Source organism: Escherichia sp. WS3063, assembly GCF_046486595.1.
Lineage (GTDB): Bacteria > Pseudomonadota > Gammaproteobacteria > Enterobacterales > Enterobacteriaceae > Escherichia > Escherichia coli.
Genome location: NZ_JBJQKY010000002.1, coordinates 114,539 through 229,881 on the forward strand (window position 1 = coordinate 114,539; position 115,343 = coordinate 229,881).

Sequence of the window (115,343 nt, forward strand, 5' to 3'; positions counted from 1 at the left end):
GCGGTTATACACCGGAAATCATCGAAAGTGCGGCAATCGCCCGTCAGTATGGCGCGCGTGTTATTGCCATTACGCCAGCACAAACACCGCTGGCGGAACAGGTGGATCTGGTATTGCCGTTACTGGTTCAGGAAAGTGATTACATCTTTAAGCCCACCCCTTCCCGCTACGCGATGTTAGCCATGGTCGATGTACTGGCAACAGAACTGGCAATGGCAAATAAAGCGCAGGCGAAAGATCGCCTGCGGCGGATAAAACTCGTGTTAGACAGCCACCGTGGGGGCGCTAACCGCCAGCCACTTGGCGATTAGCATTGTCGGTTATGCTTCTTCAGGTTTGGTGATCACGACACTCTGGTTTTCACGCTCATTGGTGATAATAGCCAAAGCTTCTTCCCGGCTGACCTGACTTGCTGGCGTTACCAACGTCACCAGTACGCCAGCGACCAGGCTGCCCAGCACTGACGGAATACACGGGTTACCCCAGTAAGCCAGCCAGTCGGCATTCATCAGCACCACAATTGACATCACCATACCGCTCACTAACGCCGCCAGCGCGCCCTGCCAGTTAAAGCGTAGCCAGAAGCGACCGAGAATCGAGCAGATAAACAGCCCGGACATCAGCATCGAAATCATTTTGGTAATGTAGCTGATGATGTCATTAGAGGTCAGAGCAAAGACCAGCGCCAGGCCAATAACAAAGGTCAACATCCAGCGTGAGTAAGTAATGGCCTTGTCCTCCGGCGGCATTCTGCCGGTAATCATGGTGTAGACGTCGCGCATCATAATCGCCACCGCCGCGATGGCATCGGAGCTGGCAGAAGACATGGTGGCTGAAAGCCCGGCAATCAGCACCACCAGCCCAAGAATGGCAGGTAAGAAACTGGTCGCGAACAAGAAGGCGTAGTTGCTGTTTTCCAGATTTGGGTTCATGGTGAACGCCGCCATGCCGATAATGGCAGGCAAAATCGAGAAGAACAGATATAACACCCCAGTAATAACAAACGAACGGCGTACAGAGGGAACATCTTTACCCGAGTAAATACGCTGGCGATAAGACGGTGTGGCCAGTACGCCGACACCAATAACCAGCGCCAGCGAAAGCGCAGGTAGAACGCCCATTTTATCAATCGCAAACAGGCTCATCGCTTTTGGGTCCATCGCCTGTTCAATCGCACTCCAGCCGCCAACGTGAACAACGGCGAGAATAGCCATCAATATAAAGCCAAAGAACAGAATTAAGGCCTGAATGGTGTCTGTCCACACTACCGCCGAATAACCGCCGATAATAACGTAAATCGCAAAAGCTAAGGCGATAATTAATTTTGCTACAGTAAGATCAATACCTGTTGCCCAGGCAAGATACATACTGCCACCTAATATATGCGCCCCCAGCCAGCCAATAGAGGCAATAAATATCATCAGGCCGACAATATTTTTAATTAAATGACTCCCGCCAGTATAATAAGATATTTCTTCACTCATGGTCATAAAACGTAATTTACGTACCGGTGCAAACAGCCACGCCACCAGTAATATACCTACGGCCCCACCGACGCCATAAAGCATTCCGGCCCAGCCATTGCTGTAGCCAAAGCCCACGGCGCCCATACTGGAACCCGTGCCAACCATCGTGGCAACGGTTGAGCCCAGCGTCAGAAACAGCGGCAACGAACGCCCGCCCAGCAGAAAATCTTCTCCGCTTTTCTGATTACGAGACACAAACCAACCAAGCCAAATCATGGCGATGGCATAAATAATAAAGCCGACTAAAAAGATATGACTGTTCATAATTCACATCCTGCCAGTAGAGAGAGAATAAAGTAAGAGTTCCCGGAGTGCTGAATGTATTCAGCACTCAATTGCGGTCTATTTTTTTAATTCTTAAATTTATTAGCGGGTCGCGTTATAACAGGTCACATCGACTTCAACTTTACAATCGACAACCAGATCAGCTACACAACAAATACGTGCAGGCGGATTCTCGCCAAAAAATTCTCTGAATACTTTATTAAATGACTGGAAATAGCGGGCGTCGGTCAGGATCACTTTCACGTGAACCACATCCGCCAGGCTATAACCGGCTTCAGTCATGATGTCGACACAGTTTTGGATCGCCAGTCGTGACTGTTCAACGATACCGCCTTCTACCACTTCACCGTTTTTCATGGGGGTTTGCCCGGAGACGTACAGCCAGCCGCCCGCCTCAACCGCCCTGGCAAACGGCAAATGCTGCCCGCCAGTGCCTGTTCCACCTTCCGTACCGTAACGTTTAATACTCATATTCACTCCTTAATGTGAGGTCTGGCGGCGCAGGAAGCGTCCCGCACGGCCTGTAATATGTTTATCGGGACCATAGCTCATAACGCCGTTCACCATCACCGCCTCAATGCCATCTGCCGGGCGTTTGGGATCAGAAAAGCTGGCAACATCACGAATGGTTTGTGGATCGAACAACACCAGGTCCGCAAAATAGCCGACTTTCACCAGCCCACGCTGAGGCAGACGAAAACGGCTGGCAGAAAGCCCGGTCATTTTGTGGATAGCCGTGGTCAGTGGGAATAAGCCTTCATCACGGCAATAGTGACCCAGCACGCGAGGGAAAGCGCCCCATAAACGCGGATGCGGCATGGGATCATTGGGCAGTCCGTCAGAGCCAATCATACTGACCGGATAACTCAACACTCGGCGGACGTCGCGCTCGTCCATGTTGTAATAGATAGCCCCGGCAGGCATCAGCAACTTCGCGGCCTCCAGCATACTCATCTGCCAGTCGATGGCGATTTGCGCCAGTGTTTTCCCGGCCTGCTGCGGATGTGTTTGTGACCAGGTGATCACAATATCGAATTCGTCGGTGACTTGTTTGAGATCCAGCGTTGAAGAGCTGGCTGAGTAAGGGTAGACATCGCAGCCAATTTCCTGGTGTTGACGCATTTGGTCAAAAAAGGCCAACGTTTCTTTTGTCCGCCCCCAGTTTTTCGCCCCGGCGCATTTATGGTGGGAAACCACGACAGGCACTTTGCCATGACGCCCAATACGAAACGCCTCATCCAGGGCATCGAGAATCGGTTCAAATTCAGAACGCAGATGGGTGGTATAAACGCCCTTCTCACCGGCTAATTCTTCCGCCAGCGCCATGACTTCTTCGGTAGTCGCCTGAAATGCCGTTGCATAGGCCAGCCCGGAACTTAACCCCAGCGCCCCCTGACTCAACGCCAGACGTAAGTCGGCACGCATAGCGGCAATTTCATCCACCGTCGCCGGGCGAAACAGGTCGTCCATATGGTTATTACGCAGCGCCGTATGACCAATCAGCGTGCCAACGTTCAGTGACGGCCTGGCTGCTTCCACTGCCTGGGCATAGCTTTCAACGGTAGGATAAATAAAGTGCTCTGCTTCCCCCAACAGATTCATCGGGTCAGGAACTTCACCTTTCATTTTCGCCGACGCCGCACTAATCCCGCAGTTACCGACAATCACCGTAGTGATCCCCTGGCTGATCTTTGGCAGATATTCCGGGATGCGAATAACGTTGATATCGTCATGGGTATGAACGTCGATAAACCCTGGTGCCAGCACCCGCCCTTCCCCGTCAATGACCTGCTGCGCCGTAACGTTAAGCGCAGGGGCAATATCGACAATCCGATCACCTGTTATTGCCACGTCACCGCGAAATTCAGGGCCGCCGCTACCGTCGATAACGGTCACATTTTTGATTAACCAGTCAACCTGCATGTTCGTCACTCCATTTCTGCAATGGTGACAAGTTAACCATTTACAAGGACGAAAAACAGTGGAAAACTACGCAAAACCCAGATGATTTTATGATACTTTTATTCATAAATAATAAGATAAATAAACTAAATATTTATATTTCATTTAGTTACAAATGATACTCACATCCGATACGGTGAAAAACTTAAAAGGTAAATGTTATGAAATACCACTCAGAACCTCTGGTTCCCCATAAATCTGCCCTGATGCAAATGCCCGCAAATCTCCTTGCCGAAGATGTCTGTTTACCTGCCGCGATCATTAAAAAGCAGGCCCTGGAGAACAACATTACGTGGATGCAACGCTACGCTGACGCGCGCGGCGTTTCACTGGCACCGCACGGTAAAACCACCATGACGCCGTGGATTTTTCAGGCGCAGCAGGCGGCTGGTGCCTGGGCAATAGGTGTCGGTAGCGCATGGCAGGCTGGTGCGGCAATGGCGAGCGGTATTCAGCGAGTGCTGATGGTTAACCAGCTGGTCGGCAAGGCGAATATGCAGTTGATTGCCCAGTTGCAACGACATTACCCGACGGTCGATTTTATCTGCTGTATCGACAGCATTGAGAACGCCCGCGCTTTGTCTGCCTTTTTTGCCAGTCAGCAACAGACACTGAACGTGATGATTGAGTTGGGTGTCCCCGGCGGGCGCTGTGGTTGCCGCTCAAGGGATGCCGCACTGACACTGGCTAAACAGGCAGCCCAATTACCGGGGTTACGCCTGCGGGGGCTTGAGTTATATGAAGGCGTTTTACACGGTGACGCTCCACAACCGCAGGTAGAAGCTCTGCTGCGGGATGCCGCACAACTGGCCTGTGATATGGCAAGTCTGGTTGATGGCGAGTTTATTCTCACCGGAGCAGGCACGGTCTGGTATGACGTGGTGTGCAATATCTGGCTGGCGGCAGAAAAGCCTGATAACTGCCGCATTGTTATTCGCCCTGGCTGCTACATCACTCACGACACCGGGATCTACGACGCGGCACAACAACAGTTGCTTGCCCGTGATCCTGTGGCCTGCGATCTGGCAGGCGATCTCACATCTGCGCTGGAACTGGTCGCCATGGTGCAATCGGTGCCGGAAGCTGATCGTGCGGTGGTAAATTTTGGTAAGCGTGATTGCGCCTTCGACGCCGGACTGCCGCAACCAGTCGCCCACTACCGCAACGGCAAATCACTGGCATTTGATCCACAGGCGATTCGCAGTACAGGTATTATGGATCAGCACTGCATGTTGCAACTGTCAGCTAATAGCGACGTGCAAGTGGGGGATATTCTGGTGTTTGGCACATCGCATCCGTGCCTGACCTTCGACAAATGGAAAACGTTGTTATTGACTGATGACGACTACAACGTACTGGCAGAATTAGACACTCTCTTCTAAGAACGCCCCTTCGGTTAATTATCGAAGGGGCATTTTTATTGTGATCTCAATCACATATCCACCCGACGAATAATTCTTGCCCAACCGCTCACCGCCATTCCTGACCGCTTACATCCCTAAAATAACCACTCAGTTATTTACCTTACTTTACGCGCGCGTAACTCTGGCAACATCACTGCAGGATAGCGGTCAATTTACCTCCTCAAACGCAACGCAAACCTAGAACGGCTTCGGCCAACTATTAATCAATACATGCCAGGTTTTACTATGGATACTAAAAAGATATTCAAGCACATACCCTGGGTGATTCTCGGAATCATCGGTGCATTCTGCCTCGCGGTAGTTGCATTACGTCGGGGGGAGCACGTCAGTGCCCTGTGGATCGTGGTCGCCTCTGTGTCGGTGTATCTGGTGGCTTATCGCTACTACAGTCTGTACATCGCCCAGAAGGTGATGAAACTCGACCCCACGCGCGCGACGCCTGCGGTTATTAACAACGACGGTCTGAACTATGTTCCGACCAACCGTTACGTGTTGTTTGGTCACCACTTCGCCGCTATCGCCGGTGCTGGTCCGCTGGTTGGTCCGGTTCTCGCCGCGCAGATGGGCTACCTGCCTGGCACGCTGTGGCTGCTGGCGGGGGTAGTGCTGGCCGGTGCGGTACAGGACTTTATGGTGCTGTTTATCTCCTCTCGCCGTAACGGCGCATCTCTCGGTGAGATGATCAAAGAAGAGATGGGACCAGTACCGGGGACTATCGCGCTGTTTGGCTGTTTCTTAATCATGATCATCATCCTTGCCGTCCTGGCGCTGATTGTGGTTAAAGCCCTGGCCGAAAGTCCGTGGGGTGTCTTCACCGTTTGCTCAACCGTACCGATTGCGCTGTTTATGGGTATCTACATGCGCTTTATTCGTCCGGGGCGTGTGGGTGAAGTCTCTGTCATTGGTATCGTGCTGCTGGTTGCCTCTATCTACTTCGGTGGCGTGATTGCTCACGATCCGTACTGGGGTCCGGCACTGACCTTTAAAGACACCACCATTACCTTCGCGCTGATTGGCTATGCGTTTGTTTCCGCACTGCTGCCAGTGTGGCTGATCCTCGCACCGCGCGACTATCTGGCAACCTTCCTGAAAATCGGCGTTATCGTCGGCCTGGCGCTGGGTATCGTGGTGTTGAACCCGGAACTGAAAATGCCTGCGATGACCCAGTACATTGACGGTACTGGCCCGCTGTGGAAAGGCGCTCTGTTCCCGTTCCTGTTCATCACCATCGCCTGTGGTGCGGTATCTGGCTTCCACGCGCTGATCTCTTCCGGTACGACGCCGAAACTGCTGGCTAACGAAACCGACGCGCGTTTCATCGGCTACGGCGCAATGCTGATGGAATCCTTCGTGGCGATTATGGCGCTGGTTGCTGCGTCCATCATCGAACCGGGTCTTTACTTCGCGATGAACACCCCGCCTGCTGGCCTTGGCATCACCATGCCTAACCTGCATGAAATGGGTGGCGAGAACGCGCCGATCATCATGGCGCAGCTGAAAGACGTTACCGCACACGCGGCAGCGACCGTCAGCTCCTGGGGCTTCGTGATTTCGCCAGAGCAGATCCTGCAAACCGCGAAAGACATTGGTGAGCCTTCTGTCCTGAACCGTGCAGGTGGTGCGCCGACGCTGGCGGTAGGTATCGCTCACGTGTTCCACAAAGTGCTGCCGATGGCTGACATGGGCTTCTGGTATCACTTCGGTATTCTGTTCGAAGCCCTGTTCATCCTGACCGCGCTGGATGCGGGTACCCGTTCTGGTCGCTTTATGCTTCAAGACCTGCTGGGTAACTTCATCCCGTTCCTGAAAAAAACCGACTCTCTGGTTGCCGGTATCATCGGTACTGCGGGCTGTGTGGGTCTGTGGGGCTACCTGCTGTATCAGGGCGTGGTCGATCCGCTGGGCGGCGTTAAGAGCCTGTGGCCGCTGTTCGGTATCTCCAACCAGATGCTGGCAGCCGTAGCGCTGGTACTGGGCACCGTTGTGCTGATTAAGATGAAGCGCACCCAATACATCTGGGTAACTGTTGTTCCGGCTGTATGGCTGCTTATCTGCACCACCTGGGCGCTGGGCCTGAAACTGTTCAGCACCAACCCGCAGATGGAAGGCTTCTTCTACATGGCAAGCCAGTACAAAGAGAAGATTGCTAACGGTACTGACCTGACGGCACAGCAGATTGCCAACATGAACCACATCGTTGTGAACAACTACACCAACGCAGGTCTGAGTATTCTGTTCCTGATTGTGGTGTACAGCATCATCTTCTACGGTTTCAAAACCTGGCTGAAGGTGCGTAACAGCGACAAACGTACTGACAAAGAAACTCCGTACGTTCCAATCCCGGAAGGCGGCGTGAAGATCTCTTCGCACCACTAACCGTGTTTAGCCCCGCTTCGGCGGGGCTTTGTTCTTATCAGAGTGAACTATGTTTGGTAACTTAGGACAGGCAAAAAAATATCTCGGCCAGGCGGCGAAGATGTTGATTGGCATTCCAGACTACGACAACTACGTCGAGCATATGAAGACCAACCATCCCGACAAGCCGTACATGAGCTATGAAGAATTCTTCCGCGAACGCCAGAACGCACGCTACGGCGGCGATGGTAAAGGCGGTATGCGCTGTTGTTAACGGAGAGAGCATGAACCCGATTGCAGTTACCCTACTCACCGGTTTTTTAGGCGCGGGCAAAACTACCCTGCTGCGCCATATTCTTAACGAACAGCACGGCTACAAGATTGCCGTGATTGAAAACGAATTCGGCGAAGTCTCCGTTGATGATCAACTGATTGGCGACCGCGCCACGCAGATCAAAACGCTGACCAACGGCTGCATCTGCTGTTCGCGCTCCAACGAGCTGGAAGACGCACTACTCGACCTGCTGGATAATCTCGACAAGGGCAATATTCAGTTCGACCGTCTGGTCATTGAATGCACCGGCATGGCCGATCCCGGCCCGATTATTCAGACCTTTTTCTCCCATGAGATTTTATGCCAGCGCTACCTGCTGGACGGCGTGATTGCGCTGGTGGATGCGGTACATGCCGATGAGCAGATGAACCAGTTCACCATCGCCCAGTCACAGGTTGGCTACGCCGACCGTATTCTGCTGACTAAAACCGACGTCGCAGGCGAAGCAGAAAAACTGCGTGAACGCCTGGCGCGCATCAACGCCCGTGCACCGATCTACACCGTCACCCACGGCGACATCGACCTGGGCCTGCTGTTCAACACCAACGGTTTTATGCTGGAAGAGAACGTCGTCAGCACCAAACCGCGTTTCCACTTTATCGCGGACAAACAAAACGATATTTCGTCGATTGTGGTGGAACTGGATTACCCGGTAGATATCAGCGAAGTTTCCCGCGTGATGGAAAACCTGCTGCTGGAGTCGGCGGATAAACTACTGCGTTACAAAGGGATGCTATGGATTGACGGCGAACCTAATCGCCTGCTGTTCCAGGGCGTCCAACGCCTCTACAGCGCCGACTGGGACCGCCCGTGGGGCGATGAAACACCGCATAGCACAATGGTGTTTATCGGGATTCAGCTGCCGGAGGATGAGATTCGGGCGGCGTTTGCGGGGTTGAGGAAGTAATTTTGGATGATGGCCGCCATGTGGCGGCCTGAATTATTTTTTGTTCTGATCGCGCAGCATCGCTTCACGTAAAATTGCGTTCAGGCGAGTTTGATAGCCTTTACCTGGTCGCTTCAACCATTCCATCACATCAGAATCAATACGCACCGAGGCCTGAGTTTTCAATGGCCGATAAAACTTACCGCGTTCTGCGTTAGACCATTGCTCATCGCTGGAAGGTGGGATATCACTGTAATCAATATCTTCGTCGGATTTATTCGCCAGCGCCTTCAGTTCGGCCTCATGCTGCACATCGAGTGTAGAGGAGGTCCCTCGTTTATGTTTAACCATGCTCATAGCGATTCCTCTCTTTACGATCTGCTTTTCGTGCACTGATGATTCGAATAATTTCATTTCCGCTTTCGAAACGGATGGTATGCGCAACCAGAATAACCACGATGCCGTAAACCAGGCCGATTGTCTGCCAGCGATACTCACCGTTTTCTATGCGTTCTTGCTGTGACAAATGTTGTGGATCATCAAACACTAACACCGCATCTTCAAAGCGGATGCCATGTTTCACCCGATTACTTTTGGCCTTGTTTGCATCCCATTCAAACTCCATTGGCATAGTTGCCATCCCTAATTGTATATACAAAAATGTATCTACAATTATTCTGCAATTATAGCGTTGATGTTGGAAATAGCATCACGTTTTGGATAATCAACCATGAAATTGACAATGAGTGAGTTGGACTTGATTCATCCAATAGAATTTCTCGCCTGACATGGCACACTAAACACCTCGCTGTCGTTAAGGGATTACCGTGAAAAACTACAAAGTCATTACCCCGCTTTTTCCTACCTATGCGCAAGTTAAGGCTATGATGAAAGCCGTCTCAGGCTATTCCCTGAAAGCGGTGCGCAATATGATTACTGCCATTCACGAGCAAACCGGTACGCCGCAAAAACCCGTTGACTGGTCAGAACCCGACCTGTGGATCAGCGAGCGCTTAACGGGTGAAGATGCCGACATCGCCCGTCGTATTTGGGATACCGATAATCACATCTTGAACCCGCGCCACAGCTACGGCTGCTACTTATTCCTCAACTATCCCCAGTTTGAGCTGATGGAAAGCACACCAGATGATATCTGGCAGCCCACCTCGCGCGGGCAAAAATTCCTGCAAGATGACGAAAAAACGCTGCGTTCACTGGACGACCAGGAAGGCATTCTGCAACTGCTTGAGCTGCTGGCTGGCCGGGAAATGTCGCGCCGCGCCGATTTATTGCCGGAATGGCAGGCCTTTTTGCATCAGCATTCGAAATTCGCGTCAGCAAGTTCAGTGAAAAGCACGCTCTACTCCCGTCTCTATAACCTTATCGACCGTGACATGGTTAACCGTGAAGGCATGAGCTATCGCATCACCGATACCGGGCGCGCCTGGCTTGGAAAAGCGTTGCCAGCACGAAAAAGCGATCCGCGTAAAGAGCTGTTGGAAGCGGTAAAACGCTATAACGAACAGCAAAAAGAGCTGCTGCGCGAACAAATCAGCACGATGAACCCGTACAAATTTGAGCAACTGGTTGGTCAATTACTGGAAGCAATGGGCTACGAGCAGGTCGAAGTGACCAAAGCCTCAGGCGACAAAGGTGTGGACGTGATTGGTCAGGTGCAGGTCGGCATCACCACTATTACCGAAGTGGTGCAGGTCAAAAGAATGCAGAACACTATCACTCGCCCGTATATCGACCAGTTGCGCGGGGCGTTGCCTTACCACAAAGCCATTCGCGGTACGCTCATCACCACCGGGAAATTTGCGGCGAAATGTGCAGAAGCGGCGCTCTTTCCGGGTGCCGCGCCCATTACGCTTATCGACGGCGATCGTTTACTGGAACTGTTAATCGAAAATAACGTCGGCATTCGCCGCAGCAATGCAGTGGAATTGCTGGATGTGGATTTGCAGTTGTTTGATGAGCTGGAGATGGATTAAAGGGCGAAATCTGCCGCCTCTACCATTACAATACGGAGTTCATCGTGGTCAAAGCACCAACTAAAAAAGCCAAAGCAAAGAAAAGCTCTGAAGAAACATTATGTGATACCACAAACCAATTTCGTGGTAGCGTTGAGTCCTCCGAATACAAGCACGTGGTGTTAAGCCTCGTGCTCCAGAAACTCATCAGCGATAAGTTTGAAGCACGCCGCAAAAAATGATTGCCGAAGCGTTAAAAGCTGATGGGATGGAAGAAATTTATTTTTCTGGCGACAAAAAAGCGGAATCTATCGATATTTTTGACGAAGATTATCTGGCGCGAATTAACAAGATCAAACTTCCAGCAACGAAGATCCTGTTATTACAAAAATTACTGGAAAAAGCGATCAGCGAGTTCAGGAAAGTGAACCAGTTGCAAGGGATTAACTTCACCCGCCGCTTCCAGGCGATTATAGATCGTTATAATGAGCGGCGAGAAGATGATGTACTCAACGGTGAAGAATTCGATACATTCAGTCAGGAAATGATTGATATTATCTATGATATTAAAACCGAAATGGGCACCTGGGCCGATTTAGGCATTGATATTGAAGAAAAAGCCTTTTTCGACATTCTTGCTCATATGCGCGATAAATATCAGTTCACCTATGACGATGAAAAAATGCTGTCACTGGCAAAAGAGATGAAAAGCGTTGTTGACAACACATCGAAATATCCTGACTGGAGTAAACGCGATGATATTAAAGCGAAACTGAAAGTTGAACTTATTCTGCTTCTACACAAGCATAAGTTCCCGCCAGTAGCGAATGATGATGTTTATATGGGTGTGCTGGCACAGGCAGAGAATTTTAAAGAACATCATATGAGTGCTTTAAATTAATTATGAAGGCCGGATACACTTTGTTATCCGGCCATTCTGAATTAACGTTAATTTCTCTTCCAGATCTTTCCAGTAACGCTTTTATTATTTTCTATTTTTAGCTGGACTTTCCCTGTATTTACTGATGATATATCCAGGTATTTAGCGCGGTGCGAATGTGCGCCAACACACCCGCACCGCTCATCACAATCCCTATTTCACGAGAATAGTAATCATGACTGACACGCATTCTATTGCACAACCGTTCGAAGCAGAAGTCTCCCCGGCAAATAACCGTCAATTAACCGTGAGTTATGCGAGCCGCTACCCGGATTACAGCCGTATTCCCGCCATCACCCTGAAAGGTCAGTGGCTGGAAACCGCCGGTTTTGCTACCGGCACGGCGGTAGATGTCAAAGTGATGGAAGGCTGTATTGTCCTCACCGCCCAACCACCCGCCGCCGAAGAGAGCGAACTGATGCAGTCACTGCGCCAGGTGTGCAAGCTGTCGGCGCGTAAACAAAGGCAGGTGCAGGATTTTATTGGGGTGATTAGTAGCAAAACGCCACGCTAAGTTTCTCTCCCCTTCCCCATACGGAAAGGGGAATTGCCCCCTCACTCCACATCTTCCCTGCGTAACCCAATATCCCTCAACCGCTCATCACTCATCTGCTGTAACACCCGCCGGGCCTGCATTTGCCGCCGCCAACGCCTCACTGCCTGCCAGAGTTGCACAAGTCCAATAAACGGTGCTTTAGCTTTGTTTTCGTGAAATTCCATCTGCTGCCTCCTCATCTTTCAGAGGCTTCATCATCCGCCTTCTGGCAGCTCACAATACAGATGCAAATATTAGTTTTATTTAACATACAGACAGGTTAAAACAGCATCTGCATCCGGTTTTTTAGCCTCATCTGTACCGGTTTTTCCCTCTGTATGGTCCAAATAAGGAATACAGCATGACGCGTTATCAACATCTGGCGACTCTGCTTGCCGAGCGGATTGAGCAAGGGCTGTATCGTCACGGGGAGAAATTGCCGTCGGTGCGCAGCTTGAGTCAGGAGCACGGCGTCAGTATCAGCACCGTGCAGCAGGCGTACCAGACGCTGGAGACGATGAAGCTCATCACTCCGCAGCCGCGTTCGGGTTATTTTGTCGCACAACGGAAAGCCCAGCCGCCAGTACCGCCGATGACGCGTCCGGTGCAGCGCCCGGTGGAAATTACCCAGTGGGATCAGGTGCTGGATATGCTGGAGGCGCATAGCGACAGTTCCATTGTTCCGTTAAGTAAAAGCACGCCGGATGTCGAAACGCCCAGCCTGAAACCGCTGTGGCGGGAGCTAAGCCGGGTGGTGCAGCATAATCTGCAAACCGTTCTCGGTTATGACTTGTTAGCCGGTCAGCGAGTGTTGCGAGAGCAGATTGCCCGCCTGATGCTCGACAGCGGCTCGGTGGTCACCGCCGATGACATCATCATTACTAGCGGCTGCCATAACTCGATGTCGCTAGCGTTAATGGCGGTGTGTAAACCGGGCGATATTGTCGCGGTCGAATCCCCCTGTTATTACGGTTCGATGCAGATGCTGCGCGGCATGGGCGTGAAAGTGATTGAAATCCCCACCGATCCAGAAACAGGCATCAGCGTTGAAGCGCTGGAACTGGCGCTGGAGCAGTGGCCGATTAAAGGCATCATTCTGGTGCCAAACTGTAATAATCCGCTGGGATTTATTATGCCGGACGCGCGCAAACGGGCCGTTCTCTCTCTCGCTCAGCGTCATGATATTGTGATTTTTGAAGATGATGTCTACGGCGAACTGGCAACGGAGTATCCGCGCCCGCGGACCATTCATTCCTGGGATATCGACGGGCGAGTGCTGTTGTGCAGCTCGTTCAGTAAAAGTATTGCTCCAGGCCTGCGCGTGGGTTGGGTCGCACCGGGGCGTTATCACGATAAACTGATGCATATGAAATACGCCATCAGCAGCTTTAATGTGCCGTCCACGCAAATGGCGGCGGCAACGTTTGTGCTGGAAGGTCACTATCATCGCCATATCCGGCGGATGCGGCAGATCTATCAGCGCAATTTGGCGCTTTATACCTGCTGGATACGGGAATATTTTCCCTGCGAAATCTGTATTACGCGCCCGAAAGGCGGATTTTTACTGTGGATAGAATTGCCTGAACAGGTCGATATGGTTTGCGTTGCGCGGCAGCTATACCGCATAAAAATCCAGGTGGCGGCAGGCTCGATTTTCTCAGCTTCCGGCAAATACCGTAATTGTCTGCGCATCAACTGCGCTTTGCCGCTCAGCGAAACCTATCGCGAAGCACTGAAGCAAATTGGCGAAGCCGTGTATCGGGCAATGGAATGAATTCGAAATAGTGGCGAGCCCCCTGATTTCCTCTCACGAATAGCGTGTGACTCGTTTTATCTTTGCAGGGTCATCTCCACGTTCCAGTATGGCTTAGGCAAATTGCGCTTCGTTCATGCCGGATGCCATGTGAACGCCTTACCAGGTCTACAAAATTTTTAAAGTTCAATATATTGAATGGGTTATGTAGACCTGATAAGCGTAGCACATCAGGCAGCTTTGCGTTTGTCATCGGCCTCTGATTAGTACTCGATCCATGGATCGCGCTTGCTTTCAGGCAAGGGCTGATCTAATGCCTGCATTTGCTCTGCCGAAAGTCCGGTATATCGTTGTATCCATTCAGGATCCGCCCCATTCTGCAACAACAATCGGAGGAGGCTCTTTTCCCCTTCTTCTTTCCCTTCTTTCCTCCCCCTCTCCCTTCCCAACAGCCATCCATCATTATGAATTCGCTCTGCAATCGTCATTATTCGCTCCCTGTGTTGTGGCATTCGACGGATAAGTTCGCTGATAAACTCATTAAAACGCGCTTCATCGCCAGTCAGTAAAATGTAATTTAACAGCGCGGTTATCTGGCTGTCATTAGCGCACCCTGTAACCAGTAATACTGCCAGTTGATCAATAAGCCCCATTAGATCGCGCTGGCGAATATGCTTTTGGATCAACTCCAGCAGGGCGACTCTGCGATGCTGCACAATCTCGTCGTCTGGCACGACAGTGACATCCACCAGCGGGAACGCTGCGGTATAAAGCTTCCGTGCGGTAGCCGGGTCGGCAAATTCATCCAGCCAGCACAAAGACCAGGGGTAAGGACTACGGCTACCGTGATAAAACAGCATCGGGATGACCAGCGGTAGCGGCCGGCGTTTATCATGCTCGATATGGCGCTGCATCACCGCCATGGAATATCGCATCAGGCGAAAGGCCATATGGATATCCTCGCGGCTCTGATGTTCAATCACCACATAAATATAGCCATCTCCTTCGCGGGTCTTTACCGACCACAGAATATCGGAATGTAGCGCCCGCAATTTTTCATCGACAAAGCTGGCGTATTCCAGTTTTAAGCTGTCGAGATCGCACAGTTCACGTAAATCTTTGGGTAAGTGGATCTCCATAAAATCCCGCGCGGTGTCAGGGTGGGTGAGAAAAGATTTAAATAATGCGTCATGCGGCGTGCTGGTCGTGAAGTTTGTCATGGCGATCCGTCACCTGTAGATAAGATGGCCCGACTGTAGCGACTAACAAAACCATTCTCACCCGGCAATTTCTCGTTCCCCGAGGTGCTTTCCAGGCTATTTTTGTTCCTCTGCAAACGATACATTTTTCCGGAAACAGGCTCGCATTTTACATTTCCTGTACCCGGCAGATATTCCCCTTTCCACCGCACTCTTTTGATTAACCGCAAATTTTAATTACACTTAAGGTGTATATTTTCTATGCAACCCATCAATTCAAGAGGTGTAATGTGCTGATGACTATTTGTAATCGTTATACATTCTGACCTGGAGTCAGAAGGTATTTCTCTGTCTGTATGTTCACAGGCAGTGTGGTTGATTACATGAAATTCAGTACATTTGCCCGTCTCGCCTGCCTTTCGTCATTACCGACGGTATTGAATTTCGTTTTCCCCATTGGGATTCTCCGGACAAGGAGTTGTTTGTTATGCCACGTTTTTTTGCCCGCCATGCCGCCACGCTGTTTTTCCCGATGGCGTTGATTTTGTATGACTTTGCTGCGTATCTGTCGACGGACCTGATCCAGCCAGGGATCATTAATGTGGTCCGTGATTTTAATGCCGATGTCAGTCTGGCCCCTGCTGCCGTCAGTCTCTATCTCGCTGGAGGCATGGCATTGCAGTGGCTGCTGGGGCCGCTTTCCGACAGGATTGGCCGCAGGCCGGTGCTGATTACCGGGGCGTTAATTTTTACCCTTGCCTGCGCCGCGACAATGTTCACCACGTCAATGACACAATTTCTTATCGCGCGTGCAATTCAGGGCACCAGTATCTGTTTTATTGCCACCGTTGGTTATGTCACGGTGCAGGAGGCGTTCGGACAGACAAAAGGGATCAAGTTGATGGCGATTATCACCTCCATCGTACTGATTGCGCCGATTATTGGCCCGCTTTCCGGCGCAGCTCTGATGCACTTTGTGCACTGGAAAGTCCTTTTTGCCATCATTGCGGTTATGGGTTTTATCTCATTTGTCGGCTTGCTGCTGGCGATGCCAGAGACGGTGAAGCGCGGCGCGGTTCCGTTTAGCGCCAAAAGCGTCTTACGCGATTTTCGCAATGTCTTTTGCAACCGGCTGTTCCTCTTTGGCGCGGCAACCATCGCCCTCAGCTATATCCCAATGATGAGCTGGGTGGCTGTCTCGCCGGTGATCCTGATCGATGCGGGCGGCTTAACAACTTCGCAGTTCGCCTGGACGCAGGTTCCGGTATTCGGCGCGGTGATTGTCGCGAATGCCATCGTGGCGCGTTTCGTTAAAGATCCGACCGAACCGCGGTTTATCTGGCGTGCCGTACCCCTTCAACTGGTCGGCCTCGCGCTGTTGATTATCGGCAATCTGCTGTCGCCACACGTCTGGCTGTGGTCGGTGCTCGGCACCAGTCTGTATGCTTTCGGGATTGGTTTGATCTTCCCGACCTTATTCCGCTTTACGCTGTTTTCCAATAACTTACCGAAAGGGACCGTCTCCGCATCGCTGAATATGGTGATCCTGATGGTGATGTCTGTCTCGGTCGAAATCGGCCGCTGGCTGTGGTTTAACGGCGGTCGCTTGCCGTTTCATCTGTTAGCCGTTGTGGCAGGCGTTATCGTCGTTTTCACCCTGGCCGGATTGCTTAATCGCGTGCGCCAACATCAGGCTGCCGAGCTGGCGGAGGAGCGGTGATTTTTGCGCGATCCTGCCGTCAGGCTCTATTCTTAACGTTATGAATAAACTCATCGAACTCAGACGCGCCAAAATGTTGGCGCTCTCTTTACTGCTTATCGCCGCTGCTACCTTTGTCGTTACGCTGTTTTTGCCGCCCAATTTTTGGGTGAGCGGCGTGAAGGCGATTGCTGAAGCGGCGATGGTCGGCGCGCTGGCTGACTGGTTTGCGGTGGTGGCGCTATTTCGCCGCGTGCCGATTCCGATCATTTCTCGTCATACGGCGATTATCCCGCGTAATAAAGACCGGATTGGCGAAAATCTCGGTCAGTTCGTGCAGGAAAAATTTCTCGATACCCAATCGCTGGTGGCATTGATTCGACGTCACGAACCGGCGTTGTTGATTGGCAACTGGTTTAGTCAGCCAGAAAACGCCCGCCGCGTTGGTCAGCATCTGTTGCAGATCATGAGTGGTTTTCTTGAACTGACCGATGATGCGCGTATTCAGCGCCTGCTTAAGCGCGCGGTCCACCGGGCGATTGATAAGGTTGATCTTTCTGGCACCAGTGCGTTGATGCTGGAGAGTATGACCAAAAACGATCGTCATCAGGTGCTGCTCGATACGCTGATCGCACAGTTGATCGCCCTTCTCCAGCGCGATAAATCGCGCAAGTTTATCGCCCAGCAGATTGTTCGCTGGCTGGAGAGTGAGCATCCACTGAAAGCCAAAATTCTCCCCACTGAATGGCTGGGCGAACATAGCGCGGAGTTAGTTTCTGACGCGGTGAATTCTTTGCTTGATGATATTAGTCGCGATCGTGCGCATCAGATCCGCCATGCATTTGATCGCGCCACTTTTGCCCTGATCGACAAGTTGAAAAACGATCCTGAAATGGCAGCGCGAGCCGATGCCGTAAAAAGCTATCTGAAAGAAGATGAAGCTTTTAACCGCTATCTCAGTGAATTGTGGGGGGATTTGCGGGAATGGCTGAAAGCGGATATCAACAGTGAAGATTCTCGTGTGAAAGAACGCATCGCACGAGCGGGTCAATGGTTTGGCGAAACGTTAATTGCCGATGATGCCTTGCGGGCGTCGTTAAATGGTCACCTGGAACAAGCCGCGCACCGCGTCGCGCCTGAGTTTTCCGCATTCCTGACGCGCCACATCAGCGATACGGTAAAAAGCTGGGATGCCAGGGATATGTCGCGGCAAATCGAGTTAAATATCGGCAAAGATCTGCAGTTTATTCGTGTTAACGGTACGCTGGTTGGCGGATGTATTGGGCTGATTTTATATTTGCTGTCGCAGCTCCCGGCCTTGTTCCCCCTCGGCAATTTTTAGAAATCCATGAAAAACTAAGTGGCTAACCGCGAGAGAGATCAAATAAACCATACTAAAAGAATGGTAATAATGTGGCCTCTTTTCATTATCTCCCGTGGTACGGGGAAGGAAAATCATGTCACTTGTCACCGATCTACCCGCTATTTTCGATCAGTTCTCTGAAGCTCGCCAGAAAGGCTTTCTCACCGTCATGGATCTCAAGGAGCGCGGCATTCCGCTGGTTGGCACTTACTGCACCTTTATGCCGCAAGAGATCCCGATGGCAGCCGGTGCGGTTGTGGTTTCGCTCTGTTCCACCTCTGATGAAACCATTGAAGAAGCGGAGAAAGATCTGCCGCGCAACCTCTGCCCGCTGATTAAAAGCAGCTACGGCTTTGGCAAAACCGATAAATGCCCCTACTTCTACTTTTCGGATCTGGTGGTCGGTGAAACCACCTGCGACGGCAAAAAGAAAATGTATGAATACATGGCGGAGTTTAAGCCCGTGCATGTGATGCAATTGCCCAACAGCGTTAAGGACGATGCCTCGCGTGCATTATGGAAAGCTGAGATGCTGCGCTTACAAAAAGCGGTAGAGGAACGTTTTGGACACGAGATTAGCGAAGATGCTCTGCGCGATGCCATTGTGCTGAAAAACCGCGAACGTCGCGCACTGGCTAATTTTTATCATCTTGGGCAGTTAAATCCTCCGGCGCTTAGCGGCAGCGACATTCTGAAAGTGGTCTACGGCGCAACCTTCCGGTTCGATAAAGAGGCGTTGGTTGACGAACTGGATGCAATGACCGCCCGCGTTCGTCAGCAGTGGGAAGAAGGCCAGCGACTGGACCCGCGTCCACGCATTTTAATCACCGGCTGCCCAATTGGCGGCGCAGCAGAGAAAGTGGTGCGCGCGATTGAAGAGAATGGCGGCTGGGTTGTCGGTTATGAAAACTGCACTGGGGCGAAAGCGACCGAGCAATGCGTGGCGGAAACGGGCGATGTCTACGACGCGCTGGCGGATAAATATCTGGCGATTGGCTGCTCCTGTGTTTCGCCGAACGATCAGCGCCTGCAAATGCTCAGCCAGATGGTTGAAGAATATCAGGTCGATGGCGTAGTTGATGTGATTTTGCAGGCGTGCCATACCTACGCGGTGGAATCGCTGGCGATTAAACGTCATGTGCGTCAGCAGCACAACATTCCTTATATCGCTATTGAAACAGACTACTCCACCTCAGATGTCGGGCAGCTCAGCACCCGTGTCGCGGCCTTTATTGAGATGCTGTAAGGAGTGGCAGTGGCATATTCGATTGGCATTGATTCCGGCTCAACCGCCACCAAAGGGATCTTACTGGCAGACGGCGTGATTACGCGCCGTTTCCTCGTTCCAACACCCTTTCGCCCGGCAACAGCAATTACTGAAGCCTGGGAAACTCTGCGCGAAGGGTTAGAAACAACGCCGTTTCTGACGCTCACCGGCTACGGGCGGCAACTGGTGGATTTTGCCGATAAACAGGTGACGGAAATCTCCTGTCACGGGCTGGGCGCACGGTTTCTTGCGCCAGCAACGCGCGCAGTAATCGACATCGGTGGTCAGGACAGCAAAGTGATTCAGCTTGATGATGACGGTAACCTGTGCGATTTCCTGATGAATGACAAATGCGCGGCGGGCACCGGGCGTTTCCTGGAGGTGATCTCGCGCACGCTTGGCACCAGCGTCGAGCAACTCGACAGCATTACTGAAAATGTCAGACCGCACGCCATCACGAGTATGTGCACAGTGTTTGCCGAATCAGAAGTGATCAGCCTGCGCTCAGCGGGCGTCGCGCCAGAAGCGATTCTCGCCGGAGTGATTAACGCGATGGCGCGGAGGAGTGCCAATTTCATTGCTCGTCTCTCCTGTGAAGCGCCGATTCTGTTTACTGGTGGCGTTAGTCATTGCCAGACGTTTGCCCGGATGCTGGAATCTCACCTGGGAATGCCGGTAAATACCCCCCCTGATGCGCAATTTGCTGGCGCAATTGGCGCGGCGGTAATTGGTCAACGAGTGAGGACACGCCGATGAAAGAGTTTTTATTTTTATTTCACTCCACAGTCGGCGTCATACAAACCCGCAAAGCGTTGCAGGCAGCGGGCATGACTTTTCGCGTCAGCGATATTCCCCGTGATTTACGCGGCGGCTGCGGGTTATGCATTTGGCTGACCTGTCCCCCCGGCGAGGAAATACAATGGGTGATCCCTGGGCTGACTGAGTCAATTTATTGTCAGCAGGATGGTGTCTGGCGCTGCATTGCACATTACCGGGTTTCTCCGCGTTAAGGATTCATTAAGGTCGCTACGTATACTTCTCGATATCTTATTGATTTGCCTTAAAGGGATTACCGTGACAAAAAGTATTTCGTTAAGTAAACGCATCTCCGTTATTGTGATTCTTTTTGCCATTGTGGCAGTGTGTACTTTCTTCGTGCAATCTTGCGCCCGTAAAAGCAATCATGCAGCATCATTTCAGAATTACCACGCCACCATTGACGGCAAAGAAATTGCAGGCATAACGAATAATATCTCTTCGCTGACCTGGTCGGCACAAAGCAATACTCTTTTTAGCACTATCAACAAACCTGCCGCCATTGTTGAAATGACCACCAATGGTGATTTTATCCGCACAATTCCTCTGGATTTTGTTAAGGATCTCGAGACGATCGAATACATTGGCGATAATCAGTTTGTCATTAGCGATGAGCGCGATTACGCCATTTATGTGATTTCACTGACCCCAAACTCGGAAGTAAAAATCCTCAAAAAAATAAAAATCCCGCTGCAAGACTCCCCAACCAATTGCGGTTTTGAAGGGTTGGCTTATTCTCGCCAGGATCACACTTTCTGGTTTTTTAAAGAGAAAAATCCGATTGAGGTCTACAAAGTTAATGGGCTGTTAAGTAGCAATGAATTACACATCAGCAAAGACGAGGCACTACAACGGCAATTTACTTTAGATGATGTGTCCGGCGCAGAATTTAACCAGCAAAAAAATACGCTTCTGGTGCTGTCTCATGAATCTCGCGCACTCCAGGAAGTAACCCTGGTTGGCGAGGTTATCGGTGAAATATCACTAACCAAAGGTAGTCGAGGTTTGTCGCATAACATCAAACAGGCCGAAGGGATTGCGATGGATGCCTCTGGTAATATTTATATCGTTAGCGAACCAAATCGTTTTTATCGCTTTACCCCTAAATCATCGCATTAACAGGCTGGCATATTTCACCTTTTTGTTATTAACTTGTTAACAACAAAAATGACATACAAGGTTAAACATGCCTTCGTCCTCGCATCCCGTAGAACGCTTTTCTTTCAGCACCGCGCTTTTCGGGATGCTGGTTCTGACCCTAGGTATGGGATTAGGTCGCTTCCTTTATACGCCTATGTTGCCCGTCATGATGGCGGAAGGGGCGTTTTCATTTAGCCAGCTCTCGTGGATTGCCAGCGGCAACTATGCGGGGTATCTGGCTGGCAGTCTGCTATTTTCGTTTGGCGCATTTCACCAGCCGTCGCGCCTACGCCCATTTCTGTTGGTTTCTGCCCTGGCGAGCGGGTTGTTGATCCTCGCAATGGCATGGTTGCCGCCATTTATTCTGGTGTTATTGATTCGCTTCCTGGCGGGTGTCGCCAGCGCCGGTATGCTGATTTTTGGTTCGACGCTGATTATGCAGCACACGCGCCATCCTTTTGTGCTGGCAGCTTTGTTTTCTGGCGTTGGCATTGGCATTGCACTGGGCAACGAATATGTTCTGGCAGGCCTGCATTTTGCCTTATCCTCGCAAACGTTATGGCAAGGCGCCGGGGCGCTTTCTGGCATGATGCTGATTGCACTTACGCTTTTAATGCCCTCGAAAAAACACGCCATCGCACCAATGCCATTGGCAAAAACGGAGCAACAGATAATGAGCTGGTGGTTACTGGCTATTCTGTACGGCCTGGCGGGATTTGGTTATATCATCGTCGCGACTTACCTGCCGCTCATGGCGAAAGATGCAGGCTCACCATTGTTAACCGCCCATCTCTGGACGTTAGTCGGCTTATCAATTGTGCCAGGCTGCTTTAGCTGGCTATGGGCAGCAAAACGTTGGGGGGCTTTGCCTTGCCTGACGGCGAATTTGCTGGTGCAGGCTATCAGTGTGCTGCTTACTCTCGCCAGCGACTCTCCTCTCTTGCTTATCATTAGTAGTATCGGTTTTGGCGGTACCTTTATGGGCACGACATCTCTGGTGATGACTATCGCCCGCCAACTGAGCGTTCCGGGAAATCTCAATCTTTTAGGCTTTGTGACGCTCATTTACGGCATTGGACAAATCCTCGGCCCGGCGCTGACCAGTATGCTCGGCAATGGAACATCGGCGCTTGCCGGCGCCACTCTCTGCGGCGCGGCGGCGTTGTTTATTGCTGCGCTTATCAGCACAGTACAATTATTTAAGCTGCAAGTGGTCACTTCATGAGGAGTGTTTCCCTTACCACTCAAGAAATTCGACCGCAACCGTTGATGTCAGCCAGACTCCGTTTTCCGCTTGCCAGAAAGGGATGCCTCGTTTCGCCATTTCCTGTGCTTTGACGGTTAAGATAACCGGCGATCCGTGTCTTGCTCCCACTTTGCGTGCCGTTGCTTCATCAGCAGAGAGATGCACGTAATGACGCTCCCCTGCAATCAGCCCCTGTTTTTTTATCTCGTCAAGGAAACGGCTTGCCGTACCGTGGTAAAGAAACTGTGGCGGTGTTTTTTCGGCAAAGGAAATAGCGACCTGCGAAGTCGAATGCCCCTGAACCGCGCGGATGCACCTACCATCACTGGAATAACTAAAACGCTTTTTATCACTGGTGGCGACCACGGTATCCAGCAATGTACGGGTTAATCGCTTGCCCGCTTTTTGGGCACAAAGTATGAGCTTATCGATATCCGCCCATCCTTCACGGTCAAGTACGATACCAATCGCCTCCGGTTTGTGTCGGAGGACAAAACTTAAAAACTTGCTCGTATCCGCCAGCTCTTTTTCGTTGTACTTTGCCATCTCGTTTTCGTCCCTGGATTTTCTGTTTTTATTTACTGATGTCATTGTCACTGGGTTTATGAATTTTCTGCAACTCAATCCTGCGCAGAGCCTTTTCCACACAGCGTAATTTTTCCGCTATGCAAAAAACGCATAGCCAGAAACATACTTGCATTTTCCCCATACCCACATGGCTGATAAGGTTTTTCCGCTCCAGGAATTTTCCTGGCTCAAGCAACACACAAACACAAAAAAACAATGGGGATTGTTATGACACAACAAGGGGATGCTGTAGCCGGGGAGCTGGCGACAGAAAAAGTGGGCATTAAAGGGTATCTGGCTTTTTTTCTCACCATAATCTTTTTTTCCGGTGTTTTTTCCGGAACAGACAGCTGGTGGCGCGTTTTTGATTTTTCCGTTCTGAACGGATCGTTTGGGCAACTGCCTGGTGCGAACGGAGCCACCACCTCATTTCGCGGGGCGGGTGGCGCGGGGGCTAAAGATGGCTTTCTCTTTGCGCTGGAGCTGGCACCGTCAGTCATTCTCTCTCTGGGGATTATTTCAATTACCGATGGTCTTGGTGGATTACGCGCCGCGCAGCAGTTAATGACACCTGTGCTAAAACCGTTGTTGGGCATTCCAGGGATCTGCTCGCTGGCGCTGATCGCTAACCTGCAAAACACGGATGCCGCCGCCGGTATGACCAAAGAGCTGGCGCAGGAAGGTGAAATTACCGAACGCGATAAAGTGATTTTCGCCGCATATCAAACCAGCGGTAGCGCCATCATCACCAACTACTTCTCTTCCGGCGTCGCGGTGTTTGCCTTTCTGGGCACGTCCGTAATCGTACCTTTAGCCGTCATCCTGGTGTTTAAATTTGTCGGAGCCAACATTTTGCGCGTCTGGCTTAACTTCGAAGAACGTCGCAACCCAACGCAAGGAGCGCAAGCATGACAACTCAGGTCCGCAAAAACGTCATGGATATGTTTATCGATGGCGCGCGCCGTGGCTTTACTATCGCCACCACCAACCTGCTGCCAAACGTGGTGATGGCGTTTGTCATCATTCAGGCGCTGAAAATTACCGGCCTGCTCGACTGGGTGGGGCATATCTGTGAACCGGTAATGGCGCTGTGGGGATTACCCGGTGAAGCGGCAACCGTCCTTTTAGCCGCATTAATGAGTATGGGCGGCGCAGTCGGTGTTGCCGCCAGTCTGGCGACCGCTGGCGCATTAACCGGCCACGATGTCACCGTTTTACTGCCCGCGATGTATTTAATGGGCAACCCGGTGCAAAATGTCGGTCGCTGCCTGGGGACAGCCGAAGTGAATGCCAAATATTACCCGCATATCATTACGGTCTGCGTGATTAACGCATTGCTGTCGATCTGGGTTATGCAGCTTATTGTTTAACAAGGAGTTACCATGATTGATTATACCGCAGCCGGTTTTACCCTGCTGCAGGGAGCGCATTTGTATGCGCCGGAAGATCGGGGAATTTGCGATGTCCTCGTCGCTAACGGCAAAATTATCGCCGTTGCCAGTAATATCCCTTCTGACATTGTACCGGACTGCACGGTTGTCGATCTCAGCGGGCAAATCCTCTGCCCAGGTTTTATTGATCAACACGTCCATTTGATTGGCGGTGGCGGCGAAGCAGGTCCCACGACGCGCACGCCGGAAGTGGCGCTAAGTCGCCTGACGGAAGCGGGCGTCACGTCAGTGGTTGGTCTGCTGGGCACCGACTCTATCTCTCGCCACCCGGAATCCCTGCTCGCCAAGACCCGTGCGCTCAATGAAGAAGGCATCAGCGCCTGGATGCTGACCGGCGCTTATCATGTCCCTTCCCGCACTATTACGGGTTCCGTGGAAAAAGACGTGGCGATTATCGATCGCGTGATTGGTGTGAAATGCGCCATCTCTGATCACCGTTCTGCCGCACCGGACGTTTATCACCTGGCTAATATGGCGGCGGAATCCCGCGTTGGCGGTTTGCTCGGCGGCAAACCTGGCGTCACCGTGTTCCACATGGGCGACAGTAAAAAGGCGTTACAGCCTGTCTATGACCTGCTGGAAAACTGCGATGTGCCGATCAGCAAGCTGCTGCCGACCCACGTTAACCGCAACGTTCCGTTGTTTGAGCAGGCGCTGGAGTTCGCGCGCAAAGGCGGCACCATCGACATCACCAGCAGCATTGACGAACCGGTCGCCCCTGCCGAAGGTATTGCCCGCGCCGTTCAGGCGGGTATTCCGCTGGCACGCGTCACCCTCAGCTCCGACGGCAACGGTAGCCAGCCGTTCTTCGATGACGAAGGGAATTTAACCCATATCGGTGTTGCCGGTTTTGAAACGTTGCTGGAAACCGTGCAGGTGCTGGTCAAAGACTATGATTTCAGTATCAGCGATGCCCTGCGCCCGCTCACCAGTAGCGTAGCCGGTTTCCTTAACCTGAGCGGGAAAGGCGAAATTCTGCCAGGCAATGACGCAGACTTACTGGTCATGACGCCAGAATTGCGCATTGAGCAGGTATACGCTCGCGGCAAACTGATGGTCAAAGACGGCAAAGCCTGCGTGAAAGGAACGTTTGAAACGGCTTAAACGGTTGTCAGCCGCCCGAATGGACGTAGAATGCCCGCAAGGGCGGCTGACAGAGTAAAACGTAATGGATGGCTGTGGTGCGGTTTTGCATAATATTGAAACAAAATGGCTTTATGATTTTCTGACCCTGGAAAAATGCCGCAACTTTTCCCAGGCGGCAGTCAGTCGCAACGTCTCGCAACCGGCATTCAGCCGCCGCATCCGTGCACTGGAACAGGCGATTGGCGTTGAATTGTTTAACCGCCAGGTGACGCCGCTGCAACTCTCGGAACAAGGGAAAATCTTTCATTCGCAGATCCGCCATCTGTTGCAACAGTTAGAAAGCAATCTGGCAGAGCTGCGTGGCGGCAGCGATTACGCGCAACGTAAAATCAAGATAGCCGCTGCACACTCTCTTTCCCTCGGTCTGTTACCGTCCATTATCAGCCAGATGCCGCCGCTCTTTACCTGGGCGATTGAAGCCATTGATGTCGATGAAGCGGTCGATAAACTGCGTGAAGGGCAAAGTGACTGTATTTTTTCCTTTCACGACGAAGATTTGCTGGAAGCACCATTTGACCACATTCGCTTATTTGAATCTCAATTGTTCCCCGTCTGCGCCAGTGACGAACACGGAGAAGCACTTTTTAACCTCGCGCAGCCACACTTTCCGTTACTGAATTACAGCCGCAACTCCTACATGGGGCGATTGATTAATCGCACCCTGACGCGCCACAGTGAGTTAAGTTTCAGCACCTTTTTTGTCTCTTCGATGAGCGAGCTTTTAAAGCAGGTTGCCCTCGACGGCTGTGGAATTGCCTGGTTGCCGGAGTATGCCATCCAACAAGAAATTCGCAGCGGGAAGCTCGTTGTGCTTAATCGGGACGAACTAGTGATCCCGATTCAGGCTTACGCATACAGGATGAACACCCGTATGAATCCCGTTGCCGAACGCTTCTGGCGTGAACTGCGCGAGCTGGAGATTGTGCTTAGCTGACATTCTCCAGCGTCGCACTACGCCAACCGCCATTATCCCAGACCAGATCAAACGTTAGCGGTTCATCGTCGTGGTACAGCATTATCTCAAGGCAGATCGCCAGCGTGTGGCAGTACGCTTCTTTCAAATTGACCTGCAACGCCGCAATCCGTGGCTCATGAAATAACAGTGCAGAACGCAGCTGACGGCAATACCAGCCCTGAAGATGTTTGTCGCTCTGGTTATGCAGTTGCCACTCGGGCATGCCTGAAACAAGTAATGACGGTAATGCCGAATGAGGAGAATTAAAAAGTGTGAGGAGATCGCTGCATACCGATTTACGCAGCGATGACGTTTTATTGCCTGAAATTTCAGGTAAAACAGCCTGAAGTGATTGGCGCATCATTTTGCGCACTCCTGACGTTTAGCAACATATGCGGCTTGCCCTGAACACCGGGCACCACTGTATTGATGCTCATTTTCCATAGCCATTCCCTTTTGTTCATTACATCCATGTCAGTCTGAGACAGGCCTGAATCCTGTCAGCAAAGTATAAAACCTTACTTGCCTATGAATATCTACTGACTTTTCAGGAAAAAAGTCATGATTTGATAAAAATCATCAAACTCAAAAAAAAACTGCTAGTATATTCTGAATATTCCGAATAGTTATGTAGATGAAAATACTTGTCACCGCCGCTACTTAATTCCGGTGGGAAATTATTTATTTCCGCATAATCAGCCATGTATTATTTGAAACAATTAGTTTGTAAATAATATAAATTGATAACATATCAAATACATCAAAAATACCATTCACAGGCATTATTAATATAGACATCAATATAGCAACATCAAATTCCAATTAGTAATAAGATATGCTTTTTAATTGCATGAAAATAATTTCAAATGAGCGTTTTTTGATACTTTAGAGTGTTTCCTACCCTTTAATATCACCGTGTAGAGTTGATATCACTACAACAGAAACATGCATGTCATTTGTTTACTTCTCTTTTTACTACAGAAAAATTTATCTATTTTTCTAAACATCAGTGAAATACTCCTAAAAGGTAACTATTATGTCTATGCCATTAAGCAATGCCCTTCAGAGCCAAATTATTACAGATAATCACTTCCTTCATCATCCAAAAGTCGACAGTGAGTTAACACGTCGATATGAATATGCACGCCTGGATACGGAAAATATCTATCTTCTGCCTCTTGCTCGTGGCAATAACCATAATTACGATGGAAAAAGCGTTGTCGAAATTAGAAAACTTGATATTAGTAAAGAGCCCTGGCCATTTAATTATGTGACAGAAACATGCAGAGAATCCGATGGTATTACAACAACAGGACGTATGCTCTATCGAAACTTGAAAATCACCACAGTTTTAGACGAAATATATGGTGGTATATGTAAAAAGGCGCATGCTGCCACAGAGTTAGCAGAAGGATTAAGGCTAAATTTATTTATGAAGAGCCCTTCCTATCCTGTTGAGGACTATACAGTTCATGAAATAACATTAGGCCCTGGTTGCAATGTTCCAGGTTACGCCGGAACCACGATAGGATATATTTCAACCCTTCCAGCTTCTCAGGCAAAAAGATGGACCAATGAGCAGCCAAGGATTGATATCTATATTGATCAGATAATGACGGTAACAGGGGTAGCAAATTCTTCCGGATTCGCCCTTGCCGCATTACTTAATGCTAATATTGAGTTGGGTAATGACCCAATAATTGGTATAGAAGCCTATCCCGGTACCGCGGAGATCCATGCAAAAATGGGATATAAAGTTATCCCGGGTGATGAAAATGCACCACTCAAACGTATGACTCTGCAACCGTCATCTCTTCCAGAACTGTTTGAATTAAAAAATGGTGAATGGAATTATATTGGTAAATAACTACCAGGAACAATGAGTACTAATATTCAGGTTATACAGATATTTAAACAATACCCTGCAATTTACAAAGTAATACTCATTGCGACTTCTTAATTTAAGAAAGCGCAAGAAACGTTTACCCTTGCGCTTATCATAATAAGTCAGGCGTCGACTTTATCCAGCGGCCATGAATCAAACAGATAGCCATCAAAATAAATATCGTCAACGTTCGAGAATTCCAGCAGACGTTGCTTAACGTTTTCCAGATGCTGCCACATTGCCAGCTTCGCCGCTCGGGCATCTTTTTTGATTAACGCGGCGAGGATCTGTTTGTGATCGCCCAACCACTCTTTGCGATACAGGCTGTCATCCAGATGGCTGTGCAACTGGATCCACATTGGATTGTTTTCCCGCCACTGCCAGGACTGACGGAACAGCTCCACCAGCATGCTGTTATGCGTTGCTTCGGCAATAGCGAGATGGAACTGCATGTCACCGCTTTCGCTGCTGCCCGGCGCACTGGAAGCCAGTTCACGCTCTTCCAGTTGCAATGCCTGACGCATTTTGACGATATCTTCGCGGGTAGCCTGCAAAGCGGCAAACTCGGCGATGTTGCTCTCCAATAACTGCCGCGCCTGTAACAGCTCAAAAGGACCGGCATCGTTGCAGACGTTGGCATCCGGACTGTCTGTGTTCTGGCTGCCTGAGTTATCAAGAACATAGATACCGGCACCCCGGCGTACTTCCACCAGCCCTTTGATCTCCAGCATGATCAGCGCTTCACGTACCACCGTCCGCGTGACATCAAGCATTTCTGCAATTTCACGCTCCGGCGGCAGCCGTTCGCCAGGATTGTACGGCGTCTTTATGATCAGATCGCGGATCATCGCCCCGACTTCCTGGTAAGGTCTTTGCGCAGAGGTGGCAGATTTCATGGTGTTGTGTCCGTTAGGTGCGGTTAATCAAATTTTTGCCGGATGCGGCGTGAACGCCTTATCCGGCCTACAACGGGCAATTTTACGGCCCCCGTTAATCTCAAACTATACCATTAGCACTGGAAGTTGGCACGTACAGGTGGGCAAAAAAACGAAAACTGGTCAACCAAATATCAGTTTGATTGACCAGTAAGTCTGTAGGGTAATCAGTTAGTTACAGCGCAGCCACACACTCGCGCGCACCGCGTTCGCACAGCTGCTGATATGCCGCCGTCACTGCGCCAACAAAGTCGGCATTCTGCGGCAGATCATCGGCAAAAATACCGCTCAGGCCCAGCAGCGCTTTCACGCGGTCTGCGCCCTGATACTGCGCGTTGATCTTCTGGAACTCCGCCAGCATCGGGTCGACCACGTCAATGGCATTACCCTGCTCATCCACGCCCTGGGTGTAACGCATCCAGCCAGCCACGCCCAGCGCCAGGTGACGCCAGCTGCCGCCGTTTTGCAGGTGCAGACGCACCGGGTCCAGCAGACGCTGCGGTAACTTCTGGCTGCCGTCCATCGCAATCTGCCAGGTACGGTGACGCAGAGACGGGTTGCTGAAACGCTCGATCAGCAGCGTCGCATAGGCGTTCAGGTCTGTACCTTCCGGCATCGACAGCGTTGGCGCTTGTTCCTGCATCATCAGGGCAAAGGCCGCTTTGCGATAATCCGGGTTAGTCATGGTGTCGGCAATGGTTTCATAGCCACCGAGGTAACCGAGGTACGCCAGGAAAGAGTGGCTGCCGTTCAGCATACGCAGCTTCATCATTTCGAACGGTACAACGTCTGCAACGAACTGTGCGCCCACTTTATCCCAGTCCGGACGACCATTAACGAAGTTATCTTCAATCACCCACTGACGGAACGGTTCGCAGGCAATGGCGCACGGGTCGTAAACACCCAGCTGGTCAGCAATTTCCTGTAAGGTTTCTGGCGTCGCCGCCGGAACGATGCGGTCAACCATGGTGCACGGGAAGGTGACGTTCTCTTCAATCCATGCCGCCAGCTGTGGATCACGCGCCTGAGCCAGCCCCAGAACCGCGACCTTCGCCACATGACCGTTTTCACGTACGTTGTCGCAGGACATCACCGTAAACGCTTTCAGCCCTTTTTCACGACGCAGACGCAGGGCTTCTACGATGTAACCAATCGCGGACTTCGGCGCAGTCGGGTTTTCCAGATCGTGCTTAATCAGCGGATTATTGAGATCCAGCTGACCGCTTGCCGCATCGGCGCAATAACCTTTCTCTGTGACCGTCAGGGAGACAATCGCCGTCTGCGGACGCGCCATCGCGTTGAGAATACCTTCACAACCGTCGATTTCCGGGTGCAGGGCTTCTTTCATCGAACCGATAATTTTCAGCTCGGTGCTTTCTGCGCCTTTTTCCGCCACGGTGTACAGCAGTTGCTGTTTTTTCAGGTTTTCGATCAGCACGCGGTCGTTACCTGGCATCAGGTTAACTTCGCAGATACCCCAGTCGCTGTCGGTACTTTCCAGCAGATGATGGGTATACAGCGCCTGGTGCGCGCGGTGAAACGCTCCGCAACCGAGATGCACAATGCGTGATTCCAGACGAGAATGATCCCATGACGGGCGGGCAACCGGCAGATTGCTGTCAACAATAGTAGTCATCGTAAACTCCAGAATCCGTCTTCAGAGAGTGACGGCAAGGAAGAAGGAACCGGCACGGCGCGCAGCCATGCCGGTGGATATTAACGGCTAAAGAAAGCGCGCTGGATCGCCAGTTCGACACCGCGAACTTCGGCCAGGCCTTTCAGACGACCAATTGCGGAGTAACCTGGGTTGGTTTTCTTCTTCAGGTCGTCCAGCATCTGATGACCGTGGTCCGGACGCATCGGGATCAGGTCTTCTTTGCCTTCCGCTTTACGACGGTGTTCTTCTTCAACAATCGCTTTCACCACTTCGTACATATCAACGTCACCGTTCAGGTGCGCCGCTTCGTGGAAGGTTTTCGGGTTATCTTCACGCATGGTGGAACGCAGATGGGTGAAGTAAATACGCGGACCGAACTGCTTGATCATATCAACCAGATCGTTGTCAGCACGCACGCCGTAGGAACCGGTGCACATGGTGAAACCGTTCGCCATGCTGTTTACGGTATCAACCATCCACTGCATATCTTCAATGGTGGAAACAATGCGCGGCAGGCCGAGGATTGGGCGCGGCGGATCGTCCGGGTGAACAGCCATACGGACGCCAACTTCTTCCGCAACTGGAATGATCGCCTTCAGGAAGACCGCAAAGTTTTCGCGCAGTTTGGCTTTGTCGATATCTTTGTACAGCTCCAGGTGCTTACGGAACTGGTCGAGGGTGTACCCTTCTTCCGCGCCCGGCAGACCGGCAATGATGTTACGGGTCAGACGCGCTTTGTCTTCGTCGCTCATAGTGGCGAAGCGTTCAGCTGCCTGAGCAATTTCTTCTTCGGTGTAATCCGCTTCCGCACCTGGGCGTTTCAGGATATGCATTTCGAATGCAGCGAATTCGATCTGGTCGAAGCGCAGAGCTTTGGAGCCGTCTGGCAGCACGTATTCGAGGTCAGTACGGGTCCAGTCGAGCACCGGCATGAAGTTGTAGCACACGGTGCGAATGCCGCACTGCGCCAGGTTGCGCAGGGTCTGCTGATAGTTAGCAATCCACTGCTCATAGTTGCCAGTGTGGGTTTTGATATCTTCGTGAATTGGTACGCTTTCAACGACAGACCACACCAGGCCTGCGTCTTCAACGATCGCCTTGCGTTTGAGGATCTCTTCTACGGACCATACTTCGCCGTTCGGGATATGGTGCAGCGCGGTAACCACGCCAGTTGCGCCCGCCTGACGGACATCAGCTAAAGAAACCGGATCGTTTGGGCCGTACCAGCGCCAGGTCTGTTCCATGATTTTTCCTCTTTCACATAGTGGGTTCCACAGCAAAGAGACGTGGAGCCCCGGAGTTGTTTAGGTATCCGGATGAACAACCAGACCGCAGCCGTGGCGTTGCATCGGATGAGATGGCGTATAAGTTCTACCTTTTGGTAAGACATGTCAACCCGAATTCTAAAATTGGTTAACCACATCACAAGAATTTCACTCTCATGGTTGTTGCTGCAAATTGCATCAAAGGGTAATCGATGGTTATTGATCAGAGGATGTGACATTCATCGCAACAATGGTTGACCAATTTACATAACATGTCGCCCAAAATAACAACGGTTCAACCAGGTAAGGTAAAACGTTATGCATGTGCTTAACATTCTCTGGGTGGTATTCGGCATTGGTCTGATGCTGGTACTGAATTTGAAGTTCAAAATCAATTCAATGGTGGCTTTGTTGGTGGCGGCGCTGTCCGTCGGGATGCTGGCGGGCATGGATTTGATGTCGCTGCTGCACACCATGAAAGCGGGCTTCGGCAACACGCTGGGGGAACTGGCTATCATCGTGGTGTTCGGTGCGGTCATCGGTAAATTGATGGTCGACTCCGGCGCGGCTCACCAGATAGCACATACGCTGCTGGCGCGTCTCGGTCTGCGCTATGTACAGCTGTCGGTGATTATCATCGGCCTGATTTTCGGTCTGGCGATGTTTTATGAAGTGGCCTTTATCATGTTAGCGCCGCTGGTTATTGTTATTGCCGCCGAAGCTAAAATTCCGTTCCTGAAACTGGCGATCCCGGCAGTAGCAGCTGCCACTACCGCACATTCACTGTTCCCACCGCAGCCGGGTCCGGTGGCGCTGGTGAATGCTTATGGCGCGGATATGGGGATGGTTTATATCTATGGCGTACTGGTGACGATCCCAAGTGTAATCTGCGCAGGTCTGATCCTGCCGAAGTTCCTCGGCAATCTTGAGCGCCCAACGCCATCATTCCTGAAAGCAGATCAACCGGTAGATATGAATAATCTGCCCTCTTTCGGCGTTTCGATTCTGGTGCCGCTGATCCCGGCGATCATTATGATCTCCACCACCATCGCCAATATCTGGCTGGTAAAAGATACCCCTGCCTGGGAAGTGGTTAACTTTATCGGTTCCTCGCCGATTGCAATGTTTATTGCGATGGTGGTTGCATTCGTACTCTTTGGCACCGCGCGTGGTCATGACATGCAGTGGGTGATGAACGCTTTTGAAAGCGCGGTGAAGAGTATTGCAATGGTGATTCTGATCATCGGTGCGGGTGGCGTGCTGAAGCAGACCATCATCGACACCGGCATTGGCGACACCATCGGCATGTTGATGTCCCACGGCAATATCTCGCCCTACATCATGGCATGGCTGATCACTGTGCTAATTCGTCTGGCGACGGGTCAGGGTGTCGTTTCGGCGATGACCGCCGCCGGGATTATCAGTGCTGCAATCCTTGATCCAGCAACCGGTCAGCTGGTTGGCGTGAATCCGGCGCTGCTGGTGCTGGCGACGGCTGCGGGTTCCAACACCCTCACCCACATTAATGATGCCTCATTCTGGCTGTTCAAAGGTTACTTTGACCTGTCGGTAAAAGACACGTTGAAAACCTGGGGACTGCTGGAGCTGGTCAACTCCGTGGTTGGGCTGATTATTGTGTTGATTATTAGCATGGTAGCGTAAAAGAACACCGGAGCCTGCCAATGGCAGGCTCTGACTGATGACAAAGTCTAAAAATGTGCCCGGCCAGTCCCCTCGCCCCTCCGGGGAGAGGGTTAGGGTGAGGGGAACAGACCAGCAAAGTGCGCTTTGTTTATGCCAGATGCGACGCTGACGCGTCTTATCTGGCCTACAAAGGGCTAACGTGCAGGTTTTTAGCTTCAGGTAATATTGCGTACCAGCATTAGCAATGTCCTGTGATTTCTTTATTGATAAACAAAAGTCACGCCAATAATCGATTGCACATTCCCTGCAGTCACCTGCCCTCCGGTACGTGCGTAATTTGCCGTTAATCCCAGACTTACCGCCGAAGTCCCTACTGCTCCTAACGATACCGTGTTATTCGCTGGAATAATCGTACCGTTGCGCGTCAACTGTACGCCGACGCCCTGCGCGGGTGAAAACGAGGCGGTATTGGTGAAAATCGAGTTGCCCGCATCTGCGGTTGTGCCGGAGAGGTAATACCCCAGGTTTTGGCTTTTCGCACAATAAACGGTAAGAGGAATCGGCACTGAACCAGGGTAGTCCGGCAGAGTAACGGTGACATCACGAGCAGAAACATCGCAGCCGCCAGTGGGCACCACCACATCATTATTGGCGTAAATATTCCACACAAACTGAAAATCATCGCTGTTATAGTTGTTGGTCTGTCGCAAAATAAGCACGGCAATTAATGAACCAGCTTTAATCGCCACCCCGCCAGCACTGCTCACAGGCGTCAAATAAAGCGCCACCGGCCACGGCTTATCCGTTCTCGAATTATAAACAACGCGCGGCGTTTCACTGGTGGTAGGAAATGGATAGCTACTACCACTATATTTTACGGTCCCGGAAAAATTAGATAACACGCCGCCATAAGCCGAGCCTCGTTGCAGTGTGACATAGTCTGTAATGGTTTCCGGATAATCGTTATGGCAAAAGATTTGCGTCGAAAGATCTACGACCAGGTTTTGCCCCACATTCACGGCAGGCGCAAGGTTTACATAAACATTGGCGCTGCCACCGCCAATAGGGATAGCTGTACCATTGGCGGTTTTACAGGCGAATGACCAGGCATTTACCGACCAGCCCATCAGCAGTACAGCAAACAGGGTAATAACTCGTTTCATTACAATCATCTCTTCGGGTTCAGCTGTAGGTATAGGTGATGCTAATCACTGCCTGAATGGTTCCCTGAGTGGCTCCACCATTTACGGTCAATGCTCTGACCTGTAACGGGAAGTGCGCTGATTGTGAGGAATCATCCACCTGAACTGTTTTGGTTGCGCCAGTATTCAATGTGTTGCCACTGTCATCCTGTAGCTCTAACTGGATGTTTTGCGCGGTCCCCTGATTTTTATAATATCCGGTACTGTCGGCTGCCCCGCTGAAGCTGGCAGTGACCCTCGACGTTCCCACCGGACAATTAGTCAACTCAAGCGCAACATCATGCCAGGCCGATGCCGCCCCGGCAGACATAAGACTGAAAGAATAAAGATCGCCGAGATCAACCGTGGCATTGGTGGTGGAAACCGTGCACGGTTTGGCGACGACCTTACCGTTCACCGTGATGGTGACATCGGCTGCCTGTATCGTCGCACTTGCGAGCGCCAATATTGCCGCCAATAAATACCCACGTTTGCGCCATTTCATGAGCATCTCCAGTTACTGATATTCAAGAGTGAAGGTAGCCGTGGCATTAATATGCCCCGCAGTGACAGGCACCTGTGTCGCCATTAGCCGGGCGTAAAAATTCAACGTATTTGGTTTACCCGGCGTCAGGGTCGTCCACGAAAGCGCGGACGATGGGGCATTAAGGGGTATCTCATTTTGCTGCTCATTCAGAAGCTGTATTCCCAGTCCCGCAGCCGCTGACACCGTATTTTCAAGTGCAAGCAGGTTGGCATTGTGGCTATCTGCAACGCCGGTAAACCCAACCTTTACGGCAGAAACAGCGTTACCACAGGGTGACAGCAAAATACGAAATGGAACGACAGGAGTCGTCGCGCCAATGTTGTTAAATTGCTTCGCCGCGTTTTCCATCAGATCAACAGTAAAATTGGTTGATTCAGCGGCCACACTACAGCCGTTATCTCTGACATAGCCGCGGATAGTAATCGTGCTATCCGCAGCCAAAGCGTGACTTACCGCCAGCCACAAAAAAGCGCACAGAAGATAAAAAGGTTTGTTTCTCATCACGCCCCCTTAACGACATTCAGCTGATAGCTGGGTTAATAACTGCTGCTGACTCTCTGGTGGCAGTTGATAATTGGCGACACAGTGAGCATTTTCCTCTTCTCCCCATTTCACCTGAACTTTTCCCGCTAAAGGCATTCCGCTGAGGTAAACCTGACCATTATCCGCAACAATGCCGCTACTCTGGCTACTCTCTGATGTCACCATCGCCCCAAACGGCAGCGGCTTATTATTGTGGGTCAGCGTCATGAGCAGTTTTATCCCAACGCGCGCTTTAAACTCTGCTCGCACGATCGCCCCACGGGTGGGAACAACGTTAGCGACCGCGTTATCTAAATCGACGTTATCAGCCAGGGTATTGGTATCCAGCGCTACTCTGTTTTCCCGATATTCAGTGGCATAAGGCAGCACGGCATAACCGCGCCAGTCGGTACGCACCCCCGTCTGGTTTTCGACTTTTGCATCTTTTGCGCCAGGCGCTTTAACAAGCACCACCGTATCGTTTAACGGCTGCCCCAGCGTTACGCCATTGGCATGAGCCAGTACCCCACCGCTGACTCCGTAATAGAGCTGCTTAATATCATCGCTATGGCTGTAACCGATGTTGGCATTGCCGTAACCACCGCGATAATTCAGCGTGGCGTAGCCTGTACTTCCGCTATTACCATCGCCTCCCCCGGCATAGCCGGTTTGCACGCTATAGCTGAGGTTGTTGTCTGCCAGCAACGTACCGTATACACCGGCCAGATTGGTCATCCGACCGTTGAGATCGTGTGACATGCTGTAGCTGGCACTGGCATGTCGCCACTGAGATTTACTGTCAGAACGCAGCCAGTGGCTGAAAGGAATATTGACGTTAAGCGCTAACATCTGATCCCGTCCTTTTTGCCAGGCGTTTTTCGTCAGGCTATAGCTGAGCGTCCAGTTAATATCTTCGAACGCAGTATTTAATCCAGCCTGGAATTGCTCATCGACATTACTCGTTCCCCAATAAGTTTGATGGCTACCACTCAAATACAGTGTTGATGTGCGCCCGAGTTGCTGAGTAACGGTGAGTTGTAATTTCCCGCGTTTGTTATAAGCGAGATTGTAATAGTCGGTGAATTTCGGCTTAACCTGAATAACTCCGTCCTGTGTTTCGATGTTGTAGCCATTCATTCGACTGTATGTTGTATCAGCGAAATTAAAATATCCGCTGGTCGAATAACGGTAACCCACTAACTGAATATTCGTGCCTGACTCATTGAGCGATTTGTTATAGAGAAAACGCACCGATTGTCCATCATGCTGACTGTCATCGGGAAGTGTGGAATTAGCCTGCGTCATATCCACAGACAGAGCGCCCAGTGCCCCCATGTTTTTCCCGATACCGAAATTAAACGCACGATAACGATCCGCCAGTTGCGTTCCACCATATATTGTCCAGCCAGCCGGAAGGCCGTGGAGTAATGTACTCTGGAAAAAGCGGGGTTTTTCCTGTTGCGCATTTCCACTACGGTATTCTCCTGCCGTAATGGAATAACGAGTATGCCCTTCACGTTGCAAAAGCGGGACTGACGAATAGGGTACGGTAAAAATCTGCGTGCTGCCGTCAGCCTCTTTGATCGTTACCTGCAAGTCACCACTATTACCTGCGGCATAGATATCGTTGATGGTAAAAGGCCCCGGTGGCACCGTACTATTATAAATGTCATACCCATTTTGTTTAATAGTGACCTGTGCAGTACCACGAGCAATACCGTGGATCACCGGGGCAAATCCTCTTTGGCTATCGGGTAACATATTGTCATCTGAGGCCAATTGTGCGCCGCGAAAGTTAATACCATCGAAAATATCGCCCTGAGTATAACCATCACCCAGCGTCAGCCGGGAACGTAACGGTATTATGTCTCGCTCAAGCCAGGTATTGATATGCTGCCATTTATTTTTGCTACCTGATGAACTGTCGCTACTGTTATAACTCCAGGTGGTATTGTCGCGTAAACGCCACGCACCAATATTTAACCCACTCTGTAGGTTTAAATATGCATAATGGCTGTTACCCCCAATTCGATTCTGTACACTATTTCCGCTGAAATTATAATTGAGCAATCCGGCATTAATACCGGGATCCCATAACTCAGGAGGAATATAACCACGCGCGCGATTACTCATAAATGCCTGAGGGATCGTCAGGTTGAGTCGCTGCTGACCCACATCCAGTTGCGCAGTAGCGTCATGTATCATTGAGGTTAATGGCACGCAGGCATCATCCGCCAGCAGATTCATACCGGAGACAGAAGCCGTATTCAGCCCCATACTGGCAAGTTGCGCGCGTGTCAGGCAGGGAACAATCCCTTGTTCGCTGTCGCCCGTATTAAATGTGACATCACGCGTTGCCATATAACCATTATTCAAATAGATATCGACACGATACGTCCCTGGCGGTAATTCTTGCCCATTTTCAAAACGCGATAAATCAGCCACAGCCTGGGGATCATCCGCTAAAAAACGCGGGTTAAAATAGAGTTCGGCAGATGACAAAGGTGCCTGTGCGGTAAAAGCACAGGCAACAAAGAGCCGGACAAAAAAACCAGCCAAACGATGCTTACGAATATGCAAGCACTGTGTGTTTCGCTGGTAAAGTCTTAAATTCAGATATGACATTATTCCTCCGGTTTAAATCACCCGGCAGTCAATTCTTTTTATTCAGGCGAAAAAATCCCCCTGCGTTATTCCATTACGCCCGTCATTTTGGGGGTAAGTGCGCCATAATCATTTATTGTTCGGTAAGTAATATTGCTTCCTGCATCAGAAGGCAATTTAACCGTGCTTTCGCCCATTGGAGGCACCAATGCATTTTCAAGAACCCGAGTTCCGGCATTCAACTCTGTTACCGTCAGGTAATAGGGTGTCGGGTTAATCAGCATCAGAGAATTCGCGCTACGACGAAATCTTAATTTTTCTGCGGCCTGATCGGGTGGCAACGCTAATTTAGCCGGACGATAGTACAGTTTAATGCGGCTGATAATTGCGAGCTGTAGCGTATTCTCAGTCAATTTTGATTTATCCATTGACGGAATCGCTTTAACATTCATCCAGAATAAACTTTCCCGATCCTGTGGCAATTGGTTATTTGTTGCATCAAGAATACGCAAGGTATTCTCTTTTTTTCCCTTCATCGCAAACAGAGGTGGCGTCACGATAAAACGGCCATCCTTTACACCATCGGCATTTTCTACCCATGATTGAATTAAATAGGTGCTATTTTCATCATTATTTGTCACGGCAAGTTGCACTTGTTTTTGCCCTGCCGGATAAATTACGCGAGTCGCACCTAAGGCCACTCCCGCTTCAGCGCGTCCGGCAACCATCATTGCCATGAACATCAGGATACCTGCCAGCAAGCAGAATGTTATTTCCTGCGATTTCCTTACATTGACGTTTTTATTACTCACTGTCCTGTTCCTGTTATCACATTATCTGCTGAACAATTACTGATAGGTTAAAGAGAACCAGGCCTGGGCATTGGCGATGCCGCCAGTAACCCGACGCCCGGTAGCACGATATTTGGCGATGAAATGTAGCGAAGTAGAGCCTGAGTAAAGCCGTTTCCAGTTTGCTGGAGGACGGTTAATCGGTACGAGGTTTCCTTCATCATCAAACAACGCTACGCCAATATTGGTGGCTATCCCTGGCCCCTCTCCCACGGAAAGCACATCCGGATTTTTACCATCCGCGACACCGTGAAACGCCACACCCACACGTTCACTCACCACCGTGCTACATTCCCGTAAATGAATAACAAAAGGCACCGGTGCGCTATCTTCCCCTACCGCATGAAACCGGTTACTGCTGATTTGCCCCATATTGACCGTCATTTGTTTATCACCGGCTTCAATCCGGCAAGCTTCCGCAATAATGACGCCCTGAAATTGCATATTTCCGCCGGGCAGCGTGGTATTCCATTTATTTCCGGCCAGAGCAAACATTGGCAGCAACGACGCTAACAGAAATAATCTCTTCCTTTTCATCGTTATTTTTATCGCACAAGGGTGGGCATCCCTGCCCGTAATGACGTCCCTGAACCTGGGTAGGTTATTGATACTGAACCTTGAAGGTCGCATCCGCATTAGCAGCACCCGGGGTTGCGACACCGGTTGCATAATAACGCGCCTGGAACGGAATGGTGTTAGTACCGTTATTCAGGGTTGTTTGCTCACTGAATGTCGCACCGTCCAGCGTCAGCGCAGCACCCGTTCTGTCCAGGATCTGCACACCAACGTTTGTTGCACTACCTGCAGCAGAACTCTGCAGAGCCAGAACGTTGGTATGAGTCGCATCAATCGCCGTACCTAAAAAGGCAACAGCGGCTTTTGATGCAACATTGGTATCGCAATCATTCAGCTGAATGTTAAAACCGACAGCAGAACTGGTTGCTCCGTCCTGTGCCAGCGATGCGGTACGAACCTGTCCTAACTGAACGGTTTGATCAACAGAGCCTGCATCAACTGCGCAAGCGGCGTTAACAACTTCCCCTTTAAAGTGAACGGTCCCACCATTAACCGTCGTGGCAGCGGCCAGAGCCGCTGTAGAACTGAGGGACAGAGCCGACAGAACAACGATTGCCAGAGTTTTAATTTTCATGCTGCTTTCCTTTAAAAAAACTATTTCTAAATCGACATGGGCAGTCGTTCTGTACGCTTTGTTTTGTCAACGAGTTTGACTGCCAACACTGCACAGTTTCCCCCCAAAAGATGAAACATTTGGGGCCATTTTGACTCATAGAGGAAAGCATCGCGCACAAACTTTTTCAGTTTATTTGTTGGCTTAATGTTCTATAGTTATCTTTATTTGCAGTTTTTTATATTGCATGAGGTGGTTTTTGGAGAGAAGAATGAGGAAGTTGCGTCGAGCTACAGAAACGTTAGCTTTACATATAGCGGAGGTGATGTGAAATTAATTTACAAGAGAAATAATTTACATATCAAACAGTTAGATGATTTTTGTCGTTTTTTAATATTTTTATGCTTGAGAAAAAATACGTAACTTATTTATGATATAGACAGTTTGGCCCCAATTGTCTTGTATTTATTTGTTTTTTAACTTTATTATCAATAAGTTAAATCAAACTTCTTCTCTTTTTAATTTTTCGTTTATGAGATTATTTCTTTCCCATAATCCGGCAAAACGAGCAGCATTACTGGCGGTATAACGCACTGTATGGCGAATATTTCGATGCCCGAGATAATCCTGAATTAAACGGGTATCTGCACCACGCTCCGCCAGTTCATAACCGCAAGCATGCCTTAACATATGAGGATGAGTCTGCGTTACGGTTCCAGCTTCAATACCTGCATCACGAATAATGCGATAGGCCTGCTGGCGAGAAAGCCGACTCCCGCGGCGAGAAATAAATATAGCGTCGGTCCGGTCAGCGCCTTTCCAGTTAGCACGTTCCAGGGTCCAGCGTTCCACGGCTTCACGCTCATCAAAACGTAACGGGTGAACGGTAGAAAATCCGTTCTTCAGTCGGCGAATATTTATTCGACCTTCATTAAGGTCAAGATCCTGATAATGCAGATCAAGCAGTTCACTAATACGCATCCCATGCCGATATGCCAACAGAATAAGACAATAATCTCTGGCTCCCGTTGCCCCGTAACAAACCGCCTGCATCATGGCCTGAACTTCTTTACCGGTAAGATAACGACGTTTACTCACAATAGTAGTACTCCTAACTGAGATATATTTGAATGAATACCTATAGGAAACCTCAATCGGTCAAAATTAGCCCAATAGATAAAAAGATAACCACACACGAAGTGATGTGGCTATCAGTCAATTACATTAAATATCATACAAAAATAAAATATCACCGATGTGACAACATCTATTTTCATTGATTTGATTCAATATAACAATAGATTGCAGAGGATTAACTTCCAGTTGCTTAAAAAATAAAGAAAAAAGTGTGGAAACAGGAGAATTTAAGTGATGTGTAAATTTATGAATGATTTTGTTTATTTATTTTGAAGAACATAAACCATTGGATTTTGTATGGGTATGGTTAACTTAATGTTTATTATGATAATTAAGAATTACACTTACAATAACATCAATTAATAAATGGTTAATCATTTTTGATATATCGTAAGAATAATGTAGTTTTTAACACCATCCATGGTATCTCAACTATCTCTATAAAACAGCGTGACGCTGTCGTCCTCTGGCTCTATCCCAGATGCCGTAAAAACGCCCTGCATTGCTGGCGGTATACCAGACAGTATGACGAATATTGCGATGCCCAAGATAATCCTGGATAAGTCGCGTATCTATTCCCATATTCGCCAAAGCAAAACCACACGAATGGCGTAACATGTGCGGATGAATCTCCAGTGACAACCCGGCATTACCACCAGAAGTCGAGATAATATGGTAAAACTGTTGCCGAGAAAGCGGATTCCCCTTACGTGATAAAAATACCCACTCGCTCTCAGAATGCGGATAAGAAGTACGGATACTCAACCAGTTTTTTAAAGCCTGAACTTCTTTGTTCAATAGCGGGTGCGTTGTTGAAAAGCCTTTTTTTAATCGATGGATATATATACACTTTGCCTTAAGATCAATATCCGAAATCCTCAATCGGCAAATTTCACTCGCCCGGAAACCATGAATAAAACAAAGCAAAGTCAGACAATAATTACGTGCAGCATGAGGCCCGGTATTTGCTGCTTTAAGGAGTGATTCGATTTCACTATGGGTAAGGAAGTTCCTTTTTTTGTTATCAGCCTTATTCTTCATCGTTTTCCCTTATAATTACAGACGCGCACTAGCTGTGCTGGGTTAGCAATAATCCAACATTTTAATCCTGATTATGTTTATAAAAGCGAACGTTTGCTTAATAACTAACGTAAGTGGACCAGTTCTTCTGAGCGAACTTAAATGGAGTAGCGATAGTTACTTATAATAACTTTGCCATACAAACGCCATGCTCTTGCATGCTATGTACCTTTATATATTTATCAATCTGATACGAATCTAATAATAACCCTCATCATTAATGCAACTAATCTTATCTATATATCATGTGATATGTTCTGTAACAAGTAAAATCAACATAAAAAATTCAGCAAAATTTAATATTCGTTCAACTAGCCGTCTCACATATGACATTATTAGTCAACTGCATTTGCCACAAAATGGCTATTTCATGGAACGCAGTTATTTCTTAGTGGCTATTATCATGCTAATTCTTAGGTCCCTAGCGATTATTCCTGCCTGGTTCATCAGCTTACGCCATGAGATTGTTACATTCCTTTTTATCCTGGAGATATGGGGGAACGCAGGCGACGCTTTTTCATCTACATCCGTTGGTAAATATGGCTTTGGTCACTACGACTTAAACCTTCCTCAATCACAGCTATTCGCCGGGCGATACGGCAAACAAACTAAGTGAAACATCATCCTGAAAACACTAACATCAACAAGCCTCTCCAGATCGACATCAGGAGTGACCAGTTACAAGCCACAAACCAAGAAACATATTTCATGATGAGAATTATGCTCAGCCTGATGGCGGGTAAACACTTATTTTCACCAAGCTCACTGAGTTAGCTTGCAAAGCTTCCTTTGTTTAGATTCTAAATAAATTATTTATAAAACAAATAGTTAAAAGAAAGCCTTTAGTTTTTGAAGACCACCTCAAGTGTTCGTCTGGCTTCACATGTCATCTTCCTCTTAGAAAAAGATCGACATATTTTGTGACACGAATTGCAAATCTGGTTTTGTTGTATGGATTGCGTGATTTTTGATCTGGTATAACAGGTATAAAGGTGCACCACGATAGTCAATGAGACTGGGCATCTCGTAATCTATGGCAAACATCACTTCAGTTCTTTCTCATCGGGTGATGAAAACGCACTTCAGTCAGAAAGGAATATGAAAATGAGATCAACAGACACTCTATTTTATGACTCTGGGTAAAATGAATTGAGTAAGTGATATAGCTTACGAACATTCAAATCAATTAAACATCAGAATAGATTTTATACTCAGGTATTTAATCTGGCTCTCTGTTTATTTAAATAATGTGGAAAGAGAATTTTCACAGGAGACCTTATACAAAAAATATAAAATACAGCTACTCGTTGCCAAAGACACTATAAGCCTGGCAAAAAATATTACACAACATAAATGCTAATTGTTTATGCGGGCTTTGTATTGCTTTCTGTATCCTACAAATGAGTGAAATTTATGAAAAAGGCTAAAATACTTTCTGGCGTATTATTACTGTGCTTTTCGTCACCATTAATTTCTCAGGCTGCGACACTGGACGTACGTGGTGGATATCGTAGCGGAAGCCATGCCTATGAGACTCGACTCAAAGTCAGTGAGGGATGGCAAAATGGATGGTGGGCAAGCATGGAAAGTAATACCTGGAATACCATTCATGATAATAAAAAGGAAAATGCCGCACTCAATGATGTTCAGGTTGAAGTTAATTACGCGATTAAACTTGATGATCAATGGACGGTGCGCCCGGGAATGTTAACGCATTTTAGCAGCAACGGCACACGCTACGGACCCTACGTAAAACTGTCCTGGGACGCGACAAAAGATCTTAATTTTGGCATTCGCTATCGTTACGACTGGAAAGCTTACCGACAACAAGACTTATCCGGTGATATGTCTCGTGATAACGTTCATCGTTGGGATGGATATGTCACTTACCATATTAATAGTGATTTCACCTTCGCATGGCAAACGACGCTATACAGCAAACAGAACGATTATCGCTATGCAAACCATAAGAAATGGGCGACGGAAAATGCATTTGTTCTACAATACCATATGACGCCCGATATTACGCCATACATAGAATATGACTACCTTGACCGCCAGGGTGTTTACAACGGCAGAGATAATTTATCGGAAAACAGTTATCGCATTGGTGTGTCATTTAAACTGTAGTAGACAGGAGACAGTCACAATGAATAAAACAATAATGGCGCTTGCTATCATGATGGCTTCATTTGCCGCAAACGCGTCTGTATTACCGGAAACTCCTGTGCCATTTAAAAGTGGTACCGGAGCAATTGATAACGACACTGTCTACATTGGTTTAGGTAGCGCAGGTACAGCATGGTACAAGCTGGATACACAGGCCAAAGATAAAAAATGGACAGCGTTAGCTGCATTCCCTGGTGAACCGAGAGATCAAGCAACCTCGGCATTTATTGATGGCAATCTGTATGTGTTTGGCGGCATTGGCAAAAACAGCGAGGGCTTGACTCAGGTATTTAATGACGTACACAAATACAACCCCAAAACCAATAGCTGGGTTAAATTGATGTCGCACGCGCCGATGGGCATGGCGGGTCATGTGACTTTTGTACACAACGGCAAGGCTTATGTTACTGGCGGTGTTAACCAGAATATCTTCAATGGCTATTTTGAAGATCTCAACGAAGCTGGAAAAGATTCAACCGCTATAGATAAAATCAACGCCCACTATTTTGACAAAAAAGCAGAAGATTATTTCTTCAATAAGTTTCTGTTGTCTTTTGATCCCTCAACACAGCAATGGAGTTACGCTGGCGAATCTCCCTGGTACGGGACGGCTGGTGCGGCGGTTGTGAATAAGGGTGATAAAACCTGGCTTATTAATGGCGAAGCCAAACCAGGATTGCGAACGGATGCCGTATTTGAACTTGATTTCACCGGTAATAATTTAAAATGGAATAAGCTTGCTCCCGTCGCATCACCAGATGGCGTCGCTGGCGGTTTTGCAGGCATGAGCAATGACTCACTTATATTTGCCGGAGGAGCTGGATTCAAAGGTTCACGAGAAAATTACCAGAACGGTAAGAACTATGCGCATGAAGGCCTGAAAAAATCATATAGCGCTGATATTCATCTTTGGCATAACGGGAAATGGGATAAATCGGGCGAATTATCGCAAGGTCGGGCCTACGGAGTATCATTGCCCTGGAATAATAGTCTATTGATTATTGGCGGTGAAACTGCGGGTGGCAAAGCGGTGACGGATTCAGTTTTAATTTCTGTGAAGGATAATAAAGTCACAGTACAAAACTAACGCTTCAGGGCCCCGGTAAAGGGGCCCTGCTATCAATTTGTCATTTGTATTACGCGAAAATTATATGAACGCAATAATATCGCCCGATTATTACTATGTTCTTACCGTTGCTGGTCAGTCTAATGCCATGGCGTATGGCGAAGGACTGCCATTACCGGACAGGGAAGATGCGCCTCATTCCAGAATTAAACAATTAGCGAGATTTGCGCATACGCATCCCGGAGGCCCGTCATGTCACTTTAACGACATTATTCCACTGACTCACTGCCCACACGATGTTCAGGATATGCAGGGTTATCACCATCCTCTGGCAACGAATCATCAAACACAGTACGGCACCGTTGGCCAGGCACTGCATATAGCACGGAAATTACTGCCCTTCATTCCTGATAATGCAGGGATTCTCATCGTTCCGTGTTGCCGTGGCGGATCGGCTTTTACCGCAGGCAGCGAAGGGACATATTCAGAACGGCACGGAGCCAGCCATGATGCTTGTCGTTGGGGAACGGATACTCCGCTATACCAGGATTTAGTCAGCAGAACGCGAGCCGCACTGGCAAAAAATCCGCAGAACAAATTCCTCGGCGTATGCTGGATGCAAGGCGAATTTGACTTAATGACCAGTGACTACGCGTCACACCCTCAACACTTTAATCATATGGTTGAAGCCTTTCGTAGGGATCTAAAACAATACCATTCTCAGCTTAATAATATTACTGACGCACCGTGGTTTTGCGGCGATACCACCTGGTACTGGAAAGAAAAATTCCCTCATGCGTATGAAGCGATTTATGGCAATTATCAAAATAATGTTTTAGCCAATATTATTTTCGTCGACTTCCAGCAACAAGGTGAAAGAGGACTGACGAACGCGCCTGATGAAGATCCGGACGATTTAAGCACGGGATATTACGGTTCAGCGTACCGGTCACCGGAGAACTGGACGACGGCACTGCGAAGCAGTCATTTCAGCGCGGCAGCCCGTCGGGGGATTATTTCTGACAGGTTTGTAGAAGCAATTTTGCGTTTGTCACATTTTCACAAAGAATAGTACACGCTATTCCTTGTGCAATCAGGCCAACTCGCAATAAAGGCAGCAACTATGCTTGAAGCCCCTTCCCCGCCGGATAAATAATATCCTTACGGCAATTGGTAACCGTATAAAAGGCCTGATGTTTTGAACTGCCGTTGACGGAGATGAAGTAATCTGCTTTTTTGGCAGCATCCAATAACGCATCAATGGCAACGCGATCATTGTTGAGCTCAATTCATAGCGCTGGATACAATTTCAATAAGGCGTCTTTACCACGTTGCGTGGCATTTTTGTAATACTGTAAAACACCCGCTTTTTCCCGCGGAGATTCCGATACAACGGAGACGTTACGCTTGCTGGTATGGTTTCTGTCGGGAGGGTACTACCGATATCCTTACAAGCGTAGAGCTGTTCCATCATGCGTGCCAACAACAACATACGGATATCCAACCGTTCCCAGCGACGTAGGAACATCTCGCGAATGTTAATCCAGTACTGTAGTCGGCGATCGCTATCACCAGATTCACAATCATAAAGAACCTCTGCAATATCAAGAGTATACTTGAGAATTTATGTCGATTCATTTTTCGTGCACAACATTTCGATAGCTTCGAGGGCATCATGGTATTCTTTGTGACTGAAGGTCCATGAAAGTAACGTATCGAGAATAATCCCTGTAGTTGCCAAAATGAGTTGATCACTACACAATGATTTGTTTGTACAGAAGGAACGATTATTATATGTTCTTGTAGGGCAGAGCACGTTGCTACCGTAACAGCGTTGAAGATAATTTGGCCGAGACTGTAGTGGCCCAGTTTAAAAGGTAGCAGAATTTTAAAAGTGTCAGGTGCATAGAATTAAAAAAATGGAACTATAAAAATGGAAATCATATTACCAAAAAACACCTTATATGACAGAGAGCAAAATGTCTTTTTTGAAAAGGTTACGGCCTTAATTGGCGAAAATGGTGCTGGTAAGTCCTCGATTTTACAATCCGTATTTATTAACTGTTTAACAAAAAAATATCTACCAGAAACAAAGGTTGTTTGTTTTTCTTCTGGACAAAATGAGAAATACTCAACGTACTTCTCTGATTATCTTTCTCATGAAAGGCAAGCAAATAGAGGTCTTAACTTAGATTGTTGTTATTACGATAAATCATGGTCAAAGTTACTAATATTCATATCCACAATTTGTAAATCAAATGGTCTTGTTAGAAATTTTTTATGTGAGAAAGGCTATATTGATGTATCAGATGATAAAAATGATGATATATCAAGCAAGCTTACATTGACGGTCCGAGTAAATTCGGCTTACGTTAATCGAGTAAAAATGGCATTAGCACAAGAAGAACAAGGTATTGAAAATACTTTAAGGTATTCAGCTTATCATAGGACTTTAGAAAGTTTCATTAATAATATTGTTAATGCTGATTATGATTTCGAGTCTCCACTTGAAGCTCAAGAGATCTTGCTAACTCATTCAAATTTTTTCAATCCATCATTTGAGGAAGCAGAAGATTCCTTTTTTGATCCTATCATAACATTTTTCACTCAAGCAGCAGATAATGATTACTTTATAATAAAACCATCATTACAGCTAGAGTTTAAAAATAATATCGAACTGAATGATATTAGTGATGGGGAATATCAAGTACTCTTTTTATACTCTCTGCTTGATATTTTTGATAGTCCTAATACTTTATTCTTATTAGATGAGATAGATTCCCATTTACATTACAAGAATATTGAGCTCTTATGGCATCGACTACATAGTATTAATGGTTATGCGATAACAACCACCCATCTATTAGACTCAATTACAGCTACTGATAATGATTTTAAAAACTTAAAGATTGTTGATAAAGGAAAAATAAAAGAAGATGATAAAATAAAAACTATAATAGAACGTTTATCTGTCTTGACAAGAATATCAGACGTACAGTTCGAAGTGTGTCGTAAACTAGAAAACATAGTATTGATGGATGATTATAATGATTGGACTATTTTTTATGCCTTAGCAAAGAAAAAAGGACTTGATGTATCAAAGTTAGATGGCCTCCATGCAATAAAACAGTCCTCTGGTTACGATAATTTAAATCAAGAGTTCGCAAAACCAAAAATAGAGTGGATTAATTCGCTTTTAAATGTAAATACTGATAAAAAAGTCAAAAGAATATTCATGATCTGCGACAAAGATGAGGCTCCAATTACCTATCAGAAAGATGGAGTTCAAGTCAATGGAAGTGAATATTCAAAACATATAGCGAAGTTAGAAAATAAAAACAAAAATAAAATATATCTCCTTGCATGGAAAAGAAGAGAAATAAAAAACTACTTACTATCTTATACGGCATTGTCCCATCATGGATTTATCGAGCAAATAAACAATGGAGATCTGCCAGCTAACAGTTATTTAAAAGAAAACGATCCTGGAGATAATTCAGCAATTAGCCGGCTTAACGTAAAACATTGCATCACAAAAATAATTGATTCTGATGGTATAGGATTAGATATATCAAAACTTTACTCATATATAGAACTTATACCACCTGCTGAGATCAGTGAAGATATAGTGAACATGTACAATTTTTTGGTGGAGAAATTAAAATGAACACCTCTTTATTTGAAGATCTACTTACACTAATCAAGAAAAAGAGTTCGATAAGGAATACAGAACAAGCAGTAGAGTTAATTTCATTATTTATTTTTTTACATTATATAAAATTATATCTTTATGAAAATGATAAAAGATTTTCAGATATAAAAAACATATCAAGCAACAACATTAATGAAATTAAATATTATTATCAGCAACTATATGAAAGTTTTATTTTCTCGATAGATATAAAAAATATAAACCACGACATGCTTGAAAAGCTCAGGAGTAAGATAGGTTTTTTAATTAATAACATCAATGACCATGAAATAATTAAATATATAGATTATTCTATTTCGCAGATACATTCACTTACAGAATTCTATCAATATGCAAATTCTTATCAATCTTTAATTCTTAGGATGGTTAATGAATCGGGTCGTTCAGGTGAATATGTTACTCCATCTGCTTTAGTTCAGCTCATGGTTGAAATGTTATCACCTACAGATGGCACATCAATCTACGACCCCGCATGTGGAACTGGGGGTTTATTAATAGAGTCAGCACGATATATTAAAGGCAACAGTTTAAACAAAAACTTAAATTTAAATTATTCCCTTATTGGTAATGACACATCATCATTTGCCTGTCTAATCTCAATTGTTAACCTTTTAATCAATAAAGAATTTAATTTTGAAATAATACTAAAAGATAGCTTAGATATAAATTATAAGAATACAAAATATGACTTTATTTTAACTAACCCACCATTTGGGAAAAAGAGCGGTTGGGATAATATTCATATTGACACACATTATAAAGGACCTAATCTAGACTATTACTTCCTGGAGCATGTTATTGACTCTCTCGCTGTTAATGGCAAAGCAGCCATAATATTACCAGAGCGTTTTTTATATGATGTGAGTAAAGAGTGCATCACTCTTAAAGATAAGATCTTCCAAAATTATAATTTAGATTGTATTTTATCTATACCGTCAGGTGCATTGCTTCCTTACACTGCAGTAAAATTATGTATTCTTTTTATAAGTAATCCTGGCCCAACAGATAGAATATTTTTCTACAATTTAAATAATGGTGAAAAATACTCACGTACAAATATTATAAAATTCGATGATTTTATAGATTTTTTAGAGTCAGCAAAAAATAGAACAATAACTGAACACTCCTGGATTATCAATATTAGTGATACACCTTCATCTTATAACTTACTCTTAAAAGATAAAGAGCGAAACTCATATGAGTTTCTTAGTGATTCTATAGTTAACATTGAACAGACAATACGTAATAATGAATTATTACTAACAGAGTTGTCTTTATTAAGAGAAAAAATAGCAATCTTAGAGTCAACAATAAAAAATCATTCGCATGAATATGAATTTGAGAGACTTAAAGTTGGAAATATTGCAATAGTAAAATCCGGAAATTTATTACAAAAAAACAGGCTGTTACCCACTGGACCAATTCCTGTATACGGTGGAAATGGAGTTATTGGATATAACAATGAGGCAATGGTAAATGGTGAAAATATTATTATTGGTAAGGTCGGAGCTCTTTGCGGAAACGTTCGGTATGTTCAAGGTGATATTTGGGTGACAAATAACTCATTAATTATTAAGAATTATTTACCAAATAAAGTTTTAACACCCTACCTTGCAAAGTTATTATCTACTTTAAACTTAAGAAAGCTCGCCGTTGGTACCGCTCAACAATATTTAACCACAACACAAATAAAAAATGTAGAAATTAGCATTCCACCTTTAACGACCCAGCATAAATTAAATATGTGGCTTGATGAGTTAGATAATACCCTTGAACAATATAATAAGCTCATTGAAAAAATAATGAATGATAAGCGAGAACTTAAAGAGAATTTGTATAAAGGTCTTTTAATAGAATAGATCACAATAGCAGGGTGTCCATAAAACACCCTGCTACTGGTTGCAAGTAAGTTGCAATATCTGTACTGCTGAAGCTACTATTAATAATGCTCCTCAATATACCCATACGCCTTCTGGAACAACTCTTTATCTTTCCCTAGTCCAAACTGGGCCAAGGTCAGTAAAAGCGCCTTTTGGATTTCGCGCGGGCCACTGTTGGAATTTTGCCAGCCATCAAAGCGGGTAGCTTTCACAATTTTATCAATTTGCTCTACAACATCACCGATTAACTTAGGGGTAGTTTCCGGACGTGTTTCGAGGAAAAGCTTAGTCAACGCCTGTTTATTATCAGCTTCAGTTACTGGGCGCTCGCCCGTTTCGCGCTCGGCTTGAACGGTATCTTTCGCTGCATCCAACAGGCCTTTCAACCAGTCAATGGCCTTGATAACACCAGCTTCATAGTCCTGACGCAGTTTTTCAAGGCGCTCGCCCAATGCCACAAATTTAGGATCATGACTGCCGCGCAAACGTCCCATAAGATCAATCTCCAGGCGTTTGGCACGTTGTTCCTGCTCTTTAGCGGTCAGGGTAAAAATAGCGTGCTCGTCCATAACCAACTCGTCAATATCATCGCGAATACGATTGATATCAGTATGCTCATGGATCATCTTGATTGTTTCGGGGCCAAGGGCAGCCCAAACAAGCGCACCTGTCTGCCCTACCGGACGCACCGATTCATAAATTTGCGCCAGCCATTTATAGTCCTGACGATAAGAGGTCAAAAAAGGATCTGGGTTGATAGCTGACCATAACTTGGATAACACACCAAAGCTGGCAGCGAATTCATCGCGTTTCTCGTTGGTCGGCAGGCATTCCTGCGCGGCCATAATACCTTCAAAACCAGCTATGGACCGATCCACACCAGGGAAGAAGGACAAACATTTATTCAGTTGTAACGGCAATAGCTCTTTAAATGCCTCAATTCCCTCTACAACTCCTTCAATTTCTTCAGGGTTATAGGCCAGAGCGGTACGCAGATTTTCGAAAACGCCGAGGTAGTCGATAATTAATCCCATGTCCTTGCGTACAGTATCGGTTTCGTACAACCGGTTGGTTCGGCACATGGCCTGAAGAAGAGTATGATCGCGTAGAGGCTTATCGAGGTACATGCAGTAGCAAATCGGGGCATCAAAACCCGTAAGCAGCTTGGCGGTTACGATAATAAGCTGTAATGGATGTTCAGGATCTTTAAAGCATTCAATCAGATCCTTTTGCACCTGTTCTTCGGCATCAATGTGCTGCCAGCGTTCAAAATCGACTTGTTTGACTGGCAGCTCCAACTCATCATGCCATTTAAGCCAATCCTTGTTGAGCTTGTCTTTTTTGCCACCCTCTTCAACTTTAACCGGAGCCTGGTCAACGTTCATAACCACTTCAACCGCATCAAAACCAAGCTTTTCACCGAGCAAATAATACATCTGCACACAGGCTTCGCGATCGTATACCACAACCATGCCTTTCATCTTTTTCGGCATAACATGGTTGGTAAAATGCTCAGCAATATCATTACTCACCGCAGCCATACGCCTAGGGGATTTCAGCATGATTGCCAGCTTGCCTGCACGCCTGGACAATGCTGCTTTTTCTTCTTCATCCAGGTTGTTTTCGGTAGCCAGTTGCTCGAACTCTTCATTGATGGCATCACGATCCACTCGGAGTTCAGCCAGCCGAGGTTCGAACTTCACCGGGTTAGTTGCGCCATCCCGGATCGACTGCTTATAGCTATAGCGGCTCATATAGCGACCTGGATCTTCTTCGGCACCGAACAATTTGAACGTATTACGATCAATGCCAGAAATCGGAGTACCAGTCAGGCCATAGAAGTGGGCATTGGGCAACGCCCAGCGCATTTTCTCGCCTAATCCCCCTTCCTGTGTACGGTGAGCTTCGTCAACCAACACAATGATATTGTCCCGGTTGTTCAGGCCATTAGGGTTGCTATCGTCAATTTCGATATCTTTAAATTTAAAGATGGTGGTGATTAAAATGCCACGGCTGTCTTGTTCTATGTATTCACCCAACTTTTTGCAGCTTTGCACTTTAATCAGATTCTTAACGTCGGCTCCGCCAAAGGTCTCGTTAATTTGGCTGTCCAGATCTCGCCGGTCCACAACGATAAGTACCGTCGGGTTTTTTAACGCATTATCGGCACGTAGCATTTTGGCGGCGTAAAGCATCAACAAGGATTTACCCGATCCCTGGAAATGCCAAATAAGACCTTTTTTTGGATAGCCTCTGCGAACACGCTCAACAATTTGTTTTGCAGCTTCAAATTGCGGATAACGCGGCAGGATTTTAACGCGTTTAGGTGGAGTATTTTTGCCCGTTTTGACGGTTGAAAATAATGCAAAAGATTCAAGTAACTGCAATAAGGTTTGTGGATTTAACAAACTCTCACAGCTGTTGAGTACCGATGCTAATCCCGGCAGAATTTCATCACGAAGCTCAGTATTATGCCAGGGCCCCCAGTCTTTAACTCTGGCATTAATGGCACCATAGGCAAAGGTTTTTCCTTCGCTGGCAAAGCACAGCAAGTTAGGTACAAAGAAAGATTCAACATTTTTCCAGTAGTACTTTTTGCCACCCATGAAATCGGCAGCACCGTCTTGCCAGGTCACGCTGGGGCGTGTTGCGGTTTTAACTTCGCCCACTACTAGCGGTATGCCGTTCACATAAAGAACAATATCAAAATAGACTTCAGTGGCCGCGATATAGCGAACCTGCTGCGCCACCACAAAGTGGTTGTTCTCTATATTGTCAAAATCAATCAGATTGATGGTGATATGGTCGCCATTCTTACCAAAAGGCAAGGTTTTGTCGGCCATCAACCATTCCTGGAAGTTTTCATTGGCCTTTACCAAGCCGGTATGGCGGGCTTCTAAAACCACTCCTCGCAGTTTGTAAATGACCTCATCGGCATAGTCAGGCTGTCTGCCGATATCAGGGTTTAACGAACAAAGCGCGTCTTTTAGCCACTCATCAACGAAGATATCCTGCGCTTGTTTAGGCAGGTTTTCACCGTGGCAGTAAGTCCACTTGACTCCGCTTAAACCTTTTAAACGGTCGATAATTCCATTTTCTGTGACGGTTTGTTCGTTAAACAATTTATTGTCCCCTCAGAAGAATATTCAAATAACTGGACTTGAGTTTACGAATTTTTTGAAGCCTTGATTTAGCTTCTCTATAACTGTTTTCGGCTAAATGTAATATATCCTTATATTTCCCAAGCTCTCTTGATGGTGGTATAACCATCTTCTGAGAATGTACATCGGCATCATTAACAGCCGGGAAACTTGTACCAACTGCCAAATTGGTTAATGAATAAGTGAATTGCTTCGACAAAGTGAAATAATAAATAAAATCGGACAAATCATTTTTTGCCCTTAGAACAGTAAAACCTGTTGATGCTATTGAATCATTCAATATTTCAGACACATAAAACGTAGCTCTATGATTGGGTCTAACAGTGCTAACAACAATATCTTTTTCCTTAAGAATACGCCGAGCTCGGCTGGGGGCTTCAGCGAAATGGTATTCTTTAGGAGTATCGACAAAACCAGGAAAAGTCACTGAAGATATATCTATATACCTAATCAGCTTATTTTTATTGGCATCATTACTTAACAAGTCAAAATTAATATTTGATACATCCTTCAATCTAACTTTGTTATATCCAAATGGCAGTTTTTCTTTTCGATCAAATGTAGTCAACCGATCAATTAATCTTTGAAATAAATTTAATGCAGACCTTTCAGTCTCATTTGCACAATGTAATACTTGTTCGATTTTTTTTAAAGAATTTAAAAAATCAACTTGCAGATCCATTTCAGGAATAATAAATTCCTGCTGACTTAAAACTTTCCATTTTATCGTTGGAGACAATGACCCCTCCGAAATTGCTACTGCACGATTCATGAAAGTATCAGACTGCATAATAAAGGGTAAAAACTCAGGTATTACAGTATTTGAATTTGCCTCCAGAACCATGGCATGAGCCGAACAGATACAATCCCAATCTGCTACCGCGACTTTACGTTGATAAGCACGACGCTTACCAAAAATAATCTGGCCTTTTTTCACTAAAAGCTTCTGCCCTTCAACGTCACTGGGTGTACCATGACGTTTGATTTTCAGGCTGTCAGGGTCTAAATGCTCCAAACCGACATAAATTTCAAGGTCTGTCTCGCTCGGTTCCACTCGTTTAGAGATATGTTTAGCGATATCGCCAAACTTCACCATTTGCCAGCCTTCAGGTAATTGCTGTTCTGTCATTTACTGCTCCACCTTGCTTTCAACGTTATATCCAAGCTCTGCAAGGCTCTGGAATAATTTATTAGTTTGCTTTTTCAACTGAGTACGGCTTACTTTCCACGCTTCAATCGCATGTTCAATATTATGTACTTCAGCGTTGTTTTGTGCTTGCACATACAGTGGAATTGAAAGGTTATAAAGGTTTTCTTTAATAGCTTCAATATTCACTAAAGAGGTTATATCGTTTTTTTTCTCCGGATTAAAATAAGCCTCGCATAATACCTCCAAATCCTCATCGGATAAGCGACTATGAGCGCGTTCACGGGTAACATGCTCAACCCCGTTGATAAATAACACTTTATTTTTGCGTTCGGCAGGTTTATTGCAATTAAGCACCACCACACAAGATTCCATCGGCGAGTTATAAAACAGATTTGGTCCCAAACCAATCACCGCTTCAATAATGTCCGATTCAATCACCTGTTTACGAATGGCCTGCTCAGAATCACGGAACAGCACACCGTGTGGCCAGAGCATAGCAGCACGACCGGTATCGGGTTTTAAACTTTTAATTATATGGGTATAAAAAGCATAATCAGCGCAGCCCTGCGGTGGGACACCATAAAGATTTCGACCATACGGATCAGCAGCAAACTTGTCACGATTCCATTTTTTAATGGAGTACGGTGGGTTGGCAAAAATCACATCAAACTGCTTGAGCCGATCGTTTTCAATAAACTTTGGCTCAGCCAAAGTATCACCACGCAGCACATCAAACTCTTCAATATCGTGCAGGAACATATTCATACGGGCGATTGCGGATGTCAGCAGGTTCACTTCCTGACCATAAAGGTGCACAGAGCGCCACTCTTCCCCTCTAGCACGCAGATCCATCACTGCATTTAGCAACATCCCACCTGTGCCACACGTTGGATCATAGGCGGTTTCACCCGGTTTTAAGCCCATAATGCGCGTCATTAAATGCACGACTGTTCGGTTGGTGTAGAACTCTGCTGCCGTATGACCGGAATCATCAGCGAACTTTTTAATCAGGTATTCGTAGGCCTCACCAAGATCATCCTGAGCGACAGATTTAATGCCTAGCGGAATTTGACTGAAATGTTCAATCAGATCAGCCAGCAGATGATCGGGCAGGCGCTCTTTATTGGTCCACTGCGCATCACCGAAGACGCCATGTAAACGCGGATTATTGGCTTCAATTAGTCGAAGCGCATTCTGGATCGCTTCACCAATGTTTTTACTGGTATTGCGTACCTTTTCCCAACTGGCTTCAGAGGGAATGTTGAAACGGTGAAACATCGGCATGGCGGCATATTCAGCATCACCTTCATGGAGTTCCAGCGCTTCGTTATATTCTTCCAGATAGACATCTGACAGGCGTTTGTAAAACAGCAACGGGAAGATATACTGCTTGTAGTCTGATGCGTCAATTTGGCCACGAAGAAATTCGGCGGCTCCCCAGAGCAGCTCTTCCAGCTTTTTATTACTCATAGTACTCATACCTCGAAACCTTCTTTGATAAGCAGGGCCTCCAGCTCCTCTTCTGCTTTTTCCAGCTCAGCCAGCTTCCGTTGAAAATCTTTGAGCGCCTCTTCCACAGTGATGGTTTCTTCTTCGAGTGGCTTTTGCACATAACGAGCAATATTTAGATTGAAGTCATTTTCTTCAATCTCCTTCAGAGAAACCCAGCGTGCAACGCCTTCGATTTCTTTTGCATCTGGCCCTTGTTGCGCCTGGTCATGATAGATTTGGTATATTTCATCGGCCTGCTTGTTGGACAGCGTATTCTGCGCACGTCCCTTGGTATAGATTTCTTCAGCATTGATGATCAATACATGATCTTTATGCGCGGCCGGACGTGATTTACGCAGCACCAAAATACACGCAGGAATCCCAGTCCCATAGAACAGGTTGGAAGCAACACCAATAATCGCCACAATGCGATTCTCTTGCAGTAATTTGGTTCGAATTGCCCCCTCTGCGCCGCCACGAAACAGCACACCATGAGGTAATACGACTGCCATACGTCCATTGTCGTTAAGTGAAGCAAACATATGCTGCACCCAGGCAAAATCACCATTTGTTTTAGGCGCCAGGCCATATTGCTTACGGCCATAGGGATCGTTCGACCACAGATCGTATCCCCATTCTTTTAAGCTAAATGGTGGGTTGGCAACAACGCAGTCAAAGGTTTCTAAACGATCGCTTTTTAAAAATTTAGGTTCGCGTAAAGTATCCCCTCGGACAATATCGAAATCTTCCTGTCCATGCAGGAACAGATTCATACGCGCAATAGCTTCCGTCGTTAAGTTCTTTTCCTGACCCTTGATTTTTAGTAAACGCGGATCACCACCATTTTCTTTTACATGGTGGATGGTCTCAAGCAGCATACCACCGGTACCACAGGCGGGATCGTAGACACTCTCACCGGCTTTTGGATCAAGAATGTTAACCATCAAACGAACGATAGTTCGTGGGGTATAGAACTCACCGGCTTTCTTATTGGCTTTGTCTGCAAAGCGTTTGATCAGATACTCGTATGCGCGCCCCATATCATCGTCACGGACACTAGAAACGCCAAGGTTCACCTTATTGAAGTGATTGAGTAACGTAGCCAGTAACTCATCAGAAAGGCGTTCTTTATTGGTCCAGCTGGCATCGCCAAAAATGCCATGCAGTTTAGGGTTTGCCAGTTCTATACCACGGAAGGACTCTTTTAAAGCCTGACCGATGTCCTTGGTCTCAGCGAAAACATCGCGCCAGTGGCAATTTTCAGGTATCTGAATACGGTGAAACATCTTGCCCTTGGCAAGCTCTGCATCCCCAATGCTCTCCATCGCATCGGCAAATTCTTCGTCATACACGTCACAAATGCGCTTGAAGAACAGGATGGGGAAAATGTACGTTTTGTAATCTGACGCATCAATGGGCCCTGTAATAATATGGGCTGCATGCCATAGATGGGCCTCGAGATCTTTTAGGTTAATCAGTGTCATTGTTGTCTCTTTTCGATCCTGCAGTGCTTGAACTCTCAGCAACTCATGGATTTCACAGTAAAAAAGCAAGTAAAGCGATTCCACAACCACCTGAGCGTTCAATATGTATGACGCCTTTACCCAAGTTGCTTAAATCAAGGAAATTGCCAGAGATAATACTCTGGCATCAGAATGATACCAAGTTGAAGGGCTGATTTCCGCATCAATACCTTGTGGTAATAGGGGATTACTCTTTTACCCTTATTGGCGCAAAATGGCGGCATTTCCTCATTTCTCCATCGGAGCATCTTACGCGCTATAACCACTCTCGTTTTTTCCTATTCCCATGCAGATGAAGCACTACGCAATGAACTTGAGAAGCATCTCTCCCCGCTGAAGCGAACCGGGAAGATCACAACATGGCACGATCGCCGCATCGTTCCTGGTCAGGAGTTCGAACGTCAGATCGACCACTATTTTTCGCAAGCAGATATCATCCTGATCCTGATCAGCAGTGACTTTATTGCTTCTGATTACTGCTATCAGGTAGAGATGAAAAACGCACTGGAACGGCATAACCGGGGCGAGGCAGTGGTCATTCCGGTAATTTTAAGAGACTGTGCATGGCATCAGTTAGAATTCGGCAGCATTATGGCGGCGACTATCGACGGTAAACCCATCACTAAGTTTGCCACCCACGATGAAGGCTACGTTCAGGTCGTCGAGGCTGTCTCGCGTGCCATTGCCCGGATGGAAGCCAAAAAACCACAGCAAACCATACATATCCCTTCACCGGCTCCGGCGAATCCGATCTTTCAGGGAGTAGATTCCGTTTTTACACCGCGTTCAAGCAACCTTACTCTACCCAAGAAATTTACCGATCTGGATAAAGATCGTGCCAGACGTGAGGGCTTTGAATATGTTGCCCGCTATTTTGAAAATTCGTTAGATGAACTCAAAAAGCGCCACCCCGGATTAGATATCGATTTTAATCGGCTTGATACAGATTCATTCACCTGTGCCGTGTATATCAATGGCAGTAAGGTCGGCCAATGTGGCATCTGGCGAGGCAATCAACATCATGGAATGGGAGATATCTGTTATAGCCAGGATAATGTTGTTCGAAACAGTATTAACGAAACTCTAAGCCTTGCTGATAACGGCCAGACTCTTGGTTTTCGTGCTCTGATGGGAGGCTTCAGTCGAGGAACTTCACGAGACGAACTATTGACCAATGAAGGTATGTCGGAACATCTCTGGGAAATGTTCTTCGGGCTAATCAAGCAAAGAATGTCCCGATAATTTGCCATATCACAGTCGGGCATACTGCCCGATTTTTGTGCTGTCATTATTGGCAATATCTCAATAGGCGTTGAGAAATGGTGCAATTTAATCTTGCCAGAGCGCTGTTACTTGGGGACGAAATTAATGGGCTCCTGCTGTAGTTACAGCAACGCCTGTAAATACAAAAATAGGCGTTGCAAATTCATGCTGGCAAATACGTTTTCTTAAGCGGCACCAATAGCTTAGTCTCTATATCCACTTGCTCATAGTTTTCAACTAACGCGCGTACCAAATCATCCAGCGTCCATAGCGTCAACGGGATTGTAGAACGATCGGCCTCATAACGCGCATCCTTGCTGAATCCGCCGGTACTGACATACAGCCCGCGATCGTCTTTATGGCGGCCACCGATAAAGCTACGGATTTGCTGGCTGCTCATCTGTTCCCGCCGGTGCTTCACCTCAACAATAATGCGCGGATTTTCAAACCCAAATCCGTCAGGCGAAGCAATGATGTCTTTCCCACGGTCAGCACCCGCAGGCGATACCTGAGTTTTATATCCCATGCTGCGTAACACGCCAGCGACCAGATTCTGCATCTCATCCCAGTCGAGACGGTTGATACGATCCTTGATGCCTTCAAAAGCGATCATTTCCATGTCGCGCAGAGGATTAGAAACGACCTCATCCTCTTCACCTGAAACAGGTACTTCCGGCACGATATCTGAGACAGGCTTATTGCCCTGCACTAATTCATTCACAGCAAAATCAGGCACCTGAAAAACTGTCAGCGTTGAACCAAGGGTGTTTCTAGTTGCATCACTCAGACTATCGCGCTTAATCTCTTCCGCATTCCACTTCACTTTACGGGCGATGCCCATGCCATCTTCAAGCCACTCGGCATGAAACTCAAAATCTGACGCTATTTTCCCTATTAAATAGGTCCGATTAGAAGGTGAATAAGTGATAGCCCAGTCGCCTTTCTGCATTTCATTCACAAAGCGCCAGACCTGAGAAGCTCCAGAACGAACTGTGCCTGGCTTAGTCTGTGGCTCAAGCTCCTGATACCGGGTAAACAACTGCTCTCTTGAGCATCCAGGTTTCACATAGGGAGCGAGCTGCGACCAACCAATTGCAACAACCTGTTTGTCTCTGAAGTCGTCGTACAATTTTCCGCCATCACCGCGGATCATCCACATCTTAGTCGCCACAATAATTCCTTCTGAAAATACTTCATCGTTATACCGGGACGTGATCATTCCATTCAGCCACCTTATCCAGGGGAAAAACACCGATAAGATGGCTAATCAAAATGTCTGTTCTAAACCTGACGCCTATCAAGACTATTATAAATAGCCTCAATCTCACCTTTCAGGTTATCACCAGAGTAAACCATCGATGTATCGTATCGTTCATATCGCGCTTCCCGTGTCGCACTAAACCAGTTGAACGATCCCACGCATAGCAAACCATCATCACCAATAACAATTTTGCTATGAACACGGTTTACCAGCTTTGTAGCAATACCCAGCGCATTCAGTTTCTCCAGCGCCGCTTTAAGGTTCTGCTGCTTCTCTTTTCGCTTCTCAAAATCTTTATGTTCAGTGTTGTAGCTTCTGTCAGTGACTATCGTGACGTTAATACCACGTGAACACGCCGCAATCATGGAATCAAGAAAACCCGTTTGCTCCAGCTTTTGCCAGGTCAGCCATGGAGAAACTATCGTGATGTGTTTATCGGTATTTTCAAACGTCTGATTCAGGAAGTTATCATGCTGCTCCACACCATGAAGTGTGTAGATTTTGGTCTCGGAAGTTTTTAAATCCTTACGCTCTTTATAATCAAAAGAGAGCGCATTCTTCTCGAACTCAAAGAGATATTTTGCCAGCAATCCTCGCGGAGATGAGGGAGCCTGGATCTCAAACAGATCCATATCGCCGAAGACCAGGAAGCTATCCTTCGCACGGGAGACTGCAACATTCAGCATGCTGTTATCGCTATCAATAAACCCGCCGTCTTCATGTTTTGAATAGACTGGCGAGAATATAACAATCGCTCTTTCCGCTCCCTGAAGAGAGTGCACGGTGCCCACTGTGAGCGACTTTTCATTCGCGCCCGTACTGATACCTTGTTTACCCAGCGCCTGTTTTATAGTGGATACCTGCGCGCTAAAAGGCGTCACGATACCGACAACTTCATGAAGCGATTTGCCGTAATGCGCTTCAATATTTTGCTGGTTCTCTGCCAACCAGGCCGCTATCGTTTCAGCCTCAAGCAAATTATATCTACTTCCACTACTTGCCTGCTCTCCTTTACCATCAATATGGAGATAACCCATTGCGGGCATTAAATTGCTCTCTTCACGCCCTCTTTTAGGCAACAACTTACCGTGATAGCAGAGCGTATTACAGTATCCAATAATATTATCGAAGCACCGGCGGTGTTCATATAGGTACATACCACGAGCCAGTTCGGGATCATATTGATAGCGCGAAGCAAACTGCGCTATTTTCATAACGCTGCCAGATGCGGCACTTTTACCAAGGTCTGCGATTGCCGTATATTTCTCGGTAATCTCTTCTTGCGTACTGCCAGACAGAATTTTTTCCGCCAGCATGTTACCGACATCAATCGCGGGAGCAATACTCCATATTGGCGGGATCTGCTCCGTATCGCCAATCACTAATGCCTTCTTAGCTAATGCAAACGAGGCAGCAGCCACTTCAGGAAGCACCTGCCCGGCTTCATCGACAATGAGTAAATCGGCAAAATCATACAAATAACTTTTCTCGAATTTACGTTGTCCTTTGTGCTCACTTATCTGCATATTGCCGGGCAGCATATAGCATGTCATCACCACACATGGAGTGAGTTTCATTCGACGTTGCCAACGGGCGGTTACCCCTTTAGCGCCTTGTTTCTTCTTCTCTTCCTGCAGATCATCAATTCTGGCCATATCCATCAGCCAACGACCTTCCCAGTAGTGAGTCGTCAGTAAAAATGCAGGGAAGCGAATCTGCGTATCAGCCAGTTCATCGGCCTGTGAGAAGCTCAGTTCCTCGTCGCCCTCATACCCTAAATCAAATGCCAGCCTCTGCCACTCCTGAACCGCCTGCTGTTCTTTAAGAACGATTTCATGGGCGGAGTCAATCTGCTGCCGGTATGTTGTTTGCTCGCGCTCAGCGGAATTGAGCAGCCCATCAATATTACGTTCGATAGTTTCAGGATCAGACCACTGATTTCCTGCAATCAGCGCGCCTAATTTATCTTCGAGAAACAGCTGTATTTGGTACTGTCGCTTATTGCGAACCGCCGGGAGCCAGGAAAATAATGAATAGATCAGTGATTCACCGGCGCGATATTTTTTCCATTCCGTTTTAGCACTCTTCAGTAGAGTGACTTTTTGTTCTTGTCCGGAAAGTAATTTATTTAAATTATCGAGATATTGCTCAATATCATTAGCAATAAGCTCACGCGCAGCCCGAATCTGGCTTAACATTTGCCATGTTGCGTTCAGTCTTATCAGTTGCTCGGATTTTGCTGCCAACTGACCATGCAGGAGTTCAATGATCTTTTCAGGGGATGAACACTCTTTTTCAGGAAAGGCTGCCTTAGCCTTCTCCAGATAAAACAGCAGTGCATCCTCTACATACTCTTTTGACTCAACCTGGGTGAAGAAATCTTCAGTTTGATATTTTTTGGCTGCCTCAGCTTTACGAGTGCTTGAGGGAAAATAAGCGCCGAAGCTTTTCAGCTCTGGCAACCATCGTCCGGCCATCGCACCTGAACCTTGCGAAAAGTCTTTCCCGAATGCCTCAATAATGTTCGTTACAGCCTGGTTATTCGTTGAAGTCGCGATAATAACCGGAGGCTCAGATTTTTCGAGAGCTGCTCTGGCCCACTGCGTGGCGATGATAGAAAGCACCAGCGTGGTTTTTCCGGTTCCCGGAGGTCCATTAACAGCAAGGATATCGCCATGTCTTGCATCCAGAAAATGGCTTAAGGCATCGCGCTGAGCCTTTGCCAGCGGAAACTTATCTCCGGAGTGTCCAAGCCTGTCGCTGAATTTTGCTCCTGGGGCCAGCAAAGACTCTGCAGCATGAACCTCTCGCGAGGCGAAGCGATTGAAGAGCGGCACATCCTTCTTGCAAACAAGCAGGTGATCATAAAGAGAAAGGATATGGAAACTGGCACCGCCAGATTGCGCCGTTTTAACAATATAACCGTGCTCAGCGAGTACATATTGCTCAGGATTTTTAATCCAGTCGCCGGCAACATTCTTCAGCAGCCTCTCTGAATCATCCAGATATTGACGCCACTCCTGCTGCAAGGCTGCATATCGTGCTTCCCGTTCTTCATCCGTTTCGGCAGTCTTATCAATGCTGTCATCAAAGTTGATAGAGAACGAGGTATGGATTGTCTTGTATTTGTCATACTGCCCAATATCACCAATCGAAAATGCTCCTTTTGGCAAAGGTTCAAGCAGGTCTCTGGGAATGGAGGTCGCTGGCGTCGGATATAAAAAACCCTCACGGCTTAGCAAGGCTGGCGTCACTAGCGGGGTAACAATATCAGGTGCGCCTGCGGAACGGTCCTTACCATGCTGCAGTAACCGAAAATAAACTTTTGGGCGCAAGACGACATCGACCGTTTCGACATCGTCTTTTTCTCCCTCAAAAAATTTACTGACAATCGCTTCGTCAAGACGTCCCGCCGCTATCCCATGCCAGTGAGTGAAATTTTTGGCGTCTTTCCGTTCAAAACTGCCCTTTCCTGACTCAGCATCTGCAAGCGAGTTGCGCCAGTATGAGGCAAACCCTAAAGCATTTTCATCCATTACCAGTCCTATGACTCAATGAAATCCATTGATTTATCGAATATAAAATCACCGTATGGATAACTATTGTCCACGTTGAAAGGCTGGCTGCAATGTTTTGTTCACGCTTCGATACAAATACTCAGGTTATACGGAGTTCAGAAAACGACCATATCATGTTGCATGGCACATAAAAGCTTTATAACCGAAGCAGCAAAGGATTACCGGCTGCGCAGCACGCCCCGAAAGCCCGTGAGCCCTGCTGGACAGCGTTCAGTGCAATATTGGAGCCTGTAAGTTCAGAAAATATCGCTGTCGAAGATGGTTCTGTATGTAGGCGCGCCAGCTATCGTTTTGTCCGATGCTTGCGAATAAAAGCATTCAAAATGTCGCCTTCACCATGCATGACAGAAAAAGAATATTCACATTCTTTCTTTATCAAGATTCCACATAATTCCTGGTGCAAATCAACATTAACTCCCTTTCCTTTCTGCGCTTTCTTCACACCGAGCTCACATGAACTGATTAATTCAACGTTACAGGGTTTCTTCAAACAATTCACACCATCAATTAAGCCATGGAGAATGCATCTATTTGCGGTCGTATCACTGTAGGAGAAAGTCAGATATTTTATTTTTCCTTCGCATTCCAGCACAATTTCCGCCGAACCTTCACGTGTTGCAGCATCACAACCTCCTGTTGAATATATTTTTACCATCTTCATTTTGTAACTTTCCCCTTACCAAACGAATCGCGACATCCTATATCAAAGGCATTCTCGTCAAAACTTAATTATCTCAGTAAATTCTTCCGATGCCACTCCAGATAACAATACGATTCAACAGAAAACGCCTTTATTTTCTCCGGCAACAAACATTGCTCTTTAACGCTAATATCCAGCGCCTTACTAATTAATAAATGCCCATCGTTCTCAAACGAAATCCATCCCTGATCGAATAGAATATCAATATGCGCAGCCAATATAATTCCATTAAAAGGATCAAGACGTTCATTTCCATTCTCGCAGGCAGCCCACGGCTTTATATGGCTGGCACGCAGTAAAGGTGCAAAAGTCGTTCCCGTAACAGGGCATGCCGGATACAACATGAGACAATTTTTCCGAAAGGTACCTTGCCCCAGCCGTGCCGCAATCAGCTGCTCGCGTACGGTATCTTCAATACTTTTATCCTGCTGAATAGCAAGACAGTCTCGTTGTGCCTGTTCATCTCCAGCAGAAGATATTAACGAAAGAACGCGCTGCTCAATCGCACTGTCTGAAAGCACACTCATTCGCTGATACACACGCTGCGCTGAATGAGAAAGCGCAGCAGGAGCGCCCTGCTCGTCAAGCCAGCCGACACGTACATCACTAAGCCAGGAATCAAAACGGTCACGACTATTTTTCAGACTATTGTGAAACTCACTGGCAGTTTTGCCCGCTCCAAATCGAGGATAAAACAAGGCAAAAGCCTCTTTCCATTTCTGAACACCCAGTCCTGCGGGTGGTTGAGATTTTCCGTACTTCGACAAATACCACGCCACTTCAAGCAAATCGTCTTCAGAGCTATTCAATATTACGTCCTGTTTTTGCAGAGTAAATTATCACCAGATTATATCTGAAAAGATCGTTTACTAAACTGATCTGCTTACCTGCAAAACGGTACTGCAAACGCTAATACTCAGAACCATTAAGAGGAACAAGCAGGTGCATTCCGCTGCCATCGGTCAGTTTGTATTGCTTATCCCCTGCCTCTAGGTACAAGCATTTTCGAAACGGAAATACCATCATCTGTTGGTAGATGTACGTTGAAGTTGGTTCGCCTTGAGAGAGTTAATATAGCGGGAATGATAGGTAAATACTGGATTCCAGGCACAAAAAAAGCCGCCCTTGAGCGACTCGATTTGCATACGATGTGGTGCCGAAGGCCGGACTCGAACCGGCACGTATTTCTACGGTTGATTTTGAATCAACTGCGTCTACCGATTTCGCCACTTCGGCACTGAAGAGGTATGCGGAAAACGTTGTGGATTATACCTGTCGCACGCCACCATGCAAGCGCCAGCTTGCTCGCACCTCGCTAAGTGCTGAAATTTTCAGCATTGCATACAGCGATGTGTAACCTTTGTCACACTCCAGGCACCCCGCCCTGCCATGCTCTACACTTCCCAGACAACACCCGAGAAGGACCAAAAAATGTCGATGATAAAAAGCTATGCCGCAAAAGAAGCGGGCGGCGAACTGGAAGTTTATGAGTACGATCCCGGTGAGCTGAAGCCACAAGATGTTGAAGTGCAGGTGGATTACTGCGGGATCTGTCATTCCGATCTGTCAATGATCGATAACGAATGGGGATTTTCACAATATCCGCTGGTTGCCGGGCATGAGGTGATTGGGCGCGTGGTGGCGCTCGGGAGCGCCGCGCAGGATAAAGGTTTGCAGGTCGGTCAGCGTGTCGGGATTGGCTGGACGGCGCGTAGCTGTGGTCACTGCGACGCCTGTATTAGCGGTAATCAGATCAACTGCGAGCAAGGTGCGGTGCCGACGATTATGAATCGCGGTGGCTTTGCCGAGAAGTTGCGTGCGGACTGGCAATGGGTGATTCCACTGCCAGAAAATATTGATATCGAGTCCGCCGGGCCGCTGTTGTGCGGCGGTATCACGGTCTTTAAACCACTGTTGATGCACCATATCACTGCTACCAGCCGCGTTGGGGTAATTGGTATTGGCGGGCTGGGGCATATCGCTATAAAACTTCTGCACGCAATGGGATGCGAGGTGACAGCCTTTAGTTCGAATCCTGCGAAAGAGCAGGAAGTACTGGCGATGGGTGCCGATAAAGTGGTGAATAGCCGCGATCCGCAGGCACTGAAAACACTTGCGGGGCAGTTCGATCTCATTATCAACACCGTCAACGTCAGCCTCGACTGGCAGCCTTATTTTGAGGCGCTGACGTATGGCGGTAATTTCCACACCGTCGGTGCGGTCCTCACGCCGCTGTCTGTTCCGGCCTTTACGTTAATTGCGGGCGACCGCAGCGTCTCTGGTTCAGCAACCGGCACACCTTATGAGCTTCGTAAGCTGATGCGCTTTGCGGCCCGCAGCAAGGTTGCGCCGACCACCGAACTGTTCCCGATGTCGAAAATAAACGACGCCATCCAGCATGTGCGCAACGGTAAGGCGCGTTACCGCGTGGTTCTGAAAGCCGATTTTTGAAAATCATTCGCAGCGCTGATCTGAGGCGCTGCCCCCTTTCGCACATATTCTGTCTTGTCGTATCGCCAGCACGGCCTGCCGACATTGTTCGGTGACATTGGCAATATCATGGTTGATATCAATGCGCACAATATCCTGTTCATCTGCTTGTGGACGCTCCAGCGCCTCAAACTGACTTTTTAGTAACGCTACCGGCATAAAATGCCCAGCCCGCCGCTGCATTCGCGCGAGAATAGTTTCATAGTCGCCATCTAACCAGAGGAAATGAACATGGGGGCTACCCTTGCGTAAAATATCACGATACTGTTTTTTTAATGATGAACAGACAATAAATCCTGTTTCATTCTTTTTATAAAGACTGTATGAAGCATCATTTAAGCGTTCCAGCCAGGGAAGTCGATCTTCATCAGATAATGGAATACCCTGCGACATTTTATCTATATTTTTGGCTGGATGAAGATCGTCACCATCAATAAATTTAGCAGATAATAACGTGGCAACCTTGCTACCAATTAATGTTTTACCACTCCCTGAAACGCCCATCAAAATAAAGCTTTCACCCGCCATTTAAAATCTCCTGAATCATCTTACCTGCTGCGATACTACGCCTGGTGGCATAATAATTTCACGTTTTTTTATTTCTGCTGATAAGAATTACAAGGCACATCACGTTATGCGTAACATAATAATGTAACAATTTTCTGACGTGATCTTCATCACAAATAATGACAATTAAAACCGCTTAAATGCTTCCGAGGTGTCTACCTGACCAGTGAGGAATTTATGCAAGTGAAAACACAGTCCTGCGTTGTTGCGGGCAAGAAAACTGTTGCCGTTACCGAGCAGACGATAGATTGGAATAATAATGGAACATTAGTACAAATAACCCGAGGTGGAATTTGCGGTTCCGATTTACATTATTATCAGGAAGGAAAAGTAGGTAATTTCATGATAAAGGCACCGATGGTGTTAGGTCATGAAGTTATCGGTAAAGTTATTCATAGCGACTCATCAGAATTACATGAAGGGCAAACGGTAGCCATTAATCCGTCTAAACCGTGCGGTCACTGCAAATACTGCATTGAACATAACGAGAATCAGTGTACAGATATGCGTTTTTTTGGCAGTGCCATGTATTTCCCTCATGTTGATGGTGGTTTTACCCGTTATAAAATGGTCGAAACGTCGCAATGTGCCCCTTATCCGGCCAAAGCTGACGAAAAGGTTATGGCTTTTGCCGAACCTTTAGCCGTCGCGATTCATGCCGCACATCAGGCCGGCGAGTTACAGGGCAAGCGAGTATTTATTTCCGGTGTTGGGCCCATTGGCTGCCTGATTGTCAGTGCAGTGAAAACACTGGGGGCCGCGGAAATTGTCTGTGCTGATGTGAGTCCCCGTTCCCTTTTGCTGGCCAAAGAGATGGGGGCGGATGTGCTCGTAAACCCACAAAACGACGATATGGATCACTGGAAAGCGGAAAAAGGCTATTTCGATGTCAGCTTTGAAGTGTCCGGTCATCCTTCATCAGTGAATACCTGTCTGGAGGTCACTCGTGCACGCGGCGTAATGGTGCAGGTAGGGATGGGAGGCGCGATGGCAGAATTCCCAATGATGACGTTGATTGGTAAGGAGATTTCACTCAAAGGCTCTTTCCGTTTTACCAGCGAATTTAATACCGCAGTGTCATGGCTGGCGAATGGCGTTATCAATCCACTGCCTTTACTGAGTGCTGAATATCTCTTCACTGACCTGGAAGAGGCGCTACGTTTCGCCGGTGATAAAACCCAGGCAGCAAAAGTCCAGCTTGTTTTCTAAGAGATAAATAAAGGAATAATACAATGAACGATCTATTTTCACTGGCAGGAAAAAATATCTTGATTACCGGTTCAGCACAGGGCATTGGCTATTTACTGGCAACCGGCCTGGGTAAATATGGCGCACAAATAATTATTAATGATATTACTGCCGAACGCGCAGAACTTGCTGTAGAAAAACTCCACCAGGAGGGTATTCAGGCCGTTGCCGCACCTTTTAATGTTACTCATAAACATGAAATTGATGCCGCCGTTGAACATATCGAAAAGGACATCGGCCCCATTGATGTGCTGGTGAATAACGCCGGTATCCAGCGCCGTCATCCTTTTACTGAGTTCCCTGAACAAGAGTGGAATGATGTGATCGCAGTAAACCAGACCGCCGTGTTCCTGGTGTCGCAAGCGGTAACTCGTCACATGGTTGAACGCAAGGCGGGTAAAGTTATTAATATTTGCTCGATGCAAAGCGAACTGGGACGTGACACCATCACCCCTTATGCCGCATCGAAAGGAGCGGTAAAAATGCTCACCCGCGGCATGTGCGTCGAGCTGGCGCGCCACAATATTCAGGTCAACGGTATTGCGCCGGGCTATTTCAAAACAGAAATGACTAAAGCACTGGTTGAGGACGAAGCCTTCACCGCCTGGTTGTGCAAACGGACCCCCGCCGCACGCTGGGGCGATCCGCAGGAACTGATTGGTGCTGCGGTGTTCCTTTCTTCAAAAGCCTCTGATTTCGTAAACGGCCACCTGTTGTTTGTTGATGGCGGCATGTTAGTGGCTGTTTAACAGCCACCACCCTACGTGCAGCGCGAAAGCGCTGCTTTTCTGGCACTAATAAGAGATAAAGACTATGCCATTAATCATTATTGCGGCAGGCGTCGCGCTGCTTCTTATCCTGATGATCGGCTTTAAAGTTAACGGCTTTATTGCCCTCGTTCTGGTCGCTGCCGTCGTCGGATTTGCCGAAGGGATGGATGCACAGGCCGTCCTGCACTCTATACAAAATGGTATCGGCAGCACGCTCGGCGGGCTGGCAATGATCCTCGGTTTCGGGGCCATGTTAGGCAAGCTGATTTCTGATACGGGCGCGGCACAACGTATCGCCACTACGCTGATTGCTACTTTTGGTAAAAAACGCGTGCAATGGGCGCTAGTGATCACCGGTCTGGTTGTGGGCCTCGCCATGTTTTTTGAAGTGGGTTTTGTCCTGCTGCTGCCGTTGGTATTTACCATCGTGGCATCATCTGGATTACCCCTGTTGTATGTTGGCGTACCGATGGTAGCAGCGCTCTCTGTAACCCACTGTTTTCTGCCGCCACATCCAGGGCCTACTGCCATCGCGACTATCTTTGAGGCTAATCTCGGAACGACTTTACTGTATGGATTTATCATTACCATTCCGACAGTTATTGTCGCAGGACCGCTGTTTTCTAAACTGCTAACTCGCTTTGAGAAAGCACCACCGGAAGGCTTATTTAATCCTCATCTGTTTAGCGAAGAGGAGATGCCCTCCTTCTGGAACAGTATTTTCGCTGCCGTGATCCCGGTCATCCTGATGGCTATCGCCGCCGTTTGTGAAATTACGTTACCGAAAACTAACACCGTGCGCCTCTTCTTTGAATTTGTCGGTAACCCTGCCGTTGCGCTGTTTATTGCCATTGTTATTGCGATTTTCACACTGGGCCGACGTAATGGACGCACCATCGAGCAAATCATGGATATCATTGGGGATTCTATAGGCGCTATCGCGATGATTGTGTTTATTATCGCTGGCGGCGGCGCGTTTAAGCAGGTATTAGTAGATAGCGGTGTCGGGCAGTATATTTCACACTTAATGACCGGAACTACACTTTCGCCGTTATTGATGTGCTGGACTGTTGCGGCGCTGTTGCGTATCGCTCTGGGCTCTGCCACAGTCGCGGCCATTACCACCGCGGGTGTGGTGTTGCCGATTATCAACGTTACCCATGCCGATCCCGCTTTAATGGTACTGGCAACCGGTGCGGGCAGCGTGATCGCGTCACACGTAAACGACCCTGGCTTCTGGCTATTTAAAGGGTATTTTAATCTGACGGTTGGTGAAACGTTGCGTACCTGGACGGTGATGGAAACCCTTATTTCTATTATGGGTTTGCTGGGCGTGTTAGCCATTAACGCCGTATTGCACTGAAAGAATAAAATATTGTGATGTAGTTTCGGGGGAAGATTGAAGATTCCCCCGACGTTGGGAGAAGTTATGCGCAATCACAGAATTTCTTTACAGGATATCGCTACGCTGGCTGGCGTAACAAAAATGACCGTGAGTCGTTATATCCGCTCGCCGAAAAAGGTGGCAAAGGAAACAGGCGAGCGCATCGCCAAAATTATGGAAGAGATCAATTATATCCCTAATCGCGCTCCCGGCATGTTGTTGAATGCACAAAGTTATACCCTCGGTATCTTGATTCCGTCATTTCAAAATCAACTCTTCGCTGACATTCTCGCGGGAATAGAATCCGTCACCTCTGAGCATAATTATCAGACCCTTATTGCTAATTACAATTACGATCGCGATTCCGAAGAAGAGTCGGTGATTAACCTGCTCTCTTATAACATTGACGGGATTATACTTTCGGAAAAATATCACACCATCAGGACGGTGAAATTTCTGCGTTCAGCCACCATTCCGGTCGTGGAATTGATGGATGTACAGGGAGAACGGCTGGATATGGAGGTCGGTTTTGATAATCGGCAGGCCGCTTTTGACATGGTGTGTACCATGCTGGAGAAGCGAGTCAGGCACAAAATTCTGTATCTCGGTTCCAAAGATGACACCCGCGATGAACAGCGTTATCAGGGGTATTGCGATGCGATGATGCTGCATAATCTTTCCCCATTACGCATGAATCCACGCGCCATCTCATCCATTCATTTAGGAATGCAGTTAATGCGTGATGCCCTTAGCGCAAACCCGGATTTAGACGGTGTATTTTGCACCAATGACGATATTGCGATGGGTGCGCTTCTGCTGTGCCGCGAGCGAAACCTCGCCGTGCCAGAACAAATTTCCATTGCGGGTTTTCATGGGCTGGAGATTGGCAGGCAAATGATCCCAAGCCTCGCCAGCGTAATTACTCCCCGTTTTGATATTGGTCGGATGGCCGCCCAAATGTTGCTGAGCAAAATTAAGAATAACGATCACAACCACAACACTGTTGACCTCGGGTATCAGATTTATCACGGTAACACGCTTTAGGTTATTTTCTCTTCATTACACATATTCTCTTTGCCGGACGTTGCCTATACTCCAGGCAGGAAACTGGAGGAAATCTCATGAGCGAACCCCTGTTAATTGCCCGCACGCCGGACACAGAACTGTTTTTACTGCCGGGAATGGCTAACCGTCACGGGCTGATTACTGGCGCAACGGGGACGGGTAAAACTGTCACGTTGCAAAAACTGGCAGAGTCATTGTCGGAAATCGGTGTTCCGGTGTTTATGGCCGATGTGAAAGGCGATCTGACCGGCATCGCGCAGGCAGGAACGGCGTCGGAAAAACTGCTCGCAAGGCTTAAAAATATCGGCGTCAACGACTGGCAACCGCATGCCAATCCGGTGGTGGTGTGGGATATCTTTGGCGAGAAAGGCCATCCGGTGCGGGCGACGGTTTCGGATCTGGGGCCGCTGTTGCTGGCACGACTGTTGAATCTCAACGATGTGCAATCTGGCGTGCTGAATATTATCTTCCGCATTGCGGACGATCAGGGATTGTTGCTGCTCGACTTTAAAGATTTGCGGGCGATTACCCAGTACATCGGCGATAACGCCAAATCCTTCCAGAATCAGTACGGTAATATCAGTAGCGCATCGGTTGGTGCCATCCAGCGCGGGCTGTTATCGCTGGAACAGCAAGGCGCGGCGCACTTTTTTGGTGAGCCGATGCTGGATATCAAAGACTGGATGCGTACCGATGCCAACGGTAAAGGCGTTATCAATATCCTCAGCGCCGAGAAGCTTTATCAGATGCCGAAACTGTACGCCGCCAGCCTGCTGTGGATGCTTTCAGAATTGTATGAACAATTGCCTGAAGCGGGCGATCTGGAGAAACCAAAACTGGTGTTTTTCTTCGACGAGGCACATCTGCTGTTTAACGATGCACCGCAGGTACTGCTGGATAAGATTGAGCAGGTGATAAGGCTTATTCGCTCAAAAGGCGTGGGCGTCTGGTTCGTTTCGCAAAACCCGTCTGATATTCCGGATAATGTGCTCGGGCAGCTAGGTAATCGCGTTCAGCACGCTTTGCGGGCTTTTACGCCAAAAGATCAGAAAGCAGTGAAGGCAGCGGCGCAAACCATGCGGGCCAATCCGGCATTTGATACCGAAAAGGCAATCCAGGAACTGGGGACCGGCGAGGCGTTAATCTCGTTTCTCGATGCAAAAGGAAGTCCTTCTGTGGTGGAACGGGCGATGGTGATCGCACCTTGTTCGCGAATGGGGCCGGTGACGGAAGATGAGCGTAATGGCCTGATTAATCACTCCCCGGTGTATGGCAAATATGAAGATGAGGTGGACCGCGAGTCCGCCTATGAGATGCTGCAAAAAGGCTTTCAGGCCAGTACCGAGCAGCAAAATAATCCCCCCGTGAAAGGGAAAGAGGTGGCGGTGGATGACGGTATTCTTGGTGGATTGAAGGATATTTTGTTTGGCACTACCGGACCACGCGGCGGGAAGAAAGATGGTGTGGTGCAAACAATGGCGAAAAGCGCCGCTCGCCAGGTGACGAATCAGATTGTACGCGGGATGTTGGGGAGTTTGCTGGGGGGGAGAAAAAGGTAAGTCAGACGTGATCTGTGCCCCTCACCCTAACCCTAACCCTAACCCTAACCCTAACCCTCTCCCCAAAGGGGCGAGGGGACCGTTCGAACTCGTATTTGACTTTGTCAACAATAATAAAGGGAGCTTTCGCTCCCTTGTTAGATTACGATTTTCTCATTAACAGCCACAGGCTGATTAAGAAGAAGCTGGCGCTTGGCAACAGTGCGCCAATGATCGGCGGGATGCCGTAAACCAATGTCAGCGGGCCGAAGATCTGGTCCAGTACGTAGAAGACAAAACCGAAGCTGATACCGGTGACCACACGCACGCCCATCGGTACGCTACGCAGTGGGCCAAAGATAAACGACAGCGCCATCAGCATCATCACCGCCACGGATAGCGGCTGGAAGATTTTGCTCCACATGTTGAGCTGATAACGTCCGGCATCCTGACCGCTCGACTTCAGATACTTCACATAGTTGTGCAAACCACTGATGGAGAGTGCATCCGGGTCCAGCGCCACCACGCCCAGTTTGTCTGGCGTGAGGTTGGTTTTCCAGGTGCCGCTCACCGTCTGCGAACCGGTGATCTGTTTCGGATTGGTCAGATCAGATTCATCAACCTGCGACAGACGCCAGACTTTATGTTCCGGGTCAAACTTCGCAGTAGCGGCATAACGTACGGATTGCAGACGACGATTCTCGTTAAAGGCATAAATACTGATGCCACCTAACTCTTCGTCACCTTTAACCCGCTCAATGTAGACGAAGTTGTTGCCATCTTTCGCCCATAAGCCTTGCTGAGTGGAGAGCAACGAGCCGCCGTACATCGCCTGCGCACGGTAGTTACGCGCCATCTGCTCGCCCTGCGGCGCGACCCATTCACCAATCGCCATCGTCAGCAAGACCAGCGGAATGGCGGTTTTCATCACCGACAGCGCCACCTGCATACGGGTAAAACCAGAAGCCTGCATGACTACCAGTTCGCTGCGCTGCGCCAGCATCCCAAGACCAAGCAACGCCCCAAGCAGAGCCGCCATCGGGAAGAAGATTTGCACATCTTTCGGCACGCTCAGCAAGGTATACATTCCTGCGCCTAACGCGTCGTAACTCCCCTGCCCGGCTTTTTTCAGCTGATCGACAAACTTGATAATGCCCGACAGCGACACCAGCATGAACAGCGTCATCATGATGGTGGTGAAAATAGTCTTACCGATATAGCGGTCAAGTACGCCAAAAGGTTGCATCACACCGCTCCTTTACGCGAAAAACTGGCGCGCAGGCGGCGGACCGGCACGGTGTCCCAAAGGTTGAGAACAATCGCCAAAGCCAGATAAATCAGGTTAACGGTCCACATCCACAGCGTCGGGTCCAGCTTACCTTTACCGCCGTTCGATTTCAGGGAGGTCTGGATCAGGAAGAAAAGTAGATACAGCAGCATGGCTGGCAGCATCGACAGTACGCGTCCCTGACGCGGGTTAACCACGCTCAACGGTACAACCATAAGTGCCATCATAAACACGGTGAACACCAACGTGATACGCCAGTTCAGTTCTGCGCGGGCACGATCGGTGTCAGTGTTCCACAATGTGCGCATGTCCATCTGGTCGGTATCGTTCGGGTCGAGCGCCACCGCCTGGTGACCAATGATCGCCTGATAATCCTGGAAATCCGTAATGCGGAAATCACGTAACAGTGCAGTGCCTTCGAAGCGCGTTCCCTGATTGAGAGTGACGACCTGGGAGCCGTCGCGCAGCTGGGTTAAATGTCCGGAATCGGCCACCACCACAGAAGGACGTGCATTACCTTTTGGTCGAATTTGCGCGAGGAACACATCTTTGAAATCGCTGCCGTCAACGCTTTCGATGAACAGCACCGAGCTGCCATTAGTCGCTTGCTGGAATTGCCCTTGCGCCAATGCCGCCATGCCAGGGTTCGCTTTCGCTTCTGCTAACACTTCATCCTGATGACGCGATGACCACGGTCCCGCCCACATCACGTTAACCGCCGCGACGATTGCCGTGAATACCGCAAGGATCATTGCCGCTTTCACCAGAACCGCTTTGCTCAGGCCGCAGGCATGCATTACCGTAATTTCACTTTCGGTATACAGTTTGCCCAGCGTCATCAGCAGCCCGAGGAACAGGCTTAATGGCAGGATAAGCTGCGCCATTTCCGGCACGCCCAACCCGAGAAGGGAGAGCACCAGATTCGCCGGAATATCGCCGTCAACCGCTGCGCCGAGGATCCTCACTAACTTTTGACAGAAGAAGATCAAAAGCAAGATGAAGAGTATCGCCAGCTGGCTTTTGAGCGTCTCCCGCACCAGATATCTTATGATTATCACTTTAAATACGCCCGTAAAAACTCGTCTTTTGCAGGATTTTAGCTTGTTTCATGGCTTAAACGTCATTTATTCTCTTGAGTCGTCGAAATCGTCGCTAAGATAATTATACTCAACGGATTCACCTCTCAGATTTTGTTCTGACGTGCCAATGCCGTAATAACGTTAAGATTAACACGAAGTCATCGCAACAGCGGACATGAGTTACGAAAGCTTGCAATTCTATCTGTAGCCACCGCCGTTGTCTTTAAGATTCAGGAGCGTAGTGCATGGAGTTTAGTGTAAAAAGCGGTAGCCCGGAGAAACAGCGGAGTGCCTGCATCGTCGTGGGCGTCTTCGAACCACGTCGCCTTTCTCCGATTGCAGAACAGCTCGATAAAATCAGCGATGGGTACATCAGCGCCCTGCTACGTCGGGGCGAACTGGAAGGAAAACCGGGGCAGACACTGTTGCTGCACCATGTTCCGAATGTACTTTCCGAGCGAATTCTCCTTATTGGTTGCGGCAAAGAACGTGAGCTGGATGAGCGTCAGTACAAGCAGGTTATTCAGAAAACCATTAATACGCTGAATGATACTGGCTCGATGGAAGCGGTCTGCTTTCTGACTGAACTGCACGTTAAAGGCCGTAACAACTACTGGAAAGTGCGTCAGGCTGTCGAGACTGCAAAAGAGACGCTCTACAGTTTCGATCAGCTGAAAACGAACAAGAGCGAACCGCGTCGTCCGCTGCGTAAAATGGTGTTCAACGTGCCGACCCGCCGTGAACTGACCAGCGGTGAGCGCGCGATCCAGCACGGTCTGGCGATTGCCGCCGGGATTAAAGCAGCAAAAGATCTCGGCAATATGCCGCCGAATATCTGTAACGCCGCTTACCTCGCTTCACAAGCGCGCCAGCTGGCTGACAGCTACAGCAAGAATGTTATCACCCGCGTTATCGGCGAACAGCAGATGAAAGAGCTGGGGATGCACTCTTATCTGGCGGTCGGTCAGGGTTCGCAAAACGAATCGCTGATGTCGGTGATTGAGTACAAAGGCAACGCGTCGGAAGATGCACGCCCAATCGTGCTGGTGGGTAAAGGTTTAACCTTCGACTCCGGCGGTATCTCCATCAAGCCTTCAGAAGGCATGGATGAGATGAAGTACGATATGTGCGGTGCGGCAGCGGTTTACGGCGTGATGCGGATGGTCGCAGAGCTACAACTGCCTATTAACGTTATTGGCGTGCTGGCAGGCTGTGAAAACATGCCTGGCGGGCGTGCCTATCGTCCGGGCGATGTGTTAACCACCATGTCCGGTCAAACCGTTGAAGTGCTGAACACCGATGCCGAAGGCCGCCTGGTACTGTGCGACGTGTTAACTTACGTTGAACGTTTTGAGCCGGAAGCGGTGATTGATGTGGCGACGCTGACCGGTGCCTGCGTGATCGCGCTGGGTCATCATATTACTGGTCTGATGGCGAACCATAATCCGCTGGCCCATGAACTGATTGCCGCGTCTGAACAGTCCGGTGACCGCGCATGGCGTTTACCGCTGGGTGACGAGTATCAGGAACAACTGGAGTCCAATTTTGCCGATATGGCGAACATTGGCGGTCGTCCTGGTGGGGCGATTACCGCAGGTTGCTTCCTGTCACGCTTTACCCGTAAGTACAACTGGGCGCACCTGGATATTGCAGGAACCGCCTGGCGTTCTGGTAAAGCAAAAGGCGCAACCGGTCGTCCGGTAGCGTTGCTGGCACAGTTCCTGTTAAACCGCGCTGGGTTTAACGGCGAAGAGTAAGTTTGCGTTTTACCCTCACCCTAACCCTCTCCCTAAGGGAGAGGGAACCGATCGAGCGCAATAGAAATTCATTGCTCATCTTTCAGGGTGAGGAATGCAGCAATATTTAAATCCACCACAAGAAGCCCCATATATGAAAAACGCAACGTTCTACCTTCTGGACAATGACACCACCGTCGATGGCTTAAGCGCCGTTGAGCAGTTGGTGTGTGAAATTGCCGCAGAACGTTGGCGCAGCGGTAAGCGCGTACTCATCGCCTGTGAAGATGAAAAGCAGGCTTACCGGCTGGATGAAGCCCTGTGGGCGCGTCCGGCAGAAAGCTTTGTTCCGCATAATTTAGCGGGAGAAGGACCGCGCGGCGGTGCGCCGGTGGAGATCGCCTGGCCGCAAAAACGCAGCAGCAGCCCGCGCGATATATTGATTAGTCTGCGAACAAGCTTTGCAGATTTTGCCACCGCTTTCACAGAAGTGGTAGACTTCGTTCCTTATGAAGATTCTCTGAAACAACTGGCGCGCGAACGCTATAAAGCCTACCGCGTGGCTGGTTTCAACCTGAATACGGCAACCTGGAAATAATGGAAAAGACATATAACCCACAAGATATCGAACAGCCGCTTTACGAGCACTGGGAAAAGCAGGGCTACTTTAAGCCTAATGGCGATGAAAGCCAGGAAAGTTTCTGCATCATGATCCCGCCGCCGAACGTCACCGGCAGTTTGCATATGGGTCACGCCTTCCAGCAAACCATCATGGATACTATGATCCGCTATCAGCGCATGCAGGGCAAAAACACCCTGTGGCAGGTCGGTACTGACCACGCCGGGATCGCTACCCAGATGGTCGTTGAGCGCAAGATTGCCGCAGAAGAAGGTAAAACCCGTCACGACTACGGCCGCGAAGCTTTCATCGACAAAATCTGGGAATGGAAAGCGGAATCCGGCGGCACCATTACCCGTCAGATGCGTCGTCTCGGCAACTCCGTGGACTGGGAGCGTGAACGCTTCACGATGGACGAAGGCCTGTCCAATGCAGTGAAAGAAGTTTTCGTTCGTCTGTATAAAGAAGACCTGATTTACCGTGGCAAACGCCTGGTAAACTGGGACCCGAAACTGCGCACCGCTATCTCCGACCTGGAAGTGGAAAACCGCGAATCGAAAGGTTCGATGTGGCACATCCGCTATCCGCTGGCTGACGGCGCGAAAACCGCAGACGGTAAAGATTATCTGGTGGTTGCGACTACTCGTCCGGAAACCCTGCTGGGCGATACCGGCGTGGCCGTTAACCCGGAAGATCCGCGTTACAAAGATCTGATTGGCAAATATGTCATTCTGCCGCTGGTTAACCGTCGTATTCCGATCGTTGGCGACGAACACGCCGACATGGAAAAAGGCACCGGCTGCGTGAAGATCACCCCAGCGCACGACTTTAACGACTATGAAGTCGGTAAACGTCACGCCCTGCCGATGATCAACATCCTGACCTTTGACGGCGATATCCGTGAAAGCGCCCAGGTGTTCGATACCAAAGGTAACGAATCTGACGTTTATTCCAGCGAAATCCCGGCAGAGTTCCAGAAACTGGAGCGTTTTGCTGCACGTAAAGCAGTCGTTGCTGCGGTTGACGCGCTCGGTCTGCTGGAAGAAATTAAACCGCACGACCTGACCGTTCCTTACGGCGACCGTGGCGGCGTGGTTATCGAACCGATGCTGACCGACCAGTGGTACGTGCGTGCCGATGTACTGGCGAAACCGGCAGTTGAAGCGGTTGAGAACGGCGACATTCAGTTCGTACCGAAGCAGTACGAAAACATGTACTTCTCCTGGATGCGCGATATTCAGGACTGGTGTATCTCTCGTCAGTTGTGGTGGGGTCACCGTATCCCGGCATGGTATGACGAAGCGGGTAACGTTTATGTTGGCCGCAACGAAGACGAAGTGCGTAAAGAAAATAACCTCGGTGCTGATGTTGTCCTGCGTCAGGACGAAGACGTTCTCGACACCTGGTTCTCTTCTGCGCTGTGGACCTTCTCTACCCTTGGCTGGCCGGAAAATACCGACGCCCTGCGTCAGTTCCACCCAACCAGCGTGATGGTATCTGGTTTCGACATCATCTTCTTCTGGATTGCCCGCATGATCATGATGACCATGCACTTCATCAAAGATGAAAATGGCAAACCGCAGGTGCCGTTCCACACTGTTTACATGACCGGTCTGATTCGTGACGACGAAGGCCAGAAGATGTCCAAATCCAAGGGTAACGTTATCGACCCGCTGGATATGGTTGACGGTATTTCGCTGCCAGAACTGCTGGAAAAACGTACCGGCAATATGATGCAGCCGCAGCTGGCGGACAAAATCCGTAAGCGCACCGAGAAACAGTTCCCGAACGGCATTGAGCCGCACGGCACTGACGCGCTGCGCTTCACCCTGGCGGCGCTGGCTTCTACCGGTCGTGACATCAACTGGGATATGAAGCGTCTGGAAGGCTACCGTAACTTCTGTAACAAGCTGTGGAACGCCAGCCGCTTTGTGCTGATGAACACAGAAGGTCAGGATTGCGGCTTCAACGGCGGTGAAATGACGCTGTCGCTGGCGGACCGCTGGATTCTGGCGGAGTTCAACCAGACTATCAAAGCGTACCGCGAAGCGCTGGACAGCTTCCGTTTCGATATTGCCGCAGGCATTTTGTATGAGTTCACCTGGAACCAGTTCTGTGACTGGTATCTGGAGCTGACCAAGCCGGTAATGAACGGTGGAACAGAAGCCGAACTGCGCGGTACTCGCCACACGCTGGTGACTGTACTGGAAGGACTGCTGCGCCTCGCGCATCCGATCATTCCGTTCATCACCGAAACCATCTGGCAGCGTGTGAAAGTACTTTGCGGTATCACTGCTGACACCATCATGCTGCAACCGTTCCCGCAGTACGATGCGTCTCAGGTTGATGAAGCCGCACTGGCCGACACCGAGTGGCTGAAACAGGCGATCGTTGCGGTACGTAACATCCGTGCAGAAATGAACATCGCGCCGGGCAAACCGCTGGAGCTGCTGCTGCGTGGTTGCAGCGCGGATGCAGAGCGTCGCGTAAATGAAAACCGTGGCTTCCTGCAAACGCTGGCGCGTCTGGAAAGTATCACCGTGCTGCCTGCCGATGATAAAGGTCCGGTTTCCGTTACGAAGATCATCGACGGTGCAGAGCTGCTGATCCCGATGGCTGGCCTCATCAACAAAGAAGATGAACTGGCGCGTCTGGCGAAAGAAGTGGCGAAGATTGAAGGTGAAATCAGCCGTATCGAGAACAAACTGGCGAACGAAGGCTTTGTCGCCCGCGCACCGGAAGCGGTCATCGCGAAAGAGCGTGAGAAGCTGGAAGGCTATGCAGAAGCGAAAGCGAAGCTGATTGAACAGCAGGCTGTTATCGCCGCGCTGTAATCAACACCGTGATGAAAACGAAGGCCGGAGCATGCTCCGGCCTTTTTTATCTCTTACAGAAATGGTAAAGAAGGCATAACTCCCCGTGAAATACTGGCTAAGAAGCCTTTATCTGGTTGTTCTTCTTTATTGATTAAAGGAAAGTCATCCAAATCGCCCAGCAAATACGTATTTTTTGCCTGCCAGTCAATCATCCATATTTTCAGCAGTGGGTAAGCCAGACCACCCGTAATCCCGGATATCACCACCAACGCACACATGCGATAAAGCATACCGTGGTACGTTAAAGTTGAGCGAAAACGAATACGCCCATCATTCAGTGACAGGTTGCTCATAAAATGATTTCGCAACGACACCGTTAAATAACTGGTGCTAACAGCAATCCCAAAATAATAGATTAACTGCGCGATTATCATTTTACGTTGCATTTCCATAAATTGCTGTAAATTCTCAATATCATCATTTGCATACCCAGAACTATCATACTCATTTAATATTTGATCGAAGATAATATAACCAGCAACAGCGAGAAAAGGTAATAAAGCTAAAAATGCGAGAATGGCATATTTTATACAATATGTAGTATCTAATTTCACCTTGAAACGGTGTATACCGAAACTGGTATTACTCCAGAGAAAACTCATTACCAGACTATATAAAGTGCCATTAAAAATACCAATGGAAACAATACCAACTATTGTCATCAGAACCACAGATATAATAACGCTACTTGAACTATTGGCATGTAGCATCTTTGTCGAGATAAAGAAAACAGTCCCCATCCCAAGGGCCATTAAAATCGGCAAGAAAAAGGTCACCCACCAGAACCCTTTCATAGAGCAATTAAAACTAAATCTTACGCCGTTGAGACTGGTCATCAAGGCCTGATAACGCAGTCCTTTTGCTGCCATAAATATAAGCAAAACCAACAGTGACAAAGTCAAAACACAGCCAATAAGCGGCATATCTGCTGACACTGTCATTAAGATTGCGAAATAGAAAAAAACAAAAACAAGACAACTAACAAAAACATTCCCACCGGTAATCCCATAAGAAAATCGTTGTCCGTTAACTTCCATATTAGCATAGAGATAACGCTTACATTTCATTAATGCCCATGGTAAATAGATACCTAGCGTTATAATCGTTAACAACACATTCACCACACAAATAAGAAAATATCTCTCACCTGTACCATGAAAAACAAACGAATGGGACGGAACATCCATATCATTAATAACTTGAGCCATAAAAATTCCCTGAATTAAAAAATCCATTGATATAATTTATATATACAGACAGTAAAATGTTCTGCCACGTTACAATACTCTTATCAGTAATAGGCTGGCAAAAACTTTATTGCTTTATAAGATGCTTGCGCACGTAAGAAGAGAGTGGTATTAAACAAATGTATAATTACTTTATTTTTATTGGGTTAAACTATGAATAACATTGCGCCGCAATCACCTGTAATGCGTCGCCTGACGCTGCAGGATAATCCTGCTATCGCCCGCGTCATTCGTCAGGTATCCGCCGAATACGGTCTTACCGCTGATAAAGGCTACACCGTCGCCGATCCGAATCTTGACGAGCTGTATCAAGTGTATAGTCAGCCTGGCCATGCATATTGGGTGGTTGAGTACGAGGGTGAAGTGGTCGGCGGCGGTGGGATTGCGCCATTAACCGGGAGTGAGTCGGACATTTGCGAACTGCAAAAGATGTATTTTCTTCCGGCTATTCGCGGTAAAGGGCTAGCGAAAAAACTGGCCTTAATGGCGATGGAGCAGGCACGAGAGATGGGCTTCAAACGCTGCTATCTGGAAACGACCGCTTTTTTAAAGGAAGCCATTGCGCTTTATGAGCATTTGGGCTTTGAGCATATCGACTATGCGCTTGGCTGCACGGGCCATGTCGATTGTGAAGTGCGGATGCTACGCGAACTCTAAAAAAATGCCCGCTAGTATGTGCTATCGGGCATTTTAATCAATTAATTAGTGGCGAACCCCGTCATCGTCTTCATCGACAAAATCTTCATCGTCGCCATCTTCGCCGTTAGGATCTTCAAAGTAAGTGCCCCAACCGTCGTACTCAACGTCAAATTTCTCCGCCAGCGTCATCAGTTGTTCAACCTGGGCATCGATCAGATCGGCATTCAACGCGCACTCGCTGAGGATGTCGCAGCAAATCACGATATCACCATCTTCAACTTCCAGCTCTTCTGGATCGGTCACTTCGTAACCGAGTTTAAACGCTTCAACTGCCGCTTTTTCCAGAGTTTCCAGATCGTCTGCGGAAAGATGGTGTTCGATGGTGTACAACGCGTCCGGATCGCTGCCATCTTCCAGTAATTCTTCAATAATCAAACGTGTTTCTTCACGCTGTTCTTCCAGTTGTTCCGGGTTTGCCATGGCTCATTCCTCTTAATGTCCTGCCGATACTCTTATTGTCACACACCACTGACATTGCCTCCACCTTTGTGATAAAGATTTATGCTTTAGACTTGCAAATGAATAATCATCCATATAAATTGAATTTTAATTCATTAAGGCGTTAGCCACAGGAGGGATCTATGTCCGGGTTTTATCATAAGCATTTCCTGAAATTACTCGATTTCACGCCAGCTGAACTTAACAGCCTGCTGCAGTTAGCCGCGAAGCTGAAAGCCGATAAGAAAAGCGGTAAAGAAGAAGCCAAACTCACTGGTAAAAACATCGCGCTCATCTTCGAAAAAGACTCGACCCGTACCCGATGCTCTTTCGAAGTTGCCGCATATGACCAGGGTGCTCGTGTTACTTATCTCGGCCCAAGCGGCAGCCAAATTGGTCATAAAGAGTCGATTAAAGACACTGCCCGCGTGCTTGGTCGCATGTATGACGGTATTCAGTATCGCGGCTATGGTCAGGAGATTGTCGAAACACTGGCGGAATACGCTGGCGTGCCGGTATGGAACGGCCTGACCAATGAGTTTCACCCCACGCAGCTGCTGGCGGATCTCCTCACCATGCAGGAGCATTTGCCCGGCAAAACGTTCAACGAAATGACGCTGGTCTATGCAGGTGACGCACGTAACAACATGGGCAATTCGATGCTCGAAGCTGCAGCGCTTACCGGTCTGGATTTGCGTCTGGTCGCGCCACAGGCATGCTGGCCGGAAGCTGCGCTGGTTACGGAATGCCGCGCCCTGGCACAACAAAATGGCGGGAATATTACGCTGACGGAAGATGTAGCTAAAGGAGTTGAAGGTGCTGACTTTATCTATACCGATGTATGGGTGTCGATGGGTGAAGCAAAAGAGAAATGGGCTGAACGCATTGCATTGCTGCGTGATTATCAAGTGAACAGCAAGATGATGCAGTTGACCGGTAACCCGGAGGTCAAATTCCTCCACTGCCTGCCCGCGTTTCATGACGACCAAACGACGCTTGGCAAAAAAATGGCGGAAGAGTTTGGCCTACATGGCGGAATGGAAGTGACTGATGAGGTCTTCGAATCTGCCGCCAGCATTGTATTTGATCAGGCGGAAAACCGCATGCATACCATCAAAGCGGTGATGGTCGCGACGCTCAGTAAATAATTGATATCGCTATAAAGATGCCGGGAAAAACAAAAACATCCCGGCGTCACATTATTTTATGCAGTGATAGTTCAATTATTCCACCCCAATTTTTTTATTGCTATACGTAAATCTTCCGGAGGATTTAATTTTCCTAACTGTTCTTCATTAATATATCCATATATATTGATTTTGCCATTCCGGAGGATTTTCATCATTCTTGTTCTAATTTTTAATTCATTACCCATCTTTTCTTCAAAAATCTTAACGACATAACCCGGAAGTTTATTTACAATTTCTTTTGTTTTTTCTTCATCACCATAAACATATCCTAACTCATTAAGATACAGCTGTTCGCCCTCATAACACTTAAGTAATTGATAGAAGTACCACTTAGCAAAATCAGGTTGCTTCATGAAAAAATCCTTCAAAAAAATATCATTTACTAAAATGCTGACAGGCACTTCATTAAATAGTAACTTAACATCATCAAATAACCTTAGTATTAAGCGTGATTTTTCTTGATTGCTTAAGCTAAAATCATTGACATATGCAACCAACTTATCCCAAATCAATTCCTGTAATTTACGGCTATTTTTATAGGGTTCTTTATCGAGATTGAAAAATAAGGTCTCAGCTATTTTAATTTTAGATTGATCGCAGCTAAAATCTTTAGATTGATCGCGGCTAAAATCAATATGATTTATCACAGAGCATGCATGCTTTATCTTTGCTGAATCATCAAAATATTGCATGCTTTTATTAAAACACCAATCCAGTATTCTTACATCATTAATATATGGGGATTTTAAAAAAGTCTCCAGAATCGAAACGATGACCGGTGCAAGGTTAACTTTTGCATCATCCAAGGAATCAATAAGAATATGAGACAGGTTAACTTTGATGTCATTAATTTCATTGTCAGTAGCTTTTTTATTATTAATAAGATAATTATTTAATACGTTAAGGTCATCTATTTCTTTCAGTATCCCTTTTTTACCCAGCAAGTATGAAATCGATTCATTACATACATAAGGCATTAATAGCAGATGTTCTTTCCTTATTGCTAATAATGCATTATTCAATGGTTTTTCTAATAAATCCGTAATCGTAGAATCAACTGAACCTTTACAACTCACCTGCGAGTTATTTAAGTCATGAGAATTATTTAACTCCTGCGGAATATTTAATAGACGAGCTATTTCCTTGTTAGCTTCGCGTTGGTAACACGCCAGAATCTTGTTAGTAATCAGGTGTAATGAACTCTCATCTTTTCTTTCAAAGGACTTTCCTTCATAACGATTAGTCGAACCATCAGGTTGTTGAAATATAATAGCCGTATGTCCTTGACGAGTCCCCATAGTAGTGATAGTGGAAAGTGTAATTTCTATTTCCACCTTAGATAAATCCGCTCGTTCCCCTTCAGGATTATTCATAACAAACTTCATTAACTCACTGCCATCATTATTTTTGATATAAGATGAGGACTCAATATGAGCCATCATATTTCTTCCCGCTTCGTTGGAGCGTTTGCTAAAATCCACATAACCCAGGGTAAATATTTTTACCAAAAACTCCAAAAATGTCTTAGGATCAAGGATATTTCTTGTATTATCCTGCCCCTCGGCATTACGGGCAAAATTATTCATTCCAACACGCCAGGTATTTAAAACTTCACTTTTTTGTTTAAAATTGTCGGCTAATGTAATGTGTTGAAAATAATTCAAATCTGATATTTTGCTCATGACGAACTCCTTGAATTAATAAGAACGTCTAAGCATTACAAATTTTACTCACAAAAAAATATCAAAAAACGCTCTTTTCACAAACTCGCCGTAAACCTGGAGTTATTTACGGCGAAAAGTCATCACGCCATCAGCATCTTCACTACTGCTTTGCGAACCTGGGCTGGCGCGCCCACTGCGCACAGCGGTTTATGCACTTCCCCCGGATAAAACACAACAAAATCACCTTCATTAAGAATAACTGTTTTCTCATCAACGCCTTCCGGCAAAAATGCGATGTCTTTGTCTGCTAACCAGTCGGTATCCGGCGCGCCTGCAGGTTGCGTGCTGAAGGTCATGCCTTCCTGACCTTTTAACACAATCTGAATGTCGAGATAGCGGGCATGGTACTCCGCACGGCGAGCTTCGTACGGCTCGGTCATATCTTCCGAGATAAGATAAAACAGACGATTGCCTTCGATATCGTGCTTGCCCTTGGGCGTTTCTGCCGTAACGTTTGCTTTGATATGCTCAATCGCCTGGCGTAACTCCTGGGGTAGCCACGGCTGAAGATTATGAATATTTCCGATGATCATCTTTTCCACTCCTTAATTAAAACAATGTTTCATTTCTATCGTTATACGAAAAGATGATCAATTCCGCCAGCCTTAACGCGTGAATTATTGTCTTATCACAACTTATCGGCAGGCGCGTTCCCGCCTTTCGGATCAAGGCCAGCATCACTCCTTGAGAAGAGTTTTTATCGCTTCCCCCGCCATGGCAGCTGTTGCACAGAGTTGTTCGATGGAGTGCCCCTCCCGTGCCTTCGCAGAAAGCCCTGACATCACGGTACTCATAAAATCAGTCACACATTGTGCGCTTTGTGGATGCCGCCTGGCGATATAGTCATAAATGGTCGTTTCTGCGGCGTGATAATATTGAACGGCAATATCACGCGCTTGTGGATCATGACTATGAATACCTTCAAGAACCATACAGCCAGCGCAGCCGCCGTTTTGGCTATATCTGCGCGCCGCTTCTTTTAATACCTCAACCAGGCACTCGCCTACCGGACGATCATCACGAAGAATATCGGCAAGCGGAATAGCTTCCGTACCGACATATTCATTGAGTACACGGCTAAATAACCCAGCCTTACTGCCAAAAGCCGCGTAGAGGCTCGGGGGGTTAATACCAAGATAATCAGTAACTTCAGCAACACTGACAGCATCGAAACCTTTTTGGTGAAAAAGCACTTTTGCCGCAGAGACTGCCTGCTCAGGAGCGAAACGTCTGGGACGACCTGGAACGCGAGATTGTTTTTTAGTGACCATTACAAAACTTGTTGACAGAAAGTTAAAACAGTTTTGTAATGCATGTTACATAATAAATCAAGGAGTCCTTATGGGCGCTTTTACAGGTAAGACAGTTCTCATCCTCGGTGGTAGCCGTGGAATCGGTGCCGCTATCGTACGTCGTTTCGTCACCGATGGAGCCAATGTACGATTCACCTATGCGGGGTCGAAAGATGCCGCTGAACGCCTGGCACATGAGACTGGAGCGACAGCAGTATTCACAGATAGCGCTGACAGAGACGCTGTTATTGATGTCGTTCGTAAGAGCGGCGCATTGGATATCCTGGTGGTAAATGCAGGTATTGGCGTCTTTGGCGATGCCCTGGAATTAAATGCCGACGATATTGATCGCCTTTTCAAAATCAATATTCATGCTCCTTATCATGCCTCTGTTGAAGCCGCCCGGCAGATGCCCGAAGGCGGGCGTATCTTAATCATCGGCTCCGTGAATGGCGATCGTATGCCTGTTGCAGGCATGGCTGCTTATGCCGCCAGTAAATCTGCCCTGCAAGGCATGGCGCGCGGGCTGGCCCGTGATTTTGGACCGCGTGCGATCACCATTAACGTCGTCCAGCCAGGACCAATTGATACCGACGCTAATCCCGCCAACGGGCCAATGCGCGATATGTTGCATAGTTTTATGGCCATCAAAAGACATGGGCAACCGGAAGAGGTCGCTGGTATGGTCGCATGGTTAGCAGGGCCAGAAGCCAGTTTTGTTACCGGCGCGATGCATACCATTGATGGCGCATTTGGCGCATAACCGACTACGCTCAATTAAGCCCAGCCATTATCCATGATGTCTGGGTTTTGTTTACTCACGTCGTCCCCCTAAAAGCGGCTCCCGGTAAATATAAATCTTCTGTTCATGTCGTAAATCTTGAGGATAACCAAATGGTAGAAAGAACCGCTGTTTTCCCTGCTGGCCGACATTCACTGTATGCTGAGCATCGTTATTCTGCGGCTATTCGTTCCGGCGATTTGCTGTTTGTTTCCGGGCAAGTAGGAAGTCGAGAGGACGGAACACCAGAACCCGATTTTCAGCAACAAGTCAGACTGGCATTTGATAATTTGCATGCGACCCTGGCTGCTGCGGGATGCACTTTTGACGATATCATTGATGTTACGAGCTTTCATACCGATCCAGAAAAACAATTTGAAGACATCATGACGGTGAAAAATGAAATATTTAGCGCCCCACCTTATCCAAACTGGACGGCGGTGGGTGTTACATGGCTGGCAGGCTTTGATTTTGAAATTAAAGTGATAGCGCGCATCCCTGAGCAGTAAGCAATAGTGTTAGCCGTTCGCTTTCACACTCCGCCCTATAAGTCGGATGAATGGAATAAAATGCATATCTGATTGCGTGAAAGTGAAAAAGAAAAAAGCAGGGAATGTCTGCAATTATTGATACCGAAGGACAGTTCCCCTGCAGAATCACATCAAATAAAAATGCATATACCTTGACTTTTAATTCAAATAAACCGTTTGCGCTGACAAAATATTGCATCAAATGCTTGCGCCGCTTCTGACGATGAGTATAATGCCGGACAATTTGCCGGGAGGATGTATGGTTCAGTGTGTTCGACATTTTGTCTTACCGCGTCTGAAAAAAGACGCTGGTCTGCCGTTTTTCTTCCCGTTGATCACCCATTCCCAGCCCCTCAATCGAGGGGCTTTTTTTTGCCCAGGCGTCAGGAGATAAAAGATGGCTAATCCGCTATATCAGAAACATATCATTTCCATAAACGACCTTAGTCGCGATGACCTTAATCTGGTGCTGGCGACAGCGGCGAAACTGAAAGCAAACCCGCAACCAGAGCTGTTGAAGCACAAAGTCATTGCCAGCTGTTTCTTCGAAGCCTCTACCCGTACCCGCCTCTCTTTCGAAACATCTATGCACCGCCTGGGTGCCAGCGTGGTGGGCTTCTCCGACAGCGCCAATACATCACTGGGTAAAAAGGGCGAAACGCTGGCCGATACCATTTCGGTTATCAGCACTTACGTCGATGCGATAGTGATGCGTCATCCGCAGGAAGGTGCGGCGCGCCTGGCCACCGAGTTTTCCGGCAATGTACCGGTACTGAATGCCGGTGATGGCTCCAACCAACATCCGACGCAAACCTTGCTGGACTTATTCACTATTCAGGAAACCCAGGGGCGTCTGGACAATCTCCACGTCGCAATGGTTGGTGACCTGAAATATGGCCGCACCGTTCACTCCCTGACTCAGGCGTTAGCGAAGTTCGACGGCAACCGTTTTTACTTCATCGCGCCGGACGCGCTGGCAATGCCGCAATACATTCTGGATATGCTCGATGAAAAAGGGATCGCATGGAGTCTGCACAGCTCTATTGAAGAAGTGATGGCGGAAGTAGACATCCTGTACATGACCCGCGTGCAAAAAGAGCGTCTGGACCCGTCCGAGTACGCCAACGTGAAAGCGCAGTTTGTTCTTCGCGCCAGCGATCTCCACAACGCCAAAGCCAATATGAAAGTGCTGCATCCGCTGCCGCGTGTTGATGAGATTGCGACGGATGTTGATAAAACGCCACACGCCTGGTACTTCCAGCAGGCAGGCAACGGGATTTTCGCTCGCCAGGCGTTACTGGCACTGGTTCTGAATCGCGATCTGGTACTGTAAGGGGAAATAGAGATGACACACGATAATAAATTGCAGGTTGAAGCTATTAAACGCGGCACGGTAATTGACCATATCCCCGCCCAGATCGGTTTTAAGCTGTTGAGTCTGTTCAAGCTGACCGAAACGGATCAGCGCATCACCATCGGTCTGAACTTGCCTTCTGGCGAGATGGGCCGCAAAGATCTGATCAAAATCGAAAATACCTTTTTGAGTGAAGATCAGGTTGATCAACTGGCGTTATATGCACCGCAAGCCACGGTAAATCGTATCGACAACTATGAAGTGGTAGGTAAATCGCGCCCCAGCCTGCCGGAGCGCATCGACAATGTGCTGATCTGCCCGAACAGCAACTGTATCAGCCATGCCGAACCGGTTTCATCCAGCTTTGCCGTGCGAAAACGCGCCAATGATATCGCGCTCAAATGCAAATACTGTGAAAAAGAGTTTTCCCATAATGTGGTGCTGGCCAATTAATTGCGGTTGGTAATAAAAGTCTGGCTCCCTATAATGAGCCAGACTTTTTACCGCTGTAATAAAGGAGAAATCATGAGCAAAACTATCGCGACGGAAAATGCACCGGCAGCTATCGGTCCTTACGTACAGGGCGTTGATCTGGGCAATATGATCATCACCTCCGGTCAGATCCCGGTAAATCCGAAAACGGGTGAAGTACCGGCAGACGTCGCTGCACAGGCACGTCAGTCGCTGGATAACGTAAAAGCGATCGTCGAAGCCGCTGGCCTGAAAGTGGGCGATATCGTTAAAACCACCGTGTTTGTGAAAGATCTGAACGACTTCGCAACCGTTAATGCTACCTACGAAGCCTTCTTCACCGAACACAACGCCACCTTCCCGGCACGTTCTTGCGTTGAAGTAGCCCGTCTGCCGAAAGACGTGAAGATTGAGATCGAAGCGATCGCTGTTCGTCGCTAATCTTGATGGAAATCCGGGCTATCATGCCCGGATTAAGTCTGATGACAAACGCAAAATCGCCTGATGCGCTACGCTTATCAGGCCTACGTGATTCCTGCAATTTATTGAATTTATTGGCCGGATAAGGCATTTACGCCGCATCCGGCATGAACAAAACTCACTTTGTCTGCAATCTGAATCCGGGTCACCATGTCCAGTTGATTCTTTATTGCCAGCCGTAACGACGGCTATAGAACCCTTTCACCAACTGGGTTAACGTCATATACCCTGCCAGAATCGCAACCAGCCACGGGAAATAGCTTAACGGCAGCGCCTGCAGTTGCAGATAACTGGCCAGCGGTGAAAAAGGCAATGCGATCCCGACAATCATCACGATCACGGTCATGATCATTAACGGCCACGATGCACAGCTCTGAATAAACGGTACACGACGGGTGCGGATCATATGCACAATCAGCGTTTGCGACAGTAATCCCACCACAAACCAGCCCGACTGGAACAGCGTTTGCGTTTCCGGCGTGTTGGCATGGAATACCCACCACATCAGGCAAAACGTCAGAATATCGAAGATCGAGCTGATCGGTCCGAAGAAGACCATAAAGCGCCCCAGATCCGCCGGATTCCAACGCTGCGGCTTTTGAATTTGCTCGTCGTCGACGTTATCAAATGGGATCGCCACCTGTGACACATCGTACAGCAGATTTTGAATAAGCAAGTGTAGCGGCAACATCGGCAGGAAGGGCAAGAAAGCACTCGCCACCAGCACGCTGAACACATTACCGAAGTTAGAGCTCGCCGTCATTTTGATGTATTTCAACATGTTGGCGAAAGTGCGACGTCCCTCAATAACCCCCTCTTCCAGCACCATCAGGCTTTTTTCCAGCAGGATGATATCAGCCGCTTCACGAGCAATATCTACTGCGCCGTCCACAGAAATGCCGATATCCGCAGCGCGTAAGGCGGGCGCATCATTAATACCATCGCCCATAAAGCCAACCACATGCCCTTCGCGCTTCAGCAACGTTACGATGCGTTCTTTATGCATCGGCGTCAGACGAGCAAACAGCGTGGTGCGCTGTGCGAGATTTGCCAGTTCGTCGTCAGATAGCGTTTCAATATCACTACCAATGACCACCTCTCCCGCGTCCAGCCCCACTTCATGGCACACTTTCGCTGCAACTAACTCACTGTCGCCAGTAAGGATTTTTACGGTAATGCCACTCGCTTTTAATGCCTTCAGTGCCGGAGCAGTTGTCTCTTTTGGCGGATCAAGGAAAGCAATATATCCTTCGAGGATCAGGTCGGATTCATCCGCCCGCTGGTAATCTCCTTCACGCGCTGGCAGGTATTTCGTCGCCACCGCAACCACGCGCAGCCCCTGACGATTCAGCGTATCAGTAACCCGCTTAATCTTACGCAGCATAATGTCATCGAGCGGTACAATCTCGCCATTGTGACGCACCTGCGAACACACATTGAGGATTTCCTGCAATGCGCCTTTGCAAACCAGCTGATGGTGTTCGGTATTTTCTGCCACAACCACCGACATCCGACGACGCTCGAAATCAAACGGAATCTCATCAATTTTTTGCCAACGGCTGGCCAGCGAACGCGCTGACTCTTCATCCGTACCTTCGAGCACCGCGGTATCAAGCAGGTTTTTAAGTCCGGTCTGGTAATGACTGTTCAACCACGCACTATGCAGCACGCGTTCGCTGGTTTTACCGGAGATATCGGTATGATTCTCCAGCACAATTTTATCCTGTGTCAGGGTGCCGGTTTTATCAGTGCACAGAATATCCATTGCGCCAAAGTTCTGAATGGCATCCAGATGTTTGACGATCACTTTCTGTTTCGACAACTTTACTGCACCGCGCGCCAGCGTCGAGGTAACAATCATCGGCAACATTTCCGGCGTTAAGCCTACCGCGACCGAAAGCGCAAACAGTGCCGCTTCCCACCAGTCGCCTTTGGTGTAACCATTGATTAACAGCACCACCGGAGCCATCACCAGCATAAAGCGAATCAGCAGCATACTGACGCGGCTGATCCCTTGCTGAAAGGCATTCGGCTCGCTTTCCTGCTCACTAACACGCCCCGCCAGTTGACCAAACCAGGTATTGGCACCTGTGGCAATCACCATTGCTTGTGCCGTGCCGCTCACCACGGTGGTGCCCATAAAACACAGGGTGTCGCACTCCAGCGGATTGCTGTGCTCCGGCTGGCGAGTAGTAGCGGCTTTTTCCACGGGCAGAGACTCACCGGTTAACGACGCCTGAGCGACGAACAGATCCCGCGCCTGCAAGATACGTAAATCTGCCGGGATCATATCCCCTGCCGCCAGTTTTATAATATCGCCGGGCACCAGCTGGTCGATCGGGATCTCCAGCCAGCCATTTTCGCCTTTGTCGTTAATTACGCGCAGCACCGTCGCAGTATTGCTGACCATCGCTTTCAGGGCATCTGCCGCTTTAGTGGAACGTGCTTCCTGAATAAAGTTCAGCAACGTAGAAATAGCGACCATTAGCGCGATAACGCCCGCGGCAAATAAATCTTCCGTGGCGTAAGAAATAGCGCCGAGAATGGTGAGTAAAATATTAAAGGGGTTGCGATAGCAGACCCATAAATGAACCCACCACGGCGACGGTTGTTGTGCGGGTAATTTATTTTCACCATGTTGTTCGCGGGCAGATTCCACTTCCGCCTGATTTAATCCTTCCGGATGGGTGTCGAACGTTTTCCACAATTCTTCTTCGGGCATCACCGCCATTTTCAGGCAATGCGCACTTAAGGACGGCGGGACCGCCGTATTCACTGTCTGCTGCGCGCCAGGCAATGGATCGCGATGAACCAGACGGGAAGGTAAATGGCGAATGAACCGGGTAAAAATTTCTTTAAACATAAGGAGTCCCTCCGCACTGTCTGAAACAGTACAGAAATGTCTTCAGGCGTGGCGAAGCCTTACCTGAAGGTAATAAAGCTGAGCAGGGACGTTAAAACGTCACGGCCTTACGCATCCGGTAACGCCGTGAAAAGACGGGCTTACCGGAAAAGTTTTAATCTCCGTCGAGGGAGAGGCGTGGGATCAGGTTCCATATAACCTCCGGTAAGTGAAAAAAGCGCCGCAAATAATAAGGAGAATCCAATAATATTCGTAGCATCTATGGCGATATAATACCTGCTGGCAACTAAACCAACGATAAACCAGACTTTACCCATTGCTGAATGCACGGGTAAAGTTAGGCTCAAATAATTAAACAACACGTTACGGGACAACAGGATGCAAAATCGGCTGACCATCAAAGACATCGCGCGCTTAAGCGGCGTGGGGAAATCTACGGTTTCCCGGGTGCTGAATAACGAAAGCGGCGTGAGCCAGCGCACGCGCGAGCGTGTTGAAGCAGTGATGAATCAGCATGGATTTTCCCCTTCCCGCTCTGCGCGCGCTATGCGTGGGCAAAGCGATAAAGTGGTCGCCATCATTGTTACCCGTCTGGATTCGTTGTCAGAAAATCTCGCCGTTCAAACCATGCTGCCAGCGTTCTATGAACAAGGTTACGACCCAATCATGATGGAAAGTCAGTTTTCCCCGCAATTAGTTGCCGAACATTTGGGGGTCCTGAAACGGCGTAATATCGACGGCGTAGTGCTGTTCGGTTTTACCGGCATAACAGAAGAAATGTTAGCCCACTGGCAGTCATCGCTGGTTCTGCTGGCGCGTGACGCAAAAGGCTTTGCTTCAGTCTGTTATGACGACGAAGGGGCAATCAAGATCCTGATGCAACGGCTGTATGACCAGGGGCATCGTAATATCAGTTATCTCGGCGTGCCGCATAGTGACGTGACGACCGGTAAGCGACGTCACGAAGCCTACCTGGCGTTCTGCAAAGCGCATAAATTGCATCCCGTTGCCGCTCTGCCAGGGCTTGCTATGAAGCAAGGCTATGAGAACGTAGCAAAAGTGATTACGCCTGAAACTACCGCGTTACTGTGCGCAACCGACACGCTGGCACTTGGCGCAAGTAAATACCTGCAAGAGCAACGCATCGACACCTTGCAACTGGCGAGCGTCGGTAATACACCGTTAATGAAATTCCTCCATCCGGAGATCGTAACCGTAGATCCCGGTTACGCCGAAGCTGGACGCCAGGCGGCCTGCCAGTTGATCGCGCAGGTAACCGGGCGCAGCGAACCGCAACAAATCATCATCCCCGCCACCCTGTCCTGATCGTTTCCCGAACGATAAATTGTGATCTTCGCTGCGTTTCGGGAACGTTCCCGTTTTTAAATTTTTCCGCGCAATATATTCTGCAGCCAACCAAAAATGTCATCTGCCATGGGGCTTTATGATGAGCAAAATAAACCAAACGGATATCGATCGGTTGATTGAACTGGTCGGCGGGCGCGGCAATATTGCGACGGTGAGCCACTGTATTACTCGCCTGCGCTTTGTCCTCAACCAACCGGCCAATGCCAGACCGAAAGAAATTGAGCAACTCCCCATGGTGAAAGGCTGTTTCACCAATGCCGGGCAATTTCAGGTGGTGATTGGCACCAACGTGGGTGATTACTATCAAGCACTGATTGCGTCAACCGGACAGGCGCAGGTTGATAAAGAGCAGGTAAAAAAAGCCGCCCGGCAGAATATGAAATGGCATGAGCAGTTGATCTCTCATTTCGCGGAGATCTTCTTCCCGTTGCTGCCCGCGTTGATTAGTGGTGGTTTGATCCTCGGTTTTCGCAATGTGATCGGCGATTTGCCCATGAGCAACGGTCAGACGCTGGCGCAAATGTACCCTTCCCTGCAAACGATCTACGATTTTCTATGGTTGATCGGTGAAGCGATCTTCTTCTACCTGCCGGTCGGGATTTGCTGGTCAGCGGTGAAAAAAATGGGCGGCACGCCGATCCTTGGTATCGTGCTTGGCGTGACACTGGTTTCTCCACAGCTGATGAACGCTTATCTGCTCGGGCAGCAGCTGCCGGAAGTGTGGGACTTTGGCATGTTCAGCATCGCTAAAGTGGGCTATCAGGCGCAGGTGATCCCGGCACTGTTAGCCGGGTTGGCGCTGGGCGTTATTGAAACTCGCCTTAAACGCATCGTACCGGATTACCTCTATCTGGTGGTGGTGCCCGTCTGTTCGCTGATCCTCGCGGTGTTCCTCGCCCATGCGCTGATTGGTCCGTTTGGTCGCATGATTGGCGATGGCGTTGCCTTTGCGGTACGTCACCTGATGACCGGCAGCTTTGCTCCGATTGGCGCGGCATTGTTTGGCTTCCTGTACGCCCCGCTGGTGATCACCGGGGTACACCAGACCACGCTTGCTATTGATTTGCAGATGATTCAAAGCATGGGTGGTACGCCAGTGTGGCCGCTGATTGCGCTGTCGAATATCGCTCAGGGCTCCGCCGTGATAGGCATTATCATTTCCAGCCGCAAGCACAATGAACGCGAGATCTCCGTGCCTGCGGCGATCTCCGCCTGGCTTGGGGTCACTGAGCCTGCAATGTACGGCATCAACCTGAAATATCGCTTCCCGATGCTGTGCGCGATGATTGGTTCTGGTCTGGCAGGATTGCTATGCGGCCTGAACGGCGTTATGGCGAATGGCATCGGCGTAGGCGGCCTGCCGGGAATTCTCTCGATTCAACCGAGCTACTGGCAGGTGTTTGCGCTGGCAATGGCTATCGCCATCATCATCCCGATTGTACTCACCTCGTTTATCTATCAGCGGAAATACCGCCTGGGCACGCTGGACATTGTTTAATTTTCTTCGGGGCGCAATTGCGCCCCCTCGCATTTGCAGGAATAACGTAATGACTCATCTTCCCCACTGGTGGCAAAACGGCGTTATCTACCAGATTTATCCAAAGAGTTTTCAGGACACCACGGGTAGCGGCACCGGCGATTTACGTGGCGTTATCCAGCGCCTGGACTATCTGCATAAACTGGGCGTTGATGCCATCTGGCTAACCCCCTTTTATGTCTCTCCCCAGGTCGATAACGGTTACGACGTAGCAAATTATACGGCGATTGATCCCACCTATGGCACGCTGGACGATTTTGACGAACTGGTGACACAGGCAAAATCGCGCGGGATTCGTATCATTCTCGATATGGTGTTTAACCATACCTCTACCCAACATGCCTGGTTTCGCGAGGCGCTGAACAAAGAAAGCCCTTACCGCCAGTTTTATATCTGGCGCGATGGCGAACCAGAAACGCCACCGAACAACTGGCGTTCAAAATTTGGCGGTAGTGCGTGGCGCTGGCATGCGGAAAGCGAACAGTACTATTTGCATCTCTTTGCACCAGAACAGGCGGATCTCAACTGGGAGAATCCAGCGGTACGCGCAGAGCTGAAAAAAGTCTGTGAGTTCTGGGCCAATCGTGGGGTCGACGGGTTGCGCCTGGATGTGGTGAATCTGATCTCCAAAGACCCGCGTTTCCCTGATGACCTGGATGGCGACGGGCGTCGCTTCTACACCGACGGGCCACGAGCACACGAGTTTTTGCACGAGATGAACCGCGATGTGTTTACGCCACGCGGGTTAATGACCGTAGGTGAAATGTCCTCCACCAGCCTTGAGCATTGCCAGCGATACGCGGCTCTGACAGGCAGTGAATTGTCGATGACCTTTAATTTTCATCACCTGAAGGTCGATTATCCCGGTGGTGAAAAATGGACGCTGGCTAAACCTGACTTTGTGGCTTTGAAAACATTGTTCCGCCACTGGCAACAAGGAATGCACAACGTGGCATGGAATGCCTTGTTCTGGTGTAACCACGATCAGCCGCGCATTGTTTCTCGCTTTGGTGATGAAGGTGAATACCGCGTGCCTGCGGCAAAAATGCTGGCGATGGTGCTGCATGGCATGCAGGGAACGCCGTATATCTACCAGGGCGAAGAGATTGGCATGACCAACCCGCATTTCACGCGCATTACTGACTATCGCGACGTGGAGAGCCTCAATATGTTTGCCGAGCTGCGCAACGATGGGCGTGATGCCGACGAATTATTGGCAATCCTCGCCAGTAAATCCCGTGACAACAGTCGCACCCCCATGCAATGGAGCAACGGCGATAATGCCGGGTTTACGGCTGGCGAACCGTGGATTGGCCTGGGCGATAACTATCAGGAAATCAACGTAGAAGCAGCGCTGGCCGATGAGTCCTCGGTGTTTTACACCTACCAAAAGTTAATCGCACTGCGTAAGCAAGAAGCCGTCCTGACATGGGGCGATTACCAGGATCTGCTGCCAAACAGCCCTGTATTGTGGTGCTATCGCCGTGAGTGGAAGGGGCAAACCTTGCTGGTCATTGCCAACCTTAGCCGTGAGACCCAACCCTGGCAGCCAGGGAAAATGCGCGGCAACTGGCAGCTTGTGATGCATAACTACGAAGAAGCCTCACCACAACCCTGTGCCATGACTTTACGGCCTTTTGAGGCTGTCTGGTGGTTACAGAAGTAAATCTTCGCTAAGCCCCGGTAATGCCTGTCATTCCGGGGTTTTGCCTGTCAGCATGTTGTTTTTGTTGATTTTATAATCAAAAAATTCATTAAAAAATTTACATATCGCTGTAGCGCCCGTCATCCGTACGCTCTGCTTTTTACTTTGAGCTACATCAAAAAAAGTTCAAACATCCTTGATGCAAAGCACTATATATAGACTTTAAAATGCGTCCCAACCCAATATGTTGTATTAATCGACTATAATTGCTACTACAGCTCCCCACGAAAAAGGTGCGGCGTTGTGGATAAGCGGATGGCGATTGCGGAAAGCACCGGAAAACGAAACGAAAAAACCGGAAAACGCCTTTCCCAATTTCTGTGGATAACCTGTTCTTAAAAATATGGAGCGATCATGACACCGCATGTGATGAAACGAGACGGCTGCAAAGTGCCGTTTAAATCAGAGCGCATCAAAGAAGCGATTCTGCGTGCAGCTAAAGCAGCGGAAGTCGATGATGCCGATTATTGCGCCACTGTTGCTGCGGTTGTCAGCGAGCAGATGCAGGGCCGCAACCAGGTGGATATCAATGAGATCCAGACCGCAGTTGAAAACCAGCTGATGTCGGGGCCATACAAACAACTGGCTCGTGCCTACATCGAGTACCGTCACGATCGCGACATTGAACGTGAAAAACGCGGTCGCCTGAACCAGGAGATCCGTGGTCTGGTCGAGCAGACCAACTCCTCGTTACTCAACGAAAACGCCAACAAAGACAGCAAGGTGATTCCAACCCAGCGCGACCTGCTGGCCGGGATCGTGGCTAAACACTATGCACGCCAGCACCTGCTGCCGCGTGACGTGGTGCAGGCACATGAGCGTGGCGATATTCACTATCACGATCTCGATTACTCACCGTTCTTCCCGATGTTCAACTGCATGTTGATCGACCTGAAAGGCATGCTGACCCAGGGCTTTAAAATGGGGAACGCCGAGATTGAACCGCCGAAGTCGATCTCTACGGCAACCGCGGTAACTGCGCAGATTATTGCTCAGGTCGCCAGCCATATTTATGGCGGCACCACCATTAACCGTATCGATGAAGTGCTGGCACCGTTTGTCACCGCCAGCTACAACAAACATCGCAAGACCGCAGAAGAGTGGAACATCCCGGACGCCGAAGGCTACGCTAACTCTCGTACCATCAAAGAGTGCTACGATGCCTTCCAGTCGCTGGAGTACGAAGTAAACACCCTGCATACCGCCAACGGTCAAACGCCGTTTGTAACCTTTGGTTTTGGTCTGGGCACCAGCTGGGAATCGCGCCTGATTCAGGAATCGATCCTGCGTAACCGTATCGCAGGCCTCGGTAAAAACCGTAAAACTGCGGTGTTCCCGAAACTGGTGTTTGCGATTCGCGATGGCCTGAACCATAAAAAAGGCGATCCGAACTACGACATCAAACAGCTGGCGCTGGAGTGCGCAAGCAAGCGCATGTATCCGGATATCCTGAACTACGATCAGGTAGTGAAAGTCACCGGTTCGTTTAAAACCCCGATGGGCTGCCGCAGCTTCCTCGGCGTGTGGGAAAATGAAAACGGCGAGCAGATCCACGATGGTCGTAACAACCTCGGCGTGATCAGCCTGAACCTGCCGCGTATTGCTCTGGAGGCAAAAGGCGATGAAGCCACCTTCTGGAAGCTGCTGGATGAACGTCTGGTGCTGGCACGTAAGGCGCTGATGACCCGTATCGCTCGTCTCGAAGGCGTGAAAGCGCGCGTAGCCCCGATCCTCTATATGGAAGGTGCTTGTGGCGTGCGTCTGAATGCTGACGATGATGTTTCTGAAATCTTCAAAAACGGTCGTGCGTCTATTTCGCTGGGTTACATCGGCATCCACGAAACCATTAACGCGCTGTTTGGCGGCGAGCATGTGTATGACAACGAGCAGCTGCGCGCGAAAGGTATCGCCATTGTTGAACGTCTGCGTCAGGCGGTGGATCAGTGGAAAGAAGAAACGGGTTACGGTTTTAGCCTTTACAGCACGCCAAGTGAAAACCTGTGCGACCGCTTCTGCCGTCTCGATACCGCTGAGTTTGGCGTGGTGCCGGGCGTGACTGATAAAGGTTACTACACCAACAGTTTCCACCTCGATGTGGAGAAGAAGGTGAACCCGTACGACAAGATCGACTTTGAAGCGCCTTACCCGCCGCTGGCGAACGGTGGTTTCATTTGCTACGGCGAATATCCAAACATTCAGCACAACCTGAAGGCGCTGGAAGATGTCTGGGATTACAGCTATCAGCATGTACCGTATTACGGCACCAATACGCCGATTGATGAGTGTTACGAGTGTGGTTTTACCGGTGAGTTTGAGTGCACCAGTAAAGGCTTCACCTGCCCGAAATGTGGTAACCATGACGCCTCCCGTGTGTCGGTGACTCGCCGCGTGTGCGGATATTTAGGTAGCCCGGATGCGCGTCCGTTTAACGCTGGTAAGCAGGAAGAAGTTAAGCGCCGCGTTAAACATTTGGGGAATGGGCAGATAGGTTAATCCTTCCCCCTCACCCTAACCCTCTCCCTCAAGGGAGAGGGGACCGTTCCGTGCCCCTTCCTGATTCCCGACATAATGAATTGCCTCTGGCCAGTTTTTGTCGTCGCAAGGAGGCAAATGCGTAGCATCGGGGGACTTCGCCCGTACGCACCAGAGCATTCATGGCGTCAATTGAGAAGCGAAAATGAACTTTCATCAGTACTATCCTGTCGACATCGTCAACGGCCCCGGCACTCGCTGCACCCTGTTTGTCTCCGGGTGTGTTCATGAATGCCCCGGTTGCTATAACAAAAGCACATGGCGGGTAAATTCCGGTCAGCCATTTACCAAAGCAATGGAAGACCAGATCATTAACGATCTGAATGACACTCGTATCAAACGCCAGGGGATTTCCCTCTCCGGCGGCGATCCGCTGCATCCGCAAAACGTGCCGGATATTCTGAAACTGGTACAACGCATCCGCGCCGAGTGTCCGGGTAAAGACATCTGGGTGTGGACAGGCTATAAACTCGACGAACTCAACGCTGCGCAAATGCAGGTTGTTGATTTGATTAACGTGCTGGTCGACGGCAAATTTATGCAGGATCTAAAAGACCCTTCCCTGATCTGGCGCGGCAGCAGCAATCAGGTGGTGCATCATTTACGTTAGTCACTCATCCAGCCGTTTTGTCGCGTCTTCATAAACGGCTGAGTTTTCTCTCTTACCAATAGCTATCACCAACACGAGTAACTCTTTATCATTGACGGAATAGACCAGGCGATATCCCAGTGTGCGCAGCTTAATTTTGTAGCAGTCCGGTAAATCCCGCAGTTTAGCCGATGGATTGCGCGGCCTTTTCAGCACATCCTCAAGCTTTTTTTTAAATTGTTCCCGGACTGTCACGCCCAGTTTTTGCCACTCTTTCAGCGCCCGCGGATCAAACGCCAGCTCATAGTTCATCCAGTCGGACCTTAATGGCCTCTTGTGGGTTGGCCAGTCGTTCCCTGACAGTGCGTAACAAGGCTTCTTCACTATCACTGACAGTGAGCGTTTTTACCGGCATTCGTCCATTTTCCGCAACGTACTGAAACAGCAGCCGCACTGCTTCAGTAGGCGTAATATTTAATTTTTCCAGCACCGCATAAGCCTCATTTTTCAGTTTGTCATCCAGGCGGACGTTAAGTGTGGCCATTATGCCTCCGGTAATTATGAAAAGTGTAATGCATTATAGCATTACATATGCATTACATTCATTTCTGGAAAACGCCTCGCAAAAATGAGGACGACACGCAGGAATATGCCGTGGTGAAGATAGATATTGCGGTGATTTTACGAAGGGAGAAGAAAGCGTTGGGCGGTAACGTTTCACCGCCCAATAAGGAATTAACGATACTTCTGGTGATAGGCGTTGCGGGTCGTTTTCAGTTGCTCTGCGGCAGCCTGCGCTTCTTTTACTTTACCTTCATTTGCCAGCTTCAGCGCGTCGTCAATCTGACCGACCAGAATGTCGAAACCGTGGCGGAAGTCTTTCATTTCCGGGCTGTCCGGTGATTTGCCTTCAAGCTTCGGCGGCGTCGCTTTTTGCGCATCCAGCGCCGCAGCGCGCATTTTAGTTAACGCGTCTTTGACTTGCACCGCGTTATCGGCTTTTTCGACCACTTTTAAATTGTCGTTGAGGGTTTCCATATTGTCTTCCAGATCAGCGGCAAACGACGCCGAACTGAATACCAATGAGGAGACGGCAAGAATAGCTAACAGGCTTTTACGCATTGCTCACTTCCTTTTTTATTATGAAGATTTGGCGCGGCAGGTCGCGCCAGTTTTTTTACTGCCCGGCGATTTTCATCTCCGACAACAGCACAGAACCACACTGTATATTACTGCGTGTTTCAATATCGTTACCGACGGTGACAATATTGCGCCACATATCTTTCAAATTACCTGCGATGGTGATTTCGCTCACCGGATACTGAATTTCGCCATTCTCTACCCAGAAGCCCGCCGCACCACGGGAATAATCACCGGTAATGGCACTCACGCCCTGGCCCATCAGCTCCGTCACCACCAGCCCGGTGCCCATCTCTTTGAGCATTTGTTCGAAGCTTAGCCCTTGTCCGGCAATCCGCCAGTTGTGAATACCGCCCGCATGTCCGGTGCTTTTCAGCCCCAGTTTTCGCGCCGAATAGCTGGTCAGCAGCCACTGAGTCAGGATGCCATCTTTAATAATATCGCGACGCTCGGTGCGCACACCTTCGCTGTCGAATGGCGTCGACGCCAGCCCTTTCAGCAGATGCGGATGCTCTTCAATGGTCAGCCAGTCCGGCAGAATTTGTTTACCCAGCGAATCCAGCAGGAAGGTGGATTTACGGTAAACCGATCCACCCGCTATCGCCCCCACCAGATGGCCAAAAAGCCCGGTTGCCACTTCATTGGCAAAAATGACCGGCGCTTTCATGGTGGAGAGTTTACGCGGTGACAGACGCGATAAAGTGCGGCGAGCACAGTCGGCCCCGACCCACTCTGGCGTTTGTAGATCGCTCATCGCACGACCAATGGTGTAGGCGTAATCACGCTCCATATCGCCATTTTCTTCGGCAATTACACAGCTGGAGAGCGAATGACGCGTTGAGCAGTAACCCTGCAACATGCCGTGGCTGTTGCCAAAAACTTTGACACCGTAGTGGCTGTTAAAGCTGCCACCTTCTGTATTGGTGATGCGTTTATCCGCCTGCAATGCTGCCTGTTCAGCGCGGGCCGCCAGTTCAATGGCTTCATCCGGGGAAACTTCCGCAGGGTGGAACAAGTCGAGATCCGGTGCGTCAAAGGCCAGCAGCTCTTTGTCTGCCACGCCGGCACAGGGATCTGGCGAAGTGTAACGGGCAATATCCAGCGCCGCCTGTACGGTGCGGGCAATGGCCTGCGGGCTTAAATCGGTAGACGATGCGCTACCTTTACGGTTCTGGTGATAAACGGTGATCCCCAGCGCGCCATCGCTATTGAATTCAACATTCTCCACTTCACCATAACGCGTGCTTACGCTAATGCCGGTGGTCTTGCTGACGGCAACTTCTGCACCGTCCGATTTGCCTGAGGCCAACTCCAGCGCAGTCGAAACTGCTTCTTCCAGAATCTTGCGCTGCGCTTCAACTTGAGAGATTACTTTCATTGCAAGTGCCATAATGTAGAGAGTTTCTCTGAAGTCTAACAGAGAACCGTTTTTCAGTGCGCATCTTAACTGGTAACATTAGCCTCTTTTTTTAAGGAGCCTGAGATGACTAAGCAGCCCGAAGACTGGCTCGACGACGTTCCCGGTGATGACATCGAAGACGAAGACGATGAAATTATCTGGGTCAGTAAAAGTGAAATTAAACGTGATGCCGAGGAGCTAAAACGCCTTGGCGCGGAAATTGTTGATCTGGGGAAAAACGCGCTGGATAAGATCCCGTTAGATGCGGATCTGCGCGCGGCTATTGAGCTCGCCCAGCGTATTAAGATGGAAGGTCGCCGCCGCCAGTTGCAGCTCATCGGCAAGATGCTGCGCCAGCGCGACGTAGAGCCTATTCGTCAGGCGCTGGATAAGCTGAAAAACCGCCACAACCAGCAGGTGGTGCTGTTCCATAAACTGGAAAACCTGCGCGATCGTCTGATCGACCAGGGTGATGATGCCATCGCTGAAGTATTGAATCTGTGGCCCGATGCCGATCGTCAGCAACTGCGAACTCTGATCCGCAACGCGAAGAAAGAGAAAGAAGGGAATAAGCCGCCGAAATCCGCACGTCAGATTTTCCAGTATCTGCGCGAGTTAGCGGAAAACGAAGGGTAATTTTCGTTGTTGATGTGAGTATGGTTTGCCGGATACGGTGTAAACGCCTTATCCGGCAATGCTATATCAGGCTGAGGCCAAATTACTGCGCAGCTTCCGCCTTCTTCGCCAGCCCATCCAGCAGTTTCTGATGGATCCCACCAAAACCGCCGTTGCTCATCACCAGAATATGGTCGCCAGGCTGAGCGGTTTTCACCACCATATCTGCCAGCGTATCCACATCGCCACTCCAGTGTGCAGGCTGAACGCAGGCTTCTGCCACTTCTGCCACCTGCCACGGAATATGCGCCGGTTGCAGCAGGAAGACTTCATCGGCACGACCTAATGAAGGTGCCAGATCGTCTTTGCAGATCCCCATTTTCATGGTATTCGAGCGCGGTTCCAGCACAGCAATAATGCGCGCCGTACCACCAACTTTGCCACGCAGCGCCGCCAGCGTTGCCAGAATCGCCGTCGGGTGATGGGCAAAATCGTCATATACCGTGACGCCATTTGCTTCACCACGCAATTCCAGACGGCGACGAGCGTTAATAAACGAACCCAGCGCGTTAGCGGCATCTGCCGGCGCTACACCAACATGGCGAGCCGCCGCAATCGCCATCAGGCCATTGTGCATATTATGTTCGCCTACCAGCGACCATTTCACTTCGCCCACTTTTTCGCCATCCAGCAAGACTTCCCATTCAGAAGCATCGGTGGTTAGCTTTTTCGCCTGCCAGTGACCCTGCTCGCCCACCAGCTCCTGCTCGCTCCAACAGCCCATCGCCATGGTCTGTTTCAGGTTGATGTCGTTTTCCGGCCAGATAATACGGCCCTGCCCCGGAACGATACGCACCAGATGGTGGAACTGTTTCTGGATCGCTTTCAGGTCGTCAAAGATATCGGCGTGATCGAACTCAAGGTTGTTGAGGATCAGCGTACGCGGGCAGTAATGGACAAATTTAGAGCGTTTGTCGAAGAAGGCGCAGTCGTACTCATCCGCTTCGATAACAAAGAAGTCGCTTTCGCCCAGACGCGCCGAGACCTCAAAGTTCCCCGGCACACCGCCGATCACAAATCCTGGTTTGTAACCGCACTGTTCCAGAATCCAGGTCGCCATTCCCGCCGTGGTGGTTTTGCCGTGTGTACCGGCAACGGCCAGCACCCAGCGGTCGCGCAGCACAAAATCGTGCAGCCACTGCGGACCTGACATATAAGGGATGTTTTTTTCCAGTACCGCTTCCACACACGGATTTCCACGGGTCATGGCGTTGCCAATAATCACCAGATCCGGCTGCGGTTCGAGCTGGCTGGCATCGTAACCCTGAATCAGTTCAATGCCTTGCTTCTCAAGTAAGGTGCTCATCGGCGGATACACATTGGCGTCCGAACCCGTTACTTCATGGCCTAACTGGCGCGCCAGCATCGCCAGACCGCCCATAAACGTGCCACAAATTCCTAAAATATGAATGCGCATACGTCACTATCCTTTTTTAATCTGCCGCTCATTTTACGCATATGTCGGGCAAGTGAGAAACGCATTTCAGGATAATCCGCAATTTGCTGGCGCGATTCACCTGAGCGCAACATTGAGATTATTTGTTAAGATTGTTGCGGTCGCTTTACTCCATAAACATTGCAGGGAAAGTTTTATGAAAACGTTAGGTGAATTTATTGTCGAAAAGCAGCACGAGTTTTCTCATGCTACCGGTGAGCTCACTGCTTTGCTGTCGGCAATAAAACTGGGCGCCAAGATTATCCATCGCGATATCAACAAAGCAGGACTGGTTGATATCCTGGGTGCCAGCGGTGCTGAGAACGTGCAGGGCGAGGTTCAGCAGAAACTCGACCTGTTCGCTAATGAGAAACTGAAAGCCGCACTGAAAGCACGCGATATCGTTGCGGGCATTGCCTCTGAAGAAGAAGATGAGATTGTCGTCTTTGAAGGCTGTGAACACGCAAAATACGTGGTGCTGATGGACCCCCTGGATGGCTCGTCCAACATCGATGTTAACGTCTCTGTCGGTACCATTTTCTCCATCTACCGCCGCGTTACGCCTGTTGGCACGCCGGTAACGGAAGAAGATTTCCTCCAGCCTGGTAACAAACAGGTTGCGGCAGGTTACGTGGTATACGGCTCCTCTACTATGCTGGTTTACACCACCGGATGCGGTGTTCACGCCTTTACTTATGATCCTTCGCTGGGTGTTTTCTGCCTGTGCCAGGAACGGATGCGCTTCCCGGAGAAAGGCAAAACCTACTCCATCAACGAAGGAAACTACATTAAGTTTCCGAACGGGGTGAAGAAGTACATTAAATTCTGCCAGGAAGAAGATAAGTCTACCAACCGCCCGTATACCTCACGTTATATCGGTTCACTGGTCGCGGATTTCCACCGTAACCTGCTGAAAGGCGGTATTTATCTCTACCCAAGCACCGCCAGCCACCCGGACGGCAAACTGCGTTTACTGTATGAGTGCAACCCGATGGCATTCCTGGCGGAACAAGCGGGCGGTAAAGCGAGCGATGGCAAAGAGCGTATTCTGGATATTATCCCTGAAACCCTGCACCAGCGCCGTTCGTTCTTTGTCGGCAACGACCATATGGTTGAAGATGTCGAACGCTTTATCCGTGAGTTCCCGGACGCGTAAGCTCCTGCGCCTCTCCACACGGAGAGGCGTTTTTATCGCTGCGCAATGTTGACTCTTGTCACAGGCGAACTCTGACGATTCTCCCATAGCACCGTTAATCCACGCTGTAAGGCAATAAAAATGAACAGCAAAATACCGATGGCGATTTTCGTCCACCAGGAACTCAGCGTGCCATCAAAGTTTATGTAAGTCTGAATCAGTCCCTGAATCGCCACGCCAAAAAGCGTCCCTAATACCGTTCCAACGCCACCACTCAAAAGCGTACCGCCAATTACCACTGAGGCGATAGCATCCAGTTCCACACCTACGCCCGCCAGTGCATATCCGGCCTGGGTATAAATCGAGAAGACAATCCCCGCCAGCGTTGCCAGTCCGGTGGAGAGCATATAAATGCGAATAGTGGTGCTGCGAGTGGAAATCCCCATCAGGTTTGCCGACGTTGCGTTGCCGCCAATGGCGTACACCTGATTACCAAAACGGGTACGATGCGCGAGGAATATGCCGATAACCACCACCGCCAGCATCAGCAGTCCCATCGCACTTAAGCGACCGCCGCCAGGGATTTTCCACGCAAGGCTTGAGAGCGTGTCATAAACAGGATGATTTATCGGGATCGACTCTTCTGAGATGAGATAGCTGACACCGCGCAAAAAGAACATCCCCGCAAGGGTAATGATAAACGCCGGGATCTTCAGCGCGTCGATCAGAAGCCCCATAAATGCGCCGAAGGCACAGCCCATCACCAACACCAGCGGAAACTCCAGCAGCGGCGAGAGGCCGAAATCGCCAATCACTTTTGCCAGAAACACGCCGGTAAAGGCGATCACCGAACCGACGGAGAGATCGATCCCACCGGAGAGGATCACAAAGGTAATGCCAACGGCGATGATCCCAAGAAAGGCATTATCGGTCAGGATATTGCAGATCACTCTTGTGGAAGCAAAACCGGGAAACTGCGTCAGACAGTAGAGATAACCCAGCACAAAGACGCCGATAGTGATCATCAGCGGCAAGTTACGTTTTATCACGGCTACGCACTCCTTTAATCAGACTGATAAAGCGTTGCGACTGAACAATCAGCACGCAAAGCACCACCACCGCTTTTACGACCTGGTTCATCTCCGGCGGAAAGCCAGAAAGCAAAATTCCGGTGTTCATTCCCTGAATAATCAGCGCCCCCACCACCGAAAGCAGCAGGTTAAAGCGCCCGCCCATCAGCGATCCACCGCCAATAACCACTGCAAGAATGGCGTCCAGCTCCAGCCATAATCCGGCGTTGTTGGCATCGGCACCGCGAATATCCGCCGCCACGATAATGCCCGCAATCGCCGCACACAGCCCGCTCAACACGTAGGTGAGCATGACGATGATTCGCGTGTTAACTCCGGCATTTTTTGCCGCCCGAATGTTGATACCAACGGCTTCGATAAACATCCCCAGCGCCGTTTTGCGGGTCAACAGCCAGAAGAGGAGAAGCGTCAGTACCGCAATAATGACTGGTGTTGGCAGGAACAACAGCGATCCGCTGCCAAACCAGGAGAGATCCGGTGAGTTAAATGTGACGATCTGTCCGGAGGTGATCAGTTGCGCCACGCCGCGCCCGGCGACCATCAGGATCAGGGTGGCGACAAACGGCTGAATTTTGAGGATCGCTACCAGTATGCCGTTCCACAATCCCGCCAGGATGCCAGTGCCCAGGGCGCTTAACAAAACAATCGGCAGGCTGAATCCCGCGACCGTCATCGCAGCCGTTGTGGCTCCGGCGATAGCCATCACCGCCCCCACGGAGAGATCAATCCCACCAGTGGCGATCACCAGCGTCATACCAATCGCCAACAGCGCAACGGGGGCGGCGCGATTAAGAATGTCGATAGGGCTACCGAACAAACGCCCATCCTGAAGCACAACCTGCCAGAAATGCGGGGCCACCAGACTGTCGACCAGCAGCACCAGCAATAGCGCTACCAGTTGCGGCATCCCCGTCGGCCAGCGAAAACGCCTTTTCGGCGGCGTAGTGTCCGGGAGAGATTGAGGCATCACACTGTTCTCCTTACGCCGCAATGGCGTTCATGATCGCCGGAACGGAAAGCTCTGCCAGCGGGATCTCCGCCACCTGTTTGCGATCGCGCATGATAATCACCCGATCGGCATAGCCCACCAGTTCTTCCAGTTCGGAGGAGATCACCAGCAGCGCCAGTCCATCGGCGCACAGCGTTTCAATCAGGCGGATGATCTCGGCGTGGGCACCAACATCAATGCCGCGGGTTGGCTCATCGAGGATCAGAAATTGCGGTCGGGTCAGTAGCCAACGTGAAAGCAACACTTTTTGCTGATTGCCGCCGGAGAGAAATTCAATCGGTTGTTCAGTTGAAGGTGTGCGAATGCCAAGCTGGCGGATAAAGCGTTCGGCAATTTCTTGCTGTTCTTTGCGGGAAATCGGTCGTAGCCAGCCGCGCTGGGCCTGGAGAGCGAGGATGATATTTTCCCGCACCGAGGCGGCAGCGATGATGCCATCGGTTTTCCTGTCTTCCGGGCAGAAGCCGATACCCAGTACCGAAGCCTGATGTGGCGATCGCAGGGTTTGCGGTTTGCCTTTGATCAGCGCCGTGCCGCTGTCAGCAGGTTTGATACCGAAGATCACTTCGGCGGTTTCGGTACGTCCTGATCCCAGCAACCCTGCCAGGCCGACGATCTCGCCGGGGCGCACTTCGAGATCAAACGGTGCGATCGTTCCTTTTTTGCCGTAATTTTTGAACGCTGCAACGGGTTTGTCGCTCAACAATGTTCGCCCGGCACGCTGTAGCGCGTGAGTGTCCAGCTCGCGCCCCAGCATCATTTTTACTAGTTCGATCTGCGGTAGCTCGCGGGTTTCCCGACAGCCTACGAAACTGCCGTTGCGTAAGACGGTGATCCGATCGCTGACCTGATAGACCTGATCGAGAAAGTGAGTAACGAAGATCAGGCTGACGCCGCGATCGCGCAACTGCCGCATCAGGCCAAACAGTAACTCTACTTCCTGAGTGTCGAGACTGGCAGTGGGTTCATCGAGGATCAGCACTTTGGCAGAGAGATCGATAGCCCGGCAAATGGCGACGATTTGCTGCATCGCCACTGAAAAGCGGTTGAGCGGTTCGCGCACGTCGAGGGAGAAACCGTAAGATGCCATCAGTTCGGTGGCGCGCTTTTCCATCTCTTTACGGCGTAGAAGGCCGAAACGTTTGGGTTCGCGACCTATGAATAGATTATCAGCGACCGACATATTGGGTAGCAGGTTGACTTCCTGATAGACGGTGCCGATGCCGAGTTGTTGTGCGTGGGCGGTATTTTTCGGTGAGATTGCCTGGCCTTCCAGCCAGATGGTGCCGCGATCGGCGTGGTATACACCGGTTAAGGCTTTGATTAGCGTTGATTTTCCCGCCCCGTTTTCACCGAGCAGCGCCATAATTTCGCCGCGGCGCAGGCTGAAATCAACGTTGTCTAACGCTTTGACGCCGGGGAAAAATTTACTTAATCCTTCGGTGCGGAGGATTTCCTGGTGTTGGTTAGTATTCATAGTTTCCCCCGGTGTAAAGCGTGCGTCAGATAAGACACAACTGCGTCGCATCAGGCATCTCGCACAACCGCCGGATGCGGCGTGAATGCCTTATCCGGCGGCCCACAAGTCGGCATCAGGCATTGATGCCCCTCAATACCCCATATTTTTCTTCTTCTCTAACTCTTCTTTTGCGGTATCAGGCAGATAAAGGGTGGATTTGGTCAGGGTCAGCTTTTCAGGCATGGTGCCGTCTTTTTTGTATTTCTCCAGCGCATCAAAAGCGGGGCCTGCCATGTTCGGCGTCAGTTCAACGCTGGCGTTCGCTTCGCCATCAATCATCGCTTTGTAGATGTCCGGCACGCCGTCGATAGAGCCTGTCAGGATATCTTTGCCCGGTTTCAGGCCCGCTTCTTTAATTGCCTGAATTGCACCAATCACCATGTCATCGTTATGGGCGTAAACCATGCAGATGTTTTTGCCGTTGTTTTCCGCTTTGATAAAGCTCTCCATCACTTCTTTGCCTTTGCTGCGGGTGAAGTCACCTGACTGCGAGCGGATAATTTTGATATTTGGCGCATTCTTAATGGCTTCGGCAAAGCCTTTCTTACGGTCAATGGCGACGCTGGCCCCAACGGTGCCCTGCAGCTCCACCACGTTGCATGGTTTGCCATTCACTTCTTTTACCAGCCAGTCACCAATCAACTTGCCTTCGAGGATGTTGTCGGCGGTGACAGTGGTCATATAGAGAGATTTGTCTTTCACATCGATGGAACGATCGAGCAAGAAGACCGGGATTTCGGCATCTTTCGCCTCTTTTAATACCGGCTCCCAACCGGTCGCTACCACTGGAGCGATAAAGATCGCATCCACCCCTTGCGCGACGAAGGAACGTACCGCTTTAATCTGGTTTTCCTGCTTTTGCTGACCATCGGCAATTTTCAACGTAATTCCGCGCTTTTCGGCTTCACTTTTCGCCACATTGGTTTCTGCGGCGCGCCAGCCGGATTCCGATCCGACCTGCGAAAATCCAACGGTTAATGGAGCAGCCAACGCCATAGACGACATGGCTGCCGAGACTGCAGAGACTACAAGTAAGCGTTTCCACATAGGGTTGTCCTCGTCGGGGTAATTATTATTGGTGAAAAGATGTTCGCGAAAAAACTATAGACAATTCGTTATGTAACGGATTGCGTTACATCACACTTCAAAAAAGTAAATAAAACGTTAATCACAAGTTTGTAATCGCTTTCATCTCACTATGAAAAATGCGGCTACGGTTATGGATTTTCCTGCTCTTTAAACCACCTTAAAACTGGCTAAAAAGGAAAATGAAGAAGAAAACAAGCGAAGACATTCGGCGCGAGTTGGCTATAATACTCGGCACTTGTTTGCCACATATTTTTAAAGGAAACAGACATGAGCTTACTCAACGTCCCTGCGGGTAAAGATCTGCCGGAAGACATCTACGTTGTTATTGAGATCCCGGCTAACGCAGATCCGATCAAATACGAAATCGACAAAGAGAGCGGCGCACTGTTCGTTGACCGCTTCATGTCCACCGCGATGTTCTATCCGTGCAACTACGGTTACATCAACCACACCCTGTCTCTGGACGGCGACCCGGTTGACGTACTGGTCCCGACTCCGTACCCGCTGCAGCCGGGTTCTGTGATCCGCTGCCGTCCGGTTGGCGTACTGAAAATGACCGACGAAGCCGGTGAAGATGCGAAACTGATTGCTGTTCCGCACACCAAGCTGAGCAAAGAATACGATCACATTAAAGACGTTAACGATCTGCCAGAGCTGCTGAAAGCGCAAATCGCTCACTTCTTCGAGCACTACAAAGACCTCGAAAAAGGCAAGTGGGTGAAAGTTGAAGGCTGGGAAAACGCAGAAGCCGCTAAAGCTGAAATCGTTGCCTCCTTCGAGCGCGCAAAGAATAAATAAGTTCTTCTAGCGTAATAACCCTGAACGCCGGGCTTCGGTTAGTAGGGGTTTTTTATGCCCGCGATAAATAAACACACCTTATTCCACCACCGCCTGCAAACGTAATAACGCCTCTTCCACCACCTCACCCGCAGCCAGACCAATACGCTTTGCCAGTCGGGCGCGTAAATCCATCATCCGCACCTGATTCACCAGCACCACGCCGTGCACATCGCCTTCTTCGCAATGTAAAGGAACGCTAAATCCGGCATAACGGGCAAAATTTCCGCCCTGCGTAATGGGGGCCACCAGCGTCATTCCCAGTTGATTAAAGGCTTGAACGGAGAGCACAAGCGCAGGTCGACCAGCACCTTGCTGTTCATGGCCGCTTGCTGGATCAAAGC

103 protein-coding genes, 1 tRNA gene and 3 pseudogenes (2 of these 107 running past the window's edge) are annotated in these 115,343 nt (G+C 48.7%); 54 read left to right on the forward strand and 53 right to left on the reverse strand.

Annotated elements, in window-relative coordinates:
- Window positions 1-311: the final stretch of a MurR/RpiR family transcriptional regulator gene (locus tag ACJHYW_RS02495; protein WP_000331734.1), read on the forward strand. Its footprint begins 553 nt before the window's first position; the window shows 311 of its 864 coding nt (coding positions 554-864); its start codon lies beyond the left edge, outside the window; it ends in the stop codon at window positions 309-311.
- A gap of 9 nt (window positions 312-320) precedes the next feature.
- Here ACJHYW_RS02495 and ACJHYW_RS02500 read toward each other — a convergent pair whose 3' ends face one another.
- The 3 genes from ACJHYW_RS02500 to ACJHYW_RS02510 all read right to left on the reverse strand — a co-directional run bounded on the left by ACJHYW_RS02500 (window position 321) and on the right by ACJHYW_RS02510 (window position 3,734).
- Window positions 321-1,790 carry a sodium:solute symporter family protein gene (locus ACJHYW_RS02500; RefSeq protein ID WP_001084236.1) on the reverse strand — a complete coding sequence of 490 codons (1,470 nt, stop codon included), beginning with the start codon at window positions 1,788-1,790 and terminating at the stop codon, window positions 321-323.
- A 102-nt stretch (window positions 1,791-1,892) separates the two neighbouring features.
- A complete protein-coding gene (locus tag ACJHYW_RS02505; protein ID WP_000023754.1) occupies window positions 1,893-2,282 on the reverse strand; it encodes a RidA family protein in 390 nt (129 codons plus the stop codon).
- Between the two features lie 9 nt (window positions 2,283-2,291).
- Window positions 2,292-3,734: an N-acyl-D-amino-acid deacylase family protein gene (locus ACJHYW_RS02510; protein WP_001195672.1), complete on the reverse strand. Its 1,443-nt coding sequence runs from the start codon at window positions 3,732-3,734 to the stop codon at window positions 2,292-2,294.
- 200 nt (window positions 3,735-3,934) lie between these two features.
- Between ACJHYW_RS02510 and ACJHYW_RS02515 the strand changes: the two genes are divergently transcribed.
- The 4 genes from ACJHYW_RS02515 (at window position 3,935) to yjiA (ending at window position 8,793) form a co-directional block, all read left to right on the forward strand.
- Window positions 3,935-5,155, forward strand: a complete 1,221-nt coding sequence (locus tag ACJHYW_RS02515; RefSeq protein ID WP_000873756.1) for an amino acid deaminase — start codon at window positions 3,935-3,937, stop codon at window positions 5,153-5,155.
- A 267-nt stretch (window positions 5,156-5,422) separates the two neighbouring features.
- Window positions 5,423-7,573 carry a pyruvate/proton symporter BtsT gene (gene btsT, locus ACJHYW_RS02520; protein ID WP_001314407.1) on the forward strand — a complete coding sequence of 717 codons (2,151 nt, stop codon included), beginning with the start codon at window positions 5,423-5,425 and terminating at the stop codon, window positions 7,571-7,573.
- A gap of 49 nt (window positions 7,574-7,622) precedes the next feature.
- The gene (locus ACJHYW_RS02525) at window positions 7,623-7,826 is read left to right on the forward strand and encodes a YbdD/YjiX family protein (RefSeq protein WP_000467859.1); all 204 of its coding nucleotides are present in this window, start codon (window positions 7,623-7,625) and stop codon (window positions 7,824-7,826) included.
- Window positions 7,827-7,836: 10 nt separating this feature from the next.
- A complete protein-coding gene (gene yjiA / locus ACJHYW_RS02530; RefSeq protein WP_001361361.1) occupies window positions 7,837-8,793 on the forward strand; it encodes a GTPase in 957 nt (318 codons plus the stop codon).
- A gap of 33 nt (window positions 8,794-8,826) precedes the next feature.
- Here the strand turns inward: yjiA and ACJHYW_RS02535 are convergent, their stop codons facing one another.
- Both ACJHYW_RS02535 and ACJHYW_RS02540 read right to left on the reverse strand, forming a co-directional pair.
- Window positions 8,827-9,129, reverse strand: coding sequence for a BrnA antitoxin family protein (locus tag ACJHYW_RS02535; protein WP_000063158.1), 303 nt, complete (start codon window positions 9,127-9,129; stop codon window positions 8,827-8,829).
- Window positions 9,116-9,403, reverse strand: coding sequence for a BrnT family toxin (locus ACJHYW_RS02540; protein WP_001131965.1), 288 nt, complete (start codon window positions 9,401-9,403; stop codon window positions 9,116-9,118). The genes ACJHYW_RS02535 and ACJHYW_RS02540 overlap by 14 nt, the downstream gene beginning before the upstream one ends.
- A gap of 196 nt (window positions 9,404-9,599) precedes the next feature.
- On the opposite strand from ACJHYW_RS02540, the gene ACJHYW_RS02545 reads away from it, so the two are divergent.
- The 4 genes and pseudogenes from ACJHYW_RS02545 (at window position 9,600) to symE (ending at window position 12,199) form a co-directional block, all read left to right on the forward strand.
- Window positions 9,600-10,766, forward strand: a complete 1,167-nt coding sequence (locus tag ACJHYW_RS02545; protein ID WP_000800823.1) for a restriction endonuclease — start codon at window positions 9,600-9,602, stop codon at window positions 10,764-10,766.
- A 44-nt stretch (window positions 10,767-10,810) separates the two neighbouring features.
- Window positions 10,811-10,984, forward strand: a pseudogene (locus ACJHYW_RS02550) (type I restriction-modification system subunit M N-terminal domain-containing protein); the annotation flags it as partial.
- Window positions 10,978-11,646 (forward strand): annotated as a pseudogene (locus ACJHYW_RS02555) (type I restriction enzyme endonuclease domain-containing protein); the annotation flags it as partial. The pseudogenes ACJHYW_RS02550 and ACJHYW_RS02555, both read left to right, overlap by 7 nt.
- A gap of 214 nt (window positions 11,647-11,860) precedes the next feature.
- Window positions 11,861-12,199 (forward strand): endoribonuclease SymE, encoded by a 339-nt coding sequence (gene symE / locus ACJHYW_RS02560; RefSeq protein ID WP_000132633.1) that lies wholly within the window; start codon window positions 11,861-11,863, stop codon window positions 12,197-12,199.
- A gap of 41 nt (window positions 12,200-12,240) precedes the next feature.
- Here symE and ACJHYW_RS02565 read toward each other — a convergent pair whose 3' ends face one another.
- Window positions 12,241-12,405 carry a DUF1127 domain-containing protein gene (locus ACJHYW_RS02565; protein WP_000394263.1) on the reverse strand — a complete coding sequence of 55 codons (165 nt, stop codon included), beginning with the start codon at window positions 12,403-12,405 and terminating at the stop codon, window positions 12,241-12,243.
- Window positions 12,406-12,581: 176 nt separating this feature from the next.
- Here ACJHYW_RS02565 and ACJHYW_RS02570 point away from each other — a divergent pair, with 176 nt between their 5' ends.
- Entirely contained in the window at window positions 12,582-13,994 is a 1,413-nt protein-coding gene (locus ACJHYW_RS02570) for a PLP-dependent aminotransferase family protein (protein WP_000199309.1), read from the forward strand.
- Window positions 13,995-14,236: 242 nt separating this feature from the next.
- Here the strand turns inward: ACJHYW_RS02570 and ACJHYW_RS02575 are convergent, their stop codons facing one another.
- A complete protein-coding gene (locus ACJHYW_RS02575) occupies window positions 14,237-15,193 on the reverse strand; it encodes an Rpn family recombination-promoting nuclease/putative transposase (RefSeq protein ID WP_000181180.1) in 957 nt (318 codons plus the stop codon).
- Between the two features lie 466 nt (window positions 15,194-15,659).
- Between ACJHYW_RS02575 and mdtM the strand changes: the two genes are divergently transcribed.
- From mdtM to ACJHYW_RS02610, 7 genes are all read left to right on the forward strand, one after another.
- Window positions 15,660-16,892, forward strand: coding sequence for a multidrug efflux MFS transporter MdtM (gene mdtM, locus ACJHYW_RS02580; protein ID WP_001137008.1), 1,233 nt, complete (start codon window positions 15,660-15,662; stop codon window positions 16,890-16,892).
- A gap of 40 nt (window positions 16,893-16,932) precedes the next feature.
- Entirely contained in the window at window positions 16,933-18,213 is a 1,281-nt protein-coding gene (locus ACJHYW_RS02585) for a DUF445 domain-containing protein (protein WP_001037376.1), read from the forward strand.
- Window positions 18,214-18,328: 115 nt separating this feature from the next.
- On the forward strand, window positions 18,329-19,480 hold the full coding sequence (locus tag ACJHYW_RS02590; RefSeq protein WP_001361364.1) for a double-cubane-cluster-containing anaerobic reductase: 1,152 nt from the start codon (window positions 18,329-18,331) through the stop codon (window positions 19,478-19,480).
- Between the two features lie 9 nt (window positions 19,481-19,489).
- Complete coding sequence (gene yjiL / locus ACJHYW_RS02595; RefSeq protein ID WP_061092955.1) at window positions 19,490-20,257, forward strand: putative 2-hydroxyacyl-CoA dehydratase activator YjiL; 768 nt, start codon at window positions 19,490-19,492, stop codon at window positions 20,255-20,257.
- Window positions 20,254-20,511 (forward strand): DUF3343 domain-containing protein, encoded by a 258-nt coding sequence (locus tag ACJHYW_RS02600; protein ID WP_000657676.1) that lies wholly within the window; start codon window positions 20,254-20,256, stop codon window positions 20,509-20,511. Before yjiL ends, ACJHYW_RS02600 begins: the two co-directional genes overlap by 4 nt.
- Window positions 20,512-20,575: 64 nt before the next feature.
- Window positions 20,576-21,436 carry an SdiA-regulated domain-containing protein gene (locus tag ACJHYW_RS02605; RefSeq protein ID WP_001298932.1) on the forward strand — a complete coding sequence of 287 codons (861 nt, stop codon included), beginning with the start codon at window positions 20,576-20,578 and terminating at the stop codon, window positions 21,434-21,436.
- Window positions 21,437-21,503: 67 nt separating this feature from the next.
- Window positions 21,504-22,682 carry an MFS transporter gene (locus ACJHYW_RS02610; RefSeq protein WP_001141203.1) on the forward strand — a complete coding sequence of 393 codons (1,179 nt, stop codon included), beginning with the start codon at window positions 21,504-21,506 and terminating at the stop codon, window positions 22,680-22,682.
- 12 nt (window positions 22,683-22,694) lie between these two features.
- Here ACJHYW_RS02610 and kptA read toward each other — a convergent pair whose 3' ends face one another.
- Window positions 22,695-23,249 carry an RNA 2'-phosphotransferase gene (gene kptA / locus ACJHYW_RS02615; protein WP_001151864.1) on the reverse strand — a complete coding sequence of 185 codons (555 nt, stop codon included), beginning with the start codon at window positions 23,247-23,249 and terminating at the stop codon, window positions 22,695-22,697.
- 249 nt (window positions 23,250-23,498) lie between these two features.
- Here kptA and ACJHYW_RS02620 point away from each other — a divergent pair, with 249 nt between their 5' ends.
- The 4 genes from ACJHYW_RS02620 to hypT all read left to right on the forward strand — a co-directional run bounded on the left by ACJHYW_RS02620 (window position 23,499) and on the right by hypT (window position 26,801).
- A complete protein-coding gene (locus ACJHYW_RS02620) occupies window positions 23,499-24,182 on the forward strand; it encodes a nucleoside recognition domain-containing protein (protein WP_001295597.1) in 684 nt (227 codons plus the stop codon).
- Window positions 24,179-24,640 carry a YjiG family protein gene (locus tag ACJHYW_RS02625; protein WP_000211971.1) on the forward strand — a complete coding sequence of 154 codons (462 nt, stop codon included), beginning with the start codon at window positions 24,179-24,181 and terminating at the stop codon, window positions 24,638-24,640. Before ACJHYW_RS02620 ends, ACJHYW_RS02625 begins: the two co-directional genes overlap by 4 nt.
- Window positions 24,641-24,652: 12 nt before the next feature.
- Window positions 24,653-25,825, forward strand: a complete 1,173-nt coding sequence (iadA, locus tag ACJHYW_RS02630) for a beta-aspartyl-peptidase (RefSeq protein ID WP_000568416.1) — start codon at window positions 24,653-24,655, stop codon at window positions 25,823-25,825.
- A gap of 64 nt (window positions 25,826-25,889) precedes the next feature.
- Complete coding sequence (hypT, locus tag ACJHYW_RS02635; RefSeq protein WP_000348506.1) at window positions 25,890-26,801, forward strand: hypochlorite stress DNA-binding transcriptional regulator HypT; 912 nt, start codon at window positions 25,890-25,892, stop codon at window positions 26,799-26,801.
- Here the strand turns inward: hypT and iraD are convergent.
- The 3 genes from iraD to ACJHYW_RS02650 form a co-directional block, all read right to left on the reverse strand.
- A complete protein-coding gene (gene iraD / locus ACJHYW_RS02640; protein WP_000986217.1) occupies window positions 26,794-27,186 on the reverse strand; it encodes an anti-adapter protein IraD in 393 nt (130 codons plus the stop codon). The two genes, hypT and iraD, sit on opposite strands and share 8 nt — an antisense overlap.
- A complete protein-coding gene (gene idlP / locus ACJHYW_RS02645) occupies window positions 27,183-27,266 on the reverse strand; it encodes an iraD leader peptide IdlP (RefSeq protein WP_120795393.1) in 84 nt (27 codons plus the stop codon). The genes iraD and idlP overlap by 4 nt, the downstream gene beginning before the upstream one ends.
- 115 nt (window positions 27,267-27,381) lie before the next feature.
- Window positions 27,382-27,525, reverse strand: coding sequence for a hypothetical protein (locus ACJHYW_RS02650; RefSeq protein WP_269217157.1), 144 nt, complete (start codon window positions 27,523-27,525; stop codon window positions 27,382-27,384).
- A 333-nt stretch (window positions 27,526-27,858) separates the two neighbouring features.
- Between ACJHYW_RS02650 and ACJHYW_RS02655 the strand changes: the two genes are divergently transcribed.
- Complete coding sequence (locus tag ACJHYW_RS02655; protein WP_000062582.1) at window positions 27,859-28,689, forward strand: DUF2686 family protein; 831 nt, start codon at window positions 27,859-27,861, stop codon at window positions 28,687-28,689.
- 140 nt (window positions 28,690-28,829) lie between these two features.
- On the opposite strand, the gene uxuR is transcribed toward ACJHYW_RS02655, so the two are convergent.
- The 3 genes from uxuR to uxuA all read right to left on the reverse strand — a co-directional run bounded on the left by uxuR (window position 28,830) and on the right by uxuA (window position 32,543).
- Entirely contained in the window at window positions 28,830-29,603 is a 774-nt protein-coding gene (uxuR, locus tag ACJHYW_RS02660) for a Uxu operon transcriptional regulator (RefSeq protein WP_000833679.1), read from the reverse strand.
- Window positions 29,604-29,817: 214 nt separating this feature from the next.
- Entirely contained in the window at window positions 29,818-31,278 is a 1,461-nt protein-coding gene (locus tag ACJHYW_RS02665; protein WP_000208194.1) for a fructuronate reductase, read from the reverse strand.
- Between the two features lie 80 nt (window positions 31,279-31,358).
- Complete coding sequence (uxuA, locus tag ACJHYW_RS02670) at window positions 31,359-32,543, reverse strand: mannonate dehydratase (protein WP_000438582.1); 1,185 nt, start codon at window positions 32,541-32,543, stop codon at window positions 31,359-31,361.
- Between the two features lie 339 nt (window positions 32,544-32,882).
- Here uxuA and gntP point away from each other — a divergent pair, with 339 nt between their 5' ends.
- Window positions 32,883-34,226, forward strand: a complete 1,344-nt coding sequence (gntP, locus tag ACJHYW_RS02675) for a gluconate permease GntP (protein ID WP_000558251.1) — start codon at window positions 32,883-32,885, stop codon at window positions 34,224-34,226.
- 242 nt (window positions 34,227-34,468) lie between these two features.
- Here gntP and fimH read toward each other — a convergent pair whose 3' ends face one another.
- The 9 genes from fimH to fimB form a co-directional block, all read right to left on the reverse strand.
- Window positions 34,469-35,371, reverse strand: coding sequence for a type 1 fimbria D-mannose specific adhesin FimH (fimH, locus tag ACJHYW_RS02680; protein ID WP_000832227.1), 903 nt, complete (start codon window positions 35,369-35,371; stop codon window positions 34,469-34,471).
- Window positions 35,372-35,390: 19 nt separating this feature from the next.
- A complete protein-coding gene (locus ACJHYW_RS02685) occupies window positions 35,391-35,834 on the reverse strand; it encodes a fimbrial protein (RefSeq protein WP_077897989.1) in 444 nt (147 codons plus the stop codon).
- A gap of 72 nt (window positions 35,835-35,906) precedes the next feature.
- Window positions 35,907-36,437 carry a type 1 fimbria minor subunit FimF gene (gene fimF / locus ACJHYW_RS02690; protein WP_001361365.1) on the reverse strand — a complete coding sequence of 177 codons (531 nt, stop codon included), beginning with the start codon at window positions 36,435-36,437 and terminating at the stop codon, window positions 35,907-35,909.
- A gap of 9 nt (window positions 36,438-36,446) precedes the next feature.
- Window positions 36,447-39,083 carry a fimbrial usher FimD gene (fimD, locus tag ACJHYW_RS02695; RefSeq protein WP_000120987.1) on the reverse strand — a complete coding sequence of 879 codons (2,637 nt, stop codon included), beginning with the start codon at window positions 39,081-39,083 and terminating at the stop codon, window positions 36,447-36,449.
- A 65-nt stretch (window positions 39,084-39,148) separates the two neighbouring features.
- Complete coding sequence (fimC, locus tag ACJHYW_RS02700) at window positions 39,149-39,874, reverse strand: type 1 fimbria chaperone FimC (RefSeq protein WP_000066556.1); 726 nt, start codon at window positions 39,872-39,874, stop codon at window positions 39,149-39,151.
- A gap of 36 nt (window positions 39,875-39,910) precedes the next feature.
- Window positions 39,911-40,450 carry a fimbrial protein gene (locus ACJHYW_RS02705; RefSeq protein WP_000824095.1) on the reverse strand — a complete coding sequence of 180 codons (540 nt, stop codon included), beginning with the start codon at window positions 40,448-40,450 and terminating at the stop codon, window positions 39,911-39,913.
- A 64-nt stretch (window positions 40,451-40,514) separates the two neighbouring features.
- Entirely contained in the window at window positions 40,515-41,063 is a 549-nt protein-coding gene (gene fimA / locus ACJHYW_RS02710; protein WP_000695555.1) for a type 1 fimbrial major subunit FimA, read from the reverse strand.
- A gap of 480 nt (window positions 41,064-41,543) precedes the next feature.
- Window positions 41,544-42,140, reverse strand: coding sequence for a type 1 fimbria switch DNA invertase FimE (gene fimE, locus ACJHYW_RS02715; protein ID WP_000044700.1), 597 nt, complete (start codon window positions 42,138-42,140; stop codon window positions 41,544-41,546).
- 477 nt (window positions 42,141-42,617) lie between these two features.
- Window positions 42,618-43,220, reverse strand: coding sequence for a type 1 fimbria switch DNA invertase FimB (gene fimB, locus ACJHYW_RS02720; RefSeq protein ID WP_000790588.1), 603 nt, complete (start codon window positions 43,218-43,220; stop codon window positions 42,618-42,620).
- 1,452 nt (window positions 43,221-44,672) lie between these two features.
- Here fimB and nanC point away from each other — a divergent pair.
- The 5 genes from nanC (at window position 44,673) to ACJHYW_RS02745 (ending at window position 52,065) form a co-directional block, all read left to right on the forward strand.
- A complete protein-coding gene (gene nanC, locus ACJHYW_RS02725; protein ID WP_001295734.1) occupies window positions 44,673-45,389 on the forward strand; it encodes an N-acetylneuraminic acid outer membrane channel NanC in 717 nt (238 codons plus the stop codon).
- 19 nt (window positions 45,390-45,408) lie between these two features.
- Window positions 45,409-46,515: an N-acetylneuraminate epimerase gene (gene nanM / locus ACJHYW_RS02730; protein ID WP_061092741.1), complete on the forward strand. Its 1,107-nt coding sequence runs from the start codon at window positions 45,409-45,411 to the stop codon at window positions 46,513-46,515.
- Window positions 46,516-46,579: 64 nt separating this feature from the next.
- Entirely contained in the window at window positions 46,580-47,566 is a 987-nt protein-coding gene (locus ACJHYW_RS02735; protein WP_061092742.1) for a sialate O-acetylesterase, read from the forward strand.
- Between the two features lie 861 nt (window positions 47,567-48,427).
- The gene (locus ACJHYW_RS02740) at window positions 48,428-50,161 is read left to right on the forward strand and encodes an AAA family ATPase (protein WP_061092743.1); all 1,734 of its coding nucleotides are present in this window, start codon (window positions 48,428-48,430) and stop codon (window positions 50,159-50,161) included.
- The gene (locus tag ACJHYW_RS02745) at window positions 50,158-52,065 is read left to right on the forward strand and encodes an N-6 DNA methylase (RefSeq protein ID WP_061092744.1); all 1,908 of its coding nucleotides are present in this window, start codon (window positions 50,158-50,160) and stop codon (window positions 52,063-52,065) included. The genes ACJHYW_RS02740 and ACJHYW_RS02745 overlap by 4 nt, the downstream gene beginning before the upstream one ends.
- 80 nt (window positions 52,066-52,145) lie before the next feature.
- On the opposite strand, the gene ACJHYW_RS02750 is transcribed toward ACJHYW_RS02745, so the two are convergent.
- From ACJHYW_RS02750 to ACJHYW_RS02765, 4 genes are read right to left on the reverse strand one after another with little or no spacing between them, the layout of a single operon-like run.
- On the reverse strand, window positions 52,146-55,208 hold the full coding sequence (locus tag ACJHYW_RS02750) for a type I restriction endonuclease subunit R (protein ID WP_061092745.1): 3,063 nt from the start codon (window positions 55,206-55,208) through the stop codon (window positions 52,146-52,148).
- Between the two features lies 1 nt (window position 55,209).
- Window positions 55,210-56,376 (reverse strand): restriction endonuclease subunit S, encoded by a 1,167-nt coding sequence (locus ACJHYW_RS02755; protein WP_072275279.1) that lies wholly within the window; start codon window positions 56,374-56,376, stop codon window positions 55,210-55,212.
- Window positions 56,377-57,867 carry a class I SAM-dependent DNA methyltransferase gene (locus ACJHYW_RS02760; protein WP_197665280.1) on the reverse strand — a complete coding sequence of 497 codons (1,491 nt, stop codon included), beginning with the start codon at window positions 57,865-57,867 and terminating at the stop codon, window positions 56,377-56,379. It abuts the gene before it with no gap.
- A gap of 5 nt (window positions 57,868-57,872) precedes the next feature.
- Window positions 57,873-59,372, reverse strand: a complete 1,500-nt coding sequence (locus ACJHYW_RS02765) for a class I SAM-dependent DNA methyltransferase (protein WP_061092747.1) — start codon at window positions 59,370-59,372, stop codon at window positions 57,873-57,875.
- A gap of 297 nt (window positions 59,373-59,669) precedes the next feature.
- Between ACJHYW_RS02765 and ACJHYW_RS02770 the strand changes: the two genes are divergently transcribed.
- Window positions 59,670-60,653 (forward strand): toll/interleukin-1 receptor domain-containing protein, encoded by a 984-nt coding sequence (locus ACJHYW_RS02770; protein WP_024179470.1) that lies wholly within the window; start codon window positions 59,670-59,672, stop codon window positions 60,651-60,653.
- Window positions 60,654-60,837: 184 nt separating this feature from the next.
- Here ACJHYW_RS02770 and ACJHYW_RS02775 read toward each other — a convergent pair whose 3' ends face one another.
- From ACJHYW_RS02775 to ACJHYW_RS02795, 5 genes are all read right to left on the reverse strand, one after another.
- Complete coding sequence (locus ACJHYW_RS02775) at window positions 60,838-61,827, reverse strand: restriction endonuclease (protein WP_086176906.1); 990 nt, start codon at window positions 61,825-61,827, stop codon at window positions 60,838-60,840.
- A gap of 128 nt (window positions 61,828-61,955) precedes the next feature.
- Window positions 61,956-65,471 (reverse strand): AAA domain-containing protein, encoded by a 3,516-nt coding sequence (locus tag ACJHYW_RS02780; RefSeq protein WP_000344088.1) that lies wholly within the window; start codon window positions 65,469-65,471, stop codon window positions 61,956-61,958.
- Window positions 65,472-65,796: 325 nt separating this feature from the next.
- Window positions 65,797-66,174 (reverse strand): hypothetical protein, encoded by a 378-nt coding sequence (locus ACJHYW_RS02785; protein WP_000784767.1) that lies wholly within the window; start codon window positions 66,172-66,174, stop codon window positions 65,797-65,799.
- A 68-nt stretch (window positions 66,175-66,242) separates the two neighbouring features.
- Entirely contained in the window at window positions 66,243-67,022 is a 780-nt protein-coding gene (locus ACJHYW_RS02790; protein WP_001088803.1) for an HNH endonuclease, read from the reverse strand.
- Between the two features lie 342 nt (window positions 67,023-67,364).
- A tRNA-Leu gene (locus ACJHYW_RS02795) sits at window positions 67,365-67,449 on the reverse strand.
- 195 nt (window positions 67,450-67,644) lie between these two features.
- On the opposite strand from ACJHYW_RS02795, the gene ahr reads away from it, so the two are divergent.
- The gene (gene ahr, locus ACJHYW_RS02800; RefSeq protein WP_001361370.1) at window positions 67,645-68,664 is read left to right on the forward strand and encodes an NADPH-dependent aldehyde reductase Ahr; all 1,020 of its coding nucleotides are present in this window, start codon (window positions 67,645-67,647) and stop codon (window positions 68,662-68,664) included.
- A gap of 3 nt (window positions 68,665-68,667) precedes the next feature.
- On the opposite strand, the gene idnK is transcribed toward ahr, so the two are convergent.
- Window positions 68,668-69,231 (reverse strand): gluconokinase, encoded by a 564-nt coding sequence (gene idnK, locus ACJHYW_RS02805; RefSeq protein ID WP_000896742.1) that lies wholly within the window; start codon window positions 69,229-69,231, stop codon window positions 68,668-68,670.
- Window positions 69,232-69,447: 216 nt separating this feature from the next.
- Here idnK and idnD point away from each other — a divergent pair, with 216 nt between their 5' ends.
- From idnD to ACJHYW_RS02830, 5 genes are all read left to right on the forward strand, one after another.
- Window positions 69,448-70,479 (forward strand): L-idonate 5-dehydrogenase, encoded by a 1,032-nt coding sequence (gene idnD, locus ACJHYW_RS02810; RefSeq protein WP_061092748.1) that lies wholly within the window; start codon window positions 69,448-69,450, stop codon window positions 70,477-70,479.
- A 23-nt stretch (window positions 70,480-70,502) separates the two neighbouring features.
- Window positions 70,503-71,267, forward strand: coding sequence for a gluconate 5-dehydrogenase (gene idnO, locus ACJHYW_RS02815; protein ID WP_000998703.1), 765 nt, complete (start codon window positions 70,503-70,505; stop codon window positions 71,265-71,267).
- Window positions 71,268-71,331: 64 nt separating this feature from the next.
- Complete coding sequence (gene idnT, locus ACJHYW_RS02820) at window positions 71,332-72,651, forward strand: gnt-II system L-idonate transporter (RefSeq protein WP_001128336.1); 1,320 nt, start codon at window positions 71,332-71,334, stop codon at window positions 72,649-72,651.
- Window positions 72,652-72,717: 66 nt separating this feature from the next.
- The gene (idnR, locus tag ACJHYW_RS02825; protein WP_001309159.1) at window positions 72,718-73,716 is read left to right on the forward strand and encodes a DNA-binding transcriptional regulator IdnR; all 999 of its coding nucleotides are present in this window, start codon (window positions 72,718-72,720) and stop codon (window positions 73,714-73,716) included.
- 77 nt (window positions 73,717-73,793) lie between these two features.
- Complete coding sequence (locus ACJHYW_RS02830) at window positions 73,794-75,296, forward strand: helicase HerA-like C-terminal domain-containing protein (RefSeq protein WP_001294540.1); 1,503 nt, start codon at window positions 73,794-73,796, stop codon at window positions 75,294-75,296.
- Between the two features lie 142 nt (window positions 75,297-75,438).
- On the opposite strand, the gene lptG is transcribed toward ACJHYW_RS02830, so the two are convergent.
- From lptG to ytgA, 3 genes are all read right to left on the reverse strand, one after another.
- Window positions 75,439-76,521 (reverse strand): LPS export ABC transporter permease LptG, encoded by a 1,083-nt coding sequence (lptG, locus tag ACJHYW_RS02835; RefSeq protein ID WP_001295681.1) that lies wholly within the window; start codon window positions 76,519-76,521, stop codon window positions 75,439-75,441.
- Window positions 76,521-77,621, reverse strand: a complete 1,101-nt coding sequence (lptF, locus tag ACJHYW_RS02840) for an LPS export ABC transporter permease LptF (protein WP_000584114.1) — start codon at window positions 77,619-77,621, stop codon at window positions 76,521-76,523. The genes lptG and lptF overlap by 1 nt, the downstream gene beginning before the upstream one ends.
- Window positions 77,622-77,683: 62 nt before the next feature.
- The gene (gene ytgA / locus ACJHYW_RS02845) at window positions 77,684-77,734 is read right to left on the reverse strand and encodes a protein YtgA (protein ID WP_211180521.1); all 51 of its coding nucleotides are present in this window, start codon (window positions 77,732-77,734) and stop codon (window positions 77,684-77,686) included.
- Window positions 77,735-77,887: 153 nt separating this feature from the next.
- Here ytgA and pepA point away from each other — a divergent pair, with 153 nt between their 5' ends.
- The 3 genes from pepA to valS all read left to right on the forward strand — a co-directional run bounded on the left by pepA (window position 77,888) and on the right by valS (window position 82,831).
- Complete coding sequence (gene pepA, locus ACJHYW_RS02850; RefSeq protein WP_000397144.1) at window positions 77,888-79,399, forward strand: leucyl aminopeptidase; 1,512 nt, start codon at window positions 77,888-77,890, stop codon at window positions 79,397-79,399.
- A 133-nt stretch (window positions 79,400-79,532) separates the two neighbouring features.
- Window positions 79,533-79,976, forward strand: coding sequence for a DNA polymerase III subunit chi (gene holC, locus ACJHYW_RS02855; protein ID WP_000786399.1), 444 nt, complete (start codon window positions 79,533-79,535; stop codon window positions 79,974-79,976).
- Window positions 79,976-82,831 (forward strand): valine--tRNA ligase, encoded by a 2,856-nt coding sequence (gene valS / locus ACJHYW_RS02860; protein ID WP_000416392.1) that lies wholly within the window; start codon window positions 79,976-79,978, stop codon window positions 82,829-82,831. The genes holC and valS overlap by 1 nt, the downstream gene beginning before the upstream one ends.
- 53 nt (window positions 82,832-82,884) lie before the next feature.
- On the opposite strand, the gene ACJHYW_RS02865 is transcribed toward valS, so the two are convergent.
- A complete protein-coding gene (locus ACJHYW_RS02865) occupies window positions 82,885-84,081 on the reverse strand; it encodes a YjgN family protein (RefSeq protein ID WP_000079609.1) in 1,197 nt (398 codons plus the stop codon).
- A gap of 192 nt (window positions 84,082-84,273) precedes the next feature.
- Between ACJHYW_RS02865 and ACJHYW_RS02870 the strand changes: the two genes are divergently transcribed.
- Entirely contained in the window at window positions 84,274-84,777 is a 504-nt protein-coding gene (locus tag ACJHYW_RS02870) for a GNAT family N-acetyltransferase (RefSeq protein ID WP_001059402.1), read from the forward strand.
- 45 nt (window positions 84,778-84,822) lie between these two features.
- On the opposite strand, the gene rraB is transcribed toward ACJHYW_RS02870, so the two are convergent.
- Window positions 84,823-85,239, reverse strand: coding sequence for a ribonuclease E inhibitor RraB (rraB, locus tag ACJHYW_RS02875; protein ID WP_000002953.1), 417 nt, complete (start codon window positions 85,237-85,239; stop codon window positions 84,823-84,825).
- A 161-nt stretch (window positions 85,240-85,400) separates the two neighbouring features.
- Here rraB and argF point away from each other — a divergent pair, with 161 nt between their 5' ends.
- A complete protein-coding gene (argF, locus tag ACJHYW_RS02880; protein WP_000012928.1) occupies window positions 85,401-86,405 on the forward strand; it encodes an ornithine carbamoyltransferase in 1,005 nt (334 codons plus the stop codon).
- A 71-nt stretch (window positions 86,406-86,476) separates the two neighbouring features.
- Here argF and ACJHYW_RS02885 read toward each other — a convergent pair whose 3' ends face one another.
- The 3 genes from ACJHYW_RS02885 to ACJHYW_RS02895 all read right to left on the reverse strand — a co-directional run bounded on the left by ACJHYW_RS02885 (window position 86,477) and on the right by ACJHYW_RS02895 (window position 89,442).
- Window positions 86,477-88,129, reverse strand: a complete 1,653-nt coding sequence (locus ACJHYW_RS02885; RefSeq protein ID WP_000036418.1) for a hypothetical protein — start codon at window positions 88,127-88,129, stop codon at window positions 86,477-86,479.
- Between the two features lie 122 nt (window positions 88,130-88,251).
- Entirely contained in the window at window positions 88,252-88,704 is a 453-nt protein-coding gene (gene tabA / locus ACJHYW_RS02890) for a toxin-antitoxin biofilm protein TabA (RefSeq protein ID WP_001361371.1), read from the reverse strand.
- Window positions 88,705-88,848: 144 nt separating this feature from the next.
- Window positions 88,849-89,442 carry a TetR/AcrR family transcriptional regulator gene (locus tag ACJHYW_RS02895; protein ID WP_000256674.1) on the reverse strand — a complete coding sequence of 198 codons (594 nt, stop codon included), beginning with the start codon at window positions 89,440-89,442 and terminating at the stop codon, window positions 88,849-88,851.
- A gap of 70 nt (window positions 89,443-89,512) precedes the next feature.
- Here ACJHYW_RS02895 and bdcA point away from each other — a divergent pair, with 70 nt between their 5' ends.
- From bdcA to ridA, 6 genes are all read left to right on the forward strand, one after another.
- Window positions 89,513-90,226, forward strand: a complete 714-nt coding sequence (gene bdcA / locus ACJHYW_RS02900; RefSeq protein WP_000500694.1) for an SDR family oxidoreductase — start codon at window positions 89,513-89,515, stop codon at window positions 90,224-90,226.
- 131 nt (window positions 90,227-90,357) lie between these two features.
- Complete coding sequence (locus ACJHYW_RS02905) at window positions 90,358-90,753, forward strand: RidA family protein (RefSeq protein WP_000230274.1); 396 nt, start codon at window positions 90,358-90,360, stop codon at window positions 90,751-90,753.
- Between the two features lie 280 nt (window positions 90,754-91,033).
- Window positions 91,034-91,168, forward strand: coding sequence for a pyr operon leader peptide (pyrL, locus tag ACJHYW_RS02910; protein ID WP_001296693.1), 135 nt, complete (start codon window positions 91,034-91,036; stop codon window positions 91,166-91,168).
- Window positions 91,169-91,171: 3 nt separating this feature from the next.
- Window positions 91,172-92,107 carry an aspartate carbamoyltransferase gene (gene pyrB / locus ACJHYW_RS02915; RefSeq protein ID WP_000013046.1) on the forward strand — a complete coding sequence of 312 codons (936 nt, stop codon included), beginning with the start codon at window positions 91,172-91,174 and terminating at the stop codon, window positions 92,105-92,107.
- A 12-nt stretch (window positions 92,108-92,119) separates the two neighbouring features.
- Window positions 92,120-92,581: an aspartate carbamoyltransferase regulatory subunit gene (pyrI, locus tag ACJHYW_RS02920; protein WP_000148579.1), complete on the forward strand. Its 462-nt coding sequence runs from the start codon at window positions 92,120-92,122 to the stop codon at window positions 92,579-92,581.
- A 72-nt stretch (window positions 92,582-92,653) separates the two neighbouring features.
- Window positions 92,654-93,040 (forward strand): 2-iminobutanoate/2-iminopropanoate deaminase, encoded by a 387-nt coding sequence (ridA, locus tag ACJHYW_RS02925; protein ID WP_000047539.1) that lies wholly within the window; start codon window positions 92,654-92,656, stop codon window positions 93,038-93,040.
- Between the two features lie 205 nt (window positions 93,041-93,245).
- Here ridA and mgtA read toward each other — a convergent pair whose 3' ends face one another.
- Window positions 93,246-95,942: a magnesium-translocating P-type ATPase gene (gene mgtA, locus ACJHYW_RS02930; protein ID WP_000471849.1), complete on the reverse strand. Its 2,697-nt coding sequence runs from the start codon at window positions 95,940-95,942 to the stop codon at window positions 93,246-93,248.
- A 140-nt stretch (window positions 95,943-96,082) separates the two neighbouring features.
- Complete coding sequence (gene mgtL, locus ACJHYW_RS02935; protein WP_001387276.1) at window positions 96,083-96,136, reverse strand: mgtA regulatory leader peptide MgtL; 54 nt, start codon at window positions 96,134-96,136, stop codon at window positions 96,083-96,085.
- Window positions 96,137-96,317: 181 nt separating this feature from the next.
- Between mgtL and treR the strand changes: the two are divergent.
- The 5 genes and pseudogenes from treR to nrdG form a co-directional block, all read left to right on the forward strand.
- A pseudogene (treR, locus tag ACJHYW_RS02940) lies at window positions 96,318-97,268 on the forward strand (trehalose operon repressor TreR); the annotation flags it as partial.
- Between the two features lie 118 nt (window positions 97,269-97,386).
- Window positions 97,387-98,808, forward strand: a complete 1,422-nt coding sequence (treB, locus tag ACJHYW_RS02945; RefSeq protein WP_001299664.1) for a PTS trehalose transporter subunit IIBC — start codon at window positions 97,387-97,389, stop codon at window positions 98,806-98,808.
- 49 nt (window positions 98,809-98,857) lie between these two features.
- Window positions 98,858-100,513, forward strand: a complete 1,656-nt coding sequence (gene treC, locus ACJHYW_RS02950; RefSeq protein WP_001361372.1) for an alpha,alpha-phosphotrehalase — start codon at window positions 98,858-98,860, stop codon at window positions 100,511-100,513.
- A gap of 393 nt (window positions 100,514-100,906) precedes the next feature.
- Window positions 100,907-103,045, forward strand: a complete 2,139-nt coding sequence (nrdD, locus tag ACJHYW_RS02955) for an anaerobic ribonucleoside-triphosphate reductase (RefSeq protein WP_000187798.1) — start codon at window positions 100,907-100,909, stop codon at window positions 103,043-103,045.
- Between the two features lie 184 nt (window positions 103,046-103,229).
- On the forward strand, window positions 103,230-103,694 hold the full coding sequence (nrdG, locus tag ACJHYW_RS02960) for an anaerobic ribonucleoside-triphosphate reductase-activating protein (protein WP_001009180.1): 465 nt from the start codon (window positions 103,230-103,232) through the stop codon (window positions 103,692-103,694).
- Here nrdG and ACJHYW_RS02965 read toward each other — a convergent pair whose 3' ends face one another.
- The 4 genes from ACJHYW_RS02965 to pmbA all read right to left on the reverse strand — a co-directional run bounded on the left by ACJHYW_RS02965 (window position 103,695) and on the right by pmbA (window position 106,203).
- Complete coding sequence (locus ACJHYW_RS02965) at window positions 103,695-103,985, reverse strand: type II toxin-antitoxin system RelE family toxin (RefSeq protein WP_001105432.1); 291 nt, start codon at window positions 103,983-103,985, stop codon at window positions 103,695-103,697.
- Window positions 103,975-104,217 (reverse strand): type II toxin-antitoxin system RelB/DinJ family antitoxin, encoded by a 243-nt coding sequence (locus ACJHYW_RS02970; RefSeq protein ID WP_000212715.1) that lies wholly within the window; start codon window positions 104,215-104,217, stop codon window positions 103,975-103,977. Before ACJHYW_RS02970 ends, ACJHYW_RS02965 begins: the two co-directional genes overlap by 11 nt.
- Before the next feature lie 191 nt (window positions 104,218-104,408).
- On the reverse strand, window positions 104,409-104,795 hold the full coding sequence (gene cybC, locus ACJHYW_RS02975) for a cytochrome b562 (protein ID WP_001232253.1): 387 nt from the start codon (window positions 104,793-104,795) through the stop codon (window positions 104,409-104,411).
- A 55-nt stretch (window positions 104,796-104,850) separates the two neighbouring features.
- Window positions 104,851-106,203, reverse strand: coding sequence for a metalloprotease PmbA (pmbA, locus tag ACJHYW_RS02980; protein ID WP_001162172.1), 1,353 nt, complete (start codon window positions 106,201-106,203; stop codon window positions 104,851-104,853).
- Between the two features lie 93 nt (window positions 106,204-106,296).
- Between pmbA and yjgA the strand changes: the two genes are divergently transcribed.
- Window positions 106,297-106,848 carry a ribosome biogenesis factor YjgA gene (gene yjgA / locus ACJHYW_RS02985; RefSeq protein WP_000166270.1) on the forward strand — a complete coding sequence of 184 codons (552 nt, stop codon included), beginning with the start codon at window positions 106,297-106,299 and terminating at the stop codon, window positions 106,846-106,848.
- Between the two features lie 82 nt (window positions 106,849-106,930).
- Here yjgA and mpl read toward each other — a convergent pair whose 3' ends face one another.
- Window positions 106,931-108,304: a UDP-N-acetylmuramate:L-alanyl-gamma-D-glutamyl-meso-diaminopimelate ligase gene (gene mpl / locus ACJHYW_RS02990; RefSeq protein ID WP_001219814.1), complete on the reverse strand. Its 1,374-nt coding sequence runs from the start codon at window positions 108,302-108,304 to the stop codon at window positions 106,931-106,933.
- Window positions 108,305-108,479: 175 nt separating this feature from the next.
- On the opposite strand from mpl, the gene fbp reads away from it, so the two are divergent.
- Window positions 108,480-109,478, forward strand: a complete 999-nt coding sequence (gene fbp, locus ACJHYW_RS02995; protein ID WP_000853753.1) for a class 1 fructose-bisphosphatase — start codon at window positions 108,480-108,482, stop codon at window positions 109,476-109,478.
- 32 nt (window positions 109,479-109,510) lie between these two features.
- Here fbp and yjfF read toward each other — a convergent pair whose 3' ends face one another.
- The 4 genes from yjfF to ytfQ all read right to left on the reverse strand — a co-directional run bounded on the left by yjfF (window position 109,511) and on the right by ytfQ (window position 114,120).
- The gene (yjfF, locus tag ACJHYW_RS03000) at window positions 109,511-110,506 is read right to left on the reverse strand and encodes a galactofuranose ABC transporter, permease protein YjfF (protein WP_061092749.1); all 996 of its coding nucleotides are present in this window, start codon (window positions 110,504-110,506) and stop codon (window positions 109,511-109,513) included.
- Window positions 110,493-111,515: a galactofuranose ABC transporter, ATP-binding protein YtfT gene (ytfT, locus tag ACJHYW_RS03005; protein WP_001361374.1), complete on the reverse strand. Its 1,023-nt coding sequence runs from the start codon at window positions 111,513-111,515 to the stop codon at window positions 110,493-110,495. Before ytfT ends, yjfF begins: the two co-directional genes overlap by 14 nt.
- A 13-nt stretch (window positions 111,516-111,528) precedes the next feature.
- Window positions 111,529-113,031 (reverse strand): galactofuranose ABC transporter, ATP-binding protein YtfR, encoded by a 1,503-nt coding sequence (gene ytfR, locus ACJHYW_RS03010; protein ID WP_001095661.1) that lies wholly within the window; start codon window positions 113,029-113,031, stop codon window positions 111,529-111,531.
- Between the two features lie 132 nt (window positions 113,032-113,163).
- The gene (gene ytfQ / locus ACJHYW_RS03015; RefSeq protein ID WP_000265933.1) at window positions 113,164-114,120 is read right to left on the reverse strand and encodes a galactofuranose ABC transporter substrate-binding protein YtfQ; all 957 of its coding nucleotides are present in this window, start codon (window positions 114,118-114,120) and stop codon (window positions 113,164-113,166) included.
- A 309-nt stretch (window positions 114,121-114,429) separates the two neighbouring features.
- Between ytfQ and ppa the strand changes: the two genes are divergently transcribed.
- Entirely contained in the window at window positions 114,430-114,960 is a 531-nt protein-coding gene (ppa, locus tag ACJHYW_RS03020) for an inorganic diphosphatase (RefSeq protein WP_000055072.1), read from the forward strand.
- 78 nt (window positions 114,961-115,038) lie between these two features.
- On the opposite strand, the gene chpB is transcribed toward ppa, so the two are convergent.
- Window positions 115,039-115,343, reverse strand: the 3' portion of a protein-coding gene (gene chpB, locus ACJHYW_RS03025; RefSeq protein ID WP_000239581.1) for an endoribonuclease toxin ChpB. It continues 46 nt past the right edge of the window; 305 of the gene's 351 nt are visible here — the last part of the coding sequence; the start codon falls outside the window, past its right edge; the stop codon is at window positions 115,039-115,041.

Excerpts from the sequence above, each read along its gene's own strand:
- idnR (WP_001309159.1), top strand. The coding sequence starts at position 72,718 with ATGCGCAATCACAGAATTTCTTTACAGGATATCGCTACGCTGGCTGGC.
- ppa (WP_000055072.1), top strand. The coding sequence starts at position 114,430 with ATGAGCTTACTCAACGTCCCTGCGGGTAAAGATCTGCCGGAAGACATC.
- ACJHYW_RS02775 (WP_086176906.1), bottom strand. The coding sequence starts at position 61,827 with ATGATCCGCGGTGATGGCGGAAAATTGTACGACGACTTCAGAGACAAA.
- ACJHYW_RS02510 (WP_001195672.1), bottom strand. The coding sequence starts at position 3,734 with ATGCAGGTTGACTGGTTAATCAAAAATGTGACCGTTATCGACGGTAGC.
- ACJHYW_RS02525 (WP_000467859.1), top strand. The coding sequence starts at position 7,623 with ATGTTTGGTAACTTAGGACAGGCAAAAAAATATCTCGGCCAGGCGGCG.
- nrdG (WP_001009180.1), top strand. The coding sequence starts at position 103,230 with ATGAACTTTCATCAGTACTATCCTGTCGACATCGTCAACGGCCCCGGC.
- pyrL (WP_001296693.1), top strand. The coding sequence starts at position 91,034 with ATGGTTCAGTGTGTTCGACATTTTGTCTTACCGCGTCTGAAAAAAGAC.
- ACJHYW_RS02870 (WP_001059402.1), top strand. The coding sequence starts at position 84,274 with ATGAATAACATTGCGCCGCAATCACCTGTAATGCGTCGCCTGACGCTG.
- iraD (WP_000986217.1), bottom strand. The coding sequence starts at position 27,186 with ATGATGCGCCAATCACTTCAGGCTGTTTTACCTGAAATTTCAGGCAAT.
- ACJHYW_RS02740 (WP_061092743.1), top strand. The coding sequence starts at position 48,428 with ATGGAAATCATATTACCAAAAAACACCTTATATGACAGAGAGCAAAAT.
- ACJHYW_RS02760 (WP_197665280.1), bottom strand. The coding sequence starts at position 57,867 with ATGAGTAATAAAAAGCTGGAAGAGCTGCTCTGGGGAGCCGCCGAATTT.
- yjiA (WP_001361361.1), top strand. The coding sequence starts at position 7,837 with ATGAACCCGATTGCAGTTACCCTACTCACCGGTTTTTTAGGCGCGGGC.
- pepA (WP_000397144.1), top strand. The coding sequence starts at position 77,888 with ATGGAGTTTAGTGTAAAAAGCGGTAGCCCGGAGAAACAGCGGAGTGCC.
- ytfQ (WP_000265933.1), bottom strand. The coding sequence starts at position 114,120 with ATGTGGAAACGCTTACTTGTAGTCTCTGCAGTCTCGGCAGCCATGTCG.
- nrdD (WP_000187798.1), top strand. The coding sequence starts at position 100,907 with ATGACACCGCATGTGATGAAACGAGACGGCTGCAAAGTGCCGTTTAAA.
- ACJHYW_RS02585 (WP_001037376.1), top strand. The coding sequence starts at position 16,933 with ATGAATAAACTCATCGAACTCAGACGCGCCAAAATGTTGGCGCTCTCT.
- ACJHYW_RS02965 (WP_001105432.1), bottom strand. The coding sequence starts at position 103,985 with ATGAACTATGAGCTGGCGTTTGATCCGCGGGCGCTGAAAGAGTGGCAA.
- ytfR (WP_001095661.1), bottom strand. The coding sequence starts at position 113,031 with ATGAATACTAACCAACACCAGGAAATCCTCCGCACCGAAGGATTAAGT.
- ACJHYW_RS02785 (WP_000784767.1), bottom strand. The coding sequence starts at position 66,174 with ATGAAGATGGTAAAAATATATTCAACAGGAGGTTGTGATGCTGCAACA.
- cybC (WP_001232253.1), bottom strand. The coding sequence starts at position 104,795 with ATGCGTAAAAGCCTGTTAGCTATTCTTGCCGTCTCCTCATTGGTATTC.
- uxuR (WP_000833679.1), bottom strand. The coding sequence starts at position 29,603 with ATGAAATCTGCCACCTCTGCGCAAAGACCTTACCAGGAAGTCGGGGCG.
- ACJHYW_RS02735 (WP_061092742.1), top strand. The coding sequence starts at position 46,580 with ATGAACGCAATAATATCGCCCGATTATTACTATGTTCTTACCGTTGCT.
- valS (WP_000416392.1), top strand. The coding sequence starts at position 79,976 with ATGGAAAAGACATATAACCCACAAGATATCGAACAGCCGCTTTACGAG.
- idnO (WP_000998703.1), top strand. The coding sequence starts at position 70,503 with ATGAACGATCTATTTTCACTGGCAGGAAAAAATATCTTGATTACCGGT.
- fimB (WP_000790588.1), bottom strand. The coding sequence starts at position 43,220 with ATGAAGAATAAGGCTGATAACAAAAAAAGGAACTTCCTTACCCATAGT.
- ACJHYW_RS02765 (WP_061092747.1), bottom strand. The coding sequence starts at position 59,372 with ATGACACTGATTAACCTAAAAGATCTCGAGGCCCATCTATGGCATGCA.
- hypT (WP_000348506.1), top strand. The coding sequence starts at position 25,890 with ATGGATGGCTGTGGTGCGGTTTTGCATAATATTGAAACAAAATGGCTT.
- rraB (WP_000002953.1), bottom strand. The coding sequence starts at position 85,239 with ATGGCAAACCCGGAACAACTGGAAGAACAGCGTGAAGAAACACGTTTG.
- symE (WP_000132633.1), top strand. The coding sequence starts at position 11,861 with ATGACTGACACGCATTCTATTGCACAACCGTTCGAAGCAGAAGTCTCC.
- fbp (WP_000853753.1), top strand. The coding sequence starts at position 108,480 with ATGAAAACGTTAGGTGAATTTATTGTCGAAAAGCAGCACGAGTTTTCT.
- fimD (WP_000120987.1), bottom strand. The coding sequence starts at position 39,083 with ATGTCATATCTGAATTTAAGACTTTACCAGCGAAACACACAGTGCTTG.
- tabA (WP_001361371.1), bottom strand. The coding sequence starts at position 88,704 with ATGATCATCGGAAATATTCATAATCTTCAGCCGTGGCTACCCCAGGAG.
- ACJHYW_RS02590 (WP_001361364.1), top strand. The coding sequence starts at position 18,329 with ATGTCACTTGTCACCGATCTACCCGCTATTTTCGATCAGTTCTCTGAA.
- ACJHYW_RS02565 (WP_000394263.1), bottom strand. The coding sequence starts at position 12,405 with ATGGAATTTCACGAAAACAAAGCTAAAGCACCGTTTATTGGACTTGTG.
- ACJHYW_RS02620 (WP_001295597.1), top strand. The coding sequence starts at position 23,499 with ATGACACAACAAGGGGATGCTGTAGCCGGGGAGCTGGCGACAGAAAAA.
- kptA (WP_001151864.1), bottom strand. The coding sequence starts at position 23,249 with ATGGCAAAGTACAACGAAAAAGAGCTGGCGGATACGAGCAAGTTTTTA.
- pyrI (WP_000148579.1), top strand. The coding sequence starts at position 92,120 with ATGACACACGATAATAAATTGCAGGTTGAAGCTATTAAACGCGGCACG.
- yjgA (WP_000166270.1), top strand. The coding sequence starts at position 106,297 with ATGACTAAGCAGCCCGAAGACTGGCTCGACGACGTTCCCGGTGATGAC.
- ACJHYW_RS02515 (WP_000873756.1), top strand. The coding sequence starts at position 3,935 with ATGAAATACCACTCAGAACCTCTGGTTCCCCATAAATCTGCCCTGATG.
- ACJHYW_RS02905 (WP_000230274.1), top strand. The coding sequence starts at position 90,358 with ATGGTAGAAAGAACCGCTGTTTTCCCTGCTGGCCGACATTCACTGTAT.
- argF (WP_000012928.1), top strand. The coding sequence starts at position 85,401 with ATGTCCGGGTTTTATCATAAGCATTTCCTGAAATTACTCGATTTCACG.
- idnT (WP_001128336.1), top strand. The coding sequence starts at position 71,332 with ATGCCATTAATCATTATTGCGGCAGGCGTCGCGCTGCTTCTTATCCTG.
- ACJHYW_RS02895 (WP_000256674.1), bottom strand. The coding sequence starts at position 89,442 with ATGGTCACTAAAAAACAATCTCGCGTTCCAGGTCGTCCCAGACGTTTC.
- treB (WP_001299664.1), top strand. The coding sequence starts at position 97,387 with ATGATGAGCAAAATAAACCAAACGGATATCGATCGGTTGATTGAACTG.
- ahr (WP_001361370.1), top strand. The coding sequence starts at position 67,645 with ATGTCGATGATAAAAAGCTATGCCGCAAAAGAAGCGGGCGGCGAACTG.
- idlP (WP_120795393.1), bottom strand. The coding sequence starts at position 27,266 with ATGGAAAATGAGCATCAATACAGTGGTGCCCGGTGTTCAGGGCAAGCC.
- bdcA (WP_000500694.1), top strand. The coding sequence starts at position 89,513 with ATGGGCGCTTTTACAGGTAAGACAGTTCTCATCCTCGGTGGTAGCCGT.
- pmbA (WP_001162172.1), bottom strand. The coding sequence starts at position 106,203 with ATGGCACTTGCAATGAAAGTAATCTCTCAAGTTGAAGCGCAGCGCAAG.
- pyrB (WP_000013046.1), top strand. The coding sequence starts at position 91,172 with ATGGCTAATCCGCTATATCAGAAACATATCATTTCCATAAACGACCTT.
- ACJHYW_RS02625 (WP_000211971.1), top strand. The coding sequence starts at position 24,179 with ATGACAACTCAGGTCCGCAAAAACGTCATGGATATGTTTATCGATGGC.
- ACJHYW_RS02970 (WP_000212715.1), bottom strand. The coding sequence starts at position 104,217 with ATGGCCACACTTAACGTCCGCCTGGATGACAAACTGAAAAATGAGGCT.
- ACJHYW_RS02705 (WP_000824095.1), bottom strand. The coding sequence starts at position 40,450 with ATGAAAAGGAAGAGATTATTTCTGTTAGCGTCGTTGCTGCCAATGTTT.
- nanM (WP_061092741.1), top strand. The coding sequence starts at position 45,409 with ATGAATAAAACAATAATGGCGCTTGCTATCATGATGGCTTCATTTGCC.
- ytfT (WP_001361374.1), bottom strand. The coding sequence starts at position 111,515 with ATGCCTCAATCTCTCCCGGACACTACGCCGCCGAAAAGGCGTTTTCGC.
- ACJHYW_RS02575 (WP_000181180.1), bottom strand. The coding sequence starts at position 15,193 with ATGACAAACTTCACGACCAGCACGCCGCATGACGCATTATTTAAATCT.
- fimF (WP_001361365.1), bottom strand. The coding sequence starts at position 36,437 with ATGAGAAACAAACCTTTTTATCTTCTGTGCGCTTTTTTGTGGCTGGCG.
- btsT (WP_001314407.1), top strand. The coding sequence starts at position 5,423 with ATGGATACTAAAAAGATATTCAAGCACATACCCTGGGTGATTCTCGGA.
- ACJHYW_RS02540 (WP_001131965.1), bottom strand. The coding sequence starts at position 9,403 with ATGCCAATGGAGTTTGAATGGGATGCAAACAAGGCCAAAAGTAATCGG.
- ridA (WP_000047539.1), top strand. The coding sequence starts at position 92,654 with ATGAGCAAAACTATCGCGACGGAAAATGCACCGGCAGCTATCGGTCCT.
- ACJHYW_RS02610 (WP_001141203.1), top strand. The coding sequence starts at position 21,504 with ATGCCTTCGTCCTCGCATCCCGTAGAACGCTTTTCTTTCAGCACCGCG.
- ACJHYW_RS02665 (WP_000208194.1), bottom strand. The coding sequence starts at position 31,278 with ATGACTACTATTGTTGACAGCAATCTGCCGGTTGCCCGCCCGTCATGG.
- fimA (WP_000695555.1), bottom strand. The coding sequence starts at position 41,063 with ATGAAAATTAAAACTCTGGCAATCGTTGTTCTGTCGGCTCTGTCCCTC.
- holC (WP_000786399.1), top strand. The coding sequence starts at position 79,533 with ATGAAAAACGCAACGTTCTACCTTCTGGACAATGACACCACCGTCGAT.
- ACJHYW_RS02535 (WP_000063158.1), bottom strand. The coding sequence starts at position 9,129 with ATGAGCATGGTTAAACATAAACGAGGGACCTCCTCTACACTCGATGTG.
- ACJHYW_RS02780 (WP_000344088.1), bottom strand. The coding sequence starts at position 65,471 with ATGGATGAAAATGCTTTAGGGTTTGCCTCATACTGGCGCAACTCGCTT.
- ACJHYW_RS02865 (WP_000079609.1), bottom strand. The coding sequence starts at position 84,081 with ATGGCTCAAGTTATTAATGATATGGATGTTCCGTCCCATTCGTTTGTT.
- idnK (WP_000896742.1), bottom strand. The coding sequence starts at position 69,231 with ATGGCGGGTGAAAGCTTTATTTTGATGGGCGTTTCAGGGAGTGGTAAA.
- fimH (WP_000832227.1), bottom strand. The coding sequence starts at position 35,371 with ATGAAACGAGTTATTACCCTGTTTGCTGTACTGCTGATGGGCTGGTCG.
- idnD (WP_061092748.1), top strand. The coding sequence starts at position 69,448 with ATGCAAGTGAAAACACAGTCCTGCGTTGTTGCGGGCAAGAAAACTGTT.
- ACJHYW_RS02830 (WP_001294540.1), top strand. The coding sequence starts at position 73,794 with ATGAGCGAACCCCTGTTAATTGCCCGCACGCCGGACACAGAACTGTTT.
- gntP (WP_000558251.1), top strand. The coding sequence starts at position 32,883 with ATGCATGTGCTTAACATTCTCTGGGTGGTATTCGGCATTGGTCTGATG.
- ACJHYW_RS02650 (WP_269217157.1), bottom strand. The coding sequence starts at position 27,525 with ATGGCTGATTATGCGGAAATAAATAATTTCCCACCGGAATTAAGTAGC.
- uxuA (WP_000438582.1), bottom strand. The coding sequence starts at position 32,543 with ATGGAACAGACCTGGCGCTGGTACGGCCCAAACGATCCGGTTTCTTTA.
- ACJHYW_RS02755 (WP_072275279.1), bottom strand. The coding sequence starts at position 56,376 with ATGACAGAACAGCAATTACCTGAAGGCTGGCAAATGGTGAAGTTTGGC.
- ACJHYW_RS02505 (WP_000023754.1), bottom strand. The coding sequence starts at position 2,282 with ATGAGTATTAAACGTTACGGTACGGAAGGTGGAACAGGCACTGGCGGG.
- iadA (WP_000568416.1), top strand. The coding sequence starts at position 24,653 with ATGATTGATTATACCGCAGCCGGTTTTACCCTGCTGCAGGGAGCGCAT.
- mpl (WP_001219814.1), bottom strand. The coding sequence starts at position 108,304 with ATGCGCATTCATATTTTAGGAATTTGTGGCACGTTTATGGGCGGTCTG.
- nanC (WP_001295734.1), top strand. The coding sequence starts at position 44,673 with ATGAAAAAGGCTAAAATACTTTCTGGCGTATTATTACTGTGCTTTTCG.
- ACJHYW_RS02570 (WP_000199309.1), top strand. The coding sequence starts at position 12,582 with ATGACGCGTTATCAACATCTGGCGACTCTGCTTGCCGAGCGGATTGAG.
- treC (WP_001361372.1), top strand. The coding sequence starts at position 98,858 with ATGACTCATCTTCCCCACTGGTGGCAAAACGGCGTTATCTACCAGATT.
- mgtA (WP_000471849.1), bottom strand. The coding sequence starts at position 95,942 with ATGTTTAAAGAAATTTTTACCCGGTTCATTCGCCATTTACCTTCCCGT.
- ACJHYW_RS02655 (WP_000062582.1), top strand. The coding sequence starts at position 27,859 with ATGTCTATGCCATTAAGCAATGCCCTTCAGAGCCAAATTATTACAGAT.
- ACJHYW_RS02885 (WP_000036418.1), bottom strand. The coding sequence starts at position 88,129 with ATGAGCAAAATATCAGATTTGAATTATTTTCAACACATTACATTAGCC.
- mdtM (WP_001137008.1), top strand. The coding sequence starts at position 15,660 with ATGCCACGTTTTTTTGCCCGCCATGCCGCCACGCTGTTTTTCCCGATG.
- lptG (WP_001295681.1), bottom strand. The coding sequence starts at position 76,521 with ATGCAACCTTTTGGCGTACTTGACCGCTATATCGGTAAGACTATTTTC.
- ACJHYW_RS02500 (WP_001084236.1), bottom strand. The coding sequence starts at position 1,790 with ATGAACAGTCATATCTTTTTAGTCGGCTTTATTATTTATGCCATCGCC.
- ACJHYW_RS02745 (WP_061092744.1), top strand. The coding sequence starts at position 50,158 with ATGAACACCTCTTTATTTGAAGATCTACTTACACTAATCAAGAAAAAG.
- ACJHYW_RS02600 (WP_000657676.1), top strand. The coding sequence starts at position 20,254 with ATGAAAGAGTTTTTATTTTTATTTCACTCCACAGTCGGCGTCATACAA.